This window comes from Spirosoma sordidisoli, assembly GCF_004138325.1.
GTDB classification, from domain to species: domain Bacteria; phylum Bacteroidota; class Bacteroidia; order Cytophagales; family Spirosomataceae; genus Spirosoma; species Spirosoma sordidisoli.
In genome coordinates this window covers 230,687-346,029 of record NZ_SBLB01000005.1, presented here as the reverse complement: position 1 = coordinate 346,029, position 115,343 = coordinate 230,687, and the positions used below count along the sequence as shown (strand labels likewise).

Sequence of the window (115,343 nt, the reverse complement as noted above, 5' to 3'; positions counted from 1 at the left end):
TGGCCTTCGTAGCGCTCGATGACGGGGCCATAGACCGCAATGGTCTGCTCGTTGATGGGTACGGTCATGCCTTTCTTAGGTACCGTAAGTGGGCCGAAGTTATCCAGGTTCCAGGGAAACACAGACGAGCCGTAGATACCAGGTTGTGCCCGACCCGGTTGCTCCAGCATCGGTTCGACGCTGCTTATCCAGCTAAAGGTTTTAAACTGATTGATGATGGTTTCGCTGGCGTGAACCCGATACCCTACCAGCACCGGCCTCTTTGTCGCTTCGTCAACGGCTTCCAGCGGCTGCCAGTTAATAAACGGCCCCTCCGCGGAGTTGAAATCGTTGACGATGCCATATTTCCGGAAAAAGCGCTCGTCGAGCACTTCGGTCGTTTTCATAAAATAGCTTTGCTGCGCCTTCACCGGAACGGCCAGGGGACTGTTGTTCACCAACACCTGCCCCGCCCGGATAGCCACGACATCGCCCGGGAGTGCCACGCATCGCTTGATAAAATTGGTTTTCAGATCGCTGGGGTAGCCAGCCTCATCGGCCCGGGGCGCGGGGTAGTTGAAGACCACCACATCGCCCCTTTTTACGTGCGAAAAGCCCGGCAGCCGGAACGAAGGCAGTTGAATCGCGGTACTGAAAGCCGGCAGGTCGGTACCCCAGATTTTCTGGTGGGTAAGTGGTATCTGCAACGGCGTTTTAGGTGTGCGGGCTCCGTAGTGCAGTTTGCTCACAAACAGATAATCGCCCACGAACAGGCTTTGCTCCATGGATGGCGTCGGAATGGCATACGCTTCGAAGGTCAGGAATCGGATCAGCGTAGCGGCCACCACGGCAAACAGGATCGAATCGGCCCATTCGCGGAGCGCAGATTTGGGTGAGCTGGCCGGTTTTCCAGCCTTTGTTTTCTTTGTAAACATGATACGATTACCGTCTCCGGGTGAATGACCACTGCCAACTCACTGTGAATTAGCGATTAAAAGGTACTGTAAACCTCAACCGTTATCCCTGCCTTTTACACAGACGGCTTTTTTGCCAGTTTAAATCACTCTGGATTAACGTGAACTCCGGCAAAAGCCAAGCCCTGTCTGTACCATCACAGCGTAGCGTGGGTAGCATCGCTCGGTTGTCGAGATCATCTACGGCCCGTCAGGGCCAGAACAGCGCAGCGTCGGTAGCCCCGTCGGGTACCCAGATCATCCCTGGCCCGTCAGGGCCCAAACAGCGTAGCGTCGGTAGGAATCGACAGGCGCCCATCAATCCCTGGCCCGTCAGGGCCATCACAGCGTAGCGTCGGTAGAAAACATCCCTCCAGGTGGGAACCAGGTGCCGTCAGGTACCTAACCTGTTATGTCCCTGACGGTATATGGCTTTTATCGGGGTCCGCTCCCATGATGCTACCCACGCTGCGCTGTGATGTACCTGACGGCACATTGTGTTTGCTGACCCCGCTTCGCTACCGACGCTGCGCTGTTTGGGCCCTAACGGGCCAGGGATGATCTTGACAACGGATGATGCCACCGACGACGCTACGCTGCTCTTACCCTGACGGGTCAGGGGCGATCCTGAACGATGCTACCAATGCGCTGGCCCGTTAGGGCCTTAACAGCGCAGCATCGGTAGAGAAAGGAACAAAAAAAGCGGGCTCTTTCGCTGAAAGAGCCCGCTTGTATGATGTGCTTACGCTGCTTATCCCTGAACGTTGTCGGAGGTCAGCTTGGCACCCAGATATTCCCGGTTCATGCGGGCGATATGGTCGAGCGAAATCGACTTGGGGCACTCGACCGAGCAGGCGCCGGTAAAGGAGCAGGCGCCGAAACCTTCGGCATCCATCTGAGCCACCATCCGCTCGGCCCGCTGCTGGCTCTCGGCCTTACCCTGCGGCAGAATAGCCAGCTGGGATACCTTAGCCGATACGAACAGCATTGCCGATGCGTTCTTGCAGGCCGCTACGCAGGCGCCACAGCCAATGCAGGCAGCGGCATCCATAGCCTCATCGGCCACCGTACGCGGAATCAGGATTTCGTTCGCGTCACGCGCCGAGCCCGTGTTCACCGATACGTAACCACCGGCCTGAATAACCCGGTCAAACGCCGACCGGTCAACGACCAGGTCTTTGATAACCGGGAAGGCCCGCGCCCGCCATGGCTCGACCACAATAGTGTCGCCGTCGTTGAACGAACGCATGTGCAGCTGGCAGGTCGTGGCTCCCGTCTGCGGCCCGTGGGCGCGGCCGTTGATATACATCGAGCAGGAACCACAGATACCTTCGCGGCAGTCGTGGTCAAAGGCAACGATCTCTTCGCCCTTTTTGGTCAGCTCGCCATTCAGCACGTCGAACATTTCCAGGAACGACATATCCGGCGAGATGTTATCGAGTTGGTACTCGACCAGTTTGCCTGGGGTATTATTATTTTTCTGTCTCCAGACTTTTAAGTTGATCTTCATTGTTTGATGGGTTTTACGCGGTCCCCCGCCGGGATTTTCGGTTTGTGGTTTTCGATGGGTCTTTACCCGGGTTGGGCATGACCGGAAAACGAAAACCGAAAACCCATCATTTATTTATAGCTACGCTGCGTCAGCTTCACGTTTTCGAACTCCAGTATTTCTTTATGGAGCGTTTCGGGCTGGTTCTCGCCCTGGTATTCCCAGGCCGCTACGTAGGCAAAGTTAGCGTCGTCGCGCAGGGCCTCGCCGTCTTCGGTCTGGTGCTCCTCGCGGAAGTGGCCACCGCAGGATTCTTCCCGGTTAAGCGCATCGTCGACCATCAACGCACCCAGCTCGATGAAATCGGCCACGCGACCGGCTCCTTCGAGCGACTGGTTCATTTCTTCGTTTTCGCCCATGATCCGCACGTTACTCCAGAACTCGGCCTTCAGATCCTGAATCATCTTCTTGGCTTTTTTCAGTCCCTCGGCGTTGCGCGACATACCGCAGTAATCCCACATGATCAGACCCAGCTGGCGGTGGAACTCGTCGACGGGCTTTGTTCCCTTGATCGACAGCAGCCGCTGAATCTGGTCCGTTACGCGTTGTTCCGCTTCTTTGAACGCAGGCGCATCGACGGGCAGTTTGTCGGCCGGGCCGATGGTAGCCAGGTAGTCACCTACCGTATACGGAATAACGAAGTACCCGTCGGCCAGGCCCTGCATCAGCGCCGAGGCCCCAAGGCGGTTGGCGCCGTGGTCCGAGAAGTTGGCTTCACCGAGCGCGTACAGGCCCGGAATGCTCGTCATCAGGTTGTAATCGACCCACAGGCCACCCATCGTATAGTGAACAGCCGGGTAGATCATCATCGGCGTCTCGTACGGATTGTCGTCAACAATCTTTTCGTACATCTCGAACAGGTTGCCGTACTTCGCTTCGATGGTTTTACGACCGTCGCGCTTGATGGCATCGGCAAAATCGAGATAAACCGCCAGACCTGTTTTACTGACTCCGCGACCTTCGTCGCAGACGTATTTGGCGTTCCGGGAGGCTACGTCGCGCGGAACGAGGTTACCGAACGATGGGTAGCGCCGTTCCAGGAAGTAATCCCGGTCTTCTTCCTTAAGGTCGGTTGGTTTGAGCTGACCTTTCCGGATTTTTTCGGCGTCTTCCTTGGTTTTGGGCACCCATACGCGCCCGTCGTTCCGGAGCGACTCCGACATCAGCGTCAGCTTCGACTGGTAATCGCCTTTTACCGGAATACAGGTCGGGTGAATCTGGGTGAAGCAGGGGTTGGCAAACAGAGCCCCGTGTTTGTGAGCCCGCCAGGCCGCCGTCACGTTGGAGTTCATGGCGTTGGTCGAGAGGTAGAACACGTTGCCGTAGCCACCCGTACACAGCAGCACCGCATGGGCCGAGTGCGATTCTATCTTACCCGTAATCAGGTTGCGGGTTACGATGCCGCGGGCTTTACCGCCTTCCACTACGATGTCGAGCAGTTCGGTACGGGTCAGCATTTTCACCTTACCGGTAGTCACCTGCCGACTCAGTGCCGAGTAAGCGCCCAGCAGCAGCTGCTGCCCGGTCTGGCCCCGGGCGTAGAACGTCCGCGATACCTGAGCGCCCCCGAACGAACGGTTGGCCAGCAGACCGCCGTACTCCCGCGCAAACGGAACGCCCTGCGCTACGCACTGGTCAATGATATTAACACTCACCTCGGCCAGGCGATACACGTTGCCTTCGCGGGCACGGTAGTCACCTCCTTTGATGGTGTCGTAGAACAGCCGGAAGACCGAGTCACCGTCGTTCTGATAATTTTTAGCTGCGTTGATACCACCCTGGGCGGCAATGGAGTGCGCCCGACGGGCGCTATCGTGGAACGTAAGGGCTTTTACATTATAGCCCAGCTCCGCCAGCGAGGCTGCGGCCGACGCGCCGGCCAGCCCCGTACCAACGACAATGATATCGTACTTCCGCTTGTTCGCCGGGTTTACCAGCTTCAAGCCGAACTTATGCCGGGCCCACTTCTCGGCTAACGGCCCCTCGGGAATCTTTGAATCCAGCTTCATAGTCAGTTGTGATTAGGCGGTTGATCGATTGAGTCATTGCCGGGATAAGCCAGCTATGCGCTTAATCGCTCAACCATTGATTCACTCATTTTATAATATCCCGTGAACTTGCAAAAACACGTAAATCGGCATGGCCGCAAAAGCCGCCGGAATGATGAAGGCAAAGAAATACCGGCCTACCGTTTCGATGATAGGCGTGTACTTCGGGTGCCGAACCCCCAGCGTCTGAAACCCACTCTGGAAACCATGGGCCAGGTGATAGCCCACCGCAACCATCGACAGTACGTACAACAGCACGTACCACCACTCCGCAAACGCTACTTTCACAACGGCGTACAGATCTTTGTACTGCTTGCCGTCATACTCGGCCATCGGAACCGAGCCAAAGTGCATCTCGTACCAGAACGTGCGCATGTGAATGATAATGAATACCAGCAGTACCGTACCCAGAATACCCATGTTGCGCGATGCCCAGGGGCTGTTGGCCTCTGGTTTACTGTAGGCGTACTTAACCGGCCGCGATGCTGAGTTATGCCGCGTCAGCACGAGCGCCATCAGGGCATGAACCAGAATGGAGGTGTAGAGCAGATACGAGACCGTAATGATGAGCGGATTGTGCGTCATGAAGTAGGTGTACTCGTTAAACGCCCGACCGCCATCGGCCTTGAACAGCTGGAGATTACCAGCCATGTGTACAATGAGGAAAGTACTCAGAAACAGCCCCGTCAATGACATGATGACCTTGCGGCCGAGGGAGCTGGATAGTGTTTGTGTTACCCAAGCCATACGGTGAACGACACGAAAGAAGTAGTTGTAAACAAGTGAAAAATAGCCAGTTTCAATGGCGCATCAAAACTATATCACAAACGCGACGCAAACAAGATTTGTGCCCTGCAGACGCTGGTTTATGTCTAATTTATTGCCTATAAAAATTACACAAACAACGTGCGTCCCTAACCGGATGTCCAAAGTTTTTGTTTGCCGACCGAACCCCTTTACTTTGCTCCGACAAATGGCTTGGTGCCGTTTTATTCTTCTATGAAAGCATATGTTTTTCCCGGCCAGGGGTCGCAGTTCCGCGGCATGGGCCATGACCTTTATCAACAGTCAGAAGCGGCCCGCTCCCTTTTTGACCAGGCCAACCAGATCCTCGGCTACGATCTGACCCGGATCATGTTTGAAGGAACCGACGAGGACCTTAAACAAACAATTTATACGCAGCCCGCCGTTTTTCTGCATGGCGTCGTGCTGGCGCTCACCACCGACTCGTTTTCTCCCGATATGGTAGCGGGGCATTCACTCGGCGAACTGTCGGCATTGACGGCGGCTGGTGTGCTGTCGTTCGAGGATGGGCTCCGGCTGGCGTCGATCCGGGCAACGGCCATGCAGCGCGCCTGCGAGATTACCCCGTCGACCATGGCTGCGGTGCTCGGACTGGCCGACGATGTAATTGAGCGGATCTGCGCCGAAGTAACGGAAGAGATTGTGGTGCCGGCCAATTATAACTGCCCCGGCCAGGTCGTGATCTCGGGGAGTATGGCGGGGATCGAGCTGGCGGGTGAGCGACTCAAGGCAACCGGTGCCCGGCGGGTGTTACCATTGGCCGTGGGAGGTGCGTTCCACTCGCCTTTTATGGAACCCGCCCGCGACGAGTTTGCCCAGGCCGTTACCAATATGACATTTGCCCAGCCGCGCTGTCCGGTCTATCAGAACGTAGACGCCCGCCCGGCTACCGATCCGGCGCAGATCAAAGCCAACCTGATTGCCCAGCTCACCTCGCCCGTTCGGTGGACCCAGTCCGTTGAACAGATGGTAACCGACGGCGCTACCGAATTTATCGAGAGCGGCCCGGGTAAAGTATTGCAGGGACTGGTCAAAAAAATAAGTCCGGCCGTAACAATCGACGGTTTATCGGTAGCCTGACCGACTGATTATCAGCACGGACAGGCTCAGTACCCTGTTTGAGTCTCTTTTTTTTGAAAAATGGTTTTGCATTTACGCATAGAAATACGTTATCTTTGCACTCGCAAATGCAAAACAGCCCGATAGTATAAGGGTAGTACGACAGATTTTGGTTCTGTTTGTGGAGGTTCGAATCCTTCTCGGGCTACTTACCGAAAGCCGCTTGATCTTCAGGCGGCTTTCGTGTTTTATACCCATTTTATAGGTCATTGATAGGCTATAAATCTGCTTAGTAATTTTTTACCATTATATTTTGTTTTTTTTTGTTGTCTGTTTAAAAAATACTTTCCTTTGCTTATTATCAATTAAAAGTTACATCGAAGAGATTTTCTTTCTATATCCGTCTCTTGGTTGTACAATCATTCGGCCCTTTGATTATACCGTAAAGGCCGTTTTGGACACCCGGAGCCAGCGTAAAGCGAGAGAATTAATGGCGTTAATTTGGTGTTTTAAGTGTATTGTAGTGACCCTTGTAGGGAATTCTAGTCAAATAAGTGTAACTACTTGCTTGAATTATCATGAATGCAATTCTTATGGAGAAAGAAGAAAAGGTAAGGAGAAACCGAGCCAAAACCACCCAGCGCATCGTTGAAGCACTGGAAGAGGTTATTGCTGAGCGGGGTCTTGAAGGGGTTGGCGTAAACCGGGTAGCTGAAAAAGCCAACGTCAGCAAGGTCTTGATTTACCGGTACTTTGGCGGCATGGAAGGCCTGCTCGAATACTACGTGAAAATGGGAAAGCTGTTTCCAGTTTTCAATCCGGCAGTATTGGATCAGATTCGGCCGCTGCACGACTCAGATGTTGCCCGTATCTGGTACAGACAGGTAATCCAGACGTATCGCTATTTCAGAACCTTCAAAGCAGCCCGCGAAGTACTGAAAGCGACCGTTATTGAAAATGATTCCATTGCTGAAACAGCCGCCAGAGCGCAGGACGAAGAAATGACCCGGCTTGTGAGCCAGCTCTCTTTCGTAAAAGGCGCTGACACCCAGGCGATTTCAGCCGTTATTTTGGGAGCGATGACGTATCTGACGATCATGGCGCAGAACGACCGGACCATGATCAGCATCGATCTGCGGAGCGAAGAAGGCTGGAAGCGGATCGAAAACGCCGTTAAAGCCATCTACATCGCCCTGAACAAAATGGCTATTCAGTCGAAAGACGTTGAACTCGAATTACAATCGGCCCATCTGCCGACTGCCCAATGGTAAGATCAGGAGTCAAGCTATCAGTAACCAATTAGTAGTGCACGAAGACAGCCTCTGAATACACTACTAATTGCTGACTGATAACATGAATTGCATCCTGTACGCGCTTACTGAGCCTGTACCGTTTTAGCCTGCGGCCCTACCCCTTTAATAGTCAATGACTTCCACTTCTTCGGCAGTTTTGTTTTCAGCTGCGTAATACCACTATCCGTAATTTCGATTCCTCCGAATCCATTCAGAACCGCCTGTAACATTCCTCCGGCCCCCGTTGCAAAATACGGGTTTGTGCCACCAGCGGTTTCAGCCAGCACCCCAAACGGTGGTACCTCATTGGGTTTGTAACTCTTTACAAACCAGTCATAGGCCTTGTCCGTATTGCCCAGCCGCGCGTTCAGCGTGGCCAGCACCGACCAGCCCATGGCAGGCCCCTCCGGCGAATAGCGCGGTTCGTAATAGGTCAGGTCTTTGCGGATCAGGGCCGGATCGGTTATGACCGTGAGCGGATAAGCCAGCAGGTTTACATCGGCCTGTTTAATCGTGACCCCGTCGTAGGTGCGGTTTTCTTTGGTCGTGCCGTCCGGGAATTTCAGGATCGGGATGTTGTCGGCTACGGTTTTCCAGTCGGGATTGGGCGTTATTCCCAACTCCTGAGCGGCCTGGCTGGCGTATTGCAGGGATGTTTTGGCCATTCCGTTCGTGAAGGCGTTATCATCGATGTTTTCCTGCCATTCGTTGGCGCCGATTACGTTGTTGATGTGGTAGTTGCCCGGCCCTTCGCGCTCGACCCGGCTCGCCCAGAAATCAGCTACTTCTTTCAGCATCGGGTAGCCACGGGTACGCAGCCACTCCTTGTCTTTCGTAACCTGATAATATTTCCAGAAAGCCCAGCCCACGCAGCCGGTGATATGGTGCTGAAACGGCCCCGTCAGGGCCCAGACGGGCGTAGCTTCCTGCCCGTCGGCGTCTGACTCCCACGGAAACATTACCCCGGCATAGCCGTGGCTGAAGGCGTTCTGTTTGGCCATCTGCATGCGTTCGAACCGGTATTCGAGCAGGGAACGGGCCATTTCGGGTTTCAGCGTCAGCAGGGGCGGGTACATCCACAGCTCCGTATCCCAGAACACGTGTCCGTTATAACCCAGCCCCGACAGGCCCATAGGCGAGAGACTGTAGGCCTGCCCTTCGCGCGCAAACGAATACAGATGGTACAGCGCCGACCGTACGGCCCGCTGCGCATCCGGATCGCCCTCGATGACAATATCGCTCCGCCACAGTTTGGCCCATTCGGCATTATGGCGCATCAGCAGCCGTTCGGTCCGTTCCAGCGCGGCAAAGATGGTCAGCCGTTCGGCTTCGTTATGCGGATCGGCGGTATGGGCCGTCGACGATACCGAACCAACAATGCTGAAGCGGTAGGTTTCGCCCGCTTTGAGCCGTTTTTTGAACTTGGCCAGGTGCATGTTGTAGTCCCAGTCTTCGTGAATGACATCCGGCTCCTGCCCGTGGGGCTCTTCGAAAATGAAGCTGTTGCTGGCTGCTACGGTATGCCGGCCCGACGGACTCTTGGCAACGGACGTCAGCAGGCGGATGGTCACGTGCGACCGGTCGATCTCGGCGTAGAAATTCTTGACTTCTTTCAGGTTCTCGGGCGTTTCGATCACGCTCATCGGGCTGATTTCGCAGTCTTTGCGGGCCGTAATCTCGACCATCGTCAGGGCCGAATACGGCAGATGCCGCAGGGCCATGACCGTTTGCCGAACGCCAACCTTGTCTTTGTAGTCGAAGGTGGTGGTCAGGGCCGCTTTCTGCATGTCGAGCGTTTGCCGGTAATTGGCAATATCTTTTGGCCCGAGCCGCGAGCCGTCGACGTCGAGATTCATGTTGACGAAGTTGAATACCTTCAGGATGTTGGACACCCGGCCGCGTCCGTAGGTATCGAACGCCCCGTTCAGCACCACATCTTTCACTTTCATCGGCTCCGGCGACGAGACCAGCCCGATCATACCGTTGGCTACGGTAATGCCGTAGTAGTTGGCGGGATTGATGTTCTGACCAACAATCTGCCAGTCCGGGCTGGCCGACTGACCCAATACGTCAGGCGACTGATACCCAATCAGGAGAGCCAGCCCAACGCCATACATTAGTTTACGCATATTCATCACTAGTTGAAATATGGACTAAAAATAATGCTATTTGCGGGCATGTTCACATCCAGGTCAGTAGTTTTTCCGGCTGCCGGGTTATTCGGGGTTATAGGTCAGCTGCAACACCAGCGCCTGCTGACCGTCGCGGTTGATCCGTTGCCAGCCCAGGGCTACCGGGAAATGTTTTCCCAGGTATACTTCCACCCCCAGTACCAATTGGCCCAAGTCGTGGCCACCCGAAATCCAGTCGCCCAGCAGGTGAAATTTCTGGTAGAAAATACCGGCGTCGAAGCCCGCCTGAAACCCCGCCCGGGGGCCGTCGCCCAGGTAGCGCGCGTTGGCGGTATAACCCCCAAACGACCAGTTGTAATGTTCATCGTGTAATGATCCGGCCACGTGCCCATAGAGGTAGCCAACCCACTGCGCCGGTCGGTCGGGCGTCAGGTTGAAGCCGGTCTGCGCCCCAATGGCCAGCTCCAGCTGATCGGTAATGTCGAAGGCTTTCTGCGTATTCAGCAGCAACAGCGGGCTGTAAGCCTGCCCGGTGGTCGAGTCGTTTCGCATGAACCGATGCGCCGACGGTTTGTAATCGAGGTTATAGAGATTGGCGCCGACTTCCCACTCGCGTCCGAGCCCGAAGGAGACAGTCGTGCCCGACCGGATCGACTCGGCAATGGTAAACTGCTGCTGGACAGACAGCTCGTGCTTCTCGACAATGTCGGACGACGGCACGTTGAAATACGTCTGCTGGGCCAGGACTGGTAGCGGGAGCGACAACAGTACCAGCAGTAAACCGGGTACATTCTTTATTTTCATAACGTCATGTATGTGAAAGGTCCTCTGCCTAAACCACGGCAGAGGACCTTTCGCTTGAACAGACCCGTAAATTGGTAGCTACCGGCCCGCTACGGCCGACTTTCGGGTATGCAGTTTCTGCAGCACCCACTGCCCTACTTTCTCGCCCTGCACCTGCCCGTTATCCAGCGCGGCCCGGTAGTGGATACCGCCGTAGAGTCGGCTGATGGAGGCTTCGTTGGCTGCGTCGCGGAACGACTTGAACGACCGAACGCCGTGACCATATTTAAATTCTGTCGAATCAACGAACGCAATGCTGTCGCCAATGAGCGCAGTCATCACCGTAGCGGCTGCCGTCGAGATGACGCTGTGCCCGCTGGAGTACTCCGGAAACGGGGGCGTTTGCAGAAAAGGCGTCCATTTGGGATCCATGTATTTGTTGATCACCGTTTCGGGGCGAACCATGTTGGAGCGGTATTTCTCGTCCCAGCAGGAGATAAACCCGTCGGTCAGCGCAAACGATGTCAGCGCATACATCTCTACCGTCCGCATCAGGTTCAGCTTCTGCTGTCGGGCTACGGTTTGGCCGATGGCCAGCCAGTGGCCACCGGGAGTCATCTTCTTGGAGGCATAGGATACGTGACCAGCCACGTTCATGACGAAGGCGTTATCGTCCCAGAAGTAGGCGATATCCTGCTTCTGCTTGTCCATGCTCTTGCCGATCGTATACACCTCCTGCAGCTCTTTGTCGTAGGGGCTGCCTTTGGTCAGGTTATAGGCGGGCGGGCGGGGCGGCATAAACTGATTGCAGGTATCCATAGCCCAGCAGCGGAGCTTGTTCCACTGGGGTTCGGCGGCATCCATGTAGGCCGGGGGCGTAGGTACCCAGGTGCCATCCTGATTGGTTACGGTATGTTTGAACCCACGGGTCTGCTTGTAATTATCCTTGGCCGCATAGTCCAGCACGTGTTTGGCAACGGCTTCGCCATAGGCCATCGAGCGCTCGTAGACCTCGTCAGGCACCCCCGCCTTTTTGTACTGCTCGTAGAAAGACGGTTCAAACTCATCGTAGAACTCGACCGAAAACGTCAGAGCGCGGGCCACCGTCATGAAAGCGCGGGCACTGGCCAGCGGAAAGCAATAGTCCTGACCGGGCGTGGGCGCAGGGCCGGCTTCGTAGCGTTTCAGTTTACCGCCCAGCGACTGATACTGCGCATCGAACTGCACGAGCGCTTCGTAGCCCGCCAGGTTCGCGTAGGCATAGATCCGGCTGGCAACCGGGGGCGAGAATATATCGTGGATAATAACCTGCGTCAGCTTGTTGAGCGCGGTATTGTAATACTCCGGATTGGCCGCTTTGGCGTTATATTCCGCAGGCGTTGCTGGCTTCTGGCAGCCGACGAATCCGACCAGCAACAGCGCCATCAGGAGACCTGATCGTAGCAATGTGTTCATTAGACAAAAGATAGGTTAGTCAAGCAATTTCAGTAGTTACGATTCGATTAGCACTTACAAAATTACGGGAAAATACCAGAGAAAAAGAAGACAAACACCCGAAATACGTATAGAGCCGACCGAACCAATCAGGCTGACAGTCACGAAAGAACATAATCTAGGTTTTTCATCGCACCGTCCGATGCCCGAACGGTCTTTCCCGGGGGGCTCACCCGTCTACCGCACATATTCGGGCCAAAATCCCCGCAGGCTGGCCCCGTTGCGGCCAACTACCAGCAGCGGCCCCCGGGCTGTGCGTACGGGTTGGATGTCCCGAATTTCGCCGTCGAGCAGGAACCCACTTTCTACGGGCGACAGACTGCTGAAATGGCCCCTGCCATCGTTACGCAACACTAGCCCGCTACTGGCGTCGTAGCGACCCTGGTACATACTGGCGCCGAAAAAGTTACCGCCCCCCAGCAGATCGAGGTCACCGTCGCCGTCGATATCGAGAGGTAACAGCGCGAATAGTTTCGACACCTGCGCCTGCATCGGCAGGTCCCGCACGACGAAGCGGCCGTTCTGATTTTCGAGATAAACCGAAGCAAACTGATTAACGGTAAACGCATCCGTACCGCTCAGCTCGCTGTCGGTCAGTACGTCGGCCAGGGGTTTGCCGGCAAACGATGCGTAGTTGGTGAAGCGCTTGTTGATGATACCCGGCATCTGCTTGCCCAGCTCGTCTTTGAAAGCCAGCGGATACCAGGTCGCCCCCCGGTTGTAGGCTATGATCTGCTCGGTGGTCTGGTTGTTGTCGAGGTCGCCGACCCGGAGTTTCAGCGCCGAGTCAGGTGTCTTGCGCAGCTTCGTATTCGTACCCAGGTTAGCCGCTACCAGGTCCAGATCACCGTCGCGGTCGAAGTCGGCGGCTACGATGCGCTGGTAGAATCCGTTAAGGGGCGTGTCGCTGGCCGTAATCGTTTTCAGCTCATCGAACCGCCCATTCTGGTTGGCAAAGATGCGCACCGGCATCCAGTCGCCGACCAGGATCAGGTCCGCATCCCGGTCGTTGTCGTAATCAGCCCAGACGGCATCGGTAACCATACCGACCCGGCGCAGGCCCGCGGCCCGTTTGTCGGTCTCGTCGGTAAACTGGCCCCTGCCATTGTTGATGAGCAGATACGACCGGGGCGATTTCCCGTAGGCGTACCCAACAACCCGGCCACCCACGAACAGATCGAGGTCGCCATCACCGTCGACGTCAGCGGGCTTTACGCAGCTTTTGTTATCGTACATGGGCGGCAGAGCCTGCGCGGCCCGGCTGAAACGGCCTTTGCCATCGTTCAGATAGAGCCGATCGAGGAGCGGCAAGTCCTGCCCGGAAAATTCGTTACCGGCCGAAACGACGTACAGGTCGAGGTCTTTATCCCCGTCGGCATCGAAGAAAACAGCATCGACATCTTCGTAGGCGGCATCGGCGGCAAAAGCGGCCTGACTCATAGCCGCGAACCGGCCCGAGGGCTGCTGCACCAGTAACTGACCGGCCTGGTTACGAGCCCCACCGGCATAGATATCGTCCAGCCCGTCGCCGTTCACGTCGCCCACCGCCAGCCGCGGCCCTTCGGTCGACAGTTTGAAGGGCATCAGCGACTCCCGCACGAAGTCGTAGTACTGCTTATTCTCCTGATGCACGAACGGCAGCGCCATTGTGCCGGCAACGGGGGTAAACAGGCGCGGGTCGGCGGGGGTGGTGTAGCGGTAGCCGGCAGCATCGAGCCGGGCGTCGGTCTGGCGGAGGGTGAGCGTCTGGCCAGTGGGTACGTTTGTCCGGACTTCCATCTGCTGGTTAGGCCAGATCACGATCAGCGAGTCGATCCGGCGACGGTTGCCCAGCCCAAACAACAATTCGGGTGCTACCGCCGACTCGAATCCCCGCGTAGGCATCAGCTGCTGTACCTGCAAGGAATCCCGCTGCGTGGCCCCGCCGTATTTCAGGACCACTTTTGCGCCGACGCCAAAGGTGTTGGGGGCCTTGCCCTTCAGCCGAACGGTCAGGTGCTGCCGCTCCGGAAAGAGCCGGTCGGTCTCGTTACGATACAAACTGGCCGGGGCGTCGATGTTGTTCGTGATCAGGTCAAGGTCGCCGTCATTGTCGAGGTCGGCATAGGCGGCTCCGCACGAGACGGTAGGCTGGTCGAAGCCCCAGCTCAGCGACTTATCCTCGAGCCGGCCGCTGGCCTGCCCCCGGTACAGGTAGTTATGCACTTTGCCTTCGGGCATTCGGTCGATGGCGCCGGTGTTGCCAGCACCCGCCTGGGTATAGGGGCCCGACTCGTCGGAGATGTATTTAACATAGTCGAGATCGTTGGGCCGACGCACAATGCCGTTGGCAATGAACAGGTCTTTCAGCCCGTCGTTGTCGTAATCGGCCAGCAGGGGCGACCAGCTCCAGTCGGTAGCGGCTACGCCCGCCAGCAGCCCCACATCCATGAACCGTTTGCCCGACTGGCTGATCTGCAAACAATTGCGGCTGTACTGATCCATGTAGCCGTAGGTCAGCTTATACCGGTAGATATCGAGCGGATCTTCGCCCAGCGACGACTTCTCGACGGTTTCGTCGGCGGGGTACATATCGAGCGTGATCAGGTCGGGGTAGCCGTCGTTGTTGACATCGGCCGCATCGTTTCCCATCGAAAACCGGCTCGTATGGCCAAACGCCTGCCGAACGCTTTCGGTAAAACCACCCCGCTGGTTATTCACATAATAATAATCGTCTTCGTGGAAATCGTTCGAGACGTAGATATCCTCCCAGCCGTCGTTGTTCAGATCGGCCACCGAAACGCCCAGCCCGTAGCCCATTTCGGCCCCGAAAATACCGGCCTGCTCCGACACGTCGACGAAATAAGGCGATGCAGGCGTCTGCCCCGACGACGGTTTTGGGCCCTCGTTGCGGAACAGGTAATCGCCCGCTTCGCGGTTGCGGATAGTTCGGATCGAGACACGGTCGTAGCTGCGGGAGGTGTGTACGGCGTGGTTGAGCAGGAAGCAGTCCAGGTCGCCATCGTGGTCGAAGTCGAAGAAAGCGGCCTGGGTTGAGAAGCCCGCAAAGGCCAGCCCGTACTCGGCGGCCCGCTCGGTAAAGGTGCCGTTTTTGTTGTTGATATACAGCTCGTTCGTACCACGCAGCCCCCTGAACCGGCTCACCGCGCAGACGTAAATATCGAGCCAGCCATCACCGTTCACATCGGCCATGGTTACGCCCGTTTGCCAGTCGGCCCGACCCGCCAGCCCGGCCTGTTCGGTAGCGTCGGCAAAAGTGAAGTTACCTTTGTTCAGGTAGAGCTTGTTGGGGCCCTGGTTCGAGACGAAATACAGGTCGGTCAGGCCGTCGTTGTTGAGGTCGCCAGCCGCTACGCCCCCGCCGTTGTAGAAATACAGGTAATCGAGGATAGACAGGCTGTCGGTGTTGCGCAGCTGGTTGGTAAAGGTCACCCCCGTCTGGCTGGCCTCCTGCGCCCGAAACAGAGGCTCTTCGGCCGGTTCGGACGAACAACCGATCAGGGCCATCAGCCACCCGATCCCCGCCAGCCAGCCAAGACTCCTCATGGTTTCGGCCGGTTTTGGACCGCAAACACCTGCGCCCGGTCGTTATTCTTGGCCAGCACGATATAGGATTGCCCGTTGGCGCCCCGGGCGGTCTGCATCCGGCGCACCTGCCCCCGTACGAAGAAACCCGTCTGTGTCGGCTTCGCTGCGCGGAAGTTCAGCTTGCCGTCGCCGGTCAGCAGCAGGCCGTAATTGGCGTCGTACCGGCCTATCTCGGGCAACACGTCGAAAAAGTTACCGGCCAGCAGGATGTCCAGCTTGCCGTCGCCGTTGTAGTCGCCGGTCTGGATGGCCTGAACGAGCGAGGTCTGCGCATCGATGGGGAGCGGCTTCAGGGTAAACTGGCCCTTGCCGTCGTTGATCAGGATCGAGGTCTCGGCGGTATGTACTGTCTGTACGGTCATGCCTTCGCGCTGCTGGCTCGAAAAAATATCCTCGAACCCGGCTTTGGCGTAGTCGGTATGCTTGATATATTTCGTTTTGATGGACGGGATGCGCTTCTGCAGATCGGGTTTGAGCACCATCAGGCACTCGCGGCTCTGTCCGTCCAGGCCCTTGCGGTAGCAGGTCATCACCTGTTCATAGGCCCCGTTCCGGTCGAAGTCGTTGCCGTAGAGATGCGCAGGCTCGTCGGCCGAAGCGACCATGCGGCTGTTGAGACCCAGGTTGCCGACCACGAAATCGAGGTCGCCATCGCCGTCGAGGTCGGCGGGCCGGATGGCGTTCCACCAGCCGCCCGATTTATCCAGCGTTTCGGATGTCATCCGTTCAAACCCTTTACCGGCCTTGTTTTTCAGAATGGTGATCGGCATCCAGTCGCCGACCAGCACCAGATCGGGATAGCTGTCACCGTCGACATCGGCCCAGACGGCGTCCTTCACCATGCCGATCTCGTTCGCAAACGGCATCAGCTCGTTGGTTGCGTTCCGGAACGCGCTGCCGCCCTTGCCCGCCGACCGGTCGTTGATCAGCAGCAGCTGGTTCGGATGCTGGCCGTAGCGCCCCGACACCATCCGACTGCCGACGAACAGATCCTGGTCGCCGTCGCGGTCGAAATCGGCCGCCACGACGCAGGAGTTGTTATCGCTGCTGCGGGGCATGGTCCGATCCCAGCTGAACCGGCCCTTGCCGTCGTTGATGAACAGCCGATCCTGCAGGTAAGTCGGATCTTCGAACTCGTTACCGCCGGTGGCCACGTACAGGTCGAGGTCTTTATCCCCATCGGCATCGAAGAACGTGGCGGCAATGTCTTCGGTGTAGATGGCATCGAGCAGGAACGGTTGTTTTTCGGGCGCAAACCCGGCGCCGTTGGGTTGCTGGAGGTAGAGCGACCGGGGCATGTTGGCGGCCCCACCCAGAAACACATCGTCGAGCCCGTCGCCGTTTACGTCGCCTACCGCCAGCGCCGGACCTTCGCGCGAGAGCAGCTGCTTCATCAGCCCATCGCGGTTGTAGTCGACAAAGTCGTTTTCGCGGTGCACGTAGTCCAGCTTCATGGGGGTCGTCACGTCGGCAAACAGGGTCGTCATACCGGCCGGTACTGTAGCGGGTCCGCTGATGGTGGCGACCTGGTCGGCGTTTTTATGCGCCAGCGTCAGGGTCGTGTTGGCCGTCGGTCGGCTGATCCGCTGCTTTTTATCGTCGGGCCAGATGACCGTTACCGAATCAATGACGGGGTTGCTGCCCAGGCCAAACACCATTGTCAGGTCTACCGACGACTCGAAGCCCCGGTTCGGCATCTGTTGCAGATACTGTACGTTACCCTGCTGATGCACGTATACTTTAGCCCCGATGGCGTTGAGGTTTTTGCCGTAGCCGTTCAGCCGCACCCGCAGAAAGTTACGTTTGTGCAGTTCTACCGACCGGTTCTTATAGATCGACACCGGCGCGTTGTTGTTGTTGACAACCAGGTCCAGATCGCCGTCGCCGTCGAGATCGCCATAGGCGGCCCCGTTCGAAAAATCGGGTTTACCCAGGCCCCAGTCGGCGGCTTTGTTTTCGTACTGCATACCATTGCCTTTGTTGCGGAAGGCGTAGTTGGGCAGCGGGGTAGAAGGCATCCGGTCAACGTATTCTTTGTAGTCGAACTTTTTGGTGCCTTCGATCATGGTCTGCAACTCCGGGTTGTCGGCCAGGAAAGCGATAAAATCCTGATCGGTCAGGTCTTTCAGAATCCCGTTCGCGACGAAAATATCCTTCAGACCGTCCATGTCCATATCGAACAGCAGCGCCCCCCAGCTCCAGTCGGTAGCGCTGGCCCCCGCCATCCGGCCCACTTCCGAAAACGTGTTGTTGCCGTTGTTGAGGTGCAGCATGTTGCGCGGGTCCTGGTGGTAAAAATCGCGCGACTCTTTCAGCTGGGTCAGTTCGTAGCTGTCGAACGAGGCCGTGGTTTTGAGCCGGTAATCGTCGTCGGGCATCATGTCCGTTACGAAGATATCGAGCGTGCCGTCGTTGTTGACATCGGCAATATCGGCACCCATGGAGGTGGTGCTGATATGCCCCATCTGGTTCTTGATATCTTCCCTGAAGGTGCCGTCGCGCTGGTTGATGTACAGGTAGTCGCGCTCGTAGAAGTCGTTGGAGACGTAGATGTCGGGCCAGTTGTCGTTGTTGACGTCGCCGACGGTAATGCCCAGCCCGAACCCGATCAGACTCCCGTAGATGCCCGCCTGTTCGCTCACGTCGACGAAGAGGGGGCCAACAGTAGGTGTAGCACCAGCTTTCGCCCCCCCCGCAGCGCGCTCTACCGACAGGTTGCGGAAGAGTTTGTCGCCCCCGAGCCGATCGCGGATGTCGCGCGTGTTGGCGAAGGCTAGCCGGTCCATGGGCGTAAAGCTGTTGTTGAGCAGATACATATCCAGGTCACCGTCGCGGTCGTAGTCGAAGAAGGCCGCGTGGGTCGAGAAGCCCCCGTCGACGAGGCCGTAGTCAGCCGCCTGTTCCACGAACGCTGGCATGGGTAGCCCGCCCTTACCGGCCGGCTGAACGCCCTGGTTGATGTAAAGCTGGTTACCCCGCGCGTCGCGGCTACCGGAATTGCAGACGTAGATATCCATCAGGCCGTCGCCGTTCACGTCAGCAAAGGTGACGCCGGTCGACCAGAATTTTTTTCCGGTGATACCGACCTTCTCCGTCACGTCTTCGAACGTCATACCGCCTTTGTTGAGGTAGAGCTTATTGGCTTCGAAGTTGGACGTCAGAAACAGGTCGGGCAGGCCGTCGTTGTTGACGTCGCCGATGGCTACGCCCCCGCCGTTGTAGAAATTCCGGTAGCGAAAGATGTTGAAGTCTTTGCGATCGAGGCTGCGGTTCACGAAGTCGACGCCCGTTTGAGTGGCGGGCAGCGTTTCGAACAGCGGCTCGTCCTGGCTACCGCAAGACCATAGCGAAATGAGTATGGCGGCCATCAGGCCAGATTTGATCGTCATTGTCTTATACAGATACGGCTTTACGGGCATCAGCGCGTTGGGTTAACCCCAAGCAGCGACTGCCCGCTTACGCCCATCATAATGGTGTTTCCTACTTTTTTCACGTCCCGCACATCGCCCCGAACAAACAGGCCCGTCTGGTCGGGCGTCATGGCCTCGAAGCGCCAGCCCCCCCGGTTGCTCAAGACGAGTCCGTGGTTGGCATCGACCTTACCGATCCGCAGCCGCAGCCGGGCGTTGTTCCCCATCAGCAGCAGGTCGGTCGTTCCGTTTTTATCGAAATCACTAGCCAGAATCCCGTAAACGGGTGCGTACTGAGCCGCCAGCGGCAGCGCGTGCGGTACGAGCGTGCCGTTGTCGTTTTCCAGCACCAGCGTCCGCAGCTCGGCAATCTGTTTTTGCCGGGCCTGCCGAAGCTGTTGCTCGTCGAAACACTGTTCGAGCGTGGCGTCGGCATAGGCTTTGTAGTTCGTAAACCGCTTGCGAAGCGACGGCACCTGTTCGCAGATTTCGTCGCGCGAATAGGCCGGATACACTTTTCCCTGTATGGCATAACTCATAAAAAAGTCGAGCGTACCGTTCTGGTCGAAATCGTCGTAGGTCAGCAGCGCCGGCTGGTCGCGGCTGGCCCGGAGCTGGGTGTTGAGGCCCAGGTTACCGACAATCAGATCCAGGTCACCATCGCCGTCGAGGTCGGCTTTTTCGATGCGGCTCCACCAGCCCGTCGGGCTTTCGCTGGCCGAGGGGTCCTGCGGCTTGAGCGTTCCCTGCTGGTTGAGCAGGACCGTAACCGGCATCCACTCGCCCACCACCACCAGGTCGGGCCAGCCGTTTTTGTCGAGATCCAGCACGGCGGCATCGGTCACCATACCCAGCTTACCCAGGGCCCGGCGCGAGAAATTAGCCCGCCCGTCGTTGATGAGCAGGTAGCTTTCTTCGGCCGCCGGATAGCGGTATGGCACGATGGAACCGCCCACGAACAAATCCAGGTCACCGTCGCGGTCAATGTCCAGGACCTTCACACAGCTCCCGTTTTCGGTTTCGGCGGGCAGCGCTTTCGGCACGAACGTACCGCGGCTGTTGAGCCAGAGCTGATCCTGTCGTTTGCCGGCATCGGGCAGTCCGTACCCCCCGTTGACCACGTACAGATCCGGTTGTTTATCCCCGTCGAGGTCGGCCAGCAGCGCATCGGCATTGGCTCCGTTGTCTGCGCCGGGCAACGGTACGGGGCTAAAGGCGCCGGGTGCCGTTTGCCGAAACAGCTGACCGGGTTGCCGGGCGCTGCCACCCGCAAACACATCGGCCAGTCCGTCGCTGTCGATATCCCCCACCGCCAGCCGGGGGCCAGGACTGGTGTACTGCATGGGCAGGAGAATCTGCCGGTCGAAGTCGTTGATCGAGTCGATACGGTGCGTAAAAGCGGGAGCACTTCCTGACCGGAACAGGGTCTGTATGGCGGGCGCTGCCGGAGTATGAACCAGACTTGCCTGTCGGTACGTAACCGTGAGCGTTTGATTGGGCGTTACTGTTTTCAGCGTCTGGGTTTTTCCGTCGGGCCAGCGAACCGTTACCCCCACCGGCTCCGGACCCGAACCCAGCCCGAACAACAGCTGGTCGTGGCTGCACGATTCGAAACCGCGCGTGGGGTACAACTCCTGCGTCTGTGTCTGGCCCCGCCCCGTAACCGTAACCGTTGTGCCGACGCCGAAGGGGTTACCGACCGGACCTTCGAGCCGAAGTTTCAGGTAAGCGGTTTCGCCCGTTTCGCGGCTGCGGTTGCGGTAAATGCGGGCCGTTTCGTTGAGGTTGTTCGTGATGATGTCCAGATCGCCGTCGTTGTCGAGGTCGGCATAGGCACAGCCGTTCGAGATCGTTGGCTGGTCGAAGCCCCAGCGGGTTTGTTCGTTCGTAAACGTCAGGTCGTGGTTATTGCGGAATATGTAGTTCCGGGTGGGCGTCGATGGCATCTGGCGGATCTGCTCCAGCACCGGCATACCCGCAGCCTGATCGGAGAATTTGATAAAGTCGGCGTCGGTGAAATCGCGCAGAATCCCGTTGCTGACAAATACGTCTTTATAGCCGTCCAGGTCAAAGTCGGCCAGCAGTACGCCCCAGCTCCAGTCGGTACCGGCCAGACCGGCCAGCTGACCCAGCTCGGCAAAGCGACCGTCGGCCTGCTGAATCTGGAGCATGTTGCGCATGTTCTGGTGCCAGAAGCCGTTGCGGAGCTGCGCCTGGTATACGTTCCAGTTGTCGGGCCAGGGCAGGGTCTTTTGCCGGGCATTGCTTTCGGGCAGCATGTCCAGCGTCATAATGTCGGGGCGGTCGTCGTTATTGAGGTCGGCTATATCGGCCCCCATGGCTGAGTAGGAGGTGTGCTCTACCCGGTCGCGGAGTTCGTCGCGGAAAGCGGGTCCGTTCGGCGCCGTGCCCAGCTGGTTGATGTAGCAGTAATCATCTTCCACGTAATCATTGGTCACGTACAGGTCGGGCCAGCCATCTCTGTTTATATCCGATACCGAACAGCCCAGCCCGAAGCCGAGCGGATTACCCTTGATACCGGCCGCTGCCGACACATCGATGAAGCGGGGCGCGGGGCCAGCAGCGCCGGGAGTAGCCGACGAACGGGTCGGCTGCGTCGCGTCGCTTTGCTGCTCAGCGCTCATGTTACGAAAGAGCTTATCGCCGGCGTTGGGGTCGCGCTCGGCCCGCATCACGGCGGCTTCTTTGCGCTGGTAGTTCTTGAGGTTGTGGTTGATCAGGAAACAGTCGAGGTCGCCATCGCGGTCGTAATCGAAAAAGGTAGCCTGAACGGAATAGCCCGCGTCGGCCAGGCCGTATTCGGCAGCGCGGTCGGTGAAGGTGAGGTCGTGGTTATTGATGAAGAGCTGATTCCGGCGCAGCGAATCGGGCCGTAGCCCCGAGTAGCAGACGTAGATATCGAGCCAGCCGTCGGCGTTGACATCGGCCAGGGTTACGCCCGTTTTCCAGCCGTTGGCCCGCCCGCCCACGCCGGCTTTCCGGGTCAACTCGTCGAATGTCAGCTCGTCCGTACCCGGCGGGGTCCGGTTTATGTACAGCGCATTGCTGACCTGGTTACCGGTGAAGAAAAGATCGACCCGACCGTCGTTGTTGAGATCGCCGGCCGCTACGCCCCCGCCATTATAGAAGTATTCGAACGCCAGCACGTTTTCCTGCTCGGTTTCGCGCAGCTGGTTGACAAACGTAACCCCCGTAGAGGCCGCTTCGGTTTTCTGAAAAAGAGGATCGTTGTTTCGGCACGCGGTCATTCCCAGAAGAACAGCCAGCCAAACGAACTTAGTCATACTATACTAACGAAATAGAACGGCCGGACGTACAAAGCTCCCGACCGCAAACCGGGCATTATAAATACGAACAGCCGCCCGATGGAGCGGCTGTTCGCGGGATCTTGTCCAGATGGAAATCTGGCTTACCAAACCTGGCTTAGTAGCCGAAGTTCTGCGTCAGGTTCGGGTTGGTATCAACAGCCTGCTGCGGAATGGGGTATACGACCCGGTGATCCGGCGTTGTGTTGGGCTTCTGATCAAAGGGAGCCGTAAACGTACCGAAGCGAATCATGTCGTTCCGGCGCCAGCCTTCCCAGTACAGCTCACGACCGCGCTCGGCCAGCAGGTTCGCTTCGTTCACGGTGGTGAACGGCGTAGCGCCCCGGGCGGTGCGGATCTGGTTGACCAGGCTCAGGGCCGTAGCACCACCCGTTGGCGTACCACCCCGCAGAATCGCTTCGGCTTTCATCAGCAGCACGTCGGCATAGCGGAACAGCACATAGTCGTTACCGGGGTTATCGGTATTTTCGGGGTTGGGCAGGTACTTGATAACCCGGATACCGGCTTTCTCATCCGAGTACAGCAGGTTCAGGTTAGGCGAGTAAACCAGCGGAGCACCCGCCCGGTCGGTCAGGGCCTTGCCAGTCTGATCGTTCTGCTGACCTACCAGGAAGCCCGCCCGCAGGCCGGTCCGGTTGGTCAGGCCCGTGATGGCAGCACCCCGGCGCTGATCGCCGGCTTCGAAGCTGTTGTAGAAATCAGCCAGCGTGGTGAAGCCGTTCCAGCCGCCCGGCGTCTGGTTGTAGTGCAGCGTCATGCGGTAGCGGTTCTGCGCCGATCCCTGCGATGTACCTACTTCGTTGGTGATCACGAAGATCAGTTCTTTCGAGAGGGTCGAGTTATCCCAGTGGAAGTTGTCGAAGTACTTACCCGAGGTGGTCAGCGAGAACGCACCCGATCCGATAATGGCATCGCAGTTGGCAATCACCGCGTTCATATCGGCCGGGGTAAACGTATACGGACCGGCCGGCTGCTCCGGGCTCTGGGTAAATACGGCTTTGTTCAGCAGTACTTTAGCCAGCAGGAAACGAGCGCTATTTTTGTTGGCGCGGCCCGGATCGCCGGTGGCTGGCAGAGTGGCAATGGCGGCATTCAGGTCATCGATGATGAACTGGGTAGCCTCGGCCCGGGTCAGTACGCGCGGGTTCGAATCGAAGCTGGCGTTGGCTTCCCGGAACGGCACTTTACCGTATAGGTCGGCTACGTTGTACATGAAGAACGCCCGCAGGAACCGACCTTCGGCCAGTACGTTTGCATTGCTGCTGGCCGCAGCAATCAGCTCCGTAGCCCGGAATACGCCGGTGTTCAGGTTGTTCCAGGTGGCAATGATCTGGTTATGGGTAGCATCCCAGGAGTGCTGGTGCAACCGGCGCCAGGTGCCGAAGTCGTCCCAGTCAGTACCGCGGGTGGGGCCCATCATCTCATCGGATGCGTGCTCGCCCAGGGCGTAGGTATTGGCCTGGTCAGACAGTCCGTTCACCTGCGCGTATACCCCATTGAGCAGACCCGTCAGATCACCCCCGGCAGCCGCACCGGCGGCCAGGTCGACCGGCTGGCCAACTACTTTATCGTCCAGATCCGTACAGCCCACGGCTGTTAACAGCAGCGCACCAACAACGGCAGAAGTAACGTGAATTGAAGTTTTCATTTGTTTGGTTCAGTTGTCTAATTACAAAGAAGTCAGGTCCATTCTTGAACTATAGAAAGAAACCGTTTAACTAAATTGTTATAAACGAGACAGGTAAATCGATAGATCAGACAGTCATTGAACAATCAGCGACTGCCTGATCAGGTGTTACTTAAAATCCCGCACTCACGCCGAACGTAACGATACGCTGCGATGGGAAAGCGGTATAGTCGATACCCAGCGACGGGATACCATCAATCGACTTGTTCGTGTTCACCTCCGGATCAACCCCCGTATAGCCCGTGATGAGCAGCAGGTTCTGGCCCGTCAGCGACACGCGCAAGTTCCGGATCTGTTTGCTGGTCAGCGGTACGGTATAGCCAACGGTCAGGTTCGACAGGCGCGCAAACGAACCTTTCTCCAGGAAGCGGGTCGATACCAGCGGTGGGTTCAGCGCGTTCTCGGCGCTGTTGGCAGCGTCGACGGTTACGTTACGACCGTTGCGCAGGTTCCCCTTGGTGAAGATGGCGTTGGCGGTGTTGTTGTAGATGTAGTTACCCGACACGCCGTTCCAGAACATGCTGACGTTGAAGTTGCCGAACGATACGTTGTTGGTCACCCCGAAGTTGAAGGTCGGGATGGCGCTGCCTACGTACTCCAGGTTCAGCGACGGATCGGTATAGGTAGCAAACCCGTTGCTGTCGTAGCCGGTGAAGGTCGGCATGAAGAACGAGAACAGCGGCCGGCCGTTCACGATCCGTTGCGCATAGGCACCCGACAGACCCTGGCCGTTAATGGCGCCGGTGTTGTAGATACCCGAGAAGTTGGTCACTTCGTTCTTCAGGAACGTAGCGTTACCCACAATGTCCCAGCGCACTTTGCTGCCGCGCAGAATGTCGTAGGCTACCTGAAGCTCGACCCCGCGGTTGATCACGTTGGCATCGAGGTTGATCCAGCGCGCCCGGGCCGGTGCTGGCTGTGCGTAGAGGGCTTCGAACAGCAGGTCGGTCGTATTCTTGTTGAAGTAATCGATCGTAGCGGTCAGGCGCCCCCCGAAGAAGCCGAGGTCAGCACCGATACCATACTGGGTTGTGGTTTCCCAGCGCAGGTTGTCGTTCGGGGTAATGTCGCGAGCCGTACCGGAGCCGTTATTCGTGAACGTATACAGGTTACGGGTCCGGTTGGCAGGAAACTCCTGGTTACCCGTAATACCGTAGTTAGCCCGCAGCTTGATGTCGACACCCAGGTTTTTGGCGAACGCTTCGTCCGATACGCGCCAGGCCGCAGCCAGGGCCGGGAATACGCCGTACTTGTTGTTGGCACCGAACTTGCTCGATCCATCGGCCCGCACCGTGGCGGTGATCAGGTACTTGTCGTTGATGTTGTAGTTCACCCGGCCAAATACCGACTGCAGTTCGCTCTGGCCCCGGTTAGAGCCAGCCGTGTAGGCTTTGTTGGTGCCGTTGTTGTTGGCCCCGCCAATGTTGTTGGCGTAGGGGAAGAGCGCGTCGGCATCCGGAATAAACAGGTTAGCCTGTACGAAGCTGTACTGGTCCTGGAACTTCTGGTACGAGAAACCGGCTACGGCGTCGAGGTTGCCAATGCCTACTTTCCGGTTGAAATTCAGCGTATGCTCGATCAGCTGCGACGACCGGGTATTGTTCTGGATCGTTGCCTGACCAGCGTTGTTGGTGATGGCAAAGCCCGGAATATTCCGGAAAATCGACGTACGGCGCTCCGAGGCCGAATTGTCGAGACCGAAGTTGATTTTGTACGACAGACCGTCCAGGATTTTCCAGGTGGCGCTGATGCTGGCCAGCGTCCGGTTGGTGCGGCCCTGATCGTCGATCAGATCGAGCAGCGATACCGGGTTCCGGAACGAGTTACCGCGGGGGCGACCAAAGCCCGTGCTGGTCGGATCATCATCATACCCGTCGGGGTTGAAGAACCGGCCCTGCGCGTCGTACACCGGATAGGTTGGGTTGGCCTGGATGGCCGATCCGATCAGGTTACCCTCAAAACCAGCGTTATCGCTGTTTGGTACGTATACGTCATTCACGTTCGAGGTGGTCAGCGCCAGATCGATCACAACCTTATCGTCGAACAGCTCGTGCGAGGCATTGATCCGTCCCGTCAGACGCTTCAGCGCCGATTTCCTGATAACGCCCTGCTGATCCGAATAGCCCAGCGAGAGGTTGTAGCGGGTGTTGTCGTTACCACCCCCGTAGCTCATGTTGTAGTTCTGCGAGAACGAGGTGCGGAAAATCTGGTCCTGCCAGTCGGTCGACGCACCGGCGTTAACGGCCGGCAGCGACGCATCGCCACCTGCCCGGGTTACAGCCGCAGCGTAGTCAGACGCGCTCAGCAGGTCGTACCGACGAAGGGTTCCGCCCACGCTCGTATTGGCCGACAGATTAAACGTCTGCTGGCCCGACTTGCCCCGGCGGGTCGTGATCAGGACAACACCGTTAGCACCGCGCGATCCGTAGATAGCCGCCGACGAAGCGTCTTTCAGCACCGAGATGTTCTCGATATCGTCGGGGTTGAGGAAGTTCAGCGGGTTACGGGCCGACTGCGTACCGGCCCCGAAATCGCGGCCACCGCTGGAGGTTTCGCCCCCGTCGAGCGGGATACCATCAACCACGAAGAGCGGGTTGTTACCCGACCGCAGCGACGATGTACCGCGGATACGGATGTTCACCCCGGCACCGGGTTCACCGCTGGCGGGTGTGATCTGGATACCAGCCGCGCGGCCCTGCAGCAGTTGCTCAGGCGACGCAATCACCCCCTTGTTGAAATCTTTGGTACCGATAGCGACCACAGAACCAGTAGCGTCTTTGGCGCGCTGGGTACCGTACCCAACCACCACCACTTCGTTCAGCGATTTAGTATCGTCCTGTAACGTCAGGTTCACTTCGCTCCGGTTACCTACGGCAACCTCCTGCGTGGCAAACCCAATCGAGCTGAACACCAGCGTGGCTCCGCCGGGTACGTCAGAAAGCCGGTAGGCACCGTCACCATCGGTCGATGTACCCCGGTTAGCCCCTTTAACTTGCACGGTTACACCGGGCAGACCAATCCCCGATTTGTCAACCACCTTACCCGTCAGGGTTGTTCCCTGCGCCCACGCCAGCTGGTTTCCCAGCAGTAGTACCATAGCCAGTAACGATAAAAAGCCGTAGCGAGCTTTCTTACGAAATGGCTGGGGTTGAGCGCTTCCAACCTGACCTACGTAACCACCGAAACGGTCACCTGTGTAGGATTTGTCCATCATAGGTTTACAGTAAAATGTTTTGAATAATTAAAAAAGGTTTTGGTTACTGCCTAAGCTAACTGTCTGCTGAGGCAGCGAATGAGGCCATCCTGGTTTCATAACATTGAATGATCATCGTAACAGGATACAGTCCGGGAGACTGAATTCAGATGGACAGACGCTAGTCAATAACCTACTAAATAAAGCTTTGATACAGACTTAGTATAGCCTATAGTCAAAGTATAATCTATAGCAAAAGTAGCTATCTTGATTCGACAAACGCAAATAGGGAATTGTTAAAATCGGTCTACTATTGGTAAATATAGTACTATATCGAGGAAGTGAGCAGCTACCAGTTTTGTACTTTAAGGTTAAAAAATCATAATCTTTCTGTCTGTTACTGAATAAGTTACCATTATTATCGTTACGCCTTTTCCCTACGCTTTTACCTGGTTCAGGGATATTCACGTAGGATTAATTGAGGAAAAAAAGTACCATTTATAGTAAAAAAAAGCCGTCTGCCAGTCTGTTTCCAGGCTATAAATTGCCCCAAGATCATCTGGTCACAACCTGAGTTTGAGTCAAATCAACTGGGTCGAACCGCTCAAAACCGCACGCTTGATCGCTTCTGTATCCAGCTAATGCCCTTTCATTCCCGCTTTTCAATTTAGCGAACAGGCATACTATGGCTCAGTCAGTCTAAATCAGGCATTTACTTAAGTATATCTACATAAATTATGGAATAATTTTTTACATAAAAATTACATGTGCCCGTATTGCTCTTTTAATATAATATCTAGTTATTTGCAGCCCTATTGCTATTTAATGATTAAATAGTACCACTTTTTGGTAATATTTAGGAATATACCCGTTAGATAGCACAGGCGGTAACCTAGTACTTATACTTAATCCATTTTCAATTTATGATGCACAATTACGCAGTGGTGAGCCGGATCAGCTGTTACCGACTTACTACTCTCGTAAGCAGGCTCCTGCTTACCACACTATTTTTCGCTGTAACAGTTAGCGCATGGGCGCAGGACCGGCAGGTCTCTGGCGTTGTGAAGGATGCTAATGGGGCTGCTATGCCTGGTGTGAGCATTGCGGTCAAAGGCTCTCAGCGCGGAACCAACTCAGATGCCTCCGGCAACTACCGTATTGCGGTTCCAGATCGGGCCGTGCTGGTCTTCAGCTTTGTGGGGTATACCTCGCAGGAAGTTACAGTCGGCAATCAGAGCGTCATTAACGTGTCGCTGACCGAAGATAATCAGACCCTGAACGAAGTCGTTGTTATTGGTTATGGCTCGGTGAAGAAGAAAGACGCTACCGGCGCGGTGAACGTAATTGGCACTAAAGACTTTAACAAAGGGATCATCACCTCGCCCGAGCAGCTCATGCAGGGCCGGGTACCCGGGGTCGCCATCACCCAGAACAGCGGTGAGCCGGGCGGTGGTATCAACATTCGTATCCGGGGTACATCATCCGTACGGAACGGTAATAACCCACTCTTCGTCATTGACGGCGTACCCCTCAGTGGTGATAACACCCAGTCGGATGGTCAGAACTCAGGTATCGGTAACTCTTCGCCCCGGAACCCCCTCAACTTCCTGAACCCGGAAGACATTCAGAGCATCGACATTCTGAAAGATGCGTCGGCCACGGCCATCTACGGATCGCGCGGTGCTAACGGCGTTGTCCTGATCACGACCAAAAAAGGAAAGTCGGGCAAAGGCAGCCTCGAATATTCCCCCTCATTCGGGATCAGCGACATCACCAAACGCTACGACCTGCTGAGTCCTCAAGAATATGCAAAGCTGCAACCCTCCCAGGATCGGGGTGTCAGCACCGACTGGCAGGATGTACTGTTCCGGACGGGTCTGACCAGCCAGCATAACCTCGCTTACGGTGGTGGTGACGGAACGGGCAACTACCGCTTCTCACTTGGCTACCTCGATCAGCAGGGTATCATGCAGAAGAGCTCGCTCAACCGCCTGAGCGCTACCTTCAATGGCAACAAGAAGTTCATCAATAATAAGCTGAATATCGGTATCCAGGCTACGGTATCGGAAACCCAGGATGGAAACATTCCGGTTACCGACAACGCCGGTTACCAGGGTGACCTGCTGGCTGGTATCCTGAAATCGAATCCGACGCTACGCGTTTATAATCCGGACGGCACTCTCTATCAGTCGACCAACGTAGCCGAGCCGAACCCACAGGCCCTGCTCGACCTGTCGCGCGACAATACCAAAACGCTGCGGGCACTGGGTAACCTCAATGCCGAATACGAGATTGCAGCCGGTCTGAAATTCAAGACGGTACTGGGCTTCGACAAGTCGATGTCGTCACGGAAAGCTGCTTTCTCCAAGGACCTCGTCTACCAGGACATCCAGAACGTTGGCCGCCTGTACCTGACCGACATTCAGATTAATAACAATCTGATGGAGAACTACTTCACTTACGACAAGGAGATCAACAAGAACGTAAGTCTGAACGCGCTGCTGGGTTACTCGTACCAGAGCTTCGAATACTCCTTCCAGCGGGCTACGGCAACGAACTTCCGGACGGGTGATCTGGATCTGATGATCAACAACGCAGCCTCTGCCGATAACTCGAAGGGCTTTGGTAGCCTGATCCAGAATACAGCTTATACCAAAGATGAACTGCAGTCGTACTTCGGCCGGGTAAACCTGACCATTGGCAAGCTGATCACGACGGCCACGCTGCGGGCCGACGGCTCGACCCGCTTTGGGGGTGGTAACAAGTACGGTTATTTCCCATCGGCCGCCGTTGCCTACCGCCTGGGCGAAGAGTCGTTCATTCCAAAAGCGGTCTTCTCCGACCTGAAAGTTCGGTTGGGCTACGGCGTAACGGGTAACCAGTCGATTCCGCACAACCTCTACGATCAGCGCCAGCGATTCGGCGACTGGGGTTTCAATGCATCGTCGGATAACATCAACGGCGGTGGCCTGAGTGACGTATCGTTCCCCAACCCGGATCTGAAATGGGAATCTACGGCCCAGTTCAACGCCGGTGTCGACTTCGGCATTGCCGGCAGCCGCGTAACGGGTTCGATCGATTTCTACCGGAAAGACACCAAGGACCTGCTGATTCAGGTTACGTCGGCGCAACCAGCCCTGACGCCTTTCGTCTGGAGAAACCTCGACGCTAACGTGTACAACACTGGGGTTGAACTTGGTCTGAACATCGGCATCGTCGATAAACCTAAGTTTGGCTGGGATGTACAGTTCAACGCAGCGTACAACAAGAACATCGTGAAAAATTACGGTGGTCTGATCAACACCGGCGGCATCAGCGGCCAGGGTCTGACGGGCGCCTTTGCCCAGCGGATCGCCAACGATCAGCCGTTGTTTGCGTTCTTCCTGCGCGAGTTTGGCGGTTACGATGAAGCGGGCAACACCATCTATACGGGTGGCGATGTTCAGAAGTTCATCGGCAAGAGCCCGCTGCCAACCTTTACAGGCGGTCTGACCAATAACCTGCACTACGGCAACTGGAACCTGAGCTTCTTCTTCAACGGGGTGTTCGGCAACTACATCTACAACAACAACGCCAACGCCTTCTTTACCAAGGGTGCTTTCAACAACGGCCGCAACGTAACCCGCGATGTACCTAGCCTGAAAGAAGGCCCCTTCAACGCACCTGACGTATCGACCCGCTTCCTCGAAAACGGATCGTTCGTTCGCCTGCAGAACCTGAGCCTCGGCTACCGTTTCAACACGGGTAACAAAGCCCTCTCAAACCTGCGGCTGTTCCTGACCGGTCAGAACCTCTTCGTCATTACCAAATACACAGGCCAGGATCCTGAGGTAAATACCAACAAATCGCTGAACGGTGTACCATCGCTGGGTATCGATTACACAGCCTATCCCCGCGCTCGTACCTGGACTCTGGGTGCCAACATCGCATTCTAATTCAATCAATTAGTTTAAAAAGACTCATGAACACGCATATAACAAGCAAGGTATTGAGTATGACCGCTGTACTGGCTGTGCTGTCGTCGTGCACAGACCTGAATGTGGTCGAGAAAGATTCGCTGGTCGTTAAGTCGGCCGGTGGGTTCAAATCCGTCGACGTAGCGCAGTCGCTTCAGGCGGTTTACAACGATCTGGGTAACCAGTTTTCAGACCAGGCCAATATCTATGCCCTGGGTGAGCATACCACGGCCGAAATGATTCCGCCCACGCGCGGTGTCGACTGGGGCGATAATGGCGTATGGCGCACGCTTGATCAGCACACCTGGGATGCTACCCACTCCTGGAACCTGAACGCCTGGAACAACCTGAACTCGCAGGTGTTCAAGTGCACGCAGATTCTGGCCTCTAGCCCAACGCCCGCCCAGGCTGCTCAGGCTAAGTTTCTCCGGGCCTGGAATATGTTCTATGTCATGGACTACTGGGGCCAGGTTCCGTTCCGCGAGGCTACTGAAGGGGTAAACGACAACCCGAAGGTGAAAAGCCGGTCAGAAGCTTTCGACTTTATCCTGAAAGACCTGACCGAAGCCCTGCCGGCACTGACCGAGGCTAACCCGGCATCGTCCGACAACTCGATCGGTACGAAAGCAGCGGCCAACTACCTGCTGGCGAAACTGTATCTGAACAAGGCGGTGTTCAAATCAGCCAAAGCCGAAGGCCCCTATACCTTCGATAAGGCCGACATGGACAACGTGGTTAAGGCCGTTGACGCCATCACCGCAGCCGGCTTTAAGCTGAACCCCGATTATTTCAGCAACTTCACCAAAACGGCTGCCAACGAGATCATCCTGACGGGTGCGCAGGGCTCTCCGCAGAACCGCTGGTACATGACGCTGCACTACGATCAGAACCCCTCGGGCTGGAACGGTTTTGCTACCCTGGCCGACTTTTATGACAAGTTCGAGACGAGCGATATCCGGAAGGGTGTACCGGCCAAGAGAGACGGGAAAGAATTCTCGGGCATTGGCCGGGGCTTCCTGATCGGGCAGCAGTATAACGACAAAGGCGCGGCCATCGTCGACTCCCGCACGCAGAAGCCGCTGCAGTTCACCCGCGACGTAACGCTGGCCGGTACGCCTACCGACAAAGGAATCCGGGTTATCAAGTACCACCCCGCCGACGCCAACAAGTACATCATTGCCCGTTATGGCGATGCGTACCTGATGAAAGCCGAAGCGCTACTGCGTTCGGGTAACGCGGCCGCGGCACTGGCGCAGGTAAACGACCTCCGCAAACTGCGGGGTGCGTCGGCGCTGACGTCACTGACCGAAGATGCCATGTTCGACGAGATCGGTCGCGAAACCTACTGGGAAGGCGGCAAGCGGACGGTAGAAGTTCGCTTTGGCAAGTTCCTGACCGGCACCGGGGTTGACAACAAGAGCGCGCACACGGTACTGTTCCCCATTCCGTCTGACGCTACAGTATCGAACCCGAACCTGAAACAGAACCCAGGCTATTAATTGCCGGCCTGTCTATGCATCCCCAAAACGCCGTTGGGCGTTTTGGGGATATTTCTTTCCTGTACTTCCGTATCCATCGTACCATGAAACTTTCTTTTCTGCTCATGGGCCTGCTGGCTGGCTGGCTGGCGGGCTGCCGCACAGAGGCCTCTGTCGATGAGTTGTATGCATCGCTTAAACCGGGCCAGGCCCGGGTCTGGATTCAACTCGACGGTGCCGATTTCTACCCGACCGAGAGTCGGTTCAGCGGACCGGTCGATGTCTACGATACGTATATGCGACTCAACCTGTTCGATCAGTTTGACAGCAATATCATTGTAGCGTTCAGCGGCAGCGACTGGTACAAAGAAAAACCCATCAGGCGGCAGGTATTCCTCGACAACCAGGTGGCGGGCAGCGTTATGATCGGCCGGCTGATCGACAAAGCCAACCGGCGGGGCGAAGGCTACCTGATGACCGACGGCACCATTACCGTTGAAAGTCTGTCGGACAACAAACTTGTCATGCGCCTGACCGGCAAAGCGGGTAAGTATGAATTTCAGCGGATACCCACCAAATGGATTACCGTACAGGGGCTGATCGTGATCCGAAACCCCAGCCTGCGACTTCAGCACGTCACCCGAAAAGACGTGTTCTTCTGAGCCCATCCCCTCTTTTGACAGACACCGTAACGACGCAACCGCGTGAATTCAACCCTATTTCGTCCGGCTTTAGTACCGGCTGTTGTACTCGCCCTGCTGGCCAGTCTCTTCGCCTGCTCGACCCCGGCCGATAAAGCCCTGTTCGAGCGAATGGATAACGACCGGATCGGCATCACGTTCGAGAACAAGGTGGTCAACCGCGAAGATTTCAACATCTTCAACTACCGCAACTTCTATAATGGCGGGGGCGTAGCCGTGGGCGACCTCACCAACGACGGCCTGCCCGATGTTTACTTCACGGCTAACATGGGCGCCAACAAGCTGTACCTCAACCAGACCAAACCCGGCACGGGCAACTGGCAGTTTACCGATATTACCGACCAGGCAGGCGTGGGCGGTACGGGCAAGTGGGGCACCGGCGTCGTCATGGTCGATATCAACAGCGACGGCTGGCTCGATATTTACGTCTGCTACGCGGGTTATCAAAAAGGCATTGGCCAGCATAACGAACTCTACATCAATAACGGCCTGAAAAACGGCGTACCGACCTTTACCGAATCGGCCCGTCAGTACGGACTCGACGATAACGGCTACACTACCCACGCGGCCTTTTTCGACTACGACCGCGATGGTGACCTCGACTGCTATATTCTCAACAATAGCTTCATCCCCGTCAATACCCTCGACTTTGCCAACAACCGAACGCTGCGGGCTAAAGACTGGCCCGTCAAGGATTTTCTCAAAGGCGGTGGTGACCGACTTATGCGCAATATGACGGTAGAGCGCGGGGCAGAAACCAAGCCGGTTCGGACGCCGGTATTTGTCGACGTGAGTGAGCAGGCCGGTATTTACAGCAGCCTGATCGGGTTCGGGCTGGGCGTGACCATCGGCGACGTCAACAACGATAGCTGGCCCGACGTTTACGTTTCCAATGACTTTTTTGAAAAAGACTACCTCTATATCAATAACCAGGACGGCACCTTCCGCGAAGACATCGAGCGCCGGATGAACCATCTCAGCATCGCGTCTATGGGCGCCGATCTGGGCGATATCAACAACGACGGCTATCCCGAACTGTTCACGACCGAGATGCTGCCCCGCGATGAATTTCGGAAGAAAACAACCTCCTCGTTCGAGAATCATTATCTCTTCAACCTCAAAAAAGAGCGCGGCTTCTATAATCAGTATCAGCAAAACTGCCTCCAGCTCAACAACCAGGACGGCACCTTCAGCGAAATTGCCTATTATGCCGACGTGGCCGCCAGCGACTGGAGCTGGGGGGCGCTGCTGTTCGACGCCGATAACGACGGATACAACGATATCTATGTCTGTAACGGCATTTACCACGACGTCATCGATCAGGACTTTATCGATTTCTTCGCTAACGATCTGGCCCAGACCAAGGCCATGTCCGGCAAAAAGAAAGAGTTCGACGAGGTCGTGCGCAACATGCCCTCTACTCCTATTCCGAATACCTTCTTTCATAATAACCGCAACCTGACGTTTACCGAAAACGCCCGGCAGATGGGCCTCGGCGACCCGTCGTTCTCAAACGGAGCCGCCTACGCCGACCTCGACAACGACGGTGACCTCGACCTGGTTGTCAACACCGTAAACCAGCCCTGCCTCATCTACCAGAACCACGCCGGACAGAAAGCGCCGGACCATCATTATCTGAAAGTAAAACTGGTAGGCGAGGGACTCAATACCTTTGCCATCGGCTCAACCATCGAACTGATTCACCGGGGGCAGGTTATCAGCCGCTACCTGGCGCCCTCCCGCGGTTTTCAGTCCAGCACCGAGTACGTACAAACGCTCGGACTGGGCGCCATCGGGCAGCCCGACTCGCTCCGCATCCGGTGGTATGACGGGCGCGTCAGTCTGATCAACGCACCCAAAACCGACCGACTCCTCACCCTCTCCATCCGCGACGCTCGGCCCCCGGCCCCGGTCCGGCCCCAACGCACCGGCCCCACTCTGCTCGAACGGATACAGTCGCCCTTCGTTGCGCACCGGGAAGACCCATACGACGATTTTTATAACGAACGAAACATCCCCGCCCGACTCTCGACCGAAGGGCCCAAAGCCGCCATCGGCGACGTCGACGGCGACGGGCGCGATGACCTTTACATCGGCGGAGCCAAAGGGCAGCCCGGCCAGCTTTATCGGCAGACGGCCACCGGATTTCAGCCCTCAGCCCAGACCATTTTTACCCGGCTTGCCTCCTTTGAAGATACGGCCGCCCAGCTCTTCGACGCCGACAACGACGGCGATCTGGACCTGGTCATCGGGAGCGGAGGCAACCAGGTTGCGGCCGGTTCGCCGGAACTGATGAACCGACTGTACCTGAACGACGGCCACGGCCAGTTTACCCTGAACGGCCGCGCCCTGCCGCCAACCGGCATGAATACAGGCGTTATCGTTCCGATGGATTACGATGGCGATGGCGACCTGGACCTCTTTGTCGGTAGCCGGAGTTACCCGCAGGAGTACGGTCTCACTCCACCGAGCTACCTCCTTCAGAACGACGGCGGGGGCTATTTCCAGGACGTATCGGCCCGGTTCGCACCGGAGTTTGCCGCGCTCGGCATGGTACGCGATGCGGCCTGGACCGACGTTACCGGCGACAAACGGCCCGACCTGGTTGTGGCCGGCGACTGGATGGCTCCGCAGGTATTTTCGGTCCAGGGCGGTATGTTTAGAAAAGTAGATACCGGCCTCGATGCGTTTACCGGGTTCTGGGGCAGCCTCAAAGCCGCCGACGTAGACAACGATGGCGATACGGATCTGGTACTCGGCAATCTGGGCCTGAACAGCGCCCTGCGCGGTACGCCAGACCAGCCGCTGACCCTGTTCGTCAACGACTTCGACAAGAATGATCGACTGGACAAGATCATGACCCGAACCAGTGCCGACCATCGCCTGATGCCGGTTTTCCTGAAGCGCGAAATGACCGACCAGTTTCCTTTTCTAAAACGCCAGAGTTTGAAACATGCCGACTACGCCCGCAAATCGATTCAGGACCTGTTTCAGGATGAGATTCTGGCGACCAGCCAGACGCGAACGGTTAGCTACTGCCAGTCGGCCATTGCGCTCAACAACGGGGCGGGCCGGTTTACGCTCCAGGCACTACCGGCTCCGGTGCAGCTGTCGTGCGTAAACGCCATAGCCTGGCAGGACGTAAACGCCGACGGCCTGAACGACCTGATTCTGGGCGGCAACTTTACCCAGTTCATTCCGCAGTTCGGTCGGCTGGACGCCTGCCGGGGCCTGGTCCTGCTGAACCAGCGCCGGGGACAGTTCAGCGTAGTACCAACCCGGCAAAGCGGTTATCTGGAAACCGGGGAGGTCAAGCAAATCAGCCCCTTACGCATCGGTCAGCAAATCCATTTGCTTACCTTAGCCAACCAGTCGAAACCCAGTCTGTACCACATCAGTCACTGATGCTGCCGTAAAAAACCATGGCGAACCTCAACACCACTGTTACGAAAACTCACCGGTACGATGCCATCGTGATCGGGTCCGGCATCAGCGGGGGCTGGGCCGCTAAAGAACTCTGCGAGAAAGGCCTGAAAACGCTGGTGCTGGAGAAAGGACGGCTCGTCAACCACATCGACGACTACCCGACCATGAACCACGACCACTGGGACTTCACGCACCGGGGTAACCTGAGCCATCAGGACCAGAAAGAGTACTACGTGCAGGTTCGCAGCGGGTTCGTGGGCGAGAGCACCAAGCATTTTTTCACCAAAGACATTGACGATCCCTACGAGGAGATCAGGCCCTTCGACTGGATACGGGGTAACCAGACCGGCGGCCGGTCGCTGATCTGGGGCAGGCACTGCTACCGATGGAGCGACCTCGACTTTACGGCCAACGCCCGCGAAGGTATTGCCATCGACTGGCCCATTCGCTACAAAGACCTGGAGCCCTGGTATACATACGTTGAGAAATTTGTCGGCATCAGTGGCGAAAAACTGGGCCTCGCCCACCTGCCCGATGGCTATTTTCTGCCACCGATGGAGCTGAACTGCATGGAGAACCACGTCAAGCAGGCCGTCATGAAAAAATTCAGCAACCGCCCCGTCACCATTGGGCGGGTAGCGCACCTGACCGACCCCCAGCCCTGGCATCAGGAGCTGGGCCGGGCCCAATGCCAGAACCGCAATCGCTGCTCGCGGGGCTGCCCGTACGGCGCTTACTTCAGCAGCAACGCGGCTACCCTGCCAGCAGCCAACCGAACCGGCAACTTCACAATCCGGCCCAACTCGGTGGTCCATTCCATTATTTTCGATGAGAAAGCCGGCAAAGCAACCGGCGTGCGGGTCGTGGATCGGGAAACGAAAGAGATGACCGAGTTCTACGCGAAACTGATCTTCTGCTGCGCGTCGTCGATGGCATCGACCCAAATCCTGCTGAACTCCAGATCCCGGCGTTTTCCCAACGGACTAGGCAACGACAGTGGCGAGCTGGGGCATAATATCATGGATCACCACTATCACGTGGGAGCCGTGGGCACTTACGATGGCTTCGAAGACCAGTACTATAAAGGACGGCGACCCGGCGGGTTGTTCATTCCGCGCTACGTCAACCTCGATGCCAGCACCAGAAACCCCAACTTCCTGCGGGGCTACGACTATCAGGGGGCGGGCGCCGGACGCGACAACTGGGGCGCGGGCGTCAACCAGCCGGGCGTAGGAGCGTCCTTCAAAGACAGCCTCTTCAAACCCGGTGGCTGGAGTATGGGGCTGATGGGGTTCGGCGAGGTGCTGCCCGACCATAACAATAAAGTGACGCTGAGCCCGAATAAAAAAGACCAGTGGGGCCTGCCCACGCTGGTGTTCGATGCCGACTTTGGAGCCAACGAGCGGGCCATGCGCAAACAGATGATGGCCGATGCGGCCGATATGCTCGAAGCCAGCGGCCTCAGCAATATTAAAACGTTCGACCACTCGGGCGGCATGGGTGTCGGCGTTCACGAAATGGGCACGGCCCGTATGGGTCGTGATCCGAAAACGTCGGTCCTGAACGGCAACAACCAGGTCTGGGGTTGTAGCAACCTGTTCGTGACCGATGGCGCCTGTATGACCTCTTCGTCCTGCGTAAACCCGTCTATTACGTATATGGCCCTAACCGCCCGGGCCGTTGATTTTGCCACCCGATCCTTAAACCGCCACGAGCTATGAACCGCCGGGACGTACTCAAACAATCGGCTCTGTTTATGGGCTACTCCGTCTCGGTCGGGGCATTGAGCGAGCTGTTTACGGCCTGTTCGAAACCCGTTTCCCTGACCTGGGAGCCCATTTTCCTGACCGATAGCCAGGCCAATACCATTACCGAAATTGCCGAAACCATTCTGCCCCGCACCGGTACGCCGGGCGCCAAAGACATCGGGGTGCCACAGTTCATCGACAAGATGCTGAACGACCTCCTCTCGGAAGACGAACAGGCCCGCTTCATCGACGGGCTGAACGCGCTCGACGAAGCCGCCGAAGAGGCTTACGGCACCTCGTTTGTTGAGGCTACACCTGCCCAGCGCGAGGCCCTGCTGCTCAGGCTGGACCACGAGGCTGCCAAAACACCGCTCTCGCTCTGGGGCATTACGCTGGAAGACAGTCCGCCAACGGCCTTCTACCGCCAGCTGAAAGGGCTCACCCTGCTTGGCTACTTCACCAGCGAACAGGTTGGCAAAAAAATTCTGAGTTACGATCCGCTGCCGGGCAACTTCATTGCCTGTATGCCCCTGCCCGCTTCGGGTATGAATGCCTGGAATGAATAACCGCATCTGTTCTCTTTTCGCTGCGGCATCGGTAGCACTGACCCTGTTTACCTGCCAGAAAGCCGACCGTCAGCCAGCTACCTTCCGGTTGCTCGACGCGACCCGTACCGGCATTTCCTTCACGAACGAGCTGGTGCCGACCAACGAGCTGAATATCTTCAGCTACATGTACTTCTACAACGGAAGTGGCGTGGGAGCTGGCGATTTCAACAACGACGGGCTGGTCGATTTGTGCTTCACGGCCAATACCGGCCCCAACCGCCTGTACCTGAACAAGGGCCAGCTCCGGTTTACCGACGTTACCGAACAGACCGGTATCAATACCGGCAAAGGCTGGGCCAATGGTGTGTCGGTCGTTGATATCAACCAGGACGGTTTGCTCGACCTGTATATCAGCCAGGTCAGCGGCTACGCCGATTTCAAAGGGCATAACCGGCTCTTCGTCTGCCGCGAAATTACCAAAGCGGGCGTACCCGTATACGACGAACGCGCTGCCGAGTATGGGCTCGATCTGGTTGGGCTGGGTACCCAGGCAGCCTTCATCGACTACGATGCCGACGGCGACCTGGATCTGTTTCAGCTTAACCACTCACTCCACCAGAACGGCACGTTCGGCTTCCGAAGCGCTTTCCAGGGAAAACCGCATTCAACCGCCGGCGACCGGCTCTTCCGTAACATGAGCGTTGAGCGGGGACCCGGCCAGCCCGTTTCGTTCGTGGAGGTGACGCAGCAGGCTGGCGTGATCAGCGATGTGCTGGGCTACGGGCTGGGCGTAGGTACGGGCGATGTGAACTTCGATGGCTATCCCGATCTGTACATCGGCAACGACTTTCACGAGAACGACTATCTGTACATCAACCAGCCCGACCCCAAAACCGGAGCGCGGCTTTTTCGGGAGGAGCTCGACCGCCAGATCCGGCATACGAGCCAGTTCTCGATGGGCATCGACATTGCCGATATCAACAACGATGCGTTTCCGGAAATCATCTCGCTCGACATGCTTCCGTTCGACCGCGAGATTCTGAAACGGTCGGAGGGCGAAGACTCGTACAACATCTTCAAATACAAAATCAGGCAGGGCTATAATTACCAGTTTGCGCGCAACAACCTCCAGCTTAACAACGGGAACAACACGTTCTCGGAGATCGGTATGTATGCCGGGGTCCACGCTACCGACTGGTCCTGGTCGCCCCTGTTCATGGATTTCGACAACGACGGCCGCAAAGACCTGTTCATCTCGAACGGGATTCCGAAGCGCATGAACGACATCGACTACATCGCGTTCGTATCCAACGAAACCATACAGGCGCGCATGGACCGGAAGGAGTTTACCGAAAACGACCAGTCGCTGACCGACAAGCTGCCCGAGATCAAACTGCCCAACAAGTTTTTTCGCAACCAGCCCGACCTCCGGTTTCAGGACCTGGCCGCTACCATCGACAACGACAAACCCGCCTATTCGAACGGAGCCATCTACGCCGACCTCGACAACGACGGCGACCTCGACGTGGTGACCAACAACATCAACGACCACCCCTTCGTCTACGAAAATCTGTCCGACACCTATGCACCCGGCAACCAGTCGCTGACTATCCGGCTGACGGGCGCAGCTCCCAACCGGAACGCCATCGGCGCAAAGTGCCTGATTTACAGAAAGGGCGAGGTACTGAGCTACGAAAAATTTCCGGTGCGGGGCTTTCAGTCGAGTATGGAAGGGCCGCTCACAGTCGGGCTGGGCCGCCGGGCTACCATCGATTCGATGCTGGTCGTCTGGCCCGACAACCGCTACCAGCGCGTCATGCCCGACAGCAGCCAGCGGGTTATCTCGCTCCGCTACCAGCCCGGCCTGCCCCGCTTCGACTACGCGGCTCACCGGCCCCGCCAGCCCCGGACAACCGCCTTTACCGATATTACCCGCCCGGCAAACCTGATTTACCAGCATCAGGAAAACAACTTCAACGAGTTTGACCGCGAAGCCCTGATTCCGCACATGATGTCGGCCGAAGGCCCACCGCTGGCGGTTGCCGACGTAAACCGCGACGGACGCGACGACGTATTTGTTGGTTCGGCGCGGGATGGCAAAAGCGGCCTGTTTGTGCAGCAACCCAATGGTACGTTTAGCCAGACCTACCAGCCAGCCTTTGACCGCGACAGCGTCTACGAAGATGTTGACGCCGTGTTTGCCGACGTCGACGGCGACGCTGACCCCGATCTGGTGGTGGCCAGCGGAGGCAACGAATACCGGGGCACCTCCGAGTATACCCAGCCCCGCCTGTACCTGAACGACGGGCGCGGGCAGTTCAGCCGCAAACCCGATGCTTTTCCGGGTATCTATCTCACGGCGGCCTGCGTACGGGCTACCGACCTCACCGGCGACGGAAAGCCGGAACTGTTCATTGGCGGCCGAACCATTCCGTTCGAGTACGGCATGCCGCCCCGCTCCTACCTGCTGCGGAACGATGGCACCGGCCGCTTTACCGACATGACCGCCCGCCAGGCTCCGGAAGCCGCCACGATCGGTCTGGTCAAACAGGCCGAATGGGTCGATTTCGATGCCGACCACGACCCCGACCTGCTGCTGACGCTGGAATGGGATGGCATCTGCCTGCTCGAAAACCGGCAGGGCCACTTTACCAAACGGATGCTGACCGACCTGAAAGGCTGGTGGAACTTCAGCCTGCCCCACGATTTCGACAACGATGGCGATCTCGACATACTGGTGGGCAACCTGGGGCTCAACAGCCGGCTGCACGCCAGCGTTGAGCAGCCTGTCCGGCTGTACGTGGGCGACTTTGACCATAATCAGAAAACGGATCAGCTGCTAACCTACTACCTGGGTAACGAAGAGGTGCTGTTTGCCAACAAAGCCGAAACCGAGAAGCAGTTTCCCTTTATCAAGAAGAAGTTCATCTACGCCCGCGACTTTGCCCGAGCCAGTATTGCCGACCTCATCGGTGCCGATAACCTGACCGACGCCCGCCGGCTCGAAGCCAACACCTTCGAGAACCTGATGCTGGTTAACGAGGGCAACGGTCGGTTCTCGGCCCGGCCGCTGCCGATGTTGGCGCAATTGGCGCCCTATCAGGCCGCTACCGTCATCGATGCCAACGGCGATAACTTGCCCGATGTGCTCATGGGCGGCAATTTCTACGGCTGCAACATTCAGATGGGGCGCTACGATGCCGATTATGGCCTCGTACTGATCAATAAAGGACAATGCCGGTTTGAACCGACACGCCTGAACGGCCCACCCCTGACCGGGCAGGTCAAACGCATACTGCCCCTGCGGATCGGAAGCAGGCCCGCGCTGGCCATTGCCCGCAACAACGACTCGCTGCTGCTGCTGCAACCAGCTCTGACCAGGTCATCGGCCGGGCGGTAGTCGGTTCAGGCGACGGCGTAACGACTGGCAGCCTGCTCGGCATGAGCCCGGATACGGCTCGGCTCGGTATCGGCCGGTTTAGGATCAGCGGGGGCGTCCTGGTTTCCCCGGCTGGCCAGGGTACGGATGTGTTCGGTCAGCAGATCGATCTGCTGATGCAGCAAGGCAATTTGTTCGTGTACCAGCATGGCGCATATAGGTTTAACAGGATTGTCAGACGATATAATAGCCTCTTCACGGAAGATAGGATCAGTGTTCTTCGGGTACGAGAGTCTCGGCGTCTACTGGCGTTGTAACCCGGTTCGATGGCCAGGTAATCAGCAGAACTATGATGGCCCCAATTACGGCCCACGAGTAGGGCGCGGGCAAACTGGTTTTGGTCAGCGCATGCAGGCAGACAACCACCGCTACGGATCGGGTTCGGGTCACGGCCGCATTCAGGCCGTAGGCACCAATCAGAATCATGCCCAGAAACGTAAGCGCGAAGTTCAGGTTCAACAGGTCTTTGTAGAACACAAAATGCCAGCCGAACCAGAGCAGGCCACTTACCACACTCCGCGTCATGACGGGCAGCGGCAGCAGCGCTTCGTACAGGAACCCACGCCAGCCCCATTCTTCGCCCACGCAGTACACCAGCACCGACACGGTAAACAGCACGTTTCGGGTCAGGGCGTCGGTCGTAATGTCGTAGCCCGTACCGGCCGCTACCAGCCATCCCAGCGGCAGCAAGGCCAGGATCAGCCACGACCGCAGCGGCTGCGACCCGGCCCAGGACACCGGCCCGACCCGCCGAAATACGAGAAGCCCGGCCAGCAATGGCCCCAGCGACACCGGAATACTGGTATCAATCCTGCTGGCGGCCCAGCTTCCGGCGGGCATCAGCGCCCCGGCCATATAACTACCCCCCCAGGAAATCAGACAGGCCAGGAGCCAGAACAGACCTATGCGCTTCCAGTCAATGGCGCGGAAGTCGTAGGAGGAGTGAGCGAGTGAGGTCATGGCAGTTGAGGTTAGGGAAAGTTATACCAATAGGTTTGACCGATGATCGACAAAAATCCGGGGTTTCCGGCTGTAACCGGTAAACAGGCGCTGATGCACATCGGCGGGCGAGTAGGTCTTCAGCGCAGGCGTAACCCGCAGCCGGGCCGTGAGCCGGTGCCGAATCTGCTCCACCAGCCAATCTGAGGGCTCGCGCAGGCCGAGGTTAACGGTTACTTCGTCCAGATCGAGCACGTTACTGTGTACTTCGATCTGGTAGTTTTCTACGGCGGGGAGCTCGTTCAGCACGTCGTAGATAGCCTGTGGGAACAACGTTGTTCCTTTTACTTTCAGCATCTGTTGTTTCCGGCCCGCAATAGGGCTGATGCGCGCCGTGGTGCGGCCACAGGCGCAGGGCTCGGTATGAAGCTGGCAGATATCGCCGGTTTTGAAACGTAGCAGCGGCATACCCTCTACCCCCAGCGTCGTAATGGTCAATTCGCCGTACTCGCCGGGACCGACGGGCTGGTTGTTGGCATCGAGCAGCTCGATGATCAGCAGTTCGGGGTGATGATGCCCCCCCTGCCCGTGTGTACATTCTGTAAAAGCCGCGCCCATTTCGGTAGAGGCATAGGTCGAGTAGAGCCGAACCTGCGGCCACCGGTCCTGAATCCGCCGACCGAGTGCATTCAGGCCGAACCCGGCCGTTCGGAGGTTTTCACCTACGCATACGATCTTTCGGATGCTGCTGGCGGCATAGTCGATGCCGTTAGCTTCGGCATAGTCGAGCATGGTTACCACAAAACTTGGTACGGCAATTAGTGCCGTGGGCTGTATTTGCGCAATGGTATCCCACTGCATACCGGGCAGGCCGCTACCCGTTCGGATTACCCCCGCGCCCAGCTTACGGATGCCCATAAAATAGGCCATACCAGCCATAAACCGTTTGTCGAGGGTGGTTGTCAGCTGGTACACATCGCTGCGGCTCCCATCGGCACAGGCCAACGACAACGCTTCGTTATAAGCCAGCCGCTTCAGATCCCGCTCGGTCAGGGCTACCGATACGGCACTACCCAGACTACCCGAGGTGTTCACGTAATCGACAATGCGCGAGCGGGGTACGCACAGAAAGTCGGCGTTGTGGAGTTGCAGGTCGGTCTTGGTCGTTACGGGCAGCTGCGTCAGATCGTTCAGCGTTCGTATAGCATCGATCGATAGGCCCTGCGTCCGAAACACGCGCTGGTAGTAAGGCGAATGGCGACGTACGTAACGCAGGAGCCGGACCAGCTGCTGCGCCTGCCACTGTCGGCTCTGATCGGGCGAGGCCGTTTCCAGATCCGGAAGAAATCGGTGCTTACTCATACAAAAGAGGGTTCTTCGTCAGCGATCACTACATCCATCAACGTTGGCCGGGCGTTCGTCACCAAAGCGGCTTCGATCCGGTCGGCGGCTGTGGTAGCGCCGTCGAGCTGGTTCATGGCCGATTGCCAGTGCAGGGCGCGCTCCCGGTAGGCAGGCTGCGTACAGACGGTCTGCATGGCTGCCAGAATCGTAGCGGTCGAAGCCCGCCGGTACGAGACCACCTCGCCCAGCCCGGCCCACTTGACCCGCGTAGCCGTACCGGGCTGATCGAGCGAGATCGGGATAGCCACCATCGGCACACCCGCCCGGATGCCGTCCAGCACCGTATTCAGACCCGCATGGGTAATCAGCAGATGAGACTGGCGGAGCAGGTCGCGCTGCGGAGCAAACTCCACCACCACCGGATTACCCGGCAGATCGGCAAATTCCGCCACATCGCCCCCCATACCGATCGGCATCACGGCCTGAAAACCCATCGCAGCACAGGCTTCGGCAATGGATCGCAGCAGCGCATATTTCCCGTTTACCAGCGTACCCATTGAGGCATAGACCAGCGGTCGGCCGTCGAGCCGCTCGTACGGAAACGCAATGGCCGTTTCGTGCGGGTGCGCAAACGGCCCGGCGTACAGAAACGAGTCGGGTAATGCCTGCCGGGGCAGGTCGAGGAACTGCGGCAGTTGCGCAATCTGGGCCAGGGGCGATACCGGATACAGGCACGTCATGGGGTCGTAGGGCGCCAGGCCCTGCTCCTGCCGGAACGTCTGGATACAGTCGATGACGGGGTTGAAGTCGCGCAGAATCCGCTTCATCATCATGCCGTACATCGACTCGCCATAGGCCGTAGGGTTGTATTCGAAGTCGACAAAGGTAGGCGGGATGGTTGGCTCCCAGTTGAAAGGCTCGGCCACGCAGATTGTCACGAAAGGCAGGCTCAGCGCTTCGGCAATGGACGCACCCAGCAGGTCGATCTGGTCGATAAGCAGACCGTCGAGCCCGGCCTGTGGCAGGCAGTCGAGCAGTTCAGGAGCCAGCGTGCGGGCGGTTTGTACGTTATGGTCGTTCCAGTGGAGCATGGCTTCCAGCCCGCTAAACCGGTTCATGGCCTGCTGAAACCGCTGCGACGACCCAACCGGAAAGGCGGCTTCGCCAATGGCCCGAAAGCCAACGCCTGCCCGTTCTACGCTTTTCTGCAGATCAGCGATGCCGAAGACCGTGAGCCGGTGATTTCGCTGCATAAGCGTGCGCGACAGGGCCAGAAACGGAAGCAGATGCCCCTGCGTGGGTGGAATAAGTATGCCGAAGTGTGCCATCGTCAGGAATACGATAAGGTGGAAAAAACAACCTGAAACTTGCCGGCCACGTGCTCGCCCGACTGAACGGTGGCCGCTACGCTGACCGTAGTTTCGTCGGTCCAGTCGGCGCGCAGGCTCACGATAATGTCAGGATCGGTGGGGGGCACGAGCCGTAAAAACTTCATTGAACCCGCCCGCAGCAGCCGTAGCGGCAGTTGCCAGCCCAGCATACCGATTTCTTTGACGAGCTGATAGAGACAAACGCCCGGCGTAATAGGCCTATCGGGGAAGTGACCGGCATAGATAGTGTGGTCGCGGTTGAAGCAGATGGTAGCCCGGAGCTGCTGCCGATCGCCGGTGCAGGTGCGGATGGTGTAGAACCCGGTCTGATGTAGAAAAGGCTGCATATTACGGCTGGCTGAGTTGCGCAACGATCAGGCTCTGGTGCAACTTCTCTTCCGGCATACCCGGCACGCCCTCTACCGTTACGTGGGTGTAGTTGTACTCGGCCAGCAGCTTCCGCCAGGCGCGGTTGGTCAGCACGGGCGCGTGCGGAATCCGCCACTCCGGATCGGTGAAGTTCCACCACTCGCGGGTAAAGCCAAACGTAACGGTATTGAAATCGAGCCGCTGGGTGAGATCGTTGACCACCACATGCCCGCCATCGCGCAGGAGTTGCGACGTGTGGGTAAGCGCCCCGGCCATGCTGGGCGTGGCATGAAGCACATTATTACAGATCACGATATCGACGCTGCCCGGCACGAACCCCTGCGCGTCGACCGGGCGGTTGATGTCGAGGGGTTTGTACTGCACGAACGGGTAGCGGGCGCCGAACTCCCGTTTGCCCACCCGCGTAAAACCGGCCGAAATATCGGTATACCAGTACGTCAGCGCATTGGGATTCAGACTTTCCAGCTCCTTGAAGATCAGGGCTGTAGTGCCACCCGTTCCGGCGCCTACTTCGAGCAGGGTAACGGAGCCGTAGAGCGCTAGTTTCTCTTCAACCAGTTCGCGCACCCGGCTGGCCACGCGCCCGTTCAGGTACTGCTGAATGGTGCCTTTATAGATAGCGGCTACCAGCGTCAGGTCGCCGTTGGGAAACATCACGTCGAGGTAGGTTCGCCGACCCGCGAGCATGTCGGGCATGGCTTCAAAACATATCGCTTCGAGCCGTACCGTCGCTTCGATGAACGCCCAGGCTGCCGCCGACATGTACAGGGTTTCCTGCTGATGATCGCGGTAGTTTCGAAGCTGCTGCTGCGTATCGGCGGTGTCGACCAGGGCGGTGGCCACGTACCGATCGGCGGTGCGGGTCAGGTACTGGCTCCGTTCGAGTATGTCGAGCAGGGCATCCAGCAGCCGGCTATGCTCCGGTGCCAGCCCGATAGCAGCTTTCAGCGCGTCGGGGGTATAGCCGTCGGTGGCGGCCCTGAAAAGGCCCATACGCTGGAACACAGCCAGCGTCATACCCGCCGTATAGGCGTTGAGCAGCGTTTCGGCCTGATAAAATTCGGTTTCCGACAGCTGCATTACGTCATCGAACGTAGCCGCATCGGCAAGGTACGCGTTAGGGTAAGAAGCGATCATGGCGGTTCCTGGTTTGGTTGACTATGCGTTTATAAGGTCTGAATCAGGCGGGTTCGAGCACGACGGTAAACTCGCAGCTGGCCAGCAGTCGCGCTTCGCTCCGGGTTTCGGCCCGGAGCGCGGTAAGGCTACCCAGGCGGGTAAGGGTATGAACGGTAGTGGTTACGACCTCGCCCGAGCGGGGCAGGCCGTGGATCGTAATATGCCGAAAACCAGCTACGTAGCCCATTTGTGGGGGCAGCTGATACTGCCGGGCCTGGTACCCCGCCTGCAGGGCCGATACCTGCGCCTGGTGCTCGAGCAGCCCTGGCTCCTGAAACAGACCGTCCTGTACCAGCACATGCCCCGCTTCGGGAATGGTAAAACTGGCTACGGCCTCGTCGTCGGTGCAGACATACAACGTATCGACCAGTACAAACGGGGGGCGGTGCGGAATGAACGTCATCACGGCCTCCGACCCGGCCACCAGCGGTTCGGTCATACCAGGATCAGCAGTCGGCAGCGGTGAGCAGTACGATTCCATAGTTAGCGTCCTGGTAATGATTGACAATCAGAATAGTTTTGGGGGGTGTCGGGTGCGGCCACGTTCCGGTTTCTTCAGGATAGGTACCGTTCAGGAACCGTACGGCCAGCCCGGTTGCAAAAGCCGTAGCCGTATGCGACTCGCCACACCAGGTTTTGAACGGCAGGCTCGGCACCGACGCCGGGAGCTGCCCAATCCAGGCGGCCAGTTTCCGGTCCCAGACCGGCTGACCACACAGGCCGCTCAGCACCAGATCGAGATCGGCCACGACCAGCCCGTGGTCGGCCAGCAGGGCGTTTACGGCCTGAGCCAGTGCCGTTTCGTCGGCAACGCTATGAACCAGCCGCAGATCCCGGACCACGGCCAGCGAGTCGGGTGTGGCGGTCGGACTGACCACAAAGAAGGTAGCTCCTTCGCCCGGAACGATACCGTCGGCAAAGTCGGCGTCGGGCTGCTGAAGATACCCCGCCCGGCGGAGCGATTCGAGGTATACCGGCGCTACCTCATCGACGCCCCCGACCAGCACACGGCCCAGTTCGGGGTCTTCGTCCAGCAGCAGGGCCGCATCGAGCAGCGCACTCTCAAAGGCCGTACCCCGGTGGGTATAGGTCATGTTATAGCCTTTGCACTGGAGTGACAGCGCAATCTGGCCCGAAATCGAGCTGTGCAGCGACTGTAGAAATAAGGTAGGCGACAGGCCCGACTCCTGCTGCTCAACAATGGCGCGCTGAAACCGCTCGGAACAGTCGAGACCGCCCACGCCCGTTCCGACCGTAACAGCCCCGAGCCCGTCTGTAACGCTGGCCTGGCGCAGCGCCTGCATGGCACTGTATACGCCCATCCGGCAGGCCTTGGACCACCGGCGCGACTCGCCCGGCGAGATAAACTGCTGATAGGCGGGTTCAACGGCCCTGAACAGGGCCGCCGTTGGGGTTGGCGTCCATTGAGCAGGCACCCCTGCCACACTTTCGATGTAAACGGGTTTCATGGCGACAGACAGTTAGTTGGCCGAGAAAATAAGCGATGAACAGAACCCTCCCATACCAGCCGCGTTGCTCATGACGTGCCGATGATGGCGGTCGGCCGATACGGTTCGGATAGGCGACAGACCGTGCTCCGGAATAGGCTCCTCGAAAAAAAGATTGGGGGGTAATAGGCCCTCGCGCAGACTCAGCAGGGCAATAACGGCTTCGATAGCCCCCGCTGCGGCCAGGGTATGCCCCGTAAAGCTTTTGGTAGAACTGAACGAAACCGCATCGCCGAAAACCCGCCGGATGGCCATGCCTTCCGTAATATCGTTGTTGCCGGTAGCGGTGCCGTGGGTGTTGAGGTAATCGATATCCGAGGGCTGTAGGCCAGCCTGGCTCATAGCCTGCCTCATGGCGCCCTGTAATCCTTCACCCTCGGGCGAGCTGGCCGACGGATGGTAGGCATCGTTGGTCACGCCGAAGCCACTCAGCCGCGCCAGCGGTGTTTTGCCCGCCCGACGAACACAGGCTTCCGACTCCAGCACCAGATACGCGGCTCCTTCGCCCAGGTTGATGCCCTGCCGACGCTGATCGAACGGGCGGCAGGGTTGCGAATCGAGCAGCATCAGCGAGTTGAACCCATTGATGGTCAGTCGGCTGAGCGAATCCGTGCCGCCTACGATTACCCGATCAACCAGTCCGCTCCGAATCCAGCGGCTTCCGACCACAATGGCGTTGGCCGATGAGGAGCAGGCCGTATTGATCGACGTAACGAGATCTGTGAAGCCAAAATAGCGGGCCAGGTAATCGGTACTTTCGGCTCCGTCGTTAGTATCGACAAACGAACCCGGATAGGTACCGGCCAGCACCTCGGCATGTACTTTTTCCGACTCGACAATGCCGCCTACGGTCGATGCCGAGATAAAGCCGGTCCGGATGCCATCGGCCGGGACGATACCCGCCTGATTAATGGCCTGCCGGGCGGCCAGCAGACCGAGCAGGGTGGTGCGGGTGGCCAGCGGCTGGGCCGGCACACCGGCCAGCGTACGCAGGGCGTTGTCGTCATGGGGTACTTCGCCCGCCACCACGTTGTTTTTCAGCCGGGTGTCGACCCAGCGGATTGGCCCCAGGCCGCTCCGCTGGGCAAGAATGCTGTTTATTGTTTCGGTCGTATCCATGCCGATTGCCGACACGATACCCATACCCGTTACATACATGTTCATGGGAGGGGGTTGCTAAAAAAGGGTGGTATCCATCCGAAACGAGCCGTCCTTGTGCTGCACGTGGTGCAGAAAACCAGTGCCGGTGTCAGGCGTAGCTACGTACGTTCGGTAGGCTGAGTCGAGGGCCAGGGGCGTCAGCACCCAGCGGGTTCCGGTATCCAGTACGGAGGCCATTGCGCCCCGGAGCCAGATATGCGGATAAGCGGCCATACCGCGTCCGTCGGCTTTGGCAACGGCTTCTTTCTGCGCCCACAGGTCGGTAAACGACGTGGGGTCCTGGCAAAGGCGGGTCCATTCGTGCGGCTGAAACAGCGTCTGGTACGCTGGCTTGAGCCGGGTCGGGTGGGCCTGCCCCTGCGTGTCGACCCCTACCCGACCGTTCTGGTGCAGGGCGCAGACAACGCAGTTATCCGAATGAGACAGGTTGAAATCGTAGGCTGAGTAGTTCAGTAGCGGGCGCCCCCAGTAGTCGGTGGTGAGCGCCTGCCAGACCGGTTGAGGCCAGTGGGCGGTAGCCAGTTGCAGCAGCCGGTAGCCCCAGAAACTGGCCAGGGCCGCCCGGGCTGTTCGATGCCGGTGTACTTTCTGCTGTAACCACGCCGGAAACGTACGCAATGAAGGCTCGTGAGCCGCCAGTGTGTCCGTTTCCTCCAGGCGGGTCCAGTAAACATGAAGCATGGCTCAGCGCTCAGGCAACAGCCTCTTCGGTCACGGCAGCAACGGCGGCCGGTGCATGCTCGACCAGGAATTCGGCCAGGGCGCGTACCGACTCAAAGGCCCCTTTCATCTCGTCGGGCGTCACTTTTAGCTGGTAGTGCTGCTCAACGAGCGATACCAGTTCCAGCGCATCGATCGAGTCCAGGCCCAGGCCCGACCCGAACAGGGGTGCATCGGCTTCGATCGACTCGGGCGTTACGCCGTCGAGGTTCAGCTGATCAATGATTTGTGTCTTGAGGGTTTCGATTAGCGTTTCCATGTTGCTAGTTATAAAAGGATTAACGGATGAATTATGTGCGTTGCTTATTGAATGAGTTAAAGCTACGGGCCAAAACGGGCGGCTGCTACTTTATTATACAAGCCCCGGTTTGCCCGATACGAATCGGCTGATGCGCCGTTTAGGCAAGGATCGCTTCCTGACTAAACCACGGTTGCCAGGCGCTATATGCAGCCGGATTCTGGTAGAGAATCTGGAGCGACACGTCAGAAAATGGCATACCGGCTGTGTCATTCGGCTGCGCGTTGACCTGACACAGAAATACCTCGTACTGGTCGGCGTTGACTTCTATCCAGCCCGTCAGACACTGGCGGCAGTCGCCACTGGTCAGCAGGCTGTTTACCATCAGCGCAGCATGGTGGGGTTGCCAGGCTGGGGTCAGAAAGACGCCGTTCTCGCCCATCAGCTGATGCCGGATACAGAGTTCACCCACCACGATATTGGGCAGGGTGTACACGAAAATGGCGGGACTGACGGGGCGGTTGTCGTGCAGAATCTGCTGATGGCTCCAGTCGGCGAGCAGGCTACCGGTTCGGCTGTAGAGCACCACGCCCCGCTGGTCGGGCCTTACCCCTTCGGGAGCCGGTTGGGTCATCAGTTCGGCCGCCAGCCAGCCGAGCTTACTGAGCGGGTCCATCTTGAAAAATTTCGGATACGCCAGTGACAGCGTCCGGTAGGCCCGTTCAGCAAACAAAGCAGGGCCGGGTTGGGCCAGATCGGTTTCGTGGTAAAGCTGGCCATTTACCCAGATCATGCCGTTGCGGATGGTACAGGTAGCCGTAATGGTCGCATTCATGACGTTAGTTGGTTTTTTCGTACCAGACAGCGGCATTACAGCCACCAAACCCGGACGATGTTTTCAGGCAGGTTTGTAGCGGGCGGGTTTCGGGGCGCTCCACTACGCGCAGCGGATAGGTCGTGCCGGGCGTAGCGTACTGATGCGAGGCCAGCAGCTGATTTCGGCGCAGCGACTCGATGGCCAGTACCGACTCCAGCACGCCGGCGGCTCCGAGCGTATGCCCAAGCTGCCCTTTCAGGCTGTAAACGGGGCAGTCGAGCAGGTTAGCGCGGTTCAGCGCCTGGGCTTCCATTTCGTCGTTGTAGACTGTAGCGGTGCCGTGCAGGCTGATAAAGTCAGGCGTTCGACCAGCCCGTACCCGTTCAATGGCCCGGAACAGGCCTTCGCCCGTACGCGACGGGGCCGAAATATGGTGGGCATCGTTGGTGACAACACCGCCCCTCAGCTCGACCCCGACCGATAGCCGGTCGTCGGCGCTGAGCACCAGCACAGCAGCGGCTTCGCCCAGATTGATACCGCGCCGGGCCGCATCGAACGGACGGCAGGGTTCGGCACTTACGGCGTTGAAGCCCTGAAAGCCCGCCCGTGTGAAATCCGAAACTACATCGGCCCCAATCACGATTACATGCCGAAAAAGTCCCTGCCCGATCAGCCGGCGCGCCACTACGATACCGTGCAGGCTGGAGATGCAGGCGTTGGAGAGCACCATCGGTTCGTTGCAGAGCCCCCAGGCCGACGCCCAGCTTTGGGCCAGTCGGGCCATGTACTCCTGCTGCCCCGGCGGCTCGGCAGCAACGGCCTCGGCCAGGGCCGGAATATTGCCCTTCGCCGAACAGACAATCAGGAGCGTATCGGCCTGCTGCCAGCTCAGTGTCGTGTCGTGCAGGGCCGCGTGGAGGGCTACAAGCCCCATCTGTTCCAGTTTGGTGGCGGGCGTGCCGCGAGTCAGAAGCCGATCTGAACAGGCCCGTGCCAGCAGCGACCCGTCGACTTCGGCCGTACAGACGGGCCCAGCCGATGAAGCCGGCTGCCGGACCCGCAGCCCCGTTTGTCCGGCTATCAGGGCCTCGAACGTGGTGGGGGTATCGAAGCCCAGGGGGCTGGCTACCCCGCTGGCAACAACATAGGTACGGTTCATGATGATGCGGGAGTCCAGCGTTGTTTCCAGGCCATCAGAAACGGCGGTGGAGCGTATTGAAGCGCGCGATACTCTTTATCGAGCAGGACCTGAACGGTGCGTCCTTTGCAGACGAGCTCGCGGGTGTCGGCCCGGAGCAGGCGATAGGTGAAGATCAGCTTGGGGGCCGACGTCTCAACGAAGGTTGTCTCGACCAGGATCTGATCACCATACCGCAGGGATTTCCGATAGTCGAGCGATACCTCGATGATGGGGCCCAGATACCCTTCGGCTTCGAGCCGGTGGTAATCGAGGCCATAGTGTCGGCCGAAGGCTTCGCGCCCTTCTTCGAAGTAACCTACGTAATGCCCGTGCCAGACGATCTGGTACGAGTCTACTTCATGGAAGCGAACGGTAAGTGGGTGTAGCAGTTGCAGTGCATGTTTCATGGCCGGTAGAGCCAGCAGGCCCGGGTTAGGTGTAGAGACCGCCGTTGATCGAAATTACCTGACCGGTCAGGTACGAACACTCGCGCGAGGACAGGAAAGCCGTCAGGGCGGCCACTTCTTCGGGTTCGCCAAACCGACGCATCGGAATCTGCATCTTGTGGTGATCTTCGCTGATATCGGCAATCATTTCGGTCCGGATGAAGCCCGGCGCAATGGCGTTGACAGCAATATTCTTGATAGCCACCTCCTGCGCCAGCGCCTTGGTAGCGCCAATAACGGCCGCTTTGGAAGCGGAATAGTGGGTTTGTCCCGGTGCCCCTTTGATACCCGACAGCGACACCACGTTGACGATACGGCCGTAGCGCTTGCGAATCATGCGCGGCAGCACCTGCCGGGTCACGTAAAAAAAGCCACCCACGTTGGTGTCGATCACCTTATCCCACTCGGCCCGTTCGATCAGGGCCATGAGCCGGTCGCGCCGTAGGCCGGCATTGTTGACCAGCACTTCGAGAGCCGCGTCGGGATGCGCCGACAGCCAGCCCGAGATGGCCTCGGTCACTTCGTTTTCTTTCGATACATCGAACTGGAGCAATTCGGCCTGCCCTCCTGCTTCGTACACGGCTTCGAGTACAGACTCGGCGGCCTCTTTGTTGGTGCAGTAATTGATCAGCACCGCGTAACCACGCTCGGCCAGGCTCAGGCATACGGCACGGCCAATGCCGCGCGAACCACCCGTCACGAGGGCGTATTTGGTAGGAGTTTCCATAAGTATACGGTTAAAAAAAGCGGTTGGCAAACGGGCTTAGGCAACGTGTTTGTCGAACTCAGCCTCTTCGTAGGGGGCGGGCTGGTTGAACGGCACGGCCTCGAACCGCAGCTGGCGGGTGCGTACGTGCTGCACCACGAGATTCAGTTTTTCGTGCATGATATCGTCGGCCGAGAAGGTCGGAACGAGGGCCCGCAGTTCGGTATAGACGGCACGGAGCGGAGGGGTGAGCTGGTCCGCCAGCTGGAGGTAGTCAACGGCCTGTACGAGGGTGAGCAGGTGTACGGCCATGACGTGGTAGGTATTCTCGATCACCTTGGCCGTCAGCAGGGCTGCGTTGGTACCCATACTCACAATATCCTGATTGTCGTTGTTGTTCGGAATGCTGTGGGCATACATCGGGAACGACAGCGTCTGGCTCTCGGCCGTAGTCGAGGTAGCTACAAACTGTGCGCCCTGCATACCGAGGTTCAGCCCCAGCGTACCCAGATTCACGAACGGGGGCAGAATCTGGTTGAGTTTGTCGTTTAGCAGGAAGTTGAGCTGGCGTTCGGTCAGCATCGACAGGCGGGTGGTTGCAATCTTGAGCTTGTCCATAGCCAGCGAGACATAATCACCGTGGAAGTTGCCGCCGTGAAAAACGTTCTGCCGCTGGGCGTCGATGATGGGGTTGTCGTTGACCGAGTTGAACTCGTTCATCACGACCTTGAGGGTTTCGCTGATGGTATCGTAAACGGGCCCGAGAATCTGCGGAACGCAGCGGATGGAGTAGTACTCCTGCACCTTATCGGTCAGCACCGTTTCGGTTACCTTGTGGTCGTAGAGGTGTTCGTCGCGTTTGCGGGTCAGGCGACTGACGCGGAGCAGTTGCCGCATCTTGGCGGCTACGTACCGCTGGCCGTAGTGTTGTTTTACGGCGTTGAGTTCTTCGGAATAGTGGTCGTCGTAGGAACGGACCAGCTCCACCACGAATGACGACGCCACGATACTCCAGTTGAGCAGGTTCTGGGCGTGCAGCACGTTAACCAGTCCGATGCCGGTCATACACGAGGTCCCGTTGATCAGCGCCAGGCCTTCGCGCAGATGGATGGTCAGCGGCTGTAGGCCGTGCTGCGCCATAACCAGCTCGGTAGGTTTCCATTCGCCGTCGTGCTTTACGCGGCCTTCACCGATCAGGCAAAGGGCCAGGTGAGCCAGCTGTACCAGATCGCCACTGGCGCCTACGCTGCCGTGTTCGTAAACGGCAGGCGAAATATCGTTGTTGATAAAGGCCAGCAATAGCTCTACCGTTTCGGGATGAACGCCCGAGTAGCCTTTCAGCAGGCTGCTGAGCCGGGCCAGCATCAGGGCTTTAGTGTAGATCGGGTCGAGCGGTTTGCCCAGGCCCGACGCGTGGCTGCGGATCAGGTTGTACTGCAACTGCAACTGATCTTCGTCGCTGATGCGGTACTGAGCCATGGGCCCAAACCCAGTATTAATACCGTAAATGAGTTTATCCTGCGTGAAGCTTGTCAGGAATCGATAACTGTCGCGCACCCGCTGCAGGGCCTGGTCGTCGAGTGCGACGGTATCATGTTGGAAGAGAATACGGCGAAGTTGCGCCAGCGTGGTGTGTCCTGATCCGAGTACGGTTGCCATGGGAAGTAGTATAACGAGTGAAACCTGCCTACCTATTCGTAGGATGCTTCAAAGGTGTTGTCCCAGAGCGGCTAAACGAAAAAAATTATACAGGAGTCAGCATGGCCTATACCAAGCCGGTGTTTGGCGCAACCAGCCGATGGGCTGTCGGGTCAGACCAGCAGCTGGCACGCAGGCGAACTGGCCGGAAAGCGGAACAAACCGGTCTCCGGGTCGGCTACCAGCTCGTGGGGCATGAACAGGCAGTAGCGCAGTTCGGAGTCGCGCAGTCCCGCAACGCGGTCGGGCGAAGCCAGCCACAGCTCCCGGAAATCGGCCCGGCTCACGACCGCATCGATCCGGTCGGTCAGCACCGACCCGAACGACCGCCGGTGCTGCAGGCAGTTTTTGATCTCGCCCGCCTGGCTGATGCATACCCGCCGGTTGTAGTACGGGTTGAACTGCTGGGCCTCGGTAAAGTAGCCGACGTTGACAATATGCCGCCGTCTGGTTGCACTGGCCCGGTAACTGGCCGACCGGATGTCGTCCTGAATGAACTGAATATGGGCTGGATGGGTGCGGCTCTTGCCGGCGTAAGGCGCGTTGTAAACGAGCATGAACTCGATCTTGGGACAGGCTTCGTAGAGCCGATGAACCCACTGCGGAGGTTGCCCCAGCGCGGTCTGGTAATCGATCAGCAACGAGACCGACCGGAAGCCCCGGCCCTGGTTGGCCTCCATGAGGGCTTCCAGCTGACGGGCCGTTCCGCGACCCGTTTGCAGCCGGTATTCGACATGGCGACACTGGAGTCCGTCGAGCTGGTCAAGCACCGCTACGGGGTCATATTGGTCAAAATCGAGATCGAGTACCGCCGTCTGGATGTGGTGGGGCGTATCCCACTGGAGCGAGAGGGGCGGAAAAAGCGTCGGCTCGTCGGTATAAAAACCCAGGTCGTTGCGGAGCAGGAAGTTGAGGTAAGCGTCGAACAGCTCGGGGCGCGTAGGGGCAAACTGTTGCCTGACCGTCTCGACGGGTGCCGTTCGCATGGCCTCGATCAGATCGGTCAGCACCAGCGGAATACACAGGATATGCCCGGCCTGGAGGTTGTAGAGGGCGGCCCGTTCTTTACCCCGAACGGGTATGTTATGAGCGTAGAGAAGAAAGTAGTTCGGGTTCATGCGTCCGGTTGTTTACGACAGGTGACAGATCAGCGGCAGTAACGGCGTCTATATATCCGGCGCGTCGTCGGGAAGGGGCGCCAGCGGGGGCGGCAGAAAATCGGGATACACCCAGTCCGACACCGGTTTGTACAGACCCTGGGTGATGAAATCGCGTGAGTAGTGGGCCGTACTGGTACTAAAGCGCTGCCCGATAAAATGTTCGCCAAAGGTGCTGGTTTCCAGCCGCGTCATGTAGCGGTAGTTGATGGGCAGGCGGTCGAGCAGTTCGGGCTCGAAGAGGGTAGATACGTCAAGAACATGCATGGGCCGTTTGGTTTTGGAGCCAGGTTGCAATGACCCGATCCAGTTTGTAGTTGGTCTTCTCCGACTCGGCCATGTACTGCCCCACCGGATTGACTTCCAGAAAAACATACGCGCCTGTATCGCTGCGGATAAAGTCGAGACTGCCCGTGTTGAGCCCCGATGCCCGCATAAATGCATCCACAGCCCAGTTTACCGAATCGGGCAGCCGGTAGGGTACGTAATGCGTACTGCTGGCGGTACTGTCGAGCTTGCGGTCCACGTTTTTGTCGGCGGTGCTGTTCAGGATAGCGGTTGTGTAGCAGTTACCATCGAGGTAAAACACGCGCAACTCGTAACGAGCCGGTACACGCTCCTGAAACAGCGACGGAAAGAACCGCTCGGGCAGCTCGTTCAGCGACCCGGCCGTAATGAGGTTGGTAAACACGACGTACGTATCGCCCTCGTGGAGGTAATAGCTACGGCCGTCGGAGAGGGGCTTACTGATCAGACCGGTTGGCGTATCGGCCAGGAAATGAGCCACATCGGCGCGGGCGGTCAGCACTTTGGAGCGCGGCACTGCCAGCCCGTGAGCGCGGGCCTGCTGCAACATGGTCAGCTTGCTGACGCCGATCCGATCGAAGGGCGTGAGCCAGGTCTTGTCCCGGAAAATAGCCGACAGACAGTGCAGCAGCTCGCGGATCTCCAGCTCCAGCTCAGACCGGAGCTGCGGGTGGCTACCGCCTTCTATCTGACGACTGACCCGATGCAGGTCAATGATGAACCGCCGGTGCCAGATCACCTCCACATCGTTCCTGACGCTGCGCCCATTGATGAACACATCCTGGTTGTCGACATCGACGGTGTAGCTGACCCGCTGATCGACCAGATCCTGCAAGGTTACTTTCACGAACGGAATCCGGTTGTAGAGCAGCCAGTTCAGGACGGGGTCTGTGCCGGGTTCAAATTTTTGCTGACTTAGGACCAGGATCATGAGTCGGAAGGGTTAGGCAGCCCGCAATACGGACCGCTGGAGCAGATCGTTGAACAACGCAGGCGACAACTGCGACTGAAGGGCAACTCCTTTCGGACTCAGCTGCCCAAGTACCTGCGCCAGCGTAGCCGAGATGGGGAAGTAGCCCCGGGTTTGCCGGTCGAACAGGAACGGCGTGGTCTGCACCTGGATGAGGTCATAACGCTCTCGGTTGAAGAGGTAGTGGGTAGCCTCGACCGGCGCCGGTATGGGAGCGCCCCCGCGTTGCAGTTCCGACGCCATGTATTTGCCAATCAGGTTCCAGAACTCCCACTGCTCGGGGGTTTTGCGCAGGTGGCGCTCAAACAGGGCGTAGCAGCGTTGCAGCACCGACTGGGCGTAGACATCGCGACTCAGCTGCCGGTCGGGGTAGATCGGCGCGTCGACCACCATCCGGATGTCGTCGGGTCCCTGGCGGTAGGTGATGAGCGGAATAATGGGCGTATTGGTCAGGTACGACAGCAGCGGTACTCCTTTCTTGCAGAAGAACGTATCGTTCAGTAGCGGCACCGGTACGAAGCTGCGCGGGTCAATCTCTTTCACCACGCCCAGGTTACCGTCCACAAAGGCCATGACGCTGCGACCGGCTTCGAGGTTACTCATCATCTCGACCATTACGCTGGTAGACCCCGAGTGCATAATGTCGAGTCCTTCGGTCGTGTCCTGGTGAATCATGGAGTTGCTGATGCCCTCAATAGTCAGCACCGAGGCCGTAAAACCCAGTCGGTTAAGCTGGTAGCCGATCAGCGGAAACGGACCAAAGTGAAAGGTGCAGAACACAAACGGGCCGGGCTGTTGCAGAAAACCGAGGTCGCCACTCACCGTAAACCGATCCAGCAGCAGGCTGATATCGGTCTTGAAGTCGAGGTAAAGATTAACGCGCTGGTTGTGCAGCAGATTCTTGTAGAACGTCAGCTCGTCCTGCTCGTGTTCGGGCAGAAACCGGCGTTTGTTGGCTACGAAGGCAAAGAAGTCTTTCAGCTGGGCGGGTGTCTTCGTGACCTGGCTGAACTCCTGGTCGATACCCTGCCGGATGCCGTTCCAGTAGTTGAGATAATCTGCCGACGATGTGATGGAGGTAGTCGTAGGAGTCATGGCGTTGTCGAAGAAAAAGGAGTGGTGGATTGATCAGGCCGTCCGGTACCCGCGAATGGTGATCAGCATCATGCGTGCAGCCAGCCCAATGACCAGCCCGTAGAGCAGCGTAAGTCGGACAATGGTCCAGACGGTTTCGTAATAGGCCCCGCCGGTCAGCGTTGGCACCTGCTCAATCAGGCTCAGGATGCGGTCGTAGCGGTCCAGGGTCAGCCGGTAAAGGCCCAGCGGCAGCAGCAGCAGCAGCAGCCAGTAGATGCTGGTATAGATGACCAGGGTCCGGCGCTGGGTAGGCGAGGTAACGCCCTGGGGCCAGAGGTTGCCCTTGCGCTGCACGAACTGGTAGGCTCGCCGGGGTAGCTCGTAGGCACTCCTGGACAGGTTGGGCACGTCGAACAGGTCGCTGACGATCCAGTAGCCGTCGTTCCGCAGGTATGGGTTCAGCGAGTAGAGCGCAATAAAGGTATTGGTCAGGAAGAACGAGTGAACCACGTGCTGTACCGTGGCGTGGTCGGTAGACAGGCTTATGCCGATCAGCCCGGCGTTAATGAGCAGTTGTACGTAAATACCGCTGAGGTTGACCAGCACCCGGCGCGTTCGCTTTAGAATCCAGATGCGGGTCACGTCGGTGTAGAGAACCGGAAAGATCAGGTAAAAGCCAAAGCCTACTTCTTTAGGCCGGATGCCGTAGCGAAGGGCGGCAGCCGCGTGACCAATCTCGTGCAGGAAGCTGATCAGCCCCAGAAACACGTAGCTCGCCAGCACCAGCACAAACCCGTCGGTCCAGCCGACCTTATCCTGAAACAGCCCGTTCTGCAGCAGATCGATGCCGTAACGGACGGTCAGGTAGCCGCAGCCCAGAAACAGGGCCAGAAACACGTAGCGCGTAAACAGAAGCCGAAGGGGCGACGCCAGCCGGGCCAGCTGGGTTTCGCTGAGCAGCCGGATGCGGCTCTGAATGTATTTCTGCCCCGGATTGGCCGCGGCCGGAGCAGTAATCTGCGCCAGGGTGTCGGTCAGTGCTTTTTCGATGGCTTCCTGCGACAGACCACTGGCGCCAAACGCGGCCAGTTGCTCCCGAACAGAAGCGGGCGAATGCCCTTGCTGGCTCAGTTTAAGGATGTAGAACAACGGGCGACCCACATGGAACGATCGCTCGGGAGTTTGTACGACGAATTTATCGCCGGTTTCCGCCAGAATAACCGAGCGGAGAATGTCTTGGGGAGATGAGTTCATAGCAGGGCCGGGATAACAAGGATAGCCAACGCATTCAGGAAGCAACTAACTCAACAGGCGGGGTACGGACCCGGTGGCCCATACCCCGCTGTTTACCGGGTAGCTTATTCAGCCGACAGTTCAACGCCAGCGTCGAGTACGCAGCTGGTGTAAGCGGCTTCGGCAGCCAGCTCAACCGTTTCCAGCCGCTCTTCAAGCGCAACAACGTACAGACCTTCGGTTAACGACTGCTCGGGAGTTTGATTCGTATTCATGGATTGGTTTGAGATAAACAGGTGAGAATGAAAGAGAAGATGAACAAGGGTGATTGCAAGGATAGAGATAGCCCGGGGGGGGCAGGCCAGTGGCCTATTCAGATACCAGCGACGCTTCGGCACCTATGTCCAGTACGCAGCTGGTATAGGCGGCTTCGGCAGCCAGTTCAACGGTTTCCAGCCGCTCTTCCAGGGCGACAACATACAGACCTTCGGTCAGCGATTCTTCGGAGATAGGATACGTGTTCATGGATTGGTTTGAGATAAACGGGTGAGAAATGAAGGAGAAAATCAACAAGAGAAATTGCAAGGATAGAGATGGCCCCGGCGGAGCGGCAGGTTCAACGCTCTGCCCGTTTGGGCGATGGTAATAATCGACGAGATCGCGCTGCGAACAGGACACCCCGCGGGGCTCGATGGATTGGTACGCGCCGTCTGATTTATTGACCTATCGCCCTACAGAACTTTCGGGCTGGGCCTCACGGTCGACAGACCATGCCTGCCCGGTCTCCTATGCCTGGCCGGTCGGTGATCAGGCCTATTCAGCAACAGCCGACACTTCAACGCCAGCGTCGAGTACGCAGCTGGTGTAAGCGGCTTCGGCAGCCAGTTCAACGGTTTCCAGCCGCTCTTCAAGCGCAACAACGTACAGACCTTCGGTTAACGACTGCTCGGGAGTTTGATTCGTGTTCATGGATTGGTTTGAGATAAACAGGTGAGAATGAAAGAGAAGATTAACAAGGGTGATTGCAAGGATAGAGATAGCCCGGGGGCAGGCCAGTGGCCTATTCAGATACCAGCGACGCTTCGGCGCCAAAGTCGATCACACAGCTGGTGTAGGCAGCCTCGGCAGCCAGTTCAACGGTTTCCAGCCGCTCTTCCAGGGCGACAACATACAGACCTTCGGTCAGCGATTCTTCGGAGATAGGATACGTGTTCATGGATTGGTTTGAGATAAACGGGTGAGAAATGAAGGAGAAAATCAACAAGAGAAATTGCAAGGATGGAGATAGCCCCTGGGGGCAGGCCAGTGGCCTATTCAGATACCAGCGACGCTTCAGCGCCAAAGTCGATCACGCAGCTGGTGTAGGCAGCCTCAGCAGCCAGTTCAACGGTTTCCAGCCGCTCTTCCAGGGCGACAACATACAGACCTTCGCTTAGCGACTCTTCGGGGGTTTGGTTCGTAATCATGGTTGGTTTTTGATAAAAGGGTGATACAGACAAAAATGCGTACTCGGGAGAATGCAGGAGAATTGGCGGGTCCCACCCGGCGCGGAGTTCATACCGGCGCTCAGCAGGGTAACCGGCGTGTTTAGTCGGCCGAACGGCCGGAGCCAGCGTCGGACAAGTAACTGATGTACAGGGCCTCAGCCATAGTCTGAATCGATTCGAGTCGTTGGTTGAGGTCGATCATGAACAGGCCATCGGCCAGGTCCTGCTCTTTGCCCGGATGACCGGCGAATGCGTTTTTGGGGTTCATGGTTGATACGTAGTAAAGTCGTGTTGGAAAATGATTCAGGGATCGGCAGCCGACCTTAGTTAGCCGCCAGTTCTTTCTCGAATTTGGCCAGCAGCTGGGCCGCATCGGCTTTGCCCCAGCGGGGCGTCAGCGGGTCGGCCACAGGCAGGTCGTAGAGTTGGTTCGCTCGCTTCAGGAGCTTGTGACCCAGCTTCTTGTCGCCCCCAAACTGCTCGGGGGTGAACAGACTCGACTGTGCCAGCATCAGGGTAGCCCGTGGGTTTTCGGGGTCTTTAGCCAGGGCCTGCTTCAGGTACTGATTGCCCAGCTGCATGTATTTGGGCCCGCGCTCCATAAAGTCGACGTTGATCCGGGTGAAGGCCAGCATCGAGCGGATGCAGAGCACTTCGGCGGGGGTGGCATGGAGCGAGTCGGCGGTGTTCAGGATGGCCTCGGCCCGATCGGCGGCTGCGTCGATCCGGGCGGGGTCGCGCTCCAGTTTGGCCAGCTCGGCCGCACAGTAGGCCATGTAGTAGACGGGTGCCCACTCGCTGGTCTCGACCCGGTGAATACGCTCAAAGGAGTTGAACAGGGCCACGTAGGTCGACTTCCGAACGGCGGTATCGATCACCGCAATATGGCGGGTCATAGCCTGCTGATACCGGGTGAGCTGCGCCCAGGCAGGCGAGGTCAGCAGCGTAACCAGTACGCAGAGAACTAGTTTCTGACGGTTCATGGCAGCCGATAGTTACGAACGTTAGTTGACATTGATCAGCCTGACCACCAGAGCTACCGGCGCATCGCCCACGGCAAATTTGGCTTTCTGGAACGAGGGTGGACCAAACGAAACCGACGGGTTGTTTGAGAAACCAAACGGTTCTTTCGGCATGCCGAACATGCCTGTATTGGCTACCCCATCGCCGTTGACATCCTGGTAAAGCCGCACCGCATACTCACCTTTCGGAATACCGCTGAACGTCAGTACCGTATTGCCATCGGGCGTGGCTTTGGCCGTTACTTCCTTAAAGGTCTGGGTCAGAAAATCGTCGGCTTTGTTACAGAGGGCGGCATGAATGGTACCCGATTTTGTTGGTGGCGTCTTCACCGTCACCGAAATTGTTTGCTGCGCATAAACGCTGCCGGTGACGAGTAGAAACGCGAGAGCAGGGAAGGCGAATTGCTTTTTCATGGCAAAAACAAGTTGATAGTCTATGATTACAGTTAGAGTTGCGCGTTGATGGTGTCCTGCCGCCGGTCTATACCGAAATTGAGGAACATACCCAGGAAGACGAACGGGTTGGCTACGGGCCGGATGGCTTCGCGCCGGCTGGTATCCAGGGTGCCGTATCGGTAGCCGTAGATCTGCCCGTTGCCGAGCACGTTGCTGACCGTCAGCACGACCACGCTGTAGGCCTGTTTGATTTTGATCTTCGGCAGGTACGCCACGCTCAGACCCAGATTATGGTAGACCGGCGTACGATCCTGCATGAACCGGTCGTCCGGGCGGGTTGGGTTGTAATACGGTCGGCCACTTGCCACACTGTATGTAAGCCCGACGTTGGTAGTGATCTTCGAGAAGAAGCGCTTGGCAACCACGGAGGCCGTATGTCGGGCGGCAAAGCCAGGCTGCACCCGCATTGGGTAGGCCATGAACTGCCGTTCGGTATCGAGAAACGAGTAGGATATCCAGTAATCAATGTCTTTGAGCGTTTTCTTGTCACGCCAGAAGAGTTCGAATCCGCGGGCGTAGCCGGTTCCGGTAGCGGTAGTGTCGGGCCGGGTCCGGATCAGGCCGGTATATGACTTGTGGTACAACTCGACCCGGAAGCTCCGGAATGCATCCATCCGCTGGTAACTCAGAATCGTGTGACGGGCCCGGGCCATGTCGAGATCGTGTTGCTGAAACAGGAACTCCCGGTCGGGCTGCTGGTAAAAAGTGCCGTACGAGAACGATAGCAACCCGTTGTTGGCAAAGGTGTACCCCAGCGATAGTCGGGGTGCCAGCGCCTGGCGGTTGGTTAGCGTCGACTGCTCGTAGCGCCCCCCTACCCGAACCGATACCTGTTCGTTTACGTACCAGTCCATTTCCGCGAACGCTGACCTATATACGTCTACATACGATTGTACCCGTCCGCTATCCTGCGTCTGCTCCCGGGTGTAGAACCACTCGGAGCCGATATGGAGCGTGGAATAGTTCAGCACACTCTTTGACAGCACCGCCCTGGCCTGGCCGATCTGGGTATGCTGCTGGCCGGTGTATACAGATCGTGGCTGGTTATCCTGGGTGACCTGCACGGTAGTTTCATCAGCGTTCTGGTTCCAGGCCGAACCCGCCTGGAGTTTCCAGCCGCGCCCAATAGACTGTCGGTAACTTAGATTACCATACAGGTTTCGGTTATCGACCCGGACGCGGTTCAGGGTGTTCACGTAGTCGAGGTTGTTCTGGTAAATACCCGTTTTGCTGGCGCCCCAGTTAACAAATGCTTTGAGCATACCCTGCCGGGGTAATTTCTGTCGGTAGTACAGGTTTCCATCTACCGATTCGGGAGCGGGGCTCAGTTGTAGCGACTGGTTCGGCATCCAGTTGAGCACCCAGTTTAAGTTCGTGTAGTTCAGCCCACCACCGACAACGGCCGTTTTGCTGGGCAGAATCTGTTGGATCGTGGCGCCCCCCATCAGCGGAGACAGCGTCAGTTCGGCATTACTCTGCACCGGTATGTCCTGAGTTTCGAGCAGCAGCACCGATGAGAGCGCCTGCCCATACTGAGCCGAATAGCCGCCGGTACTGAAAACGGTGCCTTTAAACAGCTGGGTTGGGTAGCGGCTTCGGGTAGCCACGCCCGACACCCCACTCTGGTTATAACTTCGGATCAGCAGACCGTCCATAAAAGTTCGGGTTTCGCTGCCGGTACCACCCCGTACGAACAGATCCGCGCTTTCGCCGATCTGCTGGGCACCAGGCATACTTTTCAGCGTGGTGGCAATGCTGCCGTCGGTGGCCGTTGTGAGCACATCGAGCGGCTTCAGGTTGCTGGCCAGGTTACGGTCGGCGTTGGCAAATACCCGGGGCCGCACCATGATCTCGGCCAGGGTCATCAGCTTCTCGTTCAGCTCGAGCCGGAGCCTGACCGGCAGGGTATCGGCCAGCACGAGGGGCTGCTGCCGATGTACGAAGCCAGGCGCTTCGATCCGGAGGGTGTAGGTCCCCAGCTCGGCCGCTACAAAACTGAATTTCCCTTTCTTGTCGGTAGTACCACCGTCGTAGGTTCCTTCTATGGTCACGTTGGCAGCTGCCACCGGCGAGATTCCGTTGTAGGTAACTTCCCCGCTGATCCGGACCTGGGCCTGGGTAGCCGTAAGGGGCCCCGACACGGTCAGGACGACCCATAGCCAGGACCACGGCACATAGACGTGCCTGAGTTGCTGCGTGTTCATACAGAAACATTTAGAAGATGACCGTTCAGGGCAACATTTTTTTCTAAGCCAGGGTCCTGGTAGCTGACCAGGTAACTAACTGGCTACGCATAGGGGCCTTCAAGATCGAATAGAAGGCTTTGAAGAGGCAGGTCCCCTTCATCGACGGCCCGTAACGCTCCGTATATTCCCAACAACCCGTCTAGTAAGGAGTGGTCGGGCTGGGGGGCCGCTTCCAGCGCTGGTATCGATACAGTAAGCTGCTGTTGCCAGTAATCGGCTTCCCGTTTCAGTTCCGGCTCATCGGTTAGCTGGTACAGCTGCCAGTAGAGCAGAAGCAGACCAGCCTGGCCGTTCCGGATACCCGACTCGCTGACCGTCAGGTTACCGGCCATTCGTCGAAAGACCGTGTACATCGCAATTCGGGTGGCCCAGGTGGCCAGAGCAGGTTGGTGTAACCATCGGCTGGCCCGGGCCAGAAACAATGCCTGCCCCACATCACCGTATGCCCAGCCGTTTTGGGTAGCCGTTTCCCAGATCATATCGGGTCGGGAGATCACCCTCGGAAACATGGTGTGCTGATCCTGGTCCGCGTCGACCGGCAACTGCCAGCCCTGTAACGAACGAACATACTGCTCAATGAGCGCCCGAATACCGCTACCGTATATACCTATACGTTCTCCATCGATCCGGTCCAGTATGGCCCCCAGGCTGGCCAGTGCACCGGTTAGCCCATCGGCGAGCGAAAGCTTAACCTGCGGAGTTCTCAGTTCCTGCTGCAGCCGGGGCAGCAGAAGGTCCAGGAGCACATCGGCATAGGCGTGGGCCAGGTCGGTAGCGGGTCGGGCCAGAAAATGCCTGACCAGCGGAGCAATACCGTCAGCAACCGAGAACGAACCGGCTTCTATAGCCTCGCAGCCCACTCGGCAGAGATACCGGTCGAAGGCGGCCCGTTCGGGACCTGGAGGCTGATGTCGAAGCGTTTCTTCGCCGAGTAAGAGTGCCAGCCGGGCGTCGGGATGTTGGCCCAGGTCCTCTTCTACCACCTGCCGTCGCAGCATCGGCCACCTCGTCTCGTTTCCTTGCCAGACCTGAAACAGGGCCGACTCAATGGGCGTGGTCTGGGGAGTGGTTCGGGCGTAGGACGCTGTCCAGTTGGCAGGCATTCGGCAAAAGATAAGGCATTCGGTTAAACAGAGGAGGCCTGGTAAATTCCGGCTTTACTAGCCGATGATGGTACCGCCGGTTGGCCAGGAAGCCTGGTACATACCACCGGGGCGGTTATTGCTCAGGTTGGCAACGGTACGTTTCGAGAACTGAAGCGGGCTGGTAGCGTTGATCGATGCGTTCATGAGTGATACGAGTTTGCGAGTGATGTTGTAAACTTGATGAGTCAAAGGTGGCGGGGTAAGCTGACTTCTGAAAGTTTCTTATACCAGGGGTCGTTTTGCCAGTACGAAACCCGGTTTTCGCCGGTCTGGCGCTTAGCCGATGATGGTACCGCCGGTTGGCCAGGAAGCCTGGTACATACCACCGGGGCGGTTATTGCTCAGGTTGGCAACGGTACGTTTCGAGAACTGAAGCGGGCTGGTAGCGTTGATCGATGCGTTCATGAGTGATACGAGTTTAGAGTAGATTGATGTTGTGAGTTGCTGTTGTGAACTTGATGAATCAAAGGTGATGGTCGAGACTGACATTCAGAAAACAATTATACCAGGAACCGGATGGTCGGTACGAACAGCCCGATTGGAGCGAATCCGAGCGTGGTTTCGGCGGTACGGTCGCCCCGTTGGGTTCCATTTGCTGGCCTGGCTACTGTATTTCGCGGTCAATAATCTGCTGATCTTTTTTTCTGATATCCGGCAGGTTACCCCGCAGCGCACCATCTTCACCTACTCGCTGGTGGCGGCTCTGTTCTACACCAACGTCTACGGCCTGGTGAAACCCCTGGTGGCCAAACGACAGTACTGGCTGATTCCCATCTATACGGTGGCCCTGCTGGCTGCTTTTATCGGGCTACGGTACCTGCTGTTCTACGTGTATTTCCCGGCGGTGGGCTATCCGAACGAATACCGGCAGTTTAACACCATGTATGCCAAGTTCCTGCCCGATTCGCTCTGGGTCGGTATGCAGTACCTGCTGTTCAGCTACGGCTACTGGTTTGCGATCCACTCACTGGCGCTGGAACGGCAGAAGCGGCACATCCAGAACGATCTGCTGCGGGTCGAAAAAGCGAAGTCGGAGAAAGAACTGGCTTTTTTGCGGGCTCAACTCAACCCGCACTTCATGTATAACACGCTTAACTTCTTCTACTCGGAGGCCATCGGCACCTCGCCACAACTGGCCGATGGCATACTGGCACTGGCGTCTATGATGCGAACCGTTACTGAACTGAGCGATAAGGCAACGATACCGGTCCATAATGAACTGGAACACATCCGCAATTACATCCAGTTACAGCGAATGCGGTTTGAGGATCGAATGTACTTATTTTTTGATGTGCAGGGCGAAGAATATGAACGTTATTTATACTTACCGCCCCTCGTGCTGATTTCGCTGGTCGAAAACCTCTTCAAGCACGGTGAACTGGCTGACCCTGACCATCCTGCCCATATCCGCATCCGGCTGGAAGAAAACGGTATATATTATTCGAGCAGCAACCTGAAGAAAGAATTCCCGGTCTATTCGCAGGGGGGCGTCGGCATGAAAAACATTGACAATCAATTGACTAGCCTCTACAAAGAAAAATATAAACGGGTTATTCGGGAAGAAGGCAACGTATACTTTGTAGAAATGTATATTTTAATGCCCGAATCCTGAATAATTACTGCGATTAACCTGATTTATCACCTTTTATAAAAGTGATATACTTAGGTAGCCAAATCCTATATGGTTTCAGTAGTTAATCTATCTCCCGAACCTGTCTAAACTGGTACCTATCGATCTATGATTACCTGCCTGATTCTGGACGACGAACGTGCTGCCATCAATATTCTGACCCGCTACGTAAACGATACGCCTTACCTGAAGCTGGTAGCAAGTACTACCGACGTTTTTGAAGCGGCAGACGTACTCAAGAAAGAATCGATTGACCTGCTGTTCCTGGATATTCAGATGCCCAAACTGACCGGTATCCAGTTTCTGCAACTCCACAACGTAACCTGCAAGGTAATTCTGACAACGGCCTACAGCGAGTACGCTCTGGAAGGGTACGAGTTCAACGTGGTCGATTACCTGCTCAAACCCATTCCGTACCAGCGGTTTCTGAAGGCTACCGAGAAGGTATTCAACCAGCTTTCCCAACCCGAAAAACTACCGGCCAGCCCGGCCGAAACCACGCCTGAAGTCGACTTTATCCTGGTCAAAACCGAGCACAAGGGAAAATTCAGGAAGATAGAACTGACCGATATCGTTTACATTGAAGGGCTCAAGAACTACGTATCGATCTACACCACCAAACGCGAACGGATTGTTACCTATATCGGTATGGGCGAACTGGAAGAGCGGCTGCCTGCCCGCCTGTTCAGCCGCGTACACCGGTCGTACATCGTAGCAACCAATATGATTACCGCCCTGGACGGCAACGAAATTCTGCTAAAGGATGCACCCCGTATCCCTACGTCCGGAAAGTTTAAAGAAGACCTTCTCCTCAAGTTCAGCAAACAGTTTATTCAGACGAAATAAGCGCCGGTTTGCCCATTTGCGTTGCCCCCGCCCGCCCGGTGGGGCCATTCCTGTTGTGCGTTACCTATCCAGTTAGCCTTATGAACTGCCTCCCTTTCTATGTACTACGTCGACCTTTACTCGCTATTCAAACCTACTTTTCCGTACAGCAGCAGCTACAGCAGGGGGTTCCGCTGACGGAGAGCCTGGCGGCCCTGTACCGCGAGCCACTGTTGCAGGATGCGCTCTATTACGCGTCGCCGGAGGTGTACCGACAGTGCCAGAGCTGGCTGGCCGGTACGCTCGACCCGTCGGAGAAGCTGCTCAAAACGTTGTACAAATACATGATCCGTATGGCCACCCGAGCCACGCCCTTCGGCCTGTTCTCGGGCATATCGATCGGAACGTGGGGATCCCAGACAGGCGTTCGTTTCGACGGGCAGCAACCCATCCGAACCCACACCCGGCTCGACGCCCATACGCTGGCCCGCCTGCTGCAACGCGTCAGCCAGGCAGACGAGGTGAAGCCGTTTGTGCGCTACCGGGCCAACACCACCACCTACCCCGTTGGACCAGACCTGCGCTACGTAGAAGCCACCCGCGACGCGTCCGTACGGGATGGCTATGTGCTCAGCATTACCGACAACTCCCACTACCTGCAACGGGTGCTGATGGCCGCCCGGACCGGTGCTACCCAGGCCGACCTGACCGCCGTACTCACGCGCGAGGGAATTTCGGAGCAGGAAGCTATCAATTTCCTGACCCACCTGATTGATAACCAGCTACTACTCTCGGAGTTTGAACCAACCCTGACCGGCCCCGATGCCCTGGGCCGGCTCATCGACCGCCTGGCCGGGTTGCCGGGGCAGAAACCTACACTGGCCGTATTGCGGTCGGTACAGGCCAATCTCTGCCACGCCCGCGCAGCCGACTGCATCGCGCTCGAAAAAACGCTCGAACCACTGCTGGGGCCAGCCGACGCCCACATGGTTCAGGGAGACAGCTACTTCCCAACGCTACAGAATACCCTCAGTACGGCCTTCCAGACGGCTCTGCTCGACACCCTCCGCCGGGTTCTGCCCTTCCAGCGCCCACCCACCAACACTTTTCTGACCGAGTTCCGGCAGCGATTCTACGAACGGTATGAAGAACAGGAGGTGCCGCTGCTGCTGGCGCTGGACCCCGACGCAGGCATCGGCTATGGCGGCAGTAACGTATCGTCGGCCCTGCTGGAAGGCCTCACCTGGCCCGTGGCCCAGGCGCAGGATATGGCCTTCAGCCCCCTCCACCAGACCATGCTCCGGCTCTATACCAGTGCCATGCGGCAGGAAAAGCCCGTACTAGTGCTGACCGACGCCGATATAGACAGTATGACCGAGGGCCAACCCGCCCCCGCCCTGCCTTCCAGCGGCTACTGGATCGGGTATTTACTGGCCCGTTCGGCCGAAGCCATCGACGCCGGCGACTGGCTGTTCCACCTGGCGGCCAGTGGCGGACCGTCGGCAGGGAATCTGCTGGGGCGTATGGCGCATCTGGATGCTGATCTGGAGCAGGCGCTACGGGCCGGACTGCGGCAGGAAGAACAAAGCGACCCCGACGCGCTCTGGGCCGAGATTGTACACCTGCCCGGCGCCCGAACCGCCAACGTGCTTTGCCGACCCGTACTCCGCGACTACGAGATTCCGATCCTGACCGCCGGCAGCGTACCCGACGAGCAACAGCTGCCACTCGACGATCTGTGGGTGTCGGCACCGAAAGGACAGCAGCTCGTGATCCGGTCCCGGCGGTTGGGCAAACGGGTTATTCCGCGCCTGTCAACGGCGCATAACTACTCGCAGGGACTGGCCCATTACCGGTTTCTGTGTGATTTGCAGATGCAGGAAGGCCGGCTGAATGTGGGTTGGGACTGGGGGCCGCTGGCGTCGCTGCCGCAGTTGCCGCAGGTACGCTACAAAAACGTTATTCTGAGCCGGGCGTCCTGGCGGCTGAGCAGTGCCGACTGGCCGTTGACAAAATCTGACTGGATTGCCAGCTGGCGGGCCAGCTACCGGGTACCCCGCTACGTAGTGCTGGCCGAAGCCGATAACGAACTACCGCTCGATCTGAACTGTGGGCTGAGCTGCGCGCTGCTGACCGAAGAACTGCGGAAACGGGGTCAGCTTCAGCTCAAAGAGTGGCTGCTGTCGGAGCAGACCTGCTGGGCGGGTGAGGTCGGCCACGAGCGGGTTAGCGAGCTGATTCTGCCGATGACCTTTCCCCGGCCCGAACGTCTGGCCTACGAACCAGCGCAAAATACCACTACCCTCCGGCGCAGTTTTCCGCCCGGCAGTGAGTGGCTTTATCTGAAGATTATTACGGGCGAACAAACCGCCGAGCAGCTGCTGACTGATCAGCTTCCGTGGCTCATTGACGGACTGCGGACGAGCGGATTGCTGCGGCAGTGGTTCTTTGTGCGGTATAACCAGCCTGAACCCCACCTGCGCCTGCGGTTCCAGAGCGAGCCCGGTCAGGCATCGGCCCTGCTGACAGATGTAACGGGCTGGCTGCAGCAGCTGACGGCCGAGGGGTCCGTTTACCGCATACAGGTCGACACCTACCACCGGGAGGTGGAACGATACGGTGCCGGGCGAATTCTGTATTGTGAAGAATGGTTTTGTCAGGAGAGTGAGCTGCTGCTGCCCGTATTGCAGGACATCAGCCAGCACGACGACAGCCGACGGCTTTATTATGCCTGTGGCCTGACGGATCGTCTGCTCGACCAGTGGCAGATTCCTCTTGCCGAACGGACGCGGCTGCTAACGGCCTTCCGGGATGCGTTCAGCCGCGAGTTCCGGGCCGACAAGGCCTTACTCGTTCAGCTTGACCAGCACTACCGGCTCTACCGGCCCTTGATACACGACGCGCTGACAGCGTTTGTGCCGCCCGTAGACATAAGCCCGTATAACCAGCGCAGTCAGCGGCTGGTGTCGCAGCTGCGAACAACGGTATGCAATGACCAGCAGCTCGAAGAGCTGCTGTTTCCCATGCTGCACATGCTGCTAAATCGGATTTTTCCGACCGAAAACCGGCGGCACGAATTTCTGGTGTATCATCTGCTGACCAAAGAATACACCTCCCTGCTGAAGCGAAACCGATAGGCGCTTCGGCACGGGCCTAGTTCCCCGAATGGGGCATACGCGGACTCGTTTCCATTAACCGGATCTGCTCTTCTATAGCATCCAGGTCGTTCTGCGTCACGGCGAACAGCGCGTCGTCGTTCGAATCAACATCGTCGAAATTCATCCAGTCGGAGCCGGACAGGTTCGTTAGTTTCATGACTTTTGGTAATTAGCGTATAGAACGGATAGGAAAAGCAAGGCAGGTGGCCGGTCGGGCTAGAACCCGATGGAGCGGGTGCTGCGGTTCAGCCCCGGCGAACCATCGAACGAATTCCATTGCTCGTTGACCAGCAGGTCGTCGGCATCGGCCGAGCCCGACCGAACAGATTTGCAGTAACCGCCAGGTGCAGCCCAGGCGTTGAATTGTGCGGTACCCGAGTTCAGCGTGTTCAGGTTGTAGAGGTACGTGGTCATGGCCGTTTGTGGTTTCGTTTGCGTTTCGATGGATTGAAGTTGCTACCGGATTCGGCCGAAAAAAAAGATTTTACACGAACCCGCCGATTGCCTGCCCAAATGTCCTTTTTCCCGATACGCCAATCGGCCCGGTGGCTGGTGGGAAGCGGGCCGGATCCCTGTTTTTCAGCCACAGTTGCGGTTCTTTTCGTTATCTTTACCGTCCGATTCCCGCTTCTATTTGCCTGCGATGCCCACAACAATTGATCAGCCGTTCGATGACCTGAAGGCCCGCCTGACGGGCGATTTCTTTACGGATACCACCCATCGGACGCTCTACGCCACCGACGCATCGGCCTACCGCGAGATGCCGGCGGCCGTGGCGGTTCCTAAAACGATCGACGACCTCAAAACGCTCATTGCCTTCGCGCGGGAGCACAAGCTGTCGCTCATTCCGCGCACGGCGGGTACGTCGCTGGCGGGGCAGGTCGTTGGCGCCGGTATCGTGGTCGACGTCTCGAAGCATTTTACGCAGATTCTGGAAGTAAACGCCGAGGAGCGCTGGGTACGCGTGCAGCCCGGCGTCGTGCGCGATGAGCTGAACCGGTTTCTGAAGCCCTACGGCCTGTATTTCGGCCCCGAAACCTCAACGGCCAACCGGGCCATGATCGGCGGTATGGTTGGCAACAACTCCTGCGGCTCCAACTCGGTCGTATATCGCGATACGCGCAACCATACGCTGTCGGTAAAAGCACTGCTGGCCGACGGTTCCGAAGCGGAGTTTGGCCCCATGAGCGGCTGGGACTTCACCAAACAGGTCAGCGAAGCCAGCCGCAAAAACGGGTCTGCCACCCTGGCCGACAAGATCCTGCTTAAAACCAGCGCCATCCTCTCCGACCCGGCCAACCAGGACGAAATCCGGCGCAACTTCCCCAAACGCACCATCGAACGGCGCAACACTGGCTACGCCCTCGACGAGGTGCTGGAGATGGAGCCATTTACGCCGACCGGGCCGCCTTTCAACCTGGCCAAATTTATTGCCGGCTCCGAAGGGACGCTTTGCTTCCTGACCGAAATCAAGCTGAACCTGGTGCCGCTGCCGCCCAAAGAAACCGGTCTGGTCTGCGTTCACTGCCACTCCATCGATGAGTCGCTGCGCGCTACGCTGGTGGCGCTGAACTACGGTCCCTACGCCGTTGAACTCATCGACGATATTATTCTGGAACGGGCCGATGAGAACGCCGAGCAGCGAAAAAACTCGTTTTTCGTGCAGAAAACACCGACCAACCATTTTCCCATCATTCTGGTCGTTGACCTCTCCCGCGATACGCGCGCCGAGATTGAGCAGTTGGCCGCGCAGATGGAAGCCGAGATGCGGGCGGCCGGACTGGGCTACCACTTCCCGCTCCTGTTCGGCGACGATACCAAAAAGATCTGGACGCTCCGCAAAGCCGGTCTCGGCCTGCTGGGCAACCTCCCCGGCGACGAAAAAGCGGTGGCGGTCATTGAAGATACGGCGGTCGACGTGCGCGACCTGCCCGACTACATCCGTGAGTTCAACGAGATTCTGCGGAAACACAACATGACGTCGGTTCACTACGCCCATGCCGGGTCGGGTGAGCTACACCTACGGCCGATTATCAACCTGAAAACTGCCGAAGGCCACCGGCAGTACCGACTCATTGCGGAAGAAATAGCCACGCTCGTCAAGAAATACAACGGCTCCCTCTCGGGCGAACATGGCGACGGGCGGCTCCGGGGTGAGTTTATCCCGCAAATGGTTGGGCCGCACAACTACGAGCTGATGCGGCAGATCAAGCATACCTGGGACCCCGACGGCATCTTCAACCCCGGCAAGATTGTAGAAACGCCCCCCATGGATACGTTTCTGCGCTACGAAGCCGGTCAGCAGACACCCCGCTTCCAGACTTATTTCCGCTACCACAATCAGGACGTGCTGCAGCATGCCGAGCAGTGCAACGGCTCGGGCGACTGCCGCAAAACCCAATCGTCGGGCGGAACGATGTGCCCCAGCTACATGGCTACCCGCAACGAAAAAGACACGACGCGGGCGCGGGCCAACATCCTGCGCGAGATGCTGACCCACTCGCCGAAAGACAACCGATTCGACCACGAAGAAATCAAGCAGGTATACGACCTCTGTTTGTCGTGCAAAGGCTGCAAGAACGAATGCCCGTCCAACGTGGACGTGGCCAAGCTCAAGGCCGAGTTTCTGCAGCATTACTACGACACCAACGGCGTACCGATCCGGTCGCGGCTGATTGCTAACTTCACCCGGTTGGCGGGGCTGGCCAGCTACATACCCTGGGCCTGGAACGGGGTGCTGGGAACGCCCGCTCTCCGGCGTATTGCCAACCGCATCGTCGGTTTTCACCCCGACCGGACCATGCCGCTGCTGGGCAAAACGACCGTGCGGGCCTGGAGCCGGCGCCAGCCCGTTGCCAAACCCGAGGGGGCAGCTCCCCGGCTTTATCTCTTCTGCGACGAGTTTACGAACTACAACGATGTAGAAGTCGGCAAGAAAGCCATCGAACTGTTCCGGCGGCTGGGCTACGAGCTTATCATCCCCGAACATGGCGAGAGTGGCCGGGCGGCTCTGTCGAAGGGCATGCTGAAATATGCCAAAACCCTGGCCGAGCGGAACATCCGCGCCCTGAGCCAGCTTATCACCGCCGAAACGCCCCTGGTCGGGCTGGAACCATCGGCCATCCTGACCTTCCGCGACGAATACCCCGACCTGGTCGATGAGTCGCTGGTGGCCGATGCGAAGCGGATTGCCGAACACGCGCTGACGTTTGAGGAGTTCATAGCGCGCGAGTCCGACGCGGGACGCATCCGGCCCGAGCAGTTCACCGACGAAACCCGGCTCATCAAGCTCCACGGCCACTGCCAGCAGAAAGCCGTATCGTCGCTGGTGCCGGGGAAGAAGTCGCTCTCACTACCTAAAAACTACACCGTACAGCTGATTCCGTCGGGCTGCTGCGGCATGGCGGGTTCGTTTGGCTACGAAGCCGAGCATTATGAGGTATCGATGAAGATCGGGGAGCTGGTGCTGTTTCCGGCGGTTCGGCAACAACCCGACGAGGTCATCATTGCCGCACCGGGCACCTCCTGCCGCCACCAGATCCACGACGGCACCGGCCGAACCGCCCAGCACCCCGCCGAAATCCTCTTCGACGCGCTGAAATGAAAAAGGTAGTGGCGGTACGACTTGCGGGTCATGCCATCACTACCTTCCTCAATAAGCACCAGAACCTATTCCTCTTCTTCGCCTTCGCCTTTCATCAGCTCGGCTTCGAGCAGGTAGGCTCCTTTGATCACGACCTTAGAGAGATCGGCCGGCGTTATGACTTCGAGACGGCCGTTCTCGGCGATGCCCAGCCGCACCGGAATCCGTTTGTAAGTGCGGGCTTCGCTGGTGGCTACGAAAACGAAACCGTTCTGCCCTTTCCGGACAACGGCCTCTTCGGGCAGGGTTGTGGCCAGGCGCGCGCCCGTCAGGATGCGGGCGTTCAGGAACATGCCGGGAATAAGCCGGGCTTCCTGCGCTTCATTATCGATATGGCCGTGTACGGTAATGGTCCGGGCCTCGCCTTCGAACGCCTTGCCGACCAGATACACCCGGCCGCGGAGGGTGCCCGACCCCAGCTTCGGATCGGTAAGCTCGATCACCTGCCCGTTCTTCACCTTGTAGGCATCGGCCTCGTAAACGCTCAGTTCGAGGTGCTTGTGCGACTGATCCATGACCTGGAACAACACATCGGCCGTGGCTACCTGCTGACCCAGATGCACGGCAGACACCGTAACGTATCCCGCCACCGGCGACGTTATCCGCATCACCGGCGACAACTTCCCCGACTGCAGCGACTCGACCGACGTACCCAGCGTGCGGAGCTTGAGCGCCAGCGAGCTGACCAGCGCCCGGTTGCTGCCGTAGTCGGCCTCGACCTGTTCGAGTCGCTTGCGGGCGCCTACATCTTCGCTGATCAGCGTCTGCTGCCGTTTCAGCTCGGCCTGCTGATAGGCTAACTGACTGACCGCCTGCAGGTAATCCTGCTGCATCTGAATATAGTCGAGGCTTTGCAGGGTAGCCAGGGTAGCCCCTTTCCCGACGCGCTGACCGGGCAGTACGTTTACGCTCTTGATCACCCCGCCAATCAACGGACTGATCGACGCCATATACTGCGGAGGCACGTCAACAGTTCCCGTCGTTTTCACCTCGTCGTTTACGGTTGTCTGGCTGGCCGATCCCAGCTGCAGCCCTATGGCCTTCAGCTGGCCGGGGGTAAGTGAAATCTGGTCAGCGGGACCGGCGGCCGGCGTTTCTTCGGCCGCGTTTTCGTCGTTTTTTTGCGGGGTGTTACAGGCCAGCAGGGCCAGGGTCGTATAGAAAATCAGGATGTATTTCATCGGTATGGTCGTTAGTCGATGCCCAGCAGCTGCTCAGCCTGGATCACCACGGTGGTATAATTAAACAAGGCGCTGAGGTACTGCTCTTCGATGGCAAACGCCTGCTGAATGGCCTGAAAAAACTCAACGTAATCGATTTCGCCCGCGCGGTAGCTCCGCAGCGCCGTCGACTGGATCAGCCGGGCCTGGGGCAGGGCGGCTTCGTCGAAATAAGCGAGCGAGGCCCGTAGCGTTTCGGCATTGCGCTGCAGAATGGCCAGCTGGCCGGTTAGCTGCGTTTGCGCGTACTGAAAGTTGGCGTCGGTCAGTTGTTCGTTGATGCGGGCGGCTGCAATCCGGGCTTTGGTGGCCTGCGCAAACAGCGGAAACGACACCCCGGCCTGCAGCACGTTGAAACTCAGCTCCCGGTTGATCGACTGGTTGTAATAGCCAACCAGCAGATCGGGCTTGAGCCGCTGCCGCTCCAGATAGGTCTGGTTGCGGCTGATGGTCCGCTCCTGCTGCAGAACCGCCAGCGCCGGGTTGGTATCGGCCACCGGCCCGGCATCGGCCGTAGCCAGTGGTGTTCCGGCGGGCAGGTCGCGCCGGAGGGCTATCGTCGTGTCGATGATTACCGGGTCGGGCGTGTTGATCAGCAGCTGCAAGGCCCGGGTGTGGGCCTCTATATCGGCCCGGAGGGTGAGCTGGCGCAGCCGCACGCTCTGCAGGCGCGTATCGGCCGAGACCTGCTCGAGCCGGTTGGTTTCGCCGGTTTTGTACCGTACGCCAGCCGCCCGGGCCGCATTCTGGAACAGGCTGTCCTGTCGGCGCAACAGGGTGGCCAGCCGGTTATCGAACAGCAGCTGATAATAGGCCTGCTTCACACTCGTGGCCAGTTGCAGCCGCCGGAGGGCCAGCCGCCGTTCGGCCGCCGTGGCGGTGCTCTGGTACAACTGCCGCTGCGCCCGGTAGAACGACGGCAGCGCGAACGACTGCGTAACCCCTACAATATAGTCGGTTGGCTGAGCCTGGGTTTGCCCGACCTGAACCTCAACGCCGGTTTTGGCCGGGTCGAAGGCCGATCCGATCAGGGCCCGCTGGCTCTCGGCCTCGAGCGCACTGCCGCGCAGCAGCAAACTCTGCCGACTGGCCGTCTCTACGGCCTGCCCCAGGTTGAGCCGGGTTGTCTGGCCGCTGGTCGAGGTAGCCAGGCCCAGCAGCAGCAGTCCCAGGGCGGTGGGTAAGGGCGCTGACGACGGATTCTGGCGTTTTCTTGTCCAACCCGCAACCAGGCTGTACAATACCGGCAGCACCACCAGCGTCAGCAGCGTAGCGGTAATCAGGCCACCGATTACGACCGTAGCCAGCGGCTTCTGCACCTCCGCCCCGGCCGATGTCGACAGCGCCATCGGCAGAAATCCCAGCGACGCTACAGCCGCCGTCATGATCACCGGCCGGAACCGGACCCGCAGTCCGTGCAGTATCCGGTCGTAGACGTTTTGGTCCCCCTGCTTTTCGAGCTCGTTCAGATAGCCGATCAGCACGATTCCGTTCAGTACGGCCACCCCGAACAGCGCAATGAAGCCAACCCCCGCCGAAATACTGAATGGCATATCGCGCAGCCACAGCGCCAGCACGCCCCCTACAGCCGCCAGCGGAATGGAGCTGAAGATCAGCAGCGCATACGTCAGCGAGTTGAACGTGGCGAAGAGCAGCACAAAAATCAGGAACAGCGCTACGGGAACGGCAACACTGAGCCGTTCTTTGGCTTTTTCGAGGTTTTCGAACGCCCCGCCATAAGTATAGTAATAGCCGGGCGGGAGTTTGATTCGGGGTTCGATCTGGCTGCGGATGTCGTTGACCACGCTCTCTACGTCGCGGCCCCGGATACTGACCCCAATCGTGATGCGTCGTTTGGTACCGTCGTGCGAGATCTGTGCCGGGGCCTGAATGTAGCTCACCGTAGCCACCTCGCTCAACGGAACGCTTCCGCCCTGCGGCAGGGGTACGTACAACCCGCTCAGGTCGGTCAGGCCCTGCCGGCTGGTGCTGGCCAGCCGCACCACCATATCGTACCGACGCTCGCCTTCGTAGACCGGCCCGGTAATTTCGCCCGCAAAACCGGCCTTGATCAGCCGGTTCACGTCGGCCACGGACAATCCGTACTGCACCAGCCGCGCGCGGTCATACTGCACGTTGATCTGCGGCAGACCAACCGTCTGCTCGACCCGCAGCCCGGCCACGCCCGGCACCGCTTCGATGAGCCGACCGGCCGCGCTGGCCCGCTCGAACAGCGTTTGCAGATCGTCGCCGAAGATTTTGACGACAATGTCGGACTTAACGCCCGTAATCATTTCGTTGAAGCGCATCTGAATCGGTTGGGTAAACTCAACCCCGGCACCCGGCACTTCCTGGGCCAGCACCGCGCCCATTTTTTCGGCCATATCGTCGCGGTCAGTTGCGTTGGTCCAGTCGGCCCGGTCTTTCATCGTAATCATCAGGTCTACCTGTTCAACGGGCATCGGGTCGGTCGGAATTTCGGAGGCACCGATGCGGCCCACAATCTGCTTTACTTCATGAAAATGGGTACGGAGGGCTTTCTGCGCTTTCAGCGACGCGTCGATAGTAGCCGAGAGCGACGTGCCCGACGGCATCCGGAAGTCGATGGCCATATCGCCTTCGTCCAGCTGCGGAATGAACTCGCCCCCCAGCCGCCCAAACAGCAGCACCACCCCGGCCAGCATCGCGAGCGCCACCGCTACCGTCGTTTTCCGCCAGCGCAGAGCCAGTCTGGCCAAGGGCTCATACTGCCGGTAGAGCCAGTCCATCAGCCGGTCCGACAGGGTACGGCGGGTGTCGAGCGTTTTGGGCAGCAGCAGGGCCGACATCATAGGTACGTACGTCAGCGACAGCACCAGCGCGGCCAGGATGGCGAAACCCACCGTCTCGGCCATCGGGCGAAACATCTTACCCTCGATACCCGTCAGCGACAGAATCGGCAGGTATACGATCAGGATAATAATTTCTCCAAACGCAGCCGACCGCCGGATTGCCGATGCCGACTCGAACACCGCTTCGTCCATTTCTGCCTGGGTGAATGAGCGATTGAGCGACTGAGCGATTGACGAAGACCCATTCGCTGATCCAATTCTGGAAAAGTGGTGAAGAACGGCTTCGACAATGATGATCGACCCGTCGACGATCAGGCCGAAGTCGATGGCACCCAGGCTCATCAGGTTGGCCGACAGCCCCAGCGTTTTCATCATGCCGAGCGTGAAGAGCATGGCCAGCGGAATAACCGACGCCACGATGAGCCCCGCCCGCCAGCTGCCCATCAGCAGCAGCAGCACCGTAACCACGATCAGCCCCCCTTCAACCAGGTTGCGGGTAACGGTGGTGATGGTTTTGCCGATCAGCTTGGTCCGGTCAATGAACGGCACGATTTTGACGCCTTCCGGCAACGACGCCTGGATACGCCCGATGCGCTCTTTCACGCCCCGGATCGTCGTTTCGGAGTCGGCCCCTTTCAGCATCAGCACGATACCGCCCACGGCCTCGCCGTCGCCGTTGCGGGTCAGCGCCCCGAACCGAACCGCATGCCCGAACCGAACCGTGGCTACGTTCCCGATCCGCACCGGCACCGATGTGCCGCCGGGGCCATCGTGACTGGTACGGACAATGATGTTTTCTATATCTTTCAGCGACGAGACAGCCCCTTCGCCCCGGATAAAATAGGCCTGGCTGTTGCGTTCGATGTACGACCCACCCGTGTTGGCGTTGTTGCGGGCCATGGCGTCGGCCAGTTCGGTGAGGGTGATGCCCGCAGCCCGCAGCCGGTCGGGGTCAACGGCCACTTCGTACTGCTTCAGAAAGCCGCCGAAACTGCTGATCTCGATCACGCCCGGAATACCCGCCAGCTGGCGCTTTACGATCCAGTCCTGAATACTACGCAGCTCCGTCAGCGAATATTTGCCTTCGTAGCCCCGTTGCGGAACCAGCGTATACTGATAGATTTCACCCAGACCCGTAGTAATCGGTGCCAGAAACGGCCGCCCATAATCGGCCGGAATGTCTTTGAGCGCGTTCTGCATCTGCTCCGACACCAGCTGCCGGGCTTTGAGCATGTCGGTATCTTCGGTAAACACGACCGTCAGCACCGACAGGCCAAGCTTCGACACCGACCGGATTTCTTCGACGTTCTGGAGGTTAGCCATGGCCAGTTCCAGCGGGGTGGTCACAAACCGCTCGGCTTCCTGAGCGGCCAGGGCGGGCGTTTGGGTGATAACCACGACCTGGTTGTTGGTTATATCGGGAACGGCATCGATGGGCAGGTTCCAGGCCGAGTAGCCGCCCCAGCCCATGAGCGCCAGCACGAAGGCGCCAATGACAAGTTTATTCCGAATACTAAATCGGATGATAGCATCAAACATGAATACAGGAAGAACACAGGCCGATGGAGCGGCCTGATGAATGAGTAGTGCGTTTATGCAGGGGCTACAACGATCGGTCAGCACCGACCACTACAGCAACGACCGGCCGCATCGAAACGACCGAAAGCAAATAGGCAGGACAAGGTCGATCAGGCCTGGTGGCGAGGGGTCTGTAGCAGCGATGTAAACGCCTGACGGGCATTCATGAGCTGCAGCCGGAATACCGCTATCGATAGCCGTTCCACCGCAAACGGCTCGCTACAGGTCAGGAAAACGACGGGTACAAAATCGTAGGCCGATGCGCCCCCATCGAACGATGGCAGGCGGTTGTGGCTGTGTTTGGGCGCTTTGCAGTGCTGCGAATCCGGCAGGTAGTGCTCGGTCAGAAACGACCAGAACGTCAGCGGTCGCCCTTCTTCCCGTTCGTGCTGATGATAATGGGTAAGCAATTCGGGCAGTCGAACCGCCTGCTCGGCGCTCATTGGCGGCAGTAAACTCCCGACAAAGAGCATGAGGGCCAGCCCAACTGACAAAAACTGCTTCATAGACAACGGCTTTTTATTCGCTGATTTTACGGCTAATTTAGCAAAGTTCTGTCCTGATAACGCCATTGATTATGAAATCGTTGTTTGTCTGGATGCCAGCCACGCTATTTGGAATAGGTCTATGGCTCTTGTTTCCAGGTTCAGCCGGGGCGCAGGACTTTCCGCAATCGTGGTACGGTCAGTGGCGCGGGCCGCTGCTCATCCGATCGGCCCAGGGCACCGCCCAAACCGTGGCTATGCAGCTCGACATTGGCCCCATAGACGCCGATCGGGCCAGCTTTGTCATTACCTATACCACCGGAAACCAGATCGACACCCGCGCCTACGAGCTCATTACGGTAGACGCCAAACGCGGCCAGTACGTTATCGATGAGAAAAACGGGATTCGGATCAACCAATACCGGCTCGGGAATCGACTGCTCTGCCAGTTCGATCTGGCAACCAACCGCCTGCAAACCGCCTACGAGCTGACCGGTCCCAACACGCTTACGTTTGAGGTGATGACCAGCGGCCCCTTGCCCGGCAGCTCCGCCAGTGGGCCAGTGCCGAGAGGGCAGGCCGCTCCTTCGTCGGTTTCGGGCTATCCGGCCAACGGGTTTCAGCGGGCCGTTTTGCAACGGCAATAGCGATTACCAGCCTCAGAACGGGTAGGAAATTCGGCACGCTCGGATGCTCCATCCGCTAGTGTGCGGATCGTCGTACTGATACGCCTGATCTACCCGACTCAGCCGAACGCCGTACACAACTCTACTGCGTTTGCGGGGCGTGTTCAGGGACCTAGTTGTTGGTACAGAGGTAGCCCGCCACAGCCGTTGACCGGCGTAAACGTAGGTTGTGCTACGATATGATCACGACACTGAAGGAAGGTCTGTTTTTGCGAATGGCCATTCCTTTCGGAAGCGCGTCGACAGCAGAAAGGCCACTACGCCCAACGCCATAACGATTAGTCCCGAGCGCATGAAGGCCCAGCCGGTTGAATAGAAAATAAACAGCCAGACGCCGATAGCCAGGAGTACCGGCAACGGGTAGAGCGGCATCCGAAACGGAAAATCCGCGGCCCGGCGTCCCCGCCTGCGGTGTAGCAGCAGCAAGCCCACGGCCTGTCCCACGAACTGCACCACGATACGCATGGCCAGAATAGCCGTAATGACATCGCCCAGCCGGAACAGCAGGCTAAATACGAAACCCAGCCCACCCAGAAACAAGAGCGACACGTACGGAAACTGCCGCGTAGGATGCAGCCGGGCGAAGATCCGGAAGAACTGCCCATCGACGGCGGCCGCGTAGGGCACCCGCGAATACCCCAGCAGCACGGCAAATAGCGACGAAAACGCCACCACCAACACCAGCACCGTAGCCAGCCGGGCCGCTCCTGACCCGTAAATCGTTTCAACGAAGGTGCTCACGATGAAGGTACTCTCCTGCGCCTGCCGCCAGGGCACCACGCTTACCACGCTGATGTTCATGAGCAGATACAGAAGAGCGATGCCCACTACCGAGATAAACATACTGGCCGGAATATTTCGGGCCGGGCGCTGGATCTCACCGCCGAGGTGACAGATGTTATAATAGCCAAGGTAACAGTAGATGGTTTTGACCGAAGCCTGCCCCAGTCCGGCCGCCAGCAGTCCGCCACTCAGCGACCCCATCGCTCCGAACGTTTCGCTGAGCGGCACCCGGATATGAGTCAGCCCCCCCACAATGATCCAGCCGAGGGTGAGCAGTACAGCGCCCCACATAACCAGCCCGATCCGGCCTACGGAGTCGATCTTGCGGTACAGCAGCGCAATGATCAGCAGCACGACGCCCCCCGACACCACCCGATGCTGCCACTCGCTGAGCGGCACCAGATAGGATGCGTACTGAGCAAACCCGATGGCACCGGACGCCACCACCAACGGAGCCTGAATGAGCGTTTGCCAGACGTACAGGAACGAAAGCAGACGCCCCCAGCGCCGTTCGCCGTACGAAATCTTCAGGAAGTTATAGCTCCCACCCGCCTGCGGGAAGGCTGCTCCCAGCTCGGCCCAGACAAAGGCATCGATCAGCGAAACCACCGCTCCCAATACCCAGGCCCACAAAAACAGCGGACCGCCCAGCGTTTTTATGACCAGCGGCAGCACCACAAACGGCCCGATACCAACCATGTCGATCATGTTCAGCGCGGTACCCTGTACGAGCGTCAGCTGCCGGGGCAGCGCCCCCCCCGAATCGGGAGTGGGTATGGGGCGAGAAGATTCAGAAGGCGTAGAATCGATCAATCCGGTAACGGATAAAAGAAGACAAAAGGATATCTATCGACCAACGGCTAAACCCGCCCCAAAAGTTCGCCGGTGGCGAGGCCGGTACCTCAGCAGACCCCAGGCAGCCTGTTGATTATAGAACAAATACTATAGACTAAGGTTAAATTAAATGAAACAGGTATTTACGGTTTCGTTCTAACTCAATCGGTATGAAAAAGGCAATCATTCTCAGCGCGGCCTTCGCTATAGGCATAGCCCTCGACTCGGCGGCACAAAGCAAGTCGGCCAAAACGAGCAACGGCGGTGTTGTTTCGCAACAGGGCGGGGCCACCAAACAGAGCAGTCAGTCGACTACGGCAAAGGCAACGCCTGTTGAGGGCCTGGAGCGTCGGGGCAGCGGCAAAATGGCATCCGGCGTCAGTCGCAACGGCAATACCAACCTGTCGCCCAACCAACCTACCAATACGCAGGGTAGTACCTCACAGGGCTCAGCCAGTGTACCATCGGGGGGCGGAGCGAAGGGCACGCGCGTAGCCGAATCGAAATCGAGAAGTTCGGCAACAGCGGCCAAGAGCACGAAAAACGGCACGGCTACCGACGGTGGACTAACCAGCGGAGGCACGCCTACCTACGGTGGTGCCAAAGGCAGCTCAGCGTCGACCTCGGGGTCTACGGGTGGCTCGCAGCGGCCAACCTCCACCGCCGGTGTGCAGAAAGAAGCCAAAACCAGCGATAAAAATGTCAGCACGAACGGGCCACAGCCCACCGGCGCTGGCAAGCCCGGCACCCCCGCCGGAGCTGCCGCGGGTAAGAAAACGGGTGGCAACAGCTACCCACAGGGCGGCAAAAACCAGTAGCCATTACAATAGAAAAAGCCGCTTCCCGGACTGAGAAGCGGCTTTTTCTATTGTGATCGAACAGCTTAGTTGAGCAGTTCGTCGAACGTCAGGCTCAGGTAATAGGTCGACCCAACGTAGGGGTTACCATAAGCCTGGAAGTACGGCTTGCCGAACAGGTTGGTAGCGCCCAGTTTCACAATCGACTTGATCCGCTGCACTTTGTAGTTCACCTGCGCGTCGAGGTTGCTGATAGCCGGCACGATGGTGTTGGTATAGAGCGGGATACCGGTTTCAGATGGCTGCGCAAAGCCTTCCCAGGTAAACGAATCCTGATGCTTGAACGCTACGGCAAAGCCGATGTTCGAGCCACCAACCGGGCGTTTGTTGAAGCCAACGTTCCAGCGATATTTTGGCGTATTGAACGCGGCCGTCTGCAACTCGGGCGAGGGCGTAAAGTTATTGAGCGTGTTGTTCGCGATGTTACCCGTCAGGCCGTAGCCTTTCGGCAGGGAGTAGTTCAGCCCAAGTGCCCATCCAGACGCGGTGATATCTTCGCTGCTGTTAGCTGGCAGCGAAAACACCCGGCGGGTATCCCCACTAAATACCCCCGACGCTTCCGGCAGCAGACCCGGCGCAATAGAACGCGTCGGTTGCAGCAAAATCACACTACCAATGAAGTTGGTGTATACGCTGTAGTAGTAGTAAGCATCGACAAACAGCCGTTTGTTGAATACGCCCCGGTAGCCAATTTCGTAGTTCGCTACGCGCTCGGGCTTGAACTCTTTACGCTGGTAGGGCTTGAGGTTTCCGATGTTGGCATTGACGGCCAGCCCCTGGACAACCGTAGTCCGGTTGGCGGAAAGAGCAGCCGGTAGAGCAGCCTGTACCTGCTGCTGGATAACGGTTGCGGCTGCACTGGCCGGAATCTGACCAGCGGCCACGGCTGCCTGTACGCCGGCCGTTACCTGAGCCGTTACCTGCTGGGTAATCAGCGCATCAGCTTGCGCTATAGTTGCCTGACTGGCAGCCGTAGCCTGAATAGCGGCTCCTACCGCCGTTACGTCGGGCCGGGTATACGAGTTCTGGAGGTTGTAGCGCGTATAAAATTCGGGCAGACCGCCAATCAGGCGGGCGTTGGGCACCAGCAGATCGATGTACTGGTTCTGGGTGGTGGGAATCCGGAAACCGGTCTGGTACGACACCCGGAAGTTATGCTCCCCGAACGTAGCCACGGCCGACACGCGGGGCGTAAACTGGCCAGCAAAGTTCTGGTTCTTGTCGTAACGCAGCGATCCGGTCAGTTTCAGGTGCTCGCTGAACAGCGATTTGCTGACCTGCGCAAACCCGCCAAACTCCGTAATGCCGATCCGGCCCGTACGGCCTTCTACGTTGTCGGCAAACAGGGTTCCTTCCGACCCCAGCTCATACTGCCGCAGGTTACCCCCAATCAGCACATCGGCAAATTTGATCTGGTTCTTGAAGTTGTATAAGCCTTCCACGTGGTACAGGTTCGACTTATCCTGAAAAGCACCACCGCCCTGGTTGATGGGCGTGTTGCGAACCCGCTCGTAAAGGGTGTTGTAGGCATCGGTGCCCGGTATGGGCCGCCCCTGATCAGCCACGCCCCGCGCCGTCAGGTGAGCCGCGTCGTCGGCCTGACCCGCCGAACGAGCCTGCACGTATGCGCCAACGTACTGGCCAAACCAGGTTGAGCTTGGCTTCCAGGCTTCGTTGAGGAAGATACTGGCCAGTCCGGCCGTATAGGACTTACCCGACCGCTCCTGCGTGGTATAGGCCCGCAGGGTAAAGTTGTCGCCCCGCAGTTCGAGTTTACCCTGCGCCAGGCTGAAATCACGCAGCGAGTACCGGCCGTTACCCGTGTAGACCGTTGTGCCGAAGCCGTAGTTCACCTGCCCGATCAGTTCTACTTTATCGGTAAGGCGGTAATGAACAGCACCGTTCACTTTCAGACTTTTGGTGTTGTAGTCGACCAGATTCACCTCCGGATAACCCGTACGGCTCACGTTCCGGTCGGGAAGCAGACCGAGGGCAGCCGCTGGCAATAGCCGCGCCGTGATCAGCGCCTGTCCTACCGAACGCAGGTTGGCCTGGGCCTCGTCGCCGTAGGTGTTTGTACCGTCGTAGTTGATGGCCGTTCCGGGGCCCCGGTTCGGGTCGGCATTGCCTTCTACTCCGTTGAGCGGGTTCAGGTTGGTGTAGTTGTTGGCCTGCCAGTCCTGCGCTTTCAGGTAGGCCAGGTTTACCTTGAACGCCAGCTTGTTGTTAAACGCTTTGGCGTAGCGGATCGACGCGTCGTAGAAGCCGGTGTTCTGCGTGGTGCGGTTCGAGGCACTCATGATTCCGGTTTTCACGTTAGCGCTCAGGCCCTGGTACAGGAACGGACTTTTGCTGTTCAGCAGAATCAGCCCCTGGATGGCGTTTGGCCCGTAGAGCGCCGATGCCGCACCCGGCAAAATCTCGACACTTTCGATATCCTGCTCCGGGATACCGGCAATATTGTCGACCGGGAAGTTCAGACCGGGGGCCGAGTTATCCATTCCGTCAATCATCTGCACCGTACGCGGGTTACCCGTTGCCCCAAAACCGCGCATGTTGATTGACTTGAACAACAGTCCCTGGGTTGCGATATCGACACCTTTCACGTTAGACAGACCGTCGTAGAAGTTTGCCGAGGGGGTGCTCTGAATAGCCCGCAGATCCATTTTTTCGACCGATACCGGCGATTTCAACACGCTCTCCTCAACCCGCGATGCCGATACAACGACCTCCTGGCCCAACAGCACCTGTTCTTTAAGCAGGATGTTCAGGGTGGTCCGGCTCTCATTGATCGTGAATTCCTGCGGCTGAAATCCAACCCCGGTGACCTGAATGACAAACGGACGTTCGGTGTTGGTGGTCAGCGAGAAGTTTCCTTTTGTATCGGTAATCGTTCCGATCACCTTTCCTTTAACGGCAATGCTGATACCAGCAAGCGGTTCTTTCTGGGCATCATCTGTTATTTTACCAGTGATCGTGCCTTGCGCCAAGGCGGCAATACTGGCTGAACAGACTACCCAAAGCACAAGTAATGAGTGGGCAATAAATTTGCTCATAGGACTTATAAAATAGACGTGGGTTATGAGATAACTGGCTCGTTTGTGCGGATAAAATTAAACATTAGCCTGAGTTTAGTACTAATTTTTCTTGCCATTTATAAATTTTTTCCCCGGCTTTGACCGGTTTGTCGTCATTTATCGGATTTAATTCACTAATTTGTCTATTAAGGGTTACATATTTTTGGAGTCAAACTGTTTATGGTTTTTGGCACACAGTAACTTAATAATAAATCTGTAGTGTATCTGGCCAATAGAGCGACCAGACCTTTAACCGTGTTTTTTCAAGTGGTTACCCCGCCCCAGCCGGTACTGATCTGTCCTATGTTTCACCATCACCCGCCCGCTTACCCTGTTATCTATACGTGGTAAACGTCCTGGTGTATACGCGTTGAAATGATCAGGTGATCTTTGTTGTGTCTATACAGTCGTCACCCCTCACCGGGATCCGTGCGGTCAGCGTCCACGCCATGGTCCATACCGTAGTCCGTATGCCCACCGGGACGCGTAGTTGGCCCACTTGGCGACAGCGATAAACCAGCCGGAAAACGTAACAGCCCGGCGGTCCGGGTTTGGCCGCCTGTGGTTTAGCCGCGTTCTTTCGGCCGGAAAAGTATAATACACAACCCGTTGCCTTTTCAAATCAGGATTTTTTCTCCCAGCCAATTGCTATGATAAACGAATCGAACCAGGACCGGCGTGGTTTCCTGAAAACATCGGGGCTACTGACAGGTGGAGCCCTGTTAAGCAGCCTTCCTTTTGGTGCTACGGCAGGCCCGGGCTACCATTTTTCAGTAAACGATACCATCAAGATCGCCCTGATCGGTTGCGGGGGTCGTGGTACCGGTGCGGCTCAACAGGCCCTGAGCACTAAACAGAACGTAAAAATTGTGGCCATGGCCGACGCCTATCGTGATCGGATCGACGATGCGTATAAGTCGCTTATGGAGCGGGGTGCCAAAGCCGCCGATGGCTCTCCCAAGGTAGAGGTACCCGAAGATCATAAGTTTGTCGGCTTCGATGCCTACAAGCAGGCGATCGCGCTGGCCGACGTGGTTATTCTGGCAACGCCACCGGGTTTCCGGCCCAGTCATTTCGAAGAAGCCGTTCGGCAGGGCAAGCACATATTCATGGAGAAGCCCGTGGCAACCGATGCGCCCGGCGTTCGGAAAGTGCTGGCCGCAGCAGAAGAGGCCAAAAAGAAAAAACTAAACGTTGTGGTTGGTCTACAGCGCCACTACCAGCCCGTTTACCGCGAAATGATCAAGCGTATTCACGACGGGGCGCTGGGCGACATCGTTGGTGGACAGGTATATTGGGTGAGCGGGGGCGTCTGGCAGAAGCCGCGTAAACCGAATCAGACCGAAATGGACTACCAGATGCGGAACTGGTATTACTTCAACTGGCTCTGTGGCGACCATATCAACGAGCAGCACATTCATAACATCGATGTAGCGAACTGGGTCAAGCAAGGCTATCCGGTGTCGTGTCAGGGAACAGGCGGTCGGCAGGTCCGAAACGGGAAGGACTACGGCGAAATCTTCGACCACCACATCGTCGACTTCACCTATGCCGACGGCACGACCATCAACAGCCAGTGCCGCCACTACGAGGGCACCTACAGCATCGTTGACGAGAAATTCCTGGGTACCAAAGGTAAGATCGACACGTTTGGGCAGAAAAGCGCACTGCTGCTCTACAAAGGAGCCCCCCTCTACGTCCACAACAGCAAAGCCGACGGCAACCCCTACCAGATCGAGCATGACGAACTGTTCGATGCCATTGCTAAGGGACAATACAAATTTGCCGATGCCGAGAACGGCGCTAAAAGTACGATGACGGCTATCATGGGTCGCATGGCTACCTATTCGGGCAAGGTCGTGAAGTGGGACGAAGCGCTGAACTCGCAGATCGACCTCTTCCCGGCTACGCTTGCCTGGGACGCCATGCCGAAGAGCCTGCCCGACAAAGATGGGGTCTATCCCATTGCCGTACCGGGTAAGACGATTGCGGTATAGGCTGATGGCCGAAAAACAGAAACGCCCGCTGCTGAATTACTTCGGCAGCGGGCGTTTTCGCAGGTATATACTTTATTCGCCGATCAGAACCTTCTGGCTGAACTGCTGCCGGAAAGCCGGGCGGTTTACGGTCACAATAAAAAAGGCGTCTTCGGTAGTCGGCGCGTTGATTTCGCGGCCGGCCAGCGTCTCTACTTTTTCATCGAACGACTGGAAAGGCTTACCCGAGCGGCTGGTCATCTCAACCCGAACTACTTCGTCGCGCGGGAAGCCCTTCAGGTACAACCGGAACTTACCAATGGTGCTTGGGTTCGGATAGGCCACCACCCGGATCGACTTACCGGCCTCGTCGGCATCCAGTGCCAATCCTTCTGTTGTATTCTTTACCAGCAACGGGGCCAGCTGGCTGTTGACCCGCAGGTAGTCATTACCCCGGTGATCGGCCATATAGCTCCGAAAATCGCCCCCCTTCATACCGGCCGCAGCCGACGTTGGGTCCATGGCATTATCGAACAACCGGACATTATCCACATAGCCACTCTTCAGCATAAAGTCGAACAGCACGAACTCCTGATCAGCCACCAGGTCAACCTTTCCGCCCCCGCTGGTGAGTCCGTGAAAGTCGTATCCGGTTGCTGCTGCCGGGCTGTACACCATCGAGTTATCTCGCCAGTCACCGGCATTGGAGCTAAGTACCGACAGTGGTTCATTAGCAACCTCGCTGGGAAGAACTACCGATACCTGCGAGGGGCCCCAGGTGAAATTCTTCGCCGAAAAATCTGATTTGCCAATTACTTCGTAGCGATTCGATTCGGTATTGAATGCCAGTCGCAACTGCACCTGCTGGGCCAGGGCAGGCACCATTGCCCCCATCAGCCCAATACCCGTTATCAAAGAATATACTGTCTTCATATTTTTGGGGAGCTAGTTTATCGTACACGACTTACAATCAGCGGCACGCATACAGCCGTAGGGCAACCACAAATCGTCAGCGACAATGCGGGCGACTTGGCCAGACAGCTGGCGGTTACCTGACTGATTGTATTGGTCCCGTTAGCGACCAGATTGGCAATGCTGTTATCATCGGTATACGTCAGTGCGTAAGCCATATAAGTACCAGCGGTCAGGTCTGCGGTGCTGAACGAAGGCGCGCTGGACACTTTGACCAGTTTTCCGGTGGCATCGGTCAGTACATAACTGGTCCTGGTGCCAGGGCCGGTGCTGCCTCCGGCGGCCCGTAGCGTGATGGTTTGTCCAATCTGGTAGTCGCAGGTCACCGGAGCCTGCACACAGGCTTTGAACACCAGCGCGTTTGACCAGTCCATACACGAAGCTGACACATCACTTAGCAAGTTACCTACCTGTAGGTTACTGACAGCGCCTTCGTAGGTTAGGGCCAGCGCCATGTAGGTAGCGGTTCCGCTCAGGCCTGTAAAGCTGGCGGTTGGGTTGATCTGTAGAATAACACCGGAGTTATCAGCCAGTACATAGCGTGTGCTGACCGCGCTGCCGCTGCTCCCCCCCGTGCTGGCCAGCGTTACCGTAGAGGTGGTATAGTCGCAACCGGGCAGATCGATGGGACAGCCATAGTCATTTACCTCTGTGTTAGCGGGCGTACCCGGGCATAAATCGATGGCGTCATCAACCCCATCCGCGTCTGAATCAGCGACCCACTCAACAGTCACAGACTTGCTATGTGCTGGTAAGCTGGAGGCCACCACGCGCTGCCCTAACGGCAGGACCAGAAGGCTTATCAGCCAGATATATAGTCGTTTCCTGCACATGAATTTATTTGCTTAGGGTAGGTGCTGTCAGATTACAATTGGTACAGAGTGTACCTGTATTGGCATAATTCTCGAAATACAGGTTGTTCTCACCCAGAATGTCGTTAGCCGAATACATCGTGTTGGTGAAATCCCCCCCCCGCATACCCGGCTCACTTGAATCAGGATCACTACCATTGATATACAGGCGTAGACCCGGTAAACACACACCGCCGGGCAGTGTAAAATGGAACAGCAGCGTTTCAACACCCGATGTCAGATCTACCTTATCTCCTACTGAGCCTACACCGTGAAAGTCGGAGCCCTCCACTTCGTAGACCCGCGAGTTATCAGACCAGCTTCCACCGGATACACTGGTAATCGTAAAGGCTGCATTCGTCAAGGATGACGGCGTAACCACCGATACCTGAGAACTGCCCCAGTTAAACTGACTCTGGGTAAAGTCGGGACGGGCGTACACTTCGTAGCGGGCCTGCGGGATGTTGTACCGCAGCGTGTAGTCAACCGTCTGGGCCATTCCGGCCAGTGCTGAGCCCAGCAGACAGACAAGGAGGAGAACTTTTTTCATGATAAAAACAACAAATTGAGAGGTAAAGGGAGCGTAGTGTTCAGCTACGCTCCCGGTTATTATGGTTACGGAATCTGCTCCAGCATGAAGTCGAAGTTGTACAACCCTGCGCTGTTCATCTGGGCCGGACTCTGGGTCTGGTAATTGGTGATCACGTTGGTAAGGATCAGTGAGGTATCATTGCTGGTACCCTGGTATTTCACCTTACCGTCCATGTTCACATCGCCGAAGTAGTACCCAAACGCGTTGTCGTAGTTGTACAGCGGGTCGGTTGATGGCGACTGTGCCGCAACAACCTCGGCGAAGATGGTAATCAGGTCGTTACCAACACCCTGATATTTCACCTTACCGTTGTGGTTGGCGTCACCAGCCCACATAGCCTGCTTACCACTTAATGTTGTTTGCTCCCACCCTTCGTAGTTGAACGCACCTACTGTTTTGTTCCACAACTCAGGTCCAGTCTTCGTTGTAAAATCAACAATTGTGCCAGTAGAAGAAAGTGGTATAGCCGTAGCCGTCATGACACCCAGGTGGTTGCGATGTTTCACGCTCACGTAGAAGCTGCTACCGGTCAGTCCGGTGAAGCTGAGGGGCGATACACCATCGCTGGCGAGTACCACATCACCATCGCGTTGTACCAATGCCGAACGGGTAGCGACCACGGCCGACATGTTGCTTGGGTTGCGAAGTTCGACGAATACCCAGTCTACAACGGCATCCGTAGAACCGACGTTCTGCGCCGTTACGCTGGCTGGCATCGTTTCGCCACCACCACCGTTGACGTGCGTAAAGCGTCCGTCCGTGATAGCCGTATACGGCTCGCGGGTCGGCAGGAAGCCGCGGCTCCGCAGATCATCGCGCATCAGACCACCGGTACCGCCCACCAGTGCTCCCTGCAGCAGCACTTTCAGCTTCAGGACAACGACAGGTGTAGCGGGTGCCTGTACGAGAACACTGACGGTAGCCACATCACACTTGCCCGCGCTGTTGCAGACCGAGTAGGTGAAGCTGGCTGGACCCGTGTAGCCCGCAGCCGGCGTGTAGGTGTAGCTGCCCGTCGGACTCATCACCACCGTTCCGCTGCTGGGCTGACCGCTGCTGTAAGTCAGCGGCAGACCCTGCGGATCCGAGTCGTTGGCAGCCACCGTGCCCGTCTTCGACGCGTCTTTGGCCGTCACCAGCGCATCGTCTACCGCGACCGGCGCCAGCGTGGTGTTGATCGGGGCCGTCGGCTGCACCGTCACCGTTACCAGCGCCGTGGCACACGAAGGCTGGTTGCTGCCCTTGTCACAGACCGAATACGGAATCGTCACCACTCCCGTGAAGCCCACCGGCGGGGTGTACACCAGCTGACCGTTCACTACGCTGGCCGTGCCGGTGGTCGGCTGCGACAGGATCGTCGGGGGGTTGAGCTGGCCGTTGAGACTGGTTGCCGAATCCGGGTCGGTGTCGTTGGCCACGACGTTCACCGTCACGCTGCTGCCGGCCGTGGTCTGGGTCGCGTCGTTGTTGGCAATGGGCTTGTTGTTCACGCCCGGGGCCGGATCAGGATCGGCCACCACGTTGATCGTCACACAGGTGCTGGCGCTCAGGCCGGCCGTGTTGGTAGCCGCGTAGCAGAAGCTGGTCGTGCCGGTGAAGCCCGTGGGGGGTGTGTAGGTATAGGTACCGTCCGGATTGAGCACGACCGTCCCGCTGGTGGGCTGGCTGAGCAGGCTCACCGTCATGGGCTGCCCCTGGGGGTCTCGGTCGTTGGTCAGCACGTTACCCGACACGGGGGTACCCGGCTTGGTGTTGGCGATATCCGGCGTTACGATCGGGGCCTGGCAGTTAGCGATCAGCACAATCGGGCCTGCATACACACCTGACTTACACACGCCCTGCGTAATGAAGAAGTTGGTATAGGTTCCCGGTGCCAGTCCTGTTATGCTCAGCACACCACTGGCGTTGCTGGTTGCCACCATTGCCTTCGATATGCCATTAAACAGATACTGGAATACAAAGGTCTGGTTCGGTGCCACATTGCTCAGAAGCAAACGGCCGTCATTACCCGTGCAGCTGGCGTTTACACCTGTCAGCGTTGCCTGTGTTGGTGTTGGCAGAGCCGGATCGCTCAGATTGAACGGTCCAGCCAGCGGTGTCGATGCGCAACCCAGACTGCTGGTCAGTACAAAGTTGCTGTAATTACCAGACGTCAGACCCGTCAGCGAGGCCACCCCGGCACCATTAGCCGTCAGCGTTACCGTTTGGGCTGCCGCGCCGTTTTTCTGGTAACTGAGAGTGTACGTTGCATTCGCCACCAGACCGGTCAGGCTGAAGCTACCGGTAGCCGTTCCACAACTGGTCGGATTAGCCGGAATCAGCATATTCGATGTCAGGTTGGGCGCGGCCGGATCGGTCAGCACAACCGCCGACAGGCTCTGTGCCGATGTACAGTTGTTCACAGCCAGGCTGCTGATCTGATAGCTACCCTGTCCGAGGCCAGTCAGTGAGGCAACCCCACTGGCGTTGCTGGTCAGCACGACCGTTTGGGCCGTTCCGCCATTTTTGCTGTATACCACCGTATAACTGGTCGAAGAAGTCAGGCCACTGATAGCGATGCTACCGGTACTGGTTCCGCAACTGGTTGGGTTGGTAGCTGCGATCTGGCCTGGCAGCAGCACAGGAGCAGTCGGATCATTCAGCACTATCGTTGTCGAGGCTGGCGATGACTGGCAACCCGATACAACACGGTATGTAAATCCACTGTATGAGCCCGCCGACAACCCGCTCAGGCTGATCTGACCACCTGAGTTAGCCTGAGCTGCCACGTCCGGCATAGCCACCCCGTTTCTGCTGTAGCTGATCGTGTAACTCTGACCGGCTGTGAGGCCATTGATCAGGATGCTACCGGTCGACGTTCCGCAAGCCGTTGGGTTTGTTTTGCTAAGCTGACCGCCTACCAGAGCCGGTAAGGCAGGACCGTTTCCGACCGTCACCGAACCGTTGTAAACGCCCGATGAGCAGGCACCTGACTGGTACGCGAACTGGCTATAAACTCCTTTGCCCAGATTCGGAATTTTCAGGGTTCCGTTGGCGTCGCTGGTTCCGCTGAAGCTCTGTGCTACACCATCTTTCAGGTAATTGATAACCACACTGGTGCTTAACGGCAGGCTGGTCATCAGAATATAACCATCCGAACCACCGCAGGTTGTGGGATCAAATGCGTTCACATCCGTAAATGTTGGCGTTGGCAGCACACAGCTTGTCTGCTGTACGAGAACACTGACGGTAGCCACATCACACTTGCCCGCGCTGTTGCAGACCGAGTAGGTGAAGCTGGCTGGACCCGTGTAGCCCGCAGCCGGCGTGTAGGTGTAGCTGCCCGTCGGGCTCATCACCACCGTTCCACTGGTGGGCTGACCGCTGCTGTAAGTCAGCGGCAGACCCTGCGGATCCGAGTCGTTGGCAGCCACCGTGCCCGTCTTCGACGCGTCTTTGGCCGTCACCAGCGCATCGTCTACCGCGACCGGCGCCAGCGTGGTGTTGATCGGGGCCGTCGGCTGCACCGTCACCGTTACCAGCGCCGTGGCACACGAAGGCTGGTTGCTGCCCTTGTCACAGACCGAATACGGAATCGTCACCACTCCCGTGAAGCCCACCGGCGGGGTGTACACCAGCTGACCGTTCACTACGCTGGCCGTGCCGGTGGTCGGCTGCGACAGGATCGTCGGGGGGTTGAGCTGGCCGTTGAGACTGGTTGCCGAATCCGGGTCGGTGTCGTTGGCCACGACGTTCACCGTCACGCTGCTGCCGGCCGTGGTCTGGGTCGCGTCGTTGTTGGCAATGGGCTTGTTGTTCACGCCCGGGGCCGGATCAGGATCGGCCACCACGTTGATCGTCACACAGGTGCTGGCGCTCAGGCCGGCCGTGTTGGTAGCCGCGTAGCAGAAGCTGGTCGTGCCGGTGAAGCCCGTGGGGGGTGTGTAGGTATAGGTACCGTCCGGATTGAGCACGACCGTCCCGCTGGTGGGCTGGCTGAGCAGGCTCACCGTCATGGGCTGCCCCTGGGGGTCTCGGTCGTTGGTCAGCACGTTACCCGACACGGGGGTACCCGGCTTGGTGTTGGCGATATCCGGCGTTACGATCGGCGCCTGGTTGGCGGGTTCGCTGACGGTCATGTAGGCCGTCGCCGTCGTGCACAATACCGGCGAGCCGTTGTCGCACACCTGATAAGTAAAGTTGTCTGTACCTACATAACCCGGTGCCGGGGTGTAGGTGTAGCTGCCGTTGGCGTTGAAGACCACCGTGCCGTTGGTCGGGTTGGTCAGCTTAGTGAAGCTCAGTGTCTGACCTGCATTCGGATCAGAGTCGTTGCTAGCCACCGTACCCGTAGCCGACGTGCCTTTGGTGGTCAGCAGTTGATCATCGATCGCTACCGGGGCCACGTTGGTCACACCCGCTGGCTGAGTTGGATCAACACTCACCGTCACCAGAGCCGTCGTGCACAACACCGGCGAGCCGTTGTCACACACGCTGTAGGGGAAGCTCACCACACCCGTGAAGCCCACCGGCGGGGTGTAGACCACCTGCCCGTTGACCACACTGGCCGTACCCGTGGCGGGCTGGCTCACCGTCAGACTCGTCAGCGCGTGGCCGTCAGGGTCCCGGTCGTTACCCAGCACATTCACCGTCGTCGACGTGCCCGCCGTCGTGCGGGTGGCATCGTTGAGCGCAATCGGGGCGTTGTTGGTCACCGAATTAGGCTGAGTCACTGGCGTCAGCGTCAGCGTACTGGTTGTACAGGCCGGTGGCGTGGCTGCGTCGCAGACCTGGATCGGTACGGTTACCGGCGCCGTCTGGCTGGCCGGAGCCGTGTAGGTATAGCTGCCGTTGGGACTCAGCGTCAAGCCGGCCGGTGGGGTGCCAATCACCGAGGCTGTCAGCGGGGTGCCCTCAGGGTCTTTGTCGTTGGTCAGCACGTTACCCGCTGTCGGCTTACCCGGAATGAACGTGTTCACGTCGGGCGTCACAACGGGGGCCTGGTTGACCACATCGTTCACCGTCATGTAGGCCGTAGCCGTGGTACACAACACCGGCGAACCGTTATCGCACACCTGATAGGTGAAGTTGTCCGTACCTACATAACCCGGTGCCGGGGTGTAGGTGTAGCTGCCGTTGGCGTTGAAGACCACCGTACCGTTGCTGGGGTTGGTCAGCTTGGTGAAGCTCAGCGTCTGACCTGCATTCGGATCAGAATCGTTGCTAGCCACCGTACCCGTAGCCGACGTGCCTTTGGTGGTCAGCAGTTGATCATCGATCGCTACCGGGGCCACGTTGGTCAGACTCGAGGGCTGAGCCGGATCCACCGTTACCGTTACCAGAGCCGTCGTGCACAACACCGGCGAGCCGTTGTCACACACGCTGTAGGGGAAGCTCACCACGCCCGTGAAGCCCACCGGCGGGGTATAGACCACCTGCCCGTTCACTACACTGGCCGTACCCGTGGCGGGCTGGCTCACCGTCAGACTCGTCAGCGCGTGGCCGTCAGGGTCCCGGTCGTTGCCCAACACGTTCACCGTCGTTGACGTGCCCGCCGTGGTCCGGGTGGCATCGTTGAGGGCAATCGGGGCGTTGTTGGTCACCGAGTTAGGCTGAGTCACTGGCGTCAGCGTCAGCGTGCTGGTTGTACAGGCCGGTGGCGTGGCTGCGTCACAGACCTGGATCGGCACGGTCACCGGTGCCGTCTGGCTGGCCGGAGCCGTGTAGGTATAGCTGCCGTTGGGACTCAGCGTCAAGCCGGCCGGTGGGGTGCCAATCACCGAGGCTGTCAGCGGGGTGCCCTCAGGGTCTTTGTCGTTGGTCAGCACGTTACCCGCTGTCGGCTTACCCGGAATGAACGTATTCACGTCGGGCGTCACAACGGGGGCCTGGTTGACCACATCGTTCACTGTCATGTAGGCCGTGGCCGTCGTACACAACACCGGCGAACCGTTGTCACATACACTGTAGGTGAAGTTGTCGGTGCCTACATAACCCGGTGCCGGGGTGTAGGTGTAGCTGCCGTTGGCGTTGAAGACCACCGTACCGTTGGCCGGGTTGGTCAGCTTGGTGAAGCTCAGCGTCTGGCCCGCGTTGGGATCAGAATCGTTGCTAGCCACCGTACCCGTAGCCGACGTGCCTTTGGTGGTCAGCAGCTGATCATCGATCGCTACCGGGGCTACGTTGGTCAGACTCGAAGGCTGAGTTGGATCAACACTCACCGTCACCAGAGCCGTGGTGCACAACACCGGCGAGCCGTTGTCACACACGCTGTAGGGGAAGCTCACCACACCTGTGAAGCCCACTGGTGGCGTGTAGACCACCTGCCCGTTGACCACACTGGCCGTGCCCGTGGCGGGCTGGCTCACCGTCAGACTCGTCAGCGCGTTGCCGTCGGGGTCCCGGTCGTTGCCCAACACGTTCACCGTCGTTGACGTGCCCGCCGTGGTCCGGGTGGCATCGTTGAGGGCAATCGGGGCGTTGTTGGTCACCGAATTAGGCTGAGTCACTGGCGTCAGCGTCAGCGTGCTGGTTGTACAGGCCGGTGGCGTGGCTGCGTCACAGACCTGGATCGGCACGGTCACCGGAGCCGTCTGGCTGGCCGGAGCCGTGTAGGTGTAGGAACCGTCGGGGCTCAGCGTGAAACCAGCCGGTGGGGTACCAATGGTGCTGGCTGTCAGCTTGGTACCTTCAGGGTCTTTGTCGTTGGTCAGCACGTTGCCCGCCGTCGGCTTGCCCGGAATGAACGTGTTCACGTCGGGCGTCACAACGGGGGCCTGATTGACCACATCGTTCACCGTCATGTAGGCCGTAGCCGTCGTACACAACACCGGCGAACCGTTGTCACATACACTGTAGGTGAAGTTATCCGTGCCTGTGAAGCCAGGCGCTGGCGTATACGTGTAGCTGCCGTTGGCGTTGAACACGACCGTCCCGTTGGTCGGGTTGGTCAGCTTGGCGAAGCTCAGCGTCTGACCTGCATTCGGATCAGAATCGTTGCTAGCCACCGTACCCGTAGCCGACGTGCCTTTGGTGGTCAGTAGTTGATCATCGATCGCTACCGGGGCCACGTTGGTCACACCCGCTGGCTGAGTTGGATCAACACTCACCGTCACCAGAGCCGTCGTGCACAACACCGGCGAGCCGTTGTCACACACGCTGTAGGGGAAGCTCACCACACCCGTGAAGCCCACCGGCGGGGTGTAGACCACCTGCCCGTTGACCACACTGGCCGTACCCGTGGCGGGCTGGCTCACCGTCAGACTCGTCAGCGCGTTGCCGTCAGGGTCACGGTCGTTACCCAGTACGTTTACCGTGGTCGACGTACCTGCCGTGGTGCGGGTGGCATCGTTGAGCGCAATCGGGGCGTTGTTGGTCACCGAGTTAGGCTGAGTCACTGGCGTCAAGGTCAGCGTGCTGGTTGTACAGGCCGGTGGCGTGGCTGCGTCGCAGACCTGGATCGGTACGGTCACCGGCGCCGTCTGGCTGGCCGGGGCCGTGTAGGTGTATGAACCGTCGGGGCTCAGCGTGAAGCCGGCCGGTGGCGTACCGATGGTGCTGGCCGTCAGAGGAGTGCCTTCAGGGTCTTTGTCATTGGTCAGCACATTGCCTGCCGTCGGCTTACCCGGAATAAACGTGTTTACGTCGGGATTGACGATCGGCGCCTGGTTGGTTGGCTGCTGAACCAGTACAGAAACGGTTGCCTTATCACAAAGCCCGGCGGTATTGCAGGCGAGATAGGTAAAGCTGTCAGCACCTGTATAACCAGGGGCCGGTGTATAGGTATAGCTTCCGTTTGCGCTCATCACCACCGTACCGTTTGTCGGTTGTCCGGTGGCGTAGGTTAGCGCAAGTGGAGGGCTGTTGGGATCACTGTCGTTGGTAGCAACCGTACCCGTTTTGGCGGTATTGACCTGCGTCAGCAGCGCATCATCCACCGCTACCGGTGCCAGGGTTGTATTGGCAGGCGGGGTGGGCAGTACGTTCACCGTCACTAAGGCCGTCGCACAGAGCGGTGTAGAAGCTTTATCGCACACCTGGTACGGAAACGTGACGACACCGGTAAAGTTGGCCGGGGGCGTGTATGTAATGGTACCGTCGGCGTTAGGTACGGCGGTTCCTTGCGAGGGCTGACTAAGGATAGTTGGCAAATTCAGTTGCCCGTTTACCGTTGTCGCGCTGTTGGGGTCTGTGTCGTTGGCCAGAACGGCAATAACAACCGGCTTGCCAGCGGTTGTCTGAGTAGCATCGTTGTTAGCAATGGGCGAATCGTTGCCGTTTGGTGATGGCGATGGATTTACGTTGATAGTCACGCAGGACGACCCACTGGTTCCGGCCGTACTGGTAGCGGTGTAGCAAAACGTGACCACGCCTGTGAATCCAGCCGGGGGCGTATAGGTATAACTTCCATTGGGCGAAATAACGGCAGTACCCACGCTGGGTGGTGTTGTCAAAGACGCGGTCAATGTGCCACTATTCGGATCGGTATCGTTGGTTAACACATTACCCGATACCGGCGTATTGGCATTTGTATTGGCAATATCGGGGCGCACTACCAACGGAATCGGACTACAGTTGGCGGGTGCTCCGGTGTTGCTGATATACTGCTCAAGCGGGTTCTGATTACCACCCGAAGGTTGCCCCGAAGCAGAGTAGAAACTGTTGGGTACGTTAAAGGAAAATGCGTCCAGAGCGGCCTGAATGAATGGATCGCCAGGCGGTAACGGTTGAATTGGTCCGAAACAGCCATTGCCGGTAAACGTAAACAGCGCTACGGGTGTACCGGCCACAAATGCCCCTAAATTCGATTCAGTAGGTGATTTACCAATCACGTAGTATGCATAATTGGGATCGAGCACCGCTGGAGCATAATCCTGAGTAAACACAGAGCCATTGGTAGCCGTCAGCGATAAACCCTGGCCTAGCTTGGCCGGACTTTTCTCCCAGCTCTGGGCACCGCTCGCATCGGTTATGTTACTTATCGTGAACCCTATGGGCACTTTCAGGGTAAACTGAGCCGTTGACACCAGCTCATTGGCCCCTCCGTTATTCCCGTTAGGGGTCGAATAATCGGGTACTGCCCAGGCAGTGTAACGCTGAGTTGTCGAGTTATAAGTTACCCGAAACTTCACCGTGTTTGTAGACTGCTGGGCCTGTAGCCAGTGGCTAGCCAGTATCAGCATCAGTGAAAAGACCCACGTGAGATAACGACTTATATTGTATTTATTTTTCATTTTTTCGTCAGATTAACCTTGATTCAACCAGCCTGCTAGATGGGGGGCAGGGTTTAGTCTGCCCCCCACTAAGACTATGGCAACTGCTCGCGGATGATAAAGAAGTTTTGTCCGGCAACATTGCCCGGATGATTCTTGGTTACGTTCTGGTAGATGTAGTTCACATCGTTACCTGTTCCCTGGTAGATGGTACGTCCATCCAGGTTCACGTCGCCTGTGTAGTAGCCATTCAGGATGTAGCTAGCGGCTCCTGTCGTATTAAACAGCTGACCATTGGGCCTTGTCGCTCCTTTAATCTGGACCGAAATTCCCGACACATCGTTATTGGTTCCCTGATAGATCACAGACTTATCATAGACTACATTACCGGCCCATAGCGCTACCCCCTGCGTCACGGTAATCTGCGACTGATTGACAGCCGAGGTTGTCGAGCGGTAGGTTGGGGTTGCAGGCGTACGGAAGTCGACCACCGTACCGGTTGCCGAGAGCGGAATGGCCGTTGCGGTCATCACACCCAGGTGGTTCCGGTGACGGACTGCCACAAAGTAGTTGCCCGGCGATGCCAGACTGAATACCATTGGCGAGACACCATCCAGCTCAACGATATCACCGTCGCGCTGAATCAGGGCGGCCCGGCTATCGACCACAGTCGACGAACTTGTCGGACTGCGGAGTTCAACAAATACCCAGTCGACAATGGCGTCGTTACCCGTGGTGGCAAATACAGCGCTGCTGCTCAGCGTGGGTGTTGGCGTCAAGGCCGTGAAATTGGTATATGGACTGCTGAGCGGTAAGAAGCCCTTCGAGCGCAGGTCATCACGCATAACCCCAGTTGGATCGGTCACCCCGAAGAGGGCACCCTGCAACCACGCTTTGGGCAGCAGTTGCAGACCCGCCACATCGTTCACCGTCATGTAGGCCGTGGCCGTGGTACACAACACCGGCGAACCGCTGTCGCACACCTGATAGGTGAAGTTGTCCGTACCTGTGAAGCCCGGCGCTGGCGTATACGTGTAGGTGCCGTTGGCGTTGAAGACCACCGTCCCGTTAGCTGGATTCGTCAACTTGGTGAACGTCAGCGGTTGACCATTCGGGTCAGAGTCGTTGGCCGCTACCGTACCTGTGGCTGGCGTGCCCTTCGTCGTTATGAGCTGATCGTCAATGGCTACCGGCGCTACGTTGGTTACACCCGATGGCTGGGTAGGATCTACCGTTACCGTCACCAGGGCTGTCGTACACAACGGCGTCGCGGCCTTGTCGCATACCTGATACGGGAAGCTTACCACACCCGTGAAGCCCACCGGTGGCGTATAAACTACCTGCCCGTTGACGATGCTGGCCGTACCGGTGGCAGGTTGCGAGACAATCGTCGGTGTGTTGAGCTGGCCGTTGACACTGGTCGCTGAATCAGGGTCGCTGTCGTTGGCCACGACGTTCACCGTCACGCTGGTGCCCGCCGTGGTCCGGGTGGCATCGTTGAGGGCAATCGGAGCGTTGTTGGTCAGCGCGTTAGGCTGAGTCACTGGCGTCAGGGTCAGCGTGCTGGTTGTACAAGCCGGTGGCGTAGCTGCGTCACAGACCTGGATTGGTACGGTCACCGGAGCCGTCTGGCTGGCCGGAGCTGTGTAGGTATAGCTGCCGTCGGGGCTCAGTGTGAAGCCAGCCGGTGGGGTACCAATGGTGCTGGCCGTCAGTTTGGTGCCCTCAGGGTCTTTGTCATTGGTCAGCACATTGCCCGACGTCGGCTTGCCCGGCACGAACGTGTTCACATCAGGATTGACGATCGGAGCCTGGTTGACCACATCATTCACCGTCATGTAGGCCGTGGCCGTGGTACACAACACCGGCGAACCGTTATCGCACACCTGATAGGTGAAGTTGTCCGTACCTACATAACCCGGTGCCGGGGTGTAGGTGTAGCTGCCGTTGGCGTTGAAGACCACCGTCCCGTTAGCTGGATTCGTCAACTTGGTGAACGTCAGCGTCTGGCCCGCGTTGGGGTCAGAGTCGTTGGCTGCTACCGTACCCGTGGCTGGCGTGCCCTTCGTCGTTATGAGCTGATCGTCAATGGCTACCGGCGCTACGTTGGTTACACCCGATGGCTGGGTAGGATCTACCGTTACCGTCACCAGGGCTGTCGTACACAACGGCGTCGCGGCCTTGTCGCATACCTGATACGGGAAGCTTACCACACCCGTGAAGCCCACCGGTGGCGTATAAACTACCTGCCCGTTGACGATGCTGGCCGTACCGGTGGCAGGTTGCGAGACAATCGTCGGTGTGTTGAGCTGGCCGTTGACACTGGTCGCTGAATCAGGGTCGCTGTCGTTGGCCACGACGTTCACCGTCACGCTGGTGCCCGCCGTGGTCCGGGTGGCATCGTTGAGGGCAATCGGAGCGTTGTTGGTCAGCGCGTTAGGCTGAGTCACTGGCGTCAGGGTCAGCGTGCTGGTTGTACAAGCCGGTGGCGTAGCTGCGTCACAGACCTGGATCGGCACGGTCACCGGAGCCGTCTGGCTGGCCGGAGCCGTGTAGGTGTATGAACCGTCGGGGCTCAACGTGAAGCCAGCTGGTGGCGTACCGATGGTGCTGGCTGTCAGTTTGGTGCCCTCAGGGTCTTTGTCGTTGGTCAGCACGTTGCCCGTCGTGGTTTTGCCCGGCACGAACGTGTTCACATCAGGATTGACGATCGGAGCCTGATTGACTGGCAACACCGTGATGGGTGCCACGACTGTCGTACACAAACCGCCCTGGTCGCACACCTGTATACACAGGCTCGTACTCGTGGGCTGACTGCCCGGCGTATAGGTCACACACAATGTATTTGTCACATTATTGACGCCCACCTGAGCCGTGCCACTCGATGGCTGACCGCACAGGCTGGCCGTGTGGGTGTCGCCCGTGTTGTCTACAATCGGCGTGCAAACAACCACCGGCGTGTTGGGCGTCGTCACAATCGGCACCGGCGTTACCTTCGGTGCTACCGGCAATACGCCCGGCGGGGTTGGATCCACTACCGTGATGGGCACCGTTACCGTGGTACACTGACCCGAGGGATCACACACGATTACGCACATGGCATCCTGACCCACGCTGCCCGAAGTCGGCGTGTAGTTGATGCACAGTTCGTGGGTGGTGTTGTTCACACTGGCCGTGGCTGTGCCCTTGCTCGGATTACCGCACACGCTCACCGTATGGGTATCGGCGGTGTTGGGGTCCTTGATAGGCATACACACCTGCACCGGTGTATTCTTCGGCGTCACGACCGGCACCACAATAACCACTGGCGGCTGGGGCGTAACGGCCGTGTTGCTGCTTGGGTTGATGACGATCGGAATGATGCTCTGTTTGCAGTTCCCGAAGCTGTCGCAGACCTGCACGCAGACCGAGGTCGAGGCCGGGCCTGAGGCTGGGGCGGTGTAGGTCAGGCACAACTGGCGGGTGGTGCTGTTGGCAGCCACGGTGGCCGTGCCGGTGCTGGGCTGTCCACAGATCGTAGCCGTGAAGCTATCGGTGGCATCAGCATCGGCGATAGGCATGCAAACCGTGGTCGACTTGCCGGGGTCTACGTTCACCGGTACCGGCACGATATACGGCGGATTACTCGTGTATACCTTGATGGTCGTGCTGCCGGCCGTAGCCACTGGCTTGGTACAACCCAGCGGCAGGCTTCCGTTCGTGGCGATAAACGTTACCACATAGTTACCTGGCTGCGTGAAGGTCAGGGAGGTTGTAGACCCTGTACCGCTCACGCTCAATACACCCGTTGTCGGGAATACCTTCCAGATCATGCCCTGGTTTGGCACACCGCCACTGGCGTTGAAGGTGGCCGACGTACCCACCAGCGTCGAATCTTTGCCGCTGGCTTCGATTACGTTGATTGGCGATGGAGCCGCGCAGGGATCGAGACCTACCGCAATCAGGGCAGAGCTTACTTTCTGCACAGGCGTACACGTCAGGTCACCCGCGTTGGTCATCGTGTAAACCACCCGGTACAGCCCTTCCTGACTGAACGTGATGGTTGAGGTCGTGGCTCCGTTGCCGCTGTTAGGCGAAGCACCCGTCGACGGAATGATCTGCCACTGGACGTTATTATAGGGCTGGCCTCCTACCAGGGTGAAGCTACCTGTCTGACCCGTTTTGATGGCCGCCACAGATGGCGACACCGTTACGGTGCTGGAACCAGGATAGTCACAAATTGGCGTCTGGGCCTTCACCCGGAAGTCGAGTGTCGACTGTACCGTACTGGGTACGTTACAACCGGCAGGCAGGCCGCTGTTGGTCTCTTCGAAAATGATCTGGTAGAAACCGGCGTTCAGGAATGTGATCGACGGGGTTACCGTACCCGTACCGCTGTTGGGTGAAGCCGTGCTCGACGGCGCCACAAACCAGCGTACGGTGCTGCCGCTACTGGCACCTACATAGCTGAATGACGTTGCTCCTCCGGCCAGTACACTGTTCGTACCGGGCACTACCTGACCGGGCGTTAATGGCGTACACGGAATAGCCGCGTTGACCGTTACGCTCACCGAACAGCTATTGCTGAACTGGGCCGAACTCACCGACAGGCTCCGCACACCACCCGTACCCGTTCCGTCATAGGCGATCGGAATGGCAACGGACGTCTGGCCCGCCGTCAGCGTAGTCACGAACGGCGATGGCGACGAGCCGAAGCCCGTACCCGATACCGTCAGCGTAACCGAACCGGGCTCTGCACCCGTAACCGGCATCGTTAACGTACCCGACGATGGCGCACCGGCTATAAACGTACCGGCTATGCTGGCGTTGGCGCAATCGAATGTATTGGCTGGGCAAACCTTAACGGCTAACTGGCTTGAGTACACCACGCAGGCACCTCCTACGGCCGTGAGGTTGGTACCGACGGTCAGCGTAGGCAGGGGCGTCTGGGTGTTGTCGTAGCTCACCAGATACACCAGGTAGTTACCCGTTGCCACGTTGGTCAGCGTGCTGCTGCCCGGAGCCGAGGCCTTCACAATTGTACCGTTGCCATCGGTCATGATCACCACATGGCTGTAGTTGCTGCCCGTCATGGCTGGCGTTGTCGTAAACACGACCGTGCCGCTGCTCTTGTCGCAGGTGGCCGATGAGCAGGCCGTTGGGCTGGTGCTGATCGTAGCCGGATTCGAGAAGGCATCCGAACAGCTCCCGCCGTTGTTGAGCACCGCCCGGTACTGCTGTCCGTTGGCGGCATTCACGAAGTTGTAATAGTTTTTACCGAACGTACCTGAGATGTCGGTCCAGTTTGCGCCGTTATTGACAGAGGTCTGCCATTTCACCACCGTACCCGTCTGGCCCGTGAGGGTCAGCGATCCTACATTGCTGATGCTACAAAGCGCACCGCCCGCGTAGGTAACGGTACCGCCTACGGTTGGGTTGGGGCACAGACTTACGGTCGTGAAGCTGGCCGTTGCGGGCGTACTCACACCCACCGTGTTGCTGGCCACCGCCGTTACCGTCTGCGAACCCACCGTAAAGGTCAGGCTCGTGCAGGTCCAGTTTCCGCTGGCATCGGCGGTTGTGATGCAGGTCTGGCCGTTTGGCCCAGCTACCGAAACCGAAGCCAGGGCTGTAGCCGTACCCGAAACAGGTGGGTTGGTGTTGCTAATCGTTATGTTCTTGGGGGCGGTGATCGCAATGGTCGGTACGGTACAGGCCGCATCCTGTACCGTTGCGCTCAGGCTGGTACCAATGGTTTGGCCGGTGTTGGCAATGGCGGGAACACCCATCGTGGCGGTGGTGCTGCCTACCGTGGTGCCCAGGTTCCGGCTTTCGCCGGTAGATCCACCCGCCATCGTGCTGCTGACCAGGTTGGCGGTCGTGAAGGCGGCTCCCCCTTCGAGGGCATCCGGGCAACCGTCGCCGTCAGAGTCCAGATCGAAGAAGTTGGCCACATTATCACCATCCGTATCACAACGTTTGGCGAGGACTGAAAAATCATCGAAATCAAGTGTACCCGTTGCACCGAAGAAGTAGTACCGGATTTTATGGGTCTTGTTAGCGGCTAATTCGATGCTGGGTACATTGATAAAATAATTCGTAGCAACTGCTGGCATGGGAAACGAAGACACCAGCAGCGTTGAGGTTGCAAAATTGTCACTCGAGTAAGCAACCCCCAGATTGTAAGCCCCCGACGAAATAACCGTCCTGGCCACGTATAGGCGCGACAAATAGGCGTTCAATGCCTGTGTCGAAAACGTATATTCAACATACTGGTTATTGGCAATTGCCTGAGCCAGGTTAGTTGACGTTATATTGGAAATCGTATAGGCAAAATTGTTGTTAACAGGTGCTGAAGTCAGGGTTAAGCCCGGTGCTGCGGTAAAGTTCTGCGGAGCGCTAAACACCCCCCCTAAGCCAGAGTTAGTCTGGTCATACCCAAATGGGTTCACTGTATTCGCGCCATTCCAAAGAACAGACAAATTTTCGGGACACTCGGCCGTATCCAGAATGCCGTCGTTGTCATCATCGAGGTCTTCAAAATCGGCTACGTTATCGCCATCCGCATCCTGACAGCCGTTAGCCATCGCATTCTGACTATTGCCGATGGTCTGTCCACAGACACCGGCCAGCGTCGGAATACCCGTAGTGGTACTCACCGCTCCGGTCAAACGTCCGGTAGCGTCTACATTAGTAGCGGCAAACTTGCTGCCACCCTCCCGTGCATCGAAGCAGTTGTCGTTGTCGCTGTCCCAGTCCAGATAGTTTGGCGTACCATCACCATCTGTGTCAGGGGTACTCAGCGTGCCAAAAACCGTATAGGCCGCGTTGGCTCCGTCCGCAAAACCCGCCGTTGTCTGACTGGCCCGGGTATCACTGGCCAGATCAGCCAGCGTATTATAGGCGATGACCGTGGCGAGCGAACCAGATACGATACGGTAAATTTTATTATTCGCATCAAAATAATCTAACGTATTGGAACTGGCATTGGCCGATATGGTTGTGGTTGAGCTTGACGTATTCGAGATCAGGTTGGCCAGACTTGAATACGCTACCATGTTGGTTCCCGAAATCCCGTAAATGGTGTTACCCTGCACAAAAAAGCCGGTAAAGGCCGAATAATTACCAACCATCGTGGTACTCGATGCCTGTGTATCAGTCACCAGGTTCGGATAGTTCTTGTACTCGACCAGGCGGTAGGGCAGCGCACCTAATAACAGACCTACCCGGTAGAAGCTACCGTTGTAGCTGAACCAGCCAATATCACCGTCCATTTGCCAGCTTACAGGTGAGTTTGCACTCTGTGTATCTGTAGATAGATTGGCGATGCCGGGGTAGGATATAGCAAAGGTCGTACTGCCGACCATACCGCCCCGCAGGATGGCACCGGGCATACCCTGTGAGTTGATGACACCGTCCATACGGCCATCGCAGTTGGCATCCAGCCCGTTATTCTCCCGTACATCGGTGATCCCATCGTTATCACTATCCAGATCCAGGGAGTTGATGATGCCATCGCTATCGACATCGCCGGTACCCTCGACTGTGTCCAGGACCCCGTCGTTATCGTCGTCGATATCCACTACGTCGGGGATACCATCGCCGTCGGCATCAGGAAGTGCCGGGCAAGCCGCATCCCGGGCAAAGGCATCCTGGCTGGTGCCGATGGTCTGGCCCGTACCGGCAACGGTAGGAATACCCATTGTGGCGGTGGTGCTGCCCACACAGGCCGTGGTGCTACACAGATTCTGGGTAACTCCCGTTGAGCCACCCGCCAGCGTTGAGCTAACCAGGTTGGCCGTGGTGAAGGCGGCTCCCCCTTCCAGCGCATCGGCGCAGCCGTCGCCATCAGAATCCAGGTCGAGAAAGTTGGCCACATTATCACCATCCGTATCACAACGTTTGGCGACGACTGAAAAATCATCGAAATCAAGTGTACCCGTTGCACCGAAGAAGTAGTACCGGATTTTATGGGTCTTGTTAGCGGCTAATTCGATGCTGGGTACATTGATAAAATAATTCGTAGCAACTGCTGGCATGGGAAACGAAGACACCAGCAGCGTTGAGGTTGCAAAATTGTCACTCGAGTAAGCAACCCCCAGATTGTAAGCCCCCGACGAAATAACCGTCCTGGCCACGTATAGGCGCGACAAATAGGCGTTCAATGCCTGTGTCGAAAACGTATATTCAACATACTGGTTATTGGCAATTGCCTGAGCCAGGTTAGTTGACGTTATATTGGAAATCGTATAGGCAAAATTGTTGTTAACAGGTGCTGAAGTCAGGGTTAAGCCCGGTGCTGCGGTAAAGTTCTGCGGAGCGCTGAACACACCACCTAAGGCCGAGCCAGTCTGGTCATACCCAAACGGGTTTACTGTATTCGCGCCATTCCAAAGAACAGACAAATTTTCGGGACACTCAGCCGAATCCAGAATACCATCGTTGTCATCATCGAGGTCAGCGAGGTCAGGGATACCATCACCGTCTGAGTCAGACGGAGCAGGTGCTTTACCCACTGCCAGCGCTGTAATACCCGCTATCATACTGCCGCTCAGGGTGCTGTTTTCCGTGTTGCCACTCGCACCCGCACTACCCGACAGGTTCACCCACTGCGAACCATTCCAACCCACCAGTCGAAGATCACTGGCCAGACCAAAGCTGCTCATGTTGGGTATGCTTACCGTCACGGTCAGCCCTACCGCATCGTTGGTCAAGTCCTGCCAGTCCCACATTCCCGCCGTACTCACCGCCGTAATGCCCGTACCCAGCGCCGTGGTGGCGTGAGTTCCCGCGCTGGGTGTAGTAGGATCAGTAGTAGAAGTGGGATCACCCACAATCCAGGCTACGCCAATCACCGAGGAGGCTGACCGGGTGCCGCTTACACCCAGCGAGCGGTAGTCGGTACCCGATCCCACCGGGAAACTGAAGGCCTGATTGGCTGCCGAGGCATAGTGCTTGACGTAGCCGTTGACGTTGTGGGTATCGTCGGCTCCTGAATAGACCGCTGTTCCGGTAGCGGCAAAGTAGCCCGGCGTGGCCGAACGGTCGGTGACCCAGGTGGTAGAAGTAGCCAGGCTAACCGTGCCAGAATTCACAGTCTCGCCCCCGGCAGGCACGAAGTTGCCAGTCTGTGCATGTACCACCATCGCACTCAGCAGACAACAGCACATCAGCCACAAGCGGCTGTATTTCCTTTGTCGATTAATAGTCATTTTAGATATCGATGTATTTGGCTAGTCCAGCAGGTGGACAGCACCAATGGTGATTGCGTAAATGCCGGGGGCTACGGTGACAGAACCAGGGTCCCAGGTCAGTCAATAGCCTTGAAACTGGTGACAGAAATATTGGCCGAGGGCACACCACACGCACTCGTTGCGACGAATACGGTAGCCGAGGCAGAGGTCACATTGATCGTAAAGGATACGCCATACTCCGTCTGCTGACCATTCACGATCGGAACTTTGCGGTTGTCCCTGTCGGTAAACTCAATGGTACCAGTCGTTACGCCAAGTACTATATCTGAGTAGGGGTATAATGTGCTGGAATACGCTAAGTTGCCGTTAGCCTGCATCGTGCCGCCCACAATGACGGTCCAGTAGCCAGTAGGCAAGGTCAGGGTTGTTGAGCCAAAAAACGTGATAGCACAGGTCACGTTGCTCAATGAGCCAGGGGTTCCCGTAATAACGGTTCGCGTTTGTTTACTCCGGGGAATCCAGGTGGCGTTTCCGGTGGCGTCTGAGGTAAGGGCAGCCCCGGCGGCAGGGGTACCGGCCCCTGGGAATGCAAGCGCACCATCAGCTTTTAAGGCCCCCGTGGTTTTGTCAACCGTTACTTTTTTGCCATTGCTGGCTTCTATCTCTAGGTTAGAGGTAGCGCTGATACTGGTAGGATTACTGCCGATTTTGACCTGAGCCTCAGCTATGGGAGATATAGCGAACAGCCCAATTAAAATAAGTAAATATGTTTTCATGGCTTTATTTGCTTTGAATTGATCTGACTGGTTGTTATTGGTAATCTGAGTGAACTGTTTACAGAAAAGGAGTTGGTGTTTAGTCTGTGTTCTCATTGCATAACTGTGTTGACAGGTGATACAGGTTTTCTGGTGCTTATTTTACAATCCCCCCCGGTTTCACGTCGCAATCCACCGAACAGGCCGAGGCACTGGTTAGCGTGACAAACGGCGCGGAGTTTGCATCGGCGCAACTGCCACCCGCGTTCACCACCGCCCGGAACTGCTGATTATTCTGCGCGTTGGAGAAGCTGATCTGCGTCAGACCCGCCGTGTTGCCAATGTCGGTCCAGTTCGTGCCACCATTGGTAGAGGTTTGCCACTTCACCACCGTGCCCGTCTGGCCCGTGAGGGTTATGGTGCCCGCATTAGTGGTGTTACACAACGCGCCACCCGTGTAGGTGGTCGAGCCCCCTACGCTTAGGTTGGGACATGCGTTTGCCACCGTGAAGCTGGCAATGGCTACGGTGCTGGTGCCGGCCGTGTTGCTGGCCACCGCCGTTACCGTCTGCGAACCCACCGTAAAGGTCAGGCTGGTGCAGGTCCAGCTACCGGCTGCGGTAGCCGTCGTGACGCAGCTTTGCCCGTTGGGGCCGTTTACCGTTACCGATGCCCCGGCCGTAGCCGTACCGCTGATGGGCGGATTGGTGGTGTTGACAACCACGTTATACGGGCTGTTGATGGTCAGGCTGGGCGGTAGGGTTGGCGTTGAGCAGTTGTTACACAGCTGAATGGTCGTATAGAATTCGGCCGTCGAGCCGGTCAGGTACGTTACCCCGATGCGCACGTCAGACAACGTACCCAGCAACTGAATGGAGCCGTTACCTTCCTGCCCGATCAGCACATGGCCGTCGATCTGGTGAAAGGTTTCCCAGCTATCGGTCTTCCGGACACAGAACTGAAGCGGGCTACCGGCAGCGTCGGTGAAGGTGTACTTCACCTGCGCGCCGGCAGATCCCAGGCTGTAGATATTGAGTATAGGGTCTTTTACGGTCGACGAAAACGTGAGGCTGTAGGAAAATGGGCCGGTGCCCGTTACCTGTGGTTCAGCCGCATTGTCGATGGCCACGCGGTTGCTGTTGGCCTGCACGGGGTTCCAGATGGCCGTGTTGGCAAATTCGTTCGGAAAACCGGTGTTGATGATGCTGCCTTTCAGCGTTACGTTCACGGTATTACCCTGTGCATCGGGCATGGTAGCCGTGGCCTGGCTGGCGGTAGCAGTCGTACTCCAGGCAGCAAAGCGGGGCGTCGGGCAGTCCTGTACCTGTGCTTCGGGGCATAGCACGCCAAAGGTGAGCCCAGTCCAGAACTCCGACGTGTTGCCGGTCAGGTACGTAGTCTCCATCCGAATGACCGTCACCGGCACATCGAAGCGGATGGTGCCGTTGCCCTCTTCGCCTTCGAGCTGGTTGCTGCCCACTTTGGCGAAGTTGGTTGCATTGTCGGTTTTCAGCACCGTAAACGGAATGGGGTTACCCGACGCGTCGGTGAACGTATAGCGAACCCGCTTGCCAGCCTGCCCCAGGCTGTAGACGTACATGAGCAGGTTGCTGATGGGGTTCGAGATGGTCCAGGTATACAGGAAGGGGCCGGTGCCGCTGGTCTGCGGTTCGGCGGCATTGTCGATGGCCACCCGGTCGGCATAGCGCGTCGGGAGGTAATAGGCACTGGCGTTGTTGAAATAGCCGGTGTAGTTGATGTTGATCATGCTGCCCGCCCCCACAATAGACGAGCCTTTGCCCGTAATGTCCATGATGGTGCCGACAACGGAATTGGGCGACACATTGGTCCATTTGGCGAAATTGGCGCCGTTGCACTTGCCGTTGATACCGTCTTGTGGCTCAGGTGCCGGGCAGGAGCCGACCAATTGAATGGAGGTAAAGTTTTCGGCCGTTGAGCCGGTTATGTAGGTGACCTGCATCCTGATCTGCTTCGGGCTACCGTCGAACTGAATCGTACCGTTGCCTTCCGCCCCTTCGAGCACATGGCCGGATAGTTGCCGGAAAGCCTCCCAGTCGTTGGTTTTGCGGACAATGAAGGTCAGCGGCTCGTTGTTTTCGTCGAAGAAGGTATAGCGAACCCGTATCGACGTACTGCCCAGGCTGCTAATGTTGAAGATGGGCTGGCGGAGGGGCGACGACAGTGTCCAGGTGTAGAGGAATGGCCCCGCGCCGGTTACCTGTGGCTCGGCCGCATTGTCGATGGCTACGCGCTCGCCCGCCGTGCTGTTGATATCCCAGTTAGTGGTATTGTTGAACTCGCCGGGGAATCCGATATTGACGATACTCCCGGTCAGGGTCACGCTTACGGGATTGCCCGACACATTGTCGGTTACGGTGCCAATGGCCTGACCGGCCGTATTCGATTGCCAGTCGACGATAGTGGGGGCCGGACAGGGCGCAAACGAAACATCGGGGCAGCGCACGCCAAACGTAACCGCCGTAAAGGCTTCGGATGTGCTGCCGCTCAGGTACGTTACCTCGATCCGCAGCGTACTGATCGCTCCCTGAAACTGAATGGTCCCGTTGCCTTCGTTGCCTTCCAGCTGATTGGCCGCCGAGGCATAGAACGTCTGGCTGTTGTCGGTTTTCCGAATCGTGAAATTGACCGGGTTGCCCGCGCCATCTTTAAACGTATACCGGATTTTCACCCCGGCATTACCCAGACTGAAAATGTTCATGAACGGGTTGGTTACCGCCTGCGAGAATGTCCAGGTATAGATAAACGGTCCTGTACCAGTCACCTGGGGTTCGGCCG

General features: G+C 57.9%; 75 protein-coding genes and 1 tRNA gene (2 of these 76 running past the window's edge). 17 read left to right on the top strand and 59 right to left on the bottom strand.

Going from position 1 to position 115,343, the window contains the following annotated elements; all coding sequences use genetic code 11:
- The 4 genes from lepB to EQG79_RS19190 all read right to left on the bottom strand — a co-directional run.
- On the bottom strand, positions 1-914 hold the 5' portion of the coding sequence (gene lepB / locus EQG79_RS19205) for a signal peptidase I (protein WP_129603261.1). Its footprint begins 253 nt before the window's first position; only the first 914 of its 1,167 coding nucleotides appear in the window; the start codon lies at positions 912-914; the stop codon falls past the left edge of the window.
- 769 nt (positions 915-1,683) lie between these two features.
- A complete protein-coding gene (locus EQG79_RS19200) occupies positions 1,684-2,442 on the bottom strand; it encodes a succinate dehydrogenase/fumarate reductase iron-sulfur subunit (RefSeq protein WP_077919528.1) in 759 nt (252 codons plus the stop codon).
- Positions 2,443-2,552: 110 nt separating this feature from the next.
- A complete protein-coding gene (locus EQG79_RS19195) occupies positions 2,553-4,490 on the bottom strand; it encodes a fumarate reductase/succinate dehydrogenase flavoprotein subunit (protein WP_077919529.1) in 1,938 nt (645 codons plus the stop codon).
- A gap of 90 nt (positions 4,491-4,580) precedes the next feature.
- Entirely contained in the window at positions 4,581-5,276 is a 696-nt protein-coding gene (locus EQG79_RS19190) for a succinate dehydrogenase cytochrome b subunit (protein WP_077919530.1), read from the bottom strand.
- A gap of 252 nt (positions 5,277-5,528) precedes the next feature.
- On the opposite strand from EQG79_RS19190, the gene fabD reads away from it, so the two are divergent.
- From fabD to EQG79_RS19175, 3 genes are all read left to right on the top strand, one after another.
- Complete coding sequence (fabD, locus tag EQG79_RS19185; RefSeq protein ID WP_129603259.1) at positions 5,529-6,413, top strand: ACP S-malonyltransferase; 885 nt, start codon at positions 5,529-5,531, stop codon at positions 6,411-6,413.
- A gap of 116 nt (positions 6,414-6,529) precedes the next feature.
- Positions 6,530-6,600, top strand: a tRNA-Gln gene (locus EQG79_RS19180).
- Positions 6,601-6,970: 370 nt separating this feature from the next.
- Complete coding sequence (locus EQG79_RS19175) at positions 6,971-7,663, top strand: TetR/AcrR family transcriptional regulator (protein ID WP_077919532.1); 693 nt, start codon at positions 6,971-6,973, stop codon at positions 7,661-7,663.
- Between the two features lie 104 nt (positions 7,664-7,767).
- On the opposite strand, the gene EQG79_RS19170 is transcribed toward EQG79_RS19175, so the two are convergent.
- From EQG79_RS19170 to EQG79_RS19135, 8 genes are all read right to left on the bottom strand, one after another.
- Positions 7,768-9,801 carry a glycosyl hydrolase family 95 catalytic domain-containing protein gene (locus tag EQG79_RS19170; RefSeq protein WP_369822678.1) on the bottom strand — a complete coding sequence of 678 codons (2,034 nt, stop codon included), beginning with the start codon at positions 9,799-9,801 and terminating at the stop codon, positions 7,768-7,770.
- Positions 9,802-9,900: 99 nt separating this feature from the next.
- Positions 9,901-10,620: a hypothetical protein gene (locus EQG79_RS19165; RefSeq protein WP_236648573.1), complete on the bottom strand. Its 720-nt coding sequence runs from the start codon at positions 10,618-10,620 to the stop codon at positions 9,901-9,903.
- A 78-nt stretch (positions 10,621-10,698) separates the two neighbouring features.
- Positions 10,699-12,054, bottom strand: coding sequence for a vanadium-dependent haloperoxidase (locus EQG79_RS19160; protein WP_129603257.1), 1,356 nt, complete (start codon positions 12,052-12,054; stop codon positions 10,699-10,701).
- Between the two features lie 216 nt (positions 12,055-12,270).
- Positions 12,271-15,639: a VCBS repeat-containing protein gene (locus EQG79_RS19155; protein WP_129603255.1), complete on the bottom strand. Its 3,369-nt coding sequence runs from the start codon at positions 15,637-15,639 to the stop codon at positions 12,271-12,273.
- A complete protein-coding gene (locus EQG79_RS19150) occupies positions 15,636-19,070 on the bottom strand; it encodes a VCBS repeat-containing protein (RefSeq protein WP_077919625.1) in 3,435 nt (1,144 codons plus the stop codon). The genes EQG79_RS19155 and EQG79_RS19150 overlap by 4 nt, the downstream gene beginning before the upstream one ends.
- A 29-nt stretch (positions 19,071-19,099) precedes the next feature.
- A complete protein-coding gene (locus EQG79_RS19145) occupies positions 19,100-22,396 on the bottom strand; it encodes a VCBS repeat-containing protein (RefSeq protein ID WP_240699396.1) in 3,297 nt (1,098 codons plus the stop codon).
- A gap of 139 nt (positions 22,397-22,535) precedes the next feature.
- Positions 22,536-24,086 carry a RagB/SusD family nutrient uptake outer membrane protein gene (locus EQG79_RS19140; RefSeq protein WP_077919537.1) on the bottom strand — a complete coding sequence of 517 codons (1,551 nt, stop codon included), beginning with the start codon at positions 24,084-24,086 and terminating at the stop codon, positions 22,536-22,538.
- Positions 24,087-24,237: 151 nt separating this feature from the next.
- Positions 24,238-27,339: a SusC/RagA family TonB-linked outer membrane protein gene (locus tag EQG79_RS19135; protein ID WP_236648574.1), complete on the bottom strand. Its 3,102-nt coding sequence runs from the start codon at positions 27,337-27,339 to the stop codon at positions 24,238-24,240.
- A gap of 902 nt (positions 27,340-28,241) precedes the next feature.
- Here EQG79_RS19135 and EQG79_RS19130 point away from each other — a divergent pair.
- The 7 genes from EQG79_RS19130 (at position 28,242) to EQG79_RS19100 (ending at position 42,575) form a co-directional block, all read left to right on the top strand.
- The gene (locus EQG79_RS19130) at positions 28,242-31,253 is read left to right on the top strand and encodes a SusC/RagA family TonB-linked outer membrane protein (protein WP_129603253.1); all 3,012 of its coding nucleotides are present in this window, start codon (positions 28,242-28,244) and stop codon (positions 31,251-31,253) included.
- Between the two features lie 59 nt (positions 31,254-31,312).
- A complete protein-coding gene (locus EQG79_RS19125) occupies positions 31,313-32,773 on the top strand; it encodes a RagB/SusD family nutrient uptake outer membrane protein (protein ID WP_240699394.1) in 1,461 nt (486 codons plus the stop codon).
- A gap of 83 nt (positions 32,774-32,856) precedes the next feature.
- Complete coding sequence (locus tag EQG79_RS19120) at positions 32,857-33,414, top strand: hypothetical protein (protein ID WP_129603249.1); 558 nt, start codon at positions 32,857-32,859, stop codon at positions 33,412-33,414.
- Positions 33,415-33,456: 42 nt separating this feature from the next.
- Positions 33,457-36,858: a VCBS repeat-containing protein gene (locus EQG79_RS19115; RefSeq protein ID WP_240699393.1), complete on the top strand. Its 3,402-nt coding sequence runs from the start codon at positions 33,457-33,459 to the stop codon at positions 36,856-36,858.
- A 17-nt stretch (positions 36,859-36,875) separates the two neighbouring features.
- The gene (locus EQG79_RS19110; RefSeq protein ID WP_129603247.1) at positions 36,876-38,600 is read left to right on the top strand and encodes a GMC oxidoreductase; all 1,725 of its coding nucleotides are present in this window, start codon (positions 36,876-36,878) and stop codon (positions 38,598-38,600) included.
- Positions 38,597-39,193, top strand: coding sequence for a gluconate 2-dehydrogenase subunit 3 family protein (locus tag EQG79_RS19105; protein WP_129603245.1), 597 nt, complete (start codon positions 38,597-38,599; stop codon positions 39,191-39,193). The genes EQG79_RS19110 and EQG79_RS19105 overlap by 4 nt, the downstream gene beginning before the upstream one ends.
- Positions 39,186-42,575 carry a VCBS repeat-containing protein gene (locus EQG79_RS19100; protein WP_129603243.1) on the top strand — a complete coding sequence of 1,130 codons (3,390 nt, stop codon included), beginning with the start codon at positions 39,186-39,188 and terminating at the stop codon, positions 42,573-42,575. The genes EQG79_RS19105 and EQG79_RS19100 overlap by 8 nt, the downstream gene beginning before the upstream one ends.
- Before the next feature lie 5 nt (positions 42,576-42,580).
- On the opposite strand, the gene EQG79_RS19095 is transcribed toward EQG79_RS19100, so the two are convergent.
- The 33 genes from EQG79_RS19095 to EQG79_RS31485 form a co-directional block, all read right to left on the bottom strand.
- Entirely contained in the window at positions 42,581-42,763 is a 183-nt protein-coding gene (locus EQG79_RS19095; protein ID WP_077919545.1) for a hypothetical protein, read from the bottom strand.
- 61 nt (positions 42,764-42,824) lie between these two features.
- On the bottom strand, positions 42,825-43,574 hold the full coding sequence (locus tag EQG79_RS19090) for a CPBP family intramembrane glutamic endopeptidase (protein WP_129603241.1): 750 nt from the start codon (positions 43,572-43,574) through the stop codon (positions 42,825-42,827).
- Positions 43,575-43,595: 21 nt separating this feature from the next.
- Positions 43,596-44,915 carry a phenylacetate--CoA ligase family protein gene (locus EQG79_RS19085; RefSeq protein ID WP_077919547.1) on the bottom strand — a complete coding sequence of 440 codons (1,320 nt, stop codon included), beginning with the start codon at positions 44,913-44,915 and terminating at the stop codon, positions 43,596-43,598.
- Complete coding sequence (locus EQG79_RS19080) at positions 44,912-46,225, bottom strand: glycosyltransferase (protein WP_129603240.1); 1,314 nt, start codon at positions 46,223-46,225, stop codon at positions 44,912-44,914. Before EQG79_RS19080 ends, EQG79_RS19085 begins: the two co-directional genes overlap by 4 nt.
- 2 nt (positions 46,226-46,227) lie before the next feature.
- Entirely contained in the window at positions 46,228-46,614 is a 387-nt protein-coding gene (locus tag EQG79_RS19075; protein ID WP_129603238.1) for a hypothetical protein, read from the bottom strand.
- Between the two features lies 1 nt (position 46,615).
- A complete protein-coding gene (locus EQG79_RS19070; RefSeq protein ID WP_077919550.1) occupies positions 46,616-47,794 on the bottom strand; it encodes a class I SAM-dependent methyltransferase in 1,179 nt (392 codons plus the stop codon).
- A gap of 43 nt (positions 47,795-47,837) precedes the next feature.
- A complete protein-coding gene (locus EQG79_RS19065) occupies positions 47,838-48,275 on the bottom strand; it encodes a hypothetical protein (protein WP_161492696.1) in 438 nt (145 codons plus the stop codon).
- A gap of 7 nt (positions 48,276-48,282) precedes the next feature.
- A complete protein-coding gene (locus EQG79_RS19060) occupies positions 48,283-49,305 on the bottom strand; it encodes a beta-ketoacyl synthase N-terminal-like domain-containing protein (RefSeq protein ID WP_129603236.1) in 1,023 nt (340 codons plus the stop codon).
- A 12-nt stretch (positions 49,306-49,317) separates the two neighbouring features.
- Positions 49,318-50,508 (bottom strand): beta-ketoacyl-[acyl-carrier-protein] synthase family protein, encoded by a 1,191-nt coding sequence (locus tag EQG79_RS19055; protein ID WP_129603234.1) that lies wholly within the window; start codon positions 50,506-50,508, stop codon positions 49,318-49,320.
- A gap of 12 nt (positions 50,509-50,520) precedes the next feature.
- Positions 50,521-51,186 carry a 4'-phosphopantetheinyl transferase family protein gene (locus EQG79_RS19050; RefSeq protein ID WP_129603232.1) on the bottom strand — a complete coding sequence of 222 codons (666 nt, stop codon included), beginning with the start codon at positions 51,184-51,186 and terminating at the stop codon, positions 50,521-50,523.
- A gap of 10 nt (positions 51,187-51,196) precedes the next feature.
- The gene (locus tag EQG79_RS19045) at positions 51,197-51,484 is read right to left on the bottom strand and encodes a phosphopantetheine-binding protein (RefSeq protein ID WP_077919555.1); all 288 of its coding nucleotides are present in this window, start codon (positions 51,482-51,484) and stop codon (positions 51,197-51,199) included.
- A gap of 139 nt (positions 51,485-51,623) precedes the next feature.
- Positions 51,624-52,298 (bottom strand): beta-ketoacyl-[acyl-carrier-protein] synthase family protein, encoded by a 675-nt coding sequence (locus EQG79_RS19040; protein ID WP_129603230.1) that lies wholly within the window; start codon positions 52,296-52,298, stop codon positions 51,624-51,626.
- A gap of 4 nt (positions 52,299-52,302) precedes the next feature.
- Positions 52,303-53,439, bottom strand: coding sequence for a beta-ketoacyl synthase N-terminal-like domain-containing protein (locus tag EQG79_RS19035; protein ID WP_129603228.1), 1,137 nt, complete (start codon positions 53,437-53,439; stop codon positions 52,303-52,305).
- Positions 53,436-53,867, bottom strand: coding sequence for an acyl-CoA thioesterase (locus tag EQG79_RS19030; RefSeq protein ID WP_077919558.1), 432 nt, complete (start codon positions 53,865-53,867; stop codon positions 53,436-53,438). The genes EQG79_RS19035 and EQG79_RS19030 overlap by 4 nt, the downstream gene beginning before the upstream one ends.
- 25 nt (positions 53,868-53,892) lie before the next feature.
- On the bottom strand, positions 53,893-54,633 hold the full coding sequence (fabG, locus tag EQG79_RS19025) for a 3-oxoacyl-ACP reductase FabG (RefSeq protein WP_077919559.1): 741 nt from the start codon (positions 54,631-54,633) through the stop codon (positions 53,893-53,895).
- Between the two features lie 36 nt (positions 54,634-54,669).
- Complete coding sequence (locus tag EQG79_RS19020) at positions 54,670-56,271, bottom strand: HAL/PAL/TAL family ammonia-lyase (protein WP_077919560.1); 1,602 nt, start codon at positions 56,269-56,271, stop codon at positions 54,670-54,672.
- Positions 56,272-56,423: 152 nt separating this feature from the next.
- Positions 56,424-57,428 carry a hypothetical protein gene (locus EQG79_RS19015; RefSeq protein ID WP_129603226.1) on the bottom strand — a complete coding sequence of 335 codons (1,005 nt, stop codon included), beginning with the start codon at positions 57,426-57,428 and terminating at the stop codon, positions 56,424-56,426.
- 48 nt (positions 57,429-57,476) lie between these two features.
- On the bottom strand, positions 57,477-57,734 hold the full coding sequence (locus tag EQG79_RS19010) for a hypothetical protein (protein ID WP_077919562.1): 258 nt from the start codon (positions 57,732-57,734) through the stop codon (positions 57,477-57,479).
- Entirely contained in the window at positions 57,721-58,704 is a 984-nt protein-coding gene (locus EQG79_RS19005) for an ATP-grasp domain-containing protein (protein ID WP_077919563.1), read from the bottom strand. Before EQG79_RS19005 ends, EQG79_RS19010 begins: the two co-directional genes overlap by 14 nt.
- 12 nt (positions 58,705-58,716) lie before the next feature.
- The gene (locus EQG79_RS19000; protein ID WP_129603224.1) at positions 58,717-59,838 is read right to left on the bottom strand and encodes a lysophospholipid acyltransferase family protein; all 1,122 of its coding nucleotides are present in this window, start codon (positions 59,836-59,838) and stop codon (positions 58,717-58,719) included.
- Between the two features lie 33 nt (positions 59,839-59,871).
- Positions 59,872-61,074 carry a hypothetical protein gene (locus tag EQG79_RS18995; RefSeq protein WP_129603222.1) on the bottom strand — a complete coding sequence of 401 codons (1,203 nt, stop codon included), beginning with the start codon at positions 61,072-61,074 and terminating at the stop codon, positions 59,872-59,874.
- 104 nt (positions 61,075-61,178) lie between these two features.
- Positions 61,179-61,328 (bottom strand): hypothetical protein, encoded by a 150-nt coding sequence (locus EQG79_RS31095; protein ID WP_161492697.1) that lies wholly within the window; start codon positions 61,326-61,328, stop codon positions 61,179-61,181.
- 94 nt (positions 61,329-61,422) lie between these two features.
- Positions 61,423-61,578, bottom strand: coding sequence for a hypothetical protein (locus EQG79_RS31090; RefSeq protein ID WP_161492698.1), 156 nt, complete (start codon positions 61,576-61,578; stop codon positions 61,423-61,425).
- Between the two features lie 288 nt (positions 61,579-61,866).
- A complete protein-coding gene (locus EQG79_RS31085) occupies positions 61,867-62,022 on the bottom strand; it encodes a hypothetical protein (RefSeq protein ID WP_161492699.1) in 156 nt (51 codons plus the stop codon).
- Positions 62,023-62,113: 91 nt separating this feature from the next.
- A complete protein-coding gene (locus EQG79_RS31080) occupies positions 62,114-62,269 on the bottom strand; it encodes a hypothetical protein (protein ID WP_161492700.1) in 156 nt (51 codons plus the stop codon).
- Positions 62,270-62,363: 94 nt separating this feature from the next.
- On the bottom strand, positions 62,364-62,519 hold the full coding sequence (locus EQG79_RS31075) for a hypothetical protein (RefSeq protein WP_161492701.1): 156 nt from the start codon (positions 62,517-62,519) through the stop codon (positions 62,364-62,366).
- Positions 62,520-62,640: 121 nt separating this feature from the next.
- Positions 62,641-62,808: a hypothetical protein gene (locus EQG79_RS31070; RefSeq protein ID WP_161492702.1), complete on the bottom strand. Its 168-nt coding sequence runs from the start codon at positions 62,806-62,808 to the stop codon at positions 62,641-62,643.
- 55 nt (positions 62,809-62,863) lie between these two features.
- Positions 62,864-63,523: a hypothetical protein gene (locus tag EQG79_RS18990; protein WP_077919566.1), complete on the bottom strand. Its 660-nt coding sequence runs from the start codon at positions 63,521-63,523 to the stop codon at positions 62,864-62,866.
- Positions 63,524-63,544: 21 nt separating this feature from the next.
- Positions 63,545-63,976: a DUF2141 domain-containing protein gene (locus tag EQG79_RS18985; RefSeq protein ID WP_129603220.1), complete on the bottom strand. Its 432-nt coding sequence runs from the start codon at positions 63,974-63,976 to the stop codon at positions 63,545-63,547.
- 32 nt (positions 63,977-64,008) lie between these two features.
- Positions 64,009-66,222, bottom strand: a complete 2,214-nt coding sequence (locus EQG79_RS18980) for a TonB-dependent receptor (RefSeq protein WP_077919568.1) — start codon at positions 66,220-66,222, stop codon at positions 64,009-64,011.
- Between the two features lie 83 nt (positions 66,223-66,305).
- Positions 66,306-67,367 carry a lanthionine synthetase LanC family protein gene (locus EQG79_RS18975; RefSeq protein WP_129603218.1) on the bottom strand — a complete coding sequence of 354 codons (1,062 nt, stop codon included), beginning with the start codon at positions 67,365-67,367 and terminating at the stop codon, positions 66,306-66,308.
- A gap of 57 nt (positions 67,368-67,424) precedes the next feature.
- Positions 67,425-67,553: a hypothetical protein gene (locus EQG79_RS31490; RefSeq protein WP_255376552.1), complete on the bottom strand. Its 129-nt coding sequence runs from the start codon at positions 67,551-67,553 to the stop codon at positions 67,425-67,427.
- 132 nt (positions 67,554-67,685) lie between these two features.
- On the bottom strand, positions 67,686-67,814 hold the full coding sequence (locus tag EQG79_RS31485; RefSeq protein WP_255376552.1) for a hypothetical protein: 129 nt from the start codon (positions 67,812-67,814) through the stop codon (positions 67,686-67,688).
- A gap of 133 nt (positions 67,815-67,947) precedes the next feature.
- Here EQG79_RS31485 and EQG79_RS18970 point away from each other — a divergent pair, with 133 nt between their 5' ends.
- From EQG79_RS18970 to EQG79_RS18960, 3 genes are all read left to right on the top strand, one after another.
- A complete protein-coding gene (locus EQG79_RS18970) occupies positions 67,948-69,021 on the top strand; it encodes a sensor histidine kinase (RefSeq protein WP_161492703.1) in 1,074 nt (357 codons plus the stop codon).
- Between the two features lie 126 nt (positions 69,022-69,147).
- The gene (locus EQG79_RS18965) at positions 69,148-69,885 is read left to right on the top strand and encodes a LytR/AlgR family response regulator transcription factor (protein WP_077919571.1); all 738 of its coding nucleotides are present in this window, start codon (positions 69,148-69,150) and stop codon (positions 69,883-69,885) included.
- A gap of 80 nt (positions 69,886-69,965) precedes the next feature.
- A complete protein-coding gene (locus EQG79_RS18960) occupies positions 69,966-73,001 on the top strand; it encodes a lantibiotic dehydratase (protein WP_129603216.1) in 3,036 nt (1,011 codons plus the stop codon).
- A gap of 16 nt (positions 73,002-73,017) precedes the next feature.
- Here EQG79_RS18960 and EQG79_RS31065 read toward each other — a convergent pair whose 3' ends face one another.
- Positions 73,018-73,179, bottom strand: a complete 162-nt coding sequence (locus EQG79_RS31065; RefSeq protein WP_161492704.1) for a hypothetical protein — start codon at positions 73,177-73,179, stop codon at positions 73,018-73,020.
- A 59-nt stretch (positions 73,180-73,238) separates the two neighbouring features.
- A complete protein-coding gene (locus EQG79_RS18955; protein WP_077919573.1) occupies positions 73,239-73,436 on the bottom strand; it encodes a hypothetical protein in 198 nt (65 codons plus the stop codon).
- 229 nt (positions 73,437-73,665) lie between these two features.
- Between EQG79_RS18955 and EQG79_RS18950 the strand changes: the two genes are divergently transcribed.
- Positions 73,666-76,626: an FAD-binding and (Fe-S)-binding domain-containing protein gene (locus EQG79_RS18950; protein ID WP_129603214.1), complete on the top strand. Its 2,961-nt coding sequence runs from the start codon at positions 73,666-73,668 to the stop codon at positions 76,624-76,626.
- A 65-nt stretch (positions 76,627-76,691) separates the two neighbouring features.
- Here the strand turns inward: EQG79_RS18950 and EQG79_RS18945 are convergent, their stop codons facing one another.
- The 3 genes from EQG79_RS18945 to EQG79_RS18935 form a co-directional block, all read right to left on the bottom strand.
- Entirely contained in the window at positions 76,692-77,846 is a 1,155-nt protein-coding gene (locus EQG79_RS18945) for an efflux RND transporter periplasmic adaptor subunit (RefSeq protein ID WP_129603212.1), read from the bottom strand.
- A gap of 11 nt (positions 77,847-77,857) precedes the next feature.
- A complete protein-coding gene (locus tag EQG79_RS18940; protein ID WP_129603210.1) occupies positions 77,858-82,255 on the bottom strand; it encodes a CusA/CzcA family heavy metal efflux RND transporter in 4,398 nt (1,465 codons plus the stop codon).
- Positions 82,256-82,404: 149 nt separating this feature from the next.
- On the bottom strand, positions 82,405-82,800 hold the full coding sequence (locus tag EQG79_RS18935) for a hypothetical protein (protein WP_129603208.1): 396 nt from the start codon (positions 82,798-82,800) through the stop codon (positions 82,405-82,407).
- 71 nt (positions 82,801-82,871) lie between these two features.
- Here EQG79_RS18935 and EQG79_RS18930 point away from each other — a divergent pair, with 71 nt between their 5' ends.
- Complete coding sequence (locus EQG79_RS18930; RefSeq protein ID WP_129603206.1) at positions 82,872-83,426, top strand: hypothetical protein; 555 nt, start codon at positions 82,872-82,874, stop codon at positions 83,424-83,426.
- A gap of 222 nt (positions 83,427-83,648) precedes the next feature.
- On the opposite strand, the gene EQG79_RS18925 is transcribed toward EQG79_RS18930, so the two are convergent.
- The gene (locus tag EQG79_RS18925; protein ID WP_240699392.1) at positions 83,649-85,061 is read right to left on the bottom strand and encodes an APC family permease; all 1,413 of its coding nucleotides are present in this window, start codon (positions 85,059-85,061) and stop codon (positions 83,649-83,651) included.
- 191 nt (positions 85,062-85,252) lie between these two features.
- Between EQG79_RS18925 and EQG79_RS18920 the strand changes: the two genes are divergently transcribed.
- Positions 85,253-85,900 (top strand): hypothetical protein, encoded by a 648-nt coding sequence (locus EQG79_RS18920; protein WP_077919580.1) that lies wholly within the window; start codon positions 85,253-85,255, stop codon positions 85,898-85,900.
- A gap of 65 nt (positions 85,901-85,965) precedes the next feature.
- On the opposite strand, the gene EQG79_RS18915 is transcribed toward EQG79_RS18920, so the two are convergent.
- Positions 85,966-88,995 carry a carboxypeptidase-like regulatory domain-containing protein gene (locus EQG79_RS18915; RefSeq protein ID WP_129603202.1) on the bottom strand — a complete coding sequence of 1,010 codons (3,030 nt, stop codon included), beginning with the start codon at positions 88,993-88,995 and terminating at the stop codon, positions 85,966-85,968.
- Positions 88,996-89,666: 671 nt separating this feature from the next.
- Between EQG79_RS18915 and EQG79_RS18910 the strand changes: the two genes are divergently transcribed.
- On the top strand, positions 89,667-91,013 hold the full coding sequence (locus EQG79_RS18910; RefSeq protein ID WP_077919627.1) for a Gfo/Idh/MocA family protein: 1,347 nt from the start codon (positions 89,667-89,669) through the stop codon (positions 91,011-91,013).
- 72 nt (positions 91,014-91,085) lie between these two features.
- On the opposite strand, the gene EQG79_RS18905 is transcribed toward EQG79_RS18910, so the two are convergent.
- From EQG79_RS18905 to EQG79_RS18875, 7 genes are all read right to left on the bottom strand, one after another.
- A complete protein-coding gene (locus EQG79_RS18905) occupies positions 91,086-91,925 on the bottom strand; it encodes a hypothetical protein (protein ID WP_129603200.1) in 840 nt (279 codons plus the stop codon).
- A gap of 17 nt (positions 91,926-91,942) precedes the next feature.
- Positions 91,943-92,698, bottom strand: coding sequence for a hypothetical protein (locus EQG79_RS18900; RefSeq protein ID WP_077919583.1), 756 nt, complete (start codon positions 92,696-92,698; stop codon positions 91,943-91,945).
- A gap of 103 nt (positions 92,699-92,801) precedes the next feature.
- Complete coding sequence (locus tag EQG79_RS18895; protein ID WP_236648582.1) at positions 92,802-93,365, bottom strand: hypothetical protein; 564 nt, start codon at positions 93,363-93,365, stop codon at positions 92,802-92,804.
- Positions 93,366-93,430: 65 nt separating this feature from the next.
- The gene (locus EQG79_RS18890) at positions 93,431-102,568 is read right to left on the bottom strand and encodes an Ig-like domain-containing protein (RefSeq protein WP_165358926.1); all 9,138 of its coding nucleotides are present in this window, start codon (positions 102,566-102,568) and stop codon (positions 93,431-93,433) included.
- Between the two features lie 125 nt (positions 102,569-102,693).
- Complete coding sequence (locus tag EQG79_RS18885; protein ID WP_206445600.1) at positions 102,694-111,672, bottom strand: Ig-like domain-containing protein; 8,979 nt, start codon at positions 111,670-111,672, stop codon at positions 102,694-102,696.
- Positions 111,673-111,887: 215 nt separating this feature from the next.
- Positions 111,888-112,643 carry a hypothetical protein gene (locus tag EQG79_RS18880; protein WP_129603194.1) on the bottom strand — a complete coding sequence of 252 codons (756 nt, stop codon included), beginning with the start codon at positions 112,641-112,643 and terminating at the stop codon, positions 111,888-111,890.
- 40 nt (positions 112,644-112,683) lie between these two features.
- Positions 112,684-115,343, bottom strand: the 3' portion of a protein-coding gene (locus tag EQG79_RS18875; protein WP_206445599.1) for an Ig-like domain-containing protein. 355 nt of this gene lie beyond the right edge of the window; the window shows 2,660 of its 3,015 coding nt (coding positions 356-3,015); its start codon lies off the right edge, out of view; the stop codon is at positions 112,684-112,686.

Excerpts from the sequence above, each read along its gene's own strand:
- EQG79_RS18995 (WP_129603222.1), bottom strand. The coding sequence starts at position 61,074 with ATGAACTCATCTCCCCAAGACATTCTCCGCTCGGTTATTCTGGCGGAA.
- EQG79_RS31070 (WP_161492702.1), bottom strand. The coding sequence starts at position 62,808 with ATGAACCCCAAAAACGCATTCGCCGGTCATCCGGGCAAAGAGCAGGAC.
- EQG79_RS18915 (WP_129603202.1), bottom strand. The coding sequence starts at position 88,995 with ATGAGCAAATTTATTGCCCACTCATTACTTGTGCTTTGGGTAGTCTGT.
- EQG79_RS19125 (WP_240699394.1), top strand. The coding sequence starts at position 31,313 with ATGACCGCTGTACTGGCTGTGCTGTCGTCGTGCACAGACCTGAATGTG.
- EQG79_RS19000 (WP_129603224.1), bottom strand. The coding sequence starts at position 59,838 with ATGACTCCTACGACTACCTCCATCACATCGTCGGCAGATTATCTCAAC.
- EQG79_RS18985 (WP_129603220.1), bottom strand. The coding sequence starts at position 63,976 with ATGAAAAAGCAATTCGCCTTCCCTGCTCTCGCGTTTCTACTCGTCACC.
- EQG79_RS31075 (WP_161492701.1), bottom strand. The coding sequence starts at position 62,519 with ATGATTACGAACCAAACCCCCGAAGAGTCGCTAAGCGAAGGTCTGTAT.
- EQG79_RS19060 (WP_129603236.1), bottom strand. The coding sequence starts at position 49,305 with ATGAAACCCGTTTACATCGAAAGTGTGGCAGGGGTGCCTGCTCAATGG.
- EQG79_RS18940 (WP_129603210.1), bottom strand. The coding sequence starts at position 82,255 with ATGTTTGATGCTATCATCCGATTTAGTATTCGGAATAAACTTGTCATT.
- EQG79_RS19010 (WP_077919562.1), bottom strand. The coding sequence starts at position 57,734 with ATGCATGTTCTTGACGTATCTACCCTCTTCGAGCCCGAACTGCTCGAC.
- EQG79_RS19080 (WP_129603240.1), bottom strand. The coding sequence starts at position 46,225 with ATGGCACACTTCGGCATACTTATTCCACCCACGCAGGGGCATCTGCTT.
- EQG79_RS19070 (WP_077919550.1), bottom strand. The coding sequence starts at position 47,794 with ATGATCGCTTCTTACCCTAACGCGTACCTTGCCGATGCGGCTACGTTC.
- EQG79_RS18980 (WP_077919568.1), bottom strand. The coding sequence starts at position 66,222 with ATGAACACGCAGCAACTCAGGCACGTCTATGTGCCGTGGTCCTGGCTA.
- EQG79_RS31085 (WP_161492699.1), bottom strand. The coding sequence starts at position 62,022 with ATGAACACGAATCAAACTCCCGAGCAGTCGTTAACCGAAGGTCTGTAC.
- EQG79_RS19120 (WP_129603249.1), top strand. The coding sequence starts at position 32,857 with ATGAAACTTTCTTTTCTGCTCATGGGCCTGCTGGCTGGCTGGCTGGCG.
- EQG79_RS18895 (WP_236648582.1), bottom strand. The coding sequence starts at position 93,365 with ATGAAAAAAGTTCTCCTCCTTGTCTGTCTGCTGGGCTCAGCACTGGCC.
- EQG79_RS19195 (WP_077919529.1), bottom strand. The coding sequence starts at position 4,490 with ATGAAGCTGGATTCAAAGATTCCCGAGGGGCCGTTAGCCGAGAAGTGG.
- EQG79_RS19145 (WP_240699396.1), bottom strand. The coding sequence starts at position 22,396 with ATGACTAAGTTCGTTTGGCTGGCTGTTCTTCTGGGAATGACCGCGTGC.
- EQG79_RS19040 (WP_129603230.1), bottom strand. The coding sequence starts at position 52,298 with ATGAATGCGACCATTACGGCTACCTGTACCATCCGCAACGGCATGATC.
- EQG79_RS31090 (WP_161492698.1), bottom strand. The coding sequence starts at position 61,578 with ATGAACACGTATCCTATCTCCGAAGAATCGCTGACCGAAGGTCTGTAT.
- EQG79_RS19155 (WP_129603255.1), bottom strand. The coding sequence starts at position 15,639 with ATGAGGAGTCTTGGCTGGCTGGCGGGGATCGGGTGGCTGATGGCCCTG.
- EQG79_RS18920 (WP_077919580.1), top strand. The coding sequence starts at position 85,253 with ATGAAAAAGGCAATCATTCTCAGCGCGGCCTTCGCTATAGGCATAGCC.
- EQG79_RS31080 (WP_161492700.1), bottom strand. The coding sequence starts at position 62,269 with ATGAACACGTATCCTATCTCCGAAGAATCGCTGACCGAAGGTCTGTAT.
- EQG79_RS19020 (WP_077919560.1), bottom strand. The coding sequence starts at position 56,271 with ATGGCAACCGTACTCGGATCAGGACACACCACGCTGGCGCAACTTCGC.
- EQG79_RS18910 (WP_077919627.1), top strand. The coding sequence starts at position 89,667 with ATGATAAACGAATCGAACCAGGACCGGCGTGGTTTCCTGAAAACATCG.
- EQG79_RS19035 (WP_129603228.1), bottom strand. The coding sequence starts at position 53,439 with ATGAACCGTACCTATGTTGTTGCCAGCGGGGTAGCCAGCCCCCTGGGC.
- EQG79_RS19160 (WP_129603257.1), bottom strand. The coding sequence starts at position 12,054 with ATGAACACATTGCTACGATCAGGTCTCCTGATGGCGCTGTTGCTGGTC.
- EQG79_RS19015 (WP_129603226.1), bottom strand. The coding sequence starts at position 57,428 with ATGAACCCGAACTACTTTCTTCTCTACGCTCATAACATACCCGTTCGG.
- EQG79_RS31095 (WP_161492697.1), bottom strand. The coding sequence starts at position 61,328 with ATGAATACGAATCAAACTCCCGAGCAGTCGTTAACCGAAGGTCTGTAC.
- EQG79_RS19090 (WP_129603241.1), bottom strand. The coding sequence starts at position 43,574 with ATGACCTCACTCGCTCACTCCTCCTACGACTTCCGCGCCATTGACTGG.
- EQG79_RS19100 (WP_129603243.1), top strand. The coding sequence starts at position 39,186 with ATGAATAACCGCATCTGTTCTCTTTTCGCTGCGGCATCGGTAGCACTG.
- EQG79_RS19075 (WP_129603238.1), bottom strand. The coding sequence starts at position 46,614 with ATGCAGCCTTTTCTACATCAGACCGGGTTCTACACCATCCGCACCTGC.
- EQG79_RS18945 (WP_129603212.1), bottom strand. The coding sequence starts at position 77,846 with ATGAAATACATCCTGATTTTCTATACGACCCTGGCCCTGCTGGCCTGT.
- EQG79_RS18930 (WP_129603206.1), top strand. The coding sequence starts at position 82,872 with ATGAAATCGTTGTTTGTCTGGATGCCAGCCACGCTATTTGGAATAGGT.
- EQG79_RS19170 (WP_369822678.1), bottom strand. The coding sequence starts at position 9,801 with ATGTATGGCGTTGGGCTGGCTCTCCTGATTGGGTATCAGTCGCCTGAC.
- EQG79_RS19190 (WP_077919530.1), bottom strand. The coding sequence starts at position 5,276 with ATGGCTTGGGTAACACAAACACTATCCAGCTCCCTCGGCCGCAAGGTC.
- EQG79_RS19055 (WP_129603234.1), bottom strand. The coding sequence starts at position 50,508 with ATGAACATGTATGTAACGGGTATGGGTATCGTGTCGGCAATCGGCATG.
- EQG79_RS18890 (WP_165358926.1), bottom strand. The coding sequence starts at position 102,568 with ATGCTGATACTGGCTAGCCACTGGCTACAGGCCCAGCAGTCTACAAAC.
- EQG79_RS19085 (WP_077919547.1), bottom strand. The coding sequence starts at position 44,915 with ATGAGTAAGCACCGATTTCTTCCGGATCTGGAAACGGCCTCGCCCGAT.
- EQG79_RS19200 (WP_077919528.1), bottom strand. The coding sequence starts at position 2,442 with ATGAAGATCAACTTAAAAGTCTGGAGACAGAAAAATAATAATACCCCA.
- EQG79_RS19045 (WP_077919555.1), bottom strand. The coding sequence starts at position 51,484 with ATGGAAACGCTAATCGAAACCCTCAAGACACAAATCATTGATCAGCTG.
- EQG79_RS19150 (WP_077919625.1), bottom strand. The coding sequence starts at position 19,070 with ATGACGATCAAATCTGGCCTGATGGCCGCCATACTCATTTCGCTATGG.
- EQG79_RS19165 (WP_236648573.1), bottom strand. The coding sequence starts at position 10,620 with ATGAAAATAAAGAATGTACCCGGTTTACTGCTGGTACTGTTGTCGCTC.
- EQG79_RS18960 (WP_129603216.1), top strand. The coding sequence starts at position 69,966 with ATGAACTGCCTCCCTTTCTATGTACTACGTCGACCTTTACTCGCTATT.
- EQG79_RS19110 (WP_129603247.1), top strand. The coding sequence starts at position 36,876 with ATGGCGAACCTCAACACCACTGTTACGAAAACTCACCGGTACGATGCC.
- EQG79_RS19130 (WP_129603253.1), top strand. The coding sequence starts at position 28,242 with ATGATGCACAATTACGCAGTGGTGAGCCGGATCAGCTGTTACCGACTT.
- EQG79_RS19105 (WP_129603245.1), top strand. The coding sequence starts at position 38,597 with ATGAACCGCCGGGACGTACTCAAACAATCGGCTCTGTTTATGGGCTAC.
- fabD (WP_129603259.1), top strand. The coding sequence starts at position 5,529 with ATGAAAGCATATGTTTTTCCCGGCCAGGGGTCGCAGTTCCGCGGCATG.
- EQG79_RS19135 (WP_236648574.1), bottom strand. The coding sequence starts at position 27,339 with ATGATGGACAAATCCTACACAGGTGACCGTTTCGGTGGTTACGTAGGT.
- EQG79_RS18935 (WP_129603208.1), bottom strand. The coding sequence starts at position 82,800 with ATGAAGCAGTTTTTGTCAGTTGGGCTGGCCCTCATGCTCTTTGTCGGG.
- EQG79_RS18975 (WP_129603218.1), bottom strand. The coding sequence starts at position 67,367 with ATGCCTGCCAACTGGACAGCGTCCTACGCCCGAACCACTCCCCAGACC.
- EQG79_RS18905 (WP_129603200.1), bottom strand. The coding sequence starts at position 91,925 with ATGAAGACAGTATATTCTTTGATAACGGGTATTGGGCTGATGGGGGCA.
- fabG (WP_077919559.1), bottom strand. The coding sequence starts at position 54,633 with ATGGAAACTCCTACCAAATACGCCCTCGTGACGGGTGGTTCGCGCGGC.
- EQG79_RS18990 (WP_077919566.1), bottom strand. The coding sequence starts at position 63,523 with ATGAACCGTCAGAAACTAGTTCTCTGCGTACTGGTTACGCTGCTGACC.
- EQG79_RS19175 (WP_077919532.1), top strand. The coding sequence starts at position 6,971 with ATGAATGCAATTCTTATGGAGAAAGAAGAAAAGGTAAGGAGAAACCGA.
- EQG79_RS19065 (WP_161492696.1), bottom strand. The coding sequence starts at position 48,275 with ATGACCGAACCGCTGGTGGCCGGGTCGGAGGCCGTGATGACGTTCATT.
- EQG79_RS31490 (WP_255376552.1), bottom strand. The coding sequence starts at position 67,553 with ATGAACGCATCGATCAACGCTACCAGCCCGCTTCAGTTCTCGAAACGT.
- EQG79_RS19095 (WP_077919545.1), bottom strand. The coding sequence starts at position 42,763 with ATGCTGGTACACGAACAAATTGCCTTGCTGCATCAGCAGATCGATCTG.
- EQG79_RS18965 (WP_077919571.1), top strand. The coding sequence starts at position 69,148 with ATGATTACCTGCCTGATTCTGGACGACGAACGTGCTGCCATCAATATT.
- EQG79_RS31065 (WP_161492704.1), bottom strand. The coding sequence starts at position 73,179 with ATGAAACTAACGAACCTGTCCGGCTCCGACTGGATGAATTTCGACGAT.
- EQG79_RS18880 (WP_129603194.1), bottom strand. The coding sequence starts at position 112,643 with ATGAGAACACAGACTAAACACCAACTCCTTTTCTGTAAACAGTTCACT.
- EQG79_RS18950 (WP_129603214.1), top strand. The coding sequence starts at position 73,666 with ATGCCCACAACAATTGATCAGCCGTTCGATGACCTGAAGGCCCGCCTG.
- EQG79_RS19140 (WP_077919537.1), bottom strand. The coding sequence starts at position 24,086 with ATGAAAACTTCAATTCACGTTACTTCTGCCGTTGTTGGTGCGCTGCTG.
- EQG79_RS31485 (WP_255376552.1), bottom strand. The coding sequence starts at position 67,814 with ATGAACGCATCGATCAACGCTACCAGCCCGCTTCAGTTCTCGAAACGT.
- EQG79_RS19005 (WP_077919563.1), bottom strand. The coding sequence starts at position 58,704 with ATGATCCTGGTCCTAAGTCAGCAAAAATTTGAACCCGGCACAGACCCC.
- EQG79_RS19030 (WP_077919558.1), bottom strand. The coding sequence starts at position 53,867 with ATGAAACATGCACTGCAACTGCTACACCCACTTACCGTTCGCTTCCAT.
- EQG79_RS19050 (WP_129603232.1), bottom strand. The coding sequence starts at position 51,186 with ATGCTTCATGTTTACTGGACCCGCCTGGAGGAAACGGACACACTGGCG.
- EQG79_RS18955 (WP_077919573.1), bottom strand. The coding sequence starts at position 73,436 with ATGACCACGTACCTCTACAACCTGAACACGCTGAACTCGGGTACCGCA.